This window comes from Bacillus cereus group sp. MYBK15-3, from assembly GCF_051916765.1.
Classification (GTDB): Bacteria; Bacillota; Bacilli; order Bacillales; family Bacillaceae_G; genus Bacillus_A; species Bacillus_A cereus.
The window spans coordinates 1-113,648 of sequence record NZ_JBQAHG010000006.1; the positions used below are offsets into that span (position 1 = coordinate 1).

Consider the following 113,648-nt stretch of genomic DNA (forward strand, 5'->3'; position numbering starts at 1 on the left):
TAACGGCAACAACGGTGGTAATGAAGGCAACAACGGTGGTAACGAAGGCAACAACGGTGGTAACGAAGGCAACAACGGTGGTAACGAAGGCAACAACGGTGGTAACGAAGGCAACAACGGTGGTAACGAAGGTAATAACGGTGGTAACGAAGGCAACAACGGTGGTAACGAAGGCAACAACGGTGGTAACGAAGGCAACAACGGTGGTAACGAAGGTAATAACGGTGGTAAAGAGGACAACGGTGGTAAAGAGGATAACGGCTCTAAAGAGGATAACGGCTCTAAAGAGGACAACGGCTCTAAAGAGGACAACGGCTCTAAAGAGGACAACGGCTCTAAAGAGGATAACGGCTCTAAAGAGGACAACGGTTCTAAAGAGGATAACGGCTCTAAAGAGGATAACGGCTCTAAAGAGGACAATGGTTCTAAAGACACTGGAAGCAAGGTAACAGAAGGCACAGACAACGGTGCTAAAGGTGGAACAACAGGAACTACGTTGGAAGATAAACAACCGTCTAAAGTAGTAGAAACAAAAGTAGTAGAAACAAAAGTAGATGATAAAAAAGAAGTTAAAAATGTAGCTTCTGGAAATAAAGAAACTTACAAAGAATTACCAAAAACAGGCGAAGCAGAAAATAACAGCGCATTACTTGGCGGGTTAATGGCTATCGCAGGTGCAGCTCTTGCATTCGGACGTAAGTTTAAGAAAACAACAAAATAATAAGTTATCAAACTAATGAAGGTACTCCATTCTCAGGAGTACCTTTTTTATTTGTCTGTAATAACGGAAAGGCGGGCGGAGGGGATAATAAGAAATACAACTAGGTTCAAAGTGTTACTGTTCTTTAAAAACTGAATAAGGAGGGAAAATATATGGCGTTTAAAGATAAGCTACGACCTAACATAGCAGCGTTGTCAGTTGGTTTGATTTTGGGGTCTAGCTTTCTACAACCGCTCGCTTCTGCTGAAACCATCAAGGAACAAAATGTACCTAGGGTTAATGAGGTGAGTGAGTCTCCTGCATCTTCTGGATTAAATGAGCAGGAAGTTGCCGATAAAGCTAAACAAGAGGCGGAAGCTAAGGCAAAAGCTGAAGAGAAGGCTAAACAAGAGGCGGATGTTAAGGCAAAAGCTGAAGAGAAGGCTAAACAAGAAGCAGATGCTAAAGCTAAACAAGAAGCGGATGCTAAGGCGAAAGAAGCTGCCGAAAATAAAGCAAAAGCTGAAAAAGAAGCTCAGGATAAGGCTGAAAAGGAAGCAGTAGAAAAAGCTAAAAAAGAAGCTGAGGAAAAAGCGGAGAAAGATAAAGTTGCAAAGGTTGAAGAAGATAAAAAAGCTAAAGAGGAGTTAGATATTCCCGGTGCGCTTAGGTCTTCTTTTTTAATTAGTCCTAGATTCTTAGCTCCTGCGCCGGTTATGAGAAGTGCGGGAATGCCGGGATTCTCACCATATGATGTCCCTAATCAATGGAATTTAATTAAAGGGGACGCTAGCCAGTTTAACCCTGAGGGCGGACACAACATTTCTTATAACATTTATGCTGAGAAGAAAAACAACCGTCCGGGGATAAACATCGAGCATAACCAATTTGATTATGAGCCGACTCAAAGGTATTTAACATTTGAAGGGTTCGCTGTTCAAAAAGGTTACAATAACGAATATCCAGATAATAACAGAACGTATATTATTATGGAAAATACTAAAACTGGTGAAAGTAAAACCTACGCAACGGATGTAATGGCTGATTCGGACGCTACACGTGATTTTACTTGGGCGTTTGGTACACCAAAACAACCTCGACAATGCTATGACAATGAGTTCGATAAATGGTCTGATGATGATTGTACGATGACATATAAAGGTGTCGGATTTAAAGCGTATATTCCTTTGGATGATTTATTCGGAAACGCAAAAATGGGTGACGATGCTAGTTCTTGGAACATGAAAATTGTTCATGGTGTTAACGGGAATCATGGAAGAAGTGGTTACCAGTACGTTTGGACTTGGATAACTACACCTATAAACATTCTCGATTTAGGTAAGTATACAAGCAGAGAGGGCGCTACTGGGATGCTCGATTTCGCTAGTGGTCGTGGTACAAATACTGCAACCCCTAACACAGCCGACCATATCAGACGTGATTCCCCTGCAGGTAATGGGTTATGTAGTCTAGGGAGTAATTGTCGTTACTTTAAAATGGGAGTAGATTACCCTATTTTGGACTCTGACCAATCCCGTACAGTTATTTGGTACAAATACGGTGCAAGAGCGGGTGAGACCCAAGATGCTTGGGGTCAAAGTCAGTATTTCCATGTTAACGGGAAAACAGCCATGTTAACGTTCAAGCCAGATAAAAACGTAGTTCCGGATAAAGATGTTCAGCTTAAAACGGTCTATGTTAATGATGGTAATCGACAAGTACTTGATAGTTTCACAGAGAAATTCTCTCGTGGGGAGCAAGTTACACGTTCAGTACCATTTAATAAGCAAGGTGGTAAGACGGAGTCTGAGTTCTACGCAGATACGTACAGATTATTTAACAAGAAGATATACACTAAGAACGTAAATGGTGAGGATTTTGTATTTAGAAGTCAGGAGCAGAACCCTTCTCAAAAAGCCGATGACGATATGGTTAGAGAATTGAAATTTAACATGCACAATGATGTGAATGCTAGAGCTAAAGGGCAACCTACTGATGTAGATAAAAACGATAAAACCATCATTAAATCCGGTGGAGATAGTACGGGAGATTCCACAAAGGTTCGATACTATGACCTATTAGTTAACATTGAGTATATCGATAAAACGACTGGGAAAATTCTCGAAAAGAGACGTTCGAAAGTAATCCCTCATGGTCGAGTGGTCTATGTTCCTAAACCTACTGGGGCATTTAAAGATGAGAATGGTAATCCATATATCAGTGTAAATCCTTATGCTGAGGAGCCGGTTAAGAGTTGGTACACACATCCGGGGCAACATGCGGATGATGAGACAACAATCAAGTTTTACTACAAACCTTCTAAACCAGACCCTTCAACAAATGGGCATGTAGATGGGGAGTTAATGACAGATAACGCTGACTTCACTTGGAACTTATATAAAGATGACGATAAATCGAAGAGTAAATTAGCGTTGCATAATAAGTTAGACCCTAAACTTTCAACAAAAGCATTTGCGGTACGTAACGTTAAAAAGGTTATCGAAACAGCAAATACAAAAAATAATGATAAGAATAAGGATTATATACCTGATTTCGATTACGTGGCTAAGGTAAATGAAGTAGCCGATGACGGTATGAAATACCATTTAATTGGTGAAGAAAAGACACCTAAAAACAAAGTGTTTATGTCTACACTAAATGAAAACAGCCTTAAAAATGGGGGAGCTGCGTATGCCGATTTCCCGAACATAAGCGGAATTAGTAAAGATATGCAGGTACTTAAAAATGACCCTGATGCGTTTAAAGATGCATCTAATAAAGATTACACAGGACGTAATCTTTACTATGGTTATCAGTTTGAGGCGACAAATTCTTATTACGACCATTATGTATGTAGCGGTTGGGATGAGATGAAGGATGAAAAAGGTAACCCATTATCTCCAAGACAGTGGGCTTGCGAAGGTTGGAATTTCTCGGAACGTATCCCATTATGGGGTGACGGTACGGATAAGTATACGCCACCTGCAGGAACATGGATTGATACACATAAAGTAGCATATCAGGCTGAGATTGAATTAGACCATGTTTATGGGACTGAACACGTATTCCGTAAAGGAGACCAAAAATTAGAGTACCCAGTAGGTAGACAGTCTAAAGTGTATCGTACAAGTCCAAACGATTACAAAACGGATAAGGAAGATAAAACACTTGCAACGGAGAAATTCATTGCAGATAAGACGTTATACGATGCAGCTAACCCTGCTAAAGAGTTACAAACACAAGAGGCAATTAACGTGGGAGGAACTCTTAAGTATGAGAACTCTATCAACACTATGGGTATTGCTAATAATGGCGGTTTAGGAAGTCAAATCAGCTATGACAGAGATTTAAAATATATGAGCGAAGATGGTAAACGTTCAGCTGTTGCTTGGTCTGATAGTGATGGACGACCTAATAACGGATACTCTGGTTATTATGTGCAGGATGTAGATAAAAACCTAAAAGAGTCTTTAGTGGTAAACAAGGACAAGGACGATGTTGAGTTTGATAAACATCATGCCTTAGGGTTTTACAAACTTCCGGTTGTTATTGAAGGTAAAGGTGGAGGTCAGTTTGATATTAAGACTATGGACGATTACAGGGTTATGAAAAACTCTGGATTCCAAGTTGCTTCACCGAAAGGTGCTTCTATCGATGCTGTCAATAAACAGGCTAGAGAAGAGTACCGAAAGTTCAATAAAGTAGAGGCTACTACTTCAGATTTAGTCTTAGAATCGGATAAACGTAGTTCAAAATACTATTTACCTCTTGATGTTGATACTTCTGTAAAAGGTAAAGATGATTTACCGTCAATGAATATGAAAGTTAAGAGTAAATGGCAAAATGAATTACTAATCGGTTCTGTTGGTTTAAATGATGTAATTATACAGGTAACATACCCATTCACGTTCAAGCAGTACTTAGTAGGTTCTGGCTTAGATAAAGCGAAGGATGGACAAGATGCTGTTTACGTTAATGAACAAACTGAGGCAATCAGTAAGGGAGTTAAATACGACCACACGGTTAGAATTGAAGATGATGAACTTAAAGGGGCTATTGGTAGAATTAAAAATAGCGACACAGTAAAAGTAAATACTTTCCGTGAGGCAAATAGTAAAGGGTTATGGGAATCTGTAAAAGAATATCTAAAATAGGATGAGGGGGTTATAATACCCCCTCTTTTTATTTTGAATAATTGAGGTAAAGATAGATAAATACTATATGGAAATAAAAAAGATAAGATATGCCAGTGTTTTGATAAGGATACTGCAGTAACAGATGAAAATGTCTAGTATTATATAGGTAAGGTTATTATACCTATGGATATTGATGCAAAGGTCGGTTGTGAGGGCTTCCTATTTTTGCATACACTTTGCCTGTTTTCTGGGGGCAGTATAGCAGGTGAGTGGCAATAGTCGTGGTGTAGTAACAGAGGAATAAGGAGGCGATGTAGACCTACTCAATCTACATTGTTTCATAAAATCGATTAAAGTGTTCATGACAAAAGCGTTATGTAGTCAGGTTTGCGATAGACCTAGACTGCTAGCGCTTTTTTGTCGTATAGAAAGGTGTGTTGCATCTGATACGAGGTAAAAGAACATAAAGAGTCCAGAAAGGATTGGTAAAATATGAAACCTTATATGAAGAAGCTGACAATATTGGGTGTCTTGGGTGCAGTGTCGTTAAGCTTAGTTGCTTGTGATTCTGACGAGGAAAAGGCAGTAAAGGCACAAAAGAAGGATTTTAAAGTTGTCTATGACTATGATTATGATTCGACCCGTGTTGTCGTAGAGAAGGAAAAAACGGTAGAAGAGTTAGCAAAAGATATGATGTTGCAAAATGTAGGTCTAGATACAAAAGAAAAGCGGTTCGCTGCGGTCGGTGTGGAGAAGGAGCAGGGGATTTTTATAGAGTCTGCAGTACGTGACGGGGATGCCATTCCTAAGGTTAGTGCTATGACAAAAGAACAAATTGCAGAGTTAAATCAGCAAGATGATGGCTTTGCTGAGAAGAAAAAACAGACATTTGAGAAGCTAAAGGAACAGAGACAAGCAGTTTTATCTAAGCAATATGAAGATGATAAGGTAGAGACAAAGAAATTAGAGGATGATTTGAAGAAGAAAGTGGCGGAGCAAACGAAGAAGATTGAAAAGCAAAAAGTAGATAAAGAAAAGCAGGACGCAAAAGAAGAAGTAGAGAAGAGTAAAAGAGCAGCACAGGAAGAGGAAAAACCTTCTGGGGCTAAGTAAAGAGGTGAGGATATGGTAACAAACACGAAAGAAAAAGCAGGGATAGCCGAGGTTTATTATGGGTTCGAAAGGTTACTTGTAGATGCGTTTCCGAAATGGCTTTTAAAAAGCGGTGGAGGGGCTATATTCCAAAACAAAGGTATTTATATGGTTGGGGTTAAAACGCCTAAATTAAGGGTATCTGGGCGTGTTTACGGTACATGTATATGTGAGGTTCGTAAAGTCGACGGAGAGGGTAAAGAAAGCGAGAAGTTGGGGGATATTCCTTTCGGGTTAGTGGTCGATGCCGGGGATACCCTTCATGGTCATATAAACGAGATATTAGCGAAGTCTGCGAGTTCTGAAATTATGGGACAGGAGCTGCAGGGACTTTGGTATAAGGTGCTGCAGGATAGGATTAAGGTGTTGGAAAAGAATGAGGGAGATTTTCGGATTGTAAGTGTAGATTATCAACCGCCTAAGAGCGAAGACGAGGTTCTGGCAGAGTTTAAGAAGCAATCATATTTGGCACTTAGTAGGTTCTATATGGGATTGATAATGAAGTTGGATGGGGCTAAGGGTAAGTTTCTTGTGCAGGTGCAGGATGTGACGCTATCACATAGCGGTAAATACCTTATGAATATAGTTACGTCTGTAAAAGCAGCGGATAAAGATAAGGTGGTAACGGTGAAGTTTGCTCTCCCTATTGATTATGACTATTACAATAAGAACTTAATGAAGAAGCTTGATAGGTCTGTAAAGGATAGGGTCATGCAGTTCACGGAATCGCAGAAAAAACCGTTTGAGTTTGATGGGGTCTGGATTTCAATGCTGCGCTACAACGGTATACACTCAGGGTTACGTTGGTTACTGTCTGATAACTCAAAAGAGACCGCTAAAATGATGGAGCGTATTAAGACGGTTATTCATTCTGATGAGGTAAAAGATGTAATTGGGGCGGTTAGGGGATACCATAAAGAGTTGGTGCAAATACAGGTCAAACCGTTAAAGGGTGCAAAGACGAATCTACCTTTATACTTAGGGACTAATGGTATTAGTTCTGGCGAGGTAGGTGCAAAAATCTATAACCGCAGGGACGGAGAAACAAACCTTATGAGCGCTTTGAAGATGCTTATATCGTTGTACGGAGAGTCTGATGCTTGGTTTAAGATTTTGAATTGCTTTGACTTAAGGAAGAGGGTGGACTAAATGCTTAGAGGACTTGTAGGTCTTTGTGCAAGAGGTGTAAGAGCAGGTTTTGATGCAGGGGTTCGCCTTGGTGAAAAGAAGATAGAGACAAAATACAGGTTGTTAAACTTGGGGATTGTAGCAGGTATAGCTGCTGTTAAGCTAACAACTAAGGTGGCTGCGGTTGGGGTACGTGCAGTGTCTGGAGGGGTTAGGTTAGTTGGTTCTGGTGTACGTGGGGCAAATAACCTACGTAAAGAGCGGAACCGTAGAAAGATGATGGAGAGAAGACAGGGAGGTGGCTACGACTCTGGAACTCCTTACGAAGATGAAAGAAAAAGAGAGGCTGCTCCCGAACAAGTAAAAAAGAAACTAAAGAGAAACGAGTACCAAGAGGATATAGACCCGTATGCTGCATATGACTACCATGTGGCTGACCCAAAGGCTGACCAGTACAGCCAACAAGAGAACAAAAAGCCTGTAAATGAAGTAGATAAACTAGCAGAAGTAGACCCGGAAAAACTAGCGGTTATTGAGCAGTTAAAACAGGAGGGTATATTGAAAGATAGCGGTAAGGATAGCTTCCTAGATGGGGTATACACCGGGGATAAGCAGTTTAAGGAGTATTTCTCTGCGTATACATTTCCAGATGGTGTACGTACACATTGGGACGAGATGAGTTATACGTTAAAGGTAGCATTCCCAACAACTAACGGGGTTACGTTAGTGGCTAAAGAGGATGGTTTACATAGCCCAGAAGGTAAAGTGTATTATGTGCATGGCGGTACAGGGGATACGGGAGATAAAAGCTACGCACTTACAAGTATGCTGCAGGATTACCCTATGGAGTACACAGATGTGCTAGTCAATCTAATGTTTGGGTACAATGATATGTATAAGAAAGAGATGGAGACTGTGCAGTAATGCAGTCTCTTTTTTACGTCTATTGTTTAAATTTAGGGGTTGGTGTATACTGTAAGTACGTACTTACGTAAGTACACTAATTAAGTAAATAATTATATAGTCTAAAATTTTAAATACAAGGAGTCTATAACTATGCCTGAAAAAGTAAATGATTTAGTGATGCTAAAAGAGGATAGGGTGGTTACAAAGCAAGGGAATAGCTTGGGGGTCACTATTCCTACTGATATGCTTAAAGCACTAAACCTAACTAAAGGAGATGAGGTGACGCTTGAGGTCGATGGGGATGTCCTAAAGGTTAAGAAAAAAGTAACAAAGGCTTTACCTGATGGGATAAGCGATGACTTTTTAGATACAGTTGAAGCTTGCTTTAATGAATACGATGAGGTTATGAAAGAGTTAGTTGATAAATAAAAAGAAACTAAACTATAGCATATAGGGGGAAGAGAAATGAAAACGTTATGCAAAAAACATGGGAAAGAGTATATGGACGAGCAAGCACCAAAGGCAGTAGTCATCAAAAGAGATGAAGATAATTGCGAGCGCTGTGAGGAAATTAAGAATGGGGTCAATTTAAAGTTATTCCATGTAACACTATCAACTGGTCAGTGGTATGAGGAAAATGTGTGTGATGAGAAAGTCATTGTTGCTGCGGACTTAGAGGATGCTCGAATTGAGGCAGTGAAGTTAATGATGGGATGGTACTTCTATAAGGGAGGATTTATCCTTGAAGATTGTGGTTCGGCTCAAGAGGTAAAATACCGTTCATATTGGTCAAAATGGGAGAATGGTGAAAGGGTAAAGGATTACGTGTTCGATTCTGAAGAGGACTGTGATGCGTTTAACGCTAAACGGGAGGGTATAGTGAACTTCTCGGTTAAGGAGCTAGAGATAGAAAACGGGTACAAGGTTACTTCTGTAAATGCGGAGAAACTACAAGACTGTAAGGTTGGGGCTGAGTAAAGATGAGGTATTTAACAGATAAAGAAGTTATTGCAATTAACGTAGCAGCAATTAAAAAATACTCTCCGGGTGAACTCTTAGGGGTGAAAGACCCGGGGCTGTTAGATTCTGCAGTAAACAGACCGAAGCAGTCAGCGTTTGGTGAGGATGCGTATCCGGGCGTATATGAAAAGGCTGCGGCGTTGTTTGAGTCTATTGCGCAGAACCATGTATTTTACAATGCGAACAAAAGGACAGCGTTTATGTGTTTAGCTGTATTCCTACGGTACAACGGGTACAAATTAGTAATTTCTACCGAGGAAGCAATTGCGTTTACATTAGGGGTTGTAAACCATGAGTATAGTGAGTTAGACGTCCTAAATACTATCGCTACACACTCCGTTCGTTTAAATATGTATGACATTTAAGTAAGGCTGCTACTAGCGGTCTTTTTATTTTGCCATTTAACTGAAAAGTAAAAAGAAGAGATACAAAGAAACGATAGGGATAGGTAGGTGGAATTGTATGAAAAAATCAAAGGAGCTAGTAGGGGAACTCTTGTTACGTTTAGGGTTTTCTGTACTTGTTTGTATTGTGGTTGGGGTGGCTGCTAGTGGGATAGCGGGGGCAGTCACAGGTATTTGTTGGGTTGTCAGTTCTGTAATCCATATAGGGCTTCCATACAGTACGATATTTAAAGCAACCGTTAGTATACTGCTACTCGTACTGGTGCTAGGTTATAAGTTGTTGCTTGATAGGGACATCCTCTAGGGGTTGAGGGTGTGAGAGGATGGTGAAGGACAAAATGAGGTTAAAAGAAGTGGATAATATTAAATCAAAGGGGGCTTCCTGCGGACTGTATGCAGTAGCTATGACAATACAGGCGTTAACAGACGATAGGTATGATGAGGAAAAACTGGGGAATTTCTTAATCGATTTAGCACATGCTAGAGAGCTTACACATGTAGGAGAGTTATTTGATATCGGTAAAGCGGAAGAATTTCTCCTGTGGGTTAATGACTACCTGATGTCGTTAGATTACAAGGTAAGGACATTTAATTCAGCGGATGAGCTAGAGACAGTAATTGAAGATGGGTTACAGAATGGGTATTACGCAATGATTCCGTATTATGCAAAGACGGCGTACCCATATGTACCGAATAAAAAAGCCGATATGAAAAATGTACACTGGGGTATTATATGGGGGCTTGAAGACGGAATCTTGCAAGGCTCACAAAGTAATGTGTACAAGAAAAAGGCACTAAGAGACCAAAAGGTCGTTGATGTGTATAATGCCAATGCTGTGCTAGATGGAAAGGTGTTTGAGTGGTACAAATACTTGAAATGCAAGTGTATGGAGGTTACTAAAGTACCTAAACGGTTAGCGGAGTATGAAAATCAGGTTAAGAAAACATGTACACAAGATTCATGTGTGAAATTAGAGAGGTTAAGACCTCAGGACTGCTTACATAATGTTAATTTAAAAGGAAAGTTAATCTTAATTGGGTTACATACAAATAATTGTAGGTAAGGGACAGCGTAGGCTGTCCTTTTATTTGTATAGCGGGGTTTGATATGTGGATGGGAGTTACGGATAGATAAATACGGTAAAGTGGCTATATAAACAAAACGAGGTTAATAAGGGGGAATAGGTATGGGTAAATATAATAAAATTTGGATAGAGGATAATAAATTGGTCAGGGGTTTAGATGAGAGTGCGGATTCCTTACTTACATTAGTGATGCTAGATGAATTGCAAAAACACCACAAAACATTGGATACATGTGACATGGTGAGAAAAATAACAGTGGATGGTGTGTCTACGTACCAGTTTAGGTTATATGAGTTTAAAAAGACATTTGTAATTACAGTGGAGTTAGGTAAGAAAGGTTGGTCGGTATTTGCGGGAATTGAAAATGAAAAGGATTTCTGGAGTGTACCATGTCCTTATCCTGCTTTTGGGGTGGTTCGTGTAGGTTTAACACTTATGTTTATCGGGCTATCTGGCGGGGATAAACATAAAAAAGAGGTAAATAAGGGAGTACGTAAAGAGATGGGGAAAACAAAGGATAAGAAAGCTAAACTACATTAAGAAATAGGGTGCGAAAGAGGGGAACGTATATATTTCCCTCTCTTTTTTGTGGCGATATAGAAGATAAAACAAAAAAGAATAATGTCTGTTAAAATATGAGTAACAAAGGTGATATTAAGGAAGGTAGGTTACGTATATGGGGTTAGATGCGGCAGTAGCGTTAGCAAACGCTCAAATAGCTGAAAGTGATTTATATCCAATTACAAAAGAGAATGTAGATTATTTTATAAATGAATTAGGGTACAAAGGTCTTGGGACTTATGAGGAAATGGAGAGTAAGATAGCTGCTACAGGTTTACCGATTCGTAATTTCTATATTACGAATAAGGTGATGTCGGTATTCGTATATTACGACTATCCTGTCTGTGTGGAGTTGTTTTACATGTTAGAGGATTATTCATTCCCGGGGATGGATATGAGTTTAGGAGAATACATTCGGGATGTTGAGAAAAGAATCCGTAAAAAGTATGACGCTAAGGATTTCTTTGGGGTTCTGCATTATGCACATAAGAACGCAATATTTATGTTAATGAATAAGTTGTATTGGGAAGTAGAAGAAAAGGATAGATTCGAATTCTTCATATCAAACTACACGCATTACGACTACGGGCATACGGTGTTATCGGTGGATATGGTGTTAGATGTATTCCGTTGTCAGACGAGTGAGAAGAGGAAGGAACTCCTTGATTCGTTGGAAAAAATAGCGAGTGGTGTGAATTATGTAACAGTGTACCGTGGGCAGAGTGATAAATCTACAAACCATGAGGATGCAATTAGTTGGACGGTAAGTAAAGAGGTTGCTGAATTTTTTGCTAAACGTCATGGATTTGATGGGGAAGTCTACGTAGGTACGGTACATAAGAATGATATTTTAGCGTACTATACAGGTCGCGGGGAAGAGGAAGTGCTAATACGACCTAAATCAATCAGACAGGCACAAAGTTTAAATCCAATAACAATTACAAAAGACATAGAAGGCATGGAAAAGGAAGGGTATATGACGGAGTACGGTCTATACCGTGGGACGTTTATCCAAGAAAAGTACTTTGATAACTTTGACGGTATTCATGGGAATAAGCATTGTAGCCGTGTTCTGCTTCATTGTTTGTCTATGTCTAGGGAGCTAGGATTAAGCGATGAGGATAGGGCTATCCTGAGTCTATCTGCATGTCTCCATGACATTGGTCGTGTAAATGATTATGAAGATAAAACACATGGAATAAGAAGTGTGGATTGTATTGGCGAATATGAAATTATGGTTTTCGGAATCAATGCGGTCAATACCAAAAGAGAATACGATATCTTAGATTTGGATGAGGACGCTGATGATATCCTGTACTTCATTATAGAGAATCATTGTATTTCGGATACTGAGGCAAAAGAAAACCTAAATAAAACGGGTTGGGGCGATGACAAACTGGCTCGAGCGTGGAGATTATTCGAGATTTTCAAAGATGCCGATGGGTTAGATAGAGTTCGTCTGGGTGATTTAGATAGTGATTACTTACGTACAGCGGCAGGTAGAAACCGAGTACTTATTGCGTACAATTACTTAAAAGCGTTAGTGAAGTAGGAGAGAAGTATTTCTCTCCTTTTTCTTTATCTTGATAAGGAAGGGGCAGACGGACGGTCGGGGTTGTGATAGTATAAGGGTATGCTAACAAGCCGGGTAAGAAACAAACAAAACAAGTTAAAAAATAATTTCTTGTTTTGATAATGGTTAGGCGGTTTTGTACAAGCAAACATGTTAAATTGAAAGAGTGTTAAAAAACACATTTTGAAATGTCCAGATTTCAAAAAACAAAGGTGTCCGTAAGGCGGGCATGTATGCTCGTCTAGGTAAAACCGAAAACAAAAGAGGAGGAAATCAAAATGGGCAGATTATCATTTAGTGGGGCAAGAACAGGAAGACGTGCGGGAGGTAACGGGTTAGGTAATATGGTGCAGCGCCTTTCATTCGAAATTGGTGAAACAAAACGTATTATTTTCCCAGTATTGCCGGATTCAGAAGGAAATATGGGGTTAGTGGTACTAGCTGAGCCGTTCCATCCAATTAAACAAAGCTTTTTAAACTTTGTTAATAGTCGTGGGGGAACATACCAATCGTACCAAGTACGTTGTATGCATCCTTACAGCCAAACAGACCGTAACGAGGCAGTAAAATCAGCGGAACGTAAGGAAATGTGTCCATTCTGTGAGTTATCACAATATGAGGTACGTCGTACATATGCTGAAATGGAAGAGCGTTATGGGGAAGATGGCTTCAAAGAGCTTTCTAAAGATGAACAAAAGAAATTCTACGAAGAAATGGATAAACAACGTAAAGTTGAGAATTCATACTACAAAAAATCTGATGAAGACGGTAACGAGTATAACGTAACTCGCTTAGATATTACACTTCTAGCGTTAGAGCTTGAGTTAGAAGACGCAGTTGGTAAAAACAACAAGCCAGTAAAACGAGTAGTTCGTGATGAAAACGGTATGCCGAAATACAAGAAAATCTTAATGACTATGTCTCAAAACCGTCTAGATAAGTTCAAAACGGCAGCAGATAATGCGTTTGAACAAGGTATTTTAGACGAAGACGTAAATGCATATGGTTACATCGAAAACGAAGGTACAGAGCATGAAGAGGAAGTATTAATCGGGTTTGTTGACTTTGCGGTTAAATTCCCTAACAAACCTACTAAAATGGAGTCAGCTAAAGATATGTCTCCAGTAGCAGTACCTGCGAAAAACTCAGTTGTAACAAAAGAATTTGTGGATGCAATTACTGAAATTGGGGTTAAATTAGTTGCTGAGGCTGAGAAGTCTTATAAAGCAATTAACCCAACACTACGCCCACATACACCACAGGAGGCTATTGCACTTATGGCTGATGGTGGAGAGTACTTCTACTCTATGCGTGAGCAGTTCGGTCGTGAGGAAGAGGATACTGAATTTAACGAAAAAGTATTCGCTACAGTCTTATCTGGTGCAGGCGCAGGAACGGATGAGGACGCAGAAGCAGAAGCAAATGCGTTACGTGAAGAAGATGAAGCACAAGAGGCAGCTGCAGCTAAAGCAAAAACTGTTAAAACGGAGAAGAAGGCTGAAGCGAAAAAAGTAGAAACGAAAAAGGAAGAGCCTGAAGATAACGGCGAGGTCGAAGACGATGATAACTTCGATGAGTTCATGGGCGATGACGAATAAGGATTACCACTAAAGAGAGGGCTTATATACCCTCTCTTTTTTATTGTCCAAAATAAGGTAGATACTACATAGAAAAGGGAAAGTAGATGGTAAGTGAGATTGGAGTAAACAAATAACGCCATGTATAGGCGGTCAGATAAGAACAGTAGAGGAGTGGGTTGATTTGTTAAAAAGATGTACTGCAGGGGGCGTAGCGGTCGATATAGTGGATGACGTAACGATTCGGACGTTTGTTTCCCGTGAGGATTTAGTAAGTATCAAAAATAAAGAAGACGTGTTCGAGGGGTTAGCGCACTTCACAACGATTTTCGAGCGTAACAACGAGACAAACCTAAACGAAAGAGAGTTGTACAGTAAGTGCAGTGTAAACGAGAGACCACTTGAGGCGTATCGTATAGAGGATAGAACACCGGATGAAGATGCGAAGGCGAAAGAAACGTTAATCAAAGGGTTAATTTCTACACTGTTTCTTGTCTCTGACGGTAAGGTGTACGATGTGTTGTTGAACCCTTTAAACTTTGTATACGATAAGAAGAAAAAGAAGGTAAAAGCTTTTCTGCGTAAAGATACATCGCTTGCAGAAATTACAGATGATTGGTTATATAACGTGAAAAAACTAATTGCGTACTTCTTAGTGAACGATAGCGGGTTAATGCCTGAGCAGTTTGATGAGTTAACGCTTGATGATATTGAAAATAAAATGATGGGCAATGTGTTAGTGGGGTTTAAGAAGCTACGTGAGGCTCGTTCTGTTGGCGAAATGGCTGAACTTATGCTTGACGATAGCGAGTTAAAGCCTTTAATCAACTACCCACCAATTATTAAACCTTATGTTGTTCCGAAAGATATTACAACAGAGGATGGAGCTGTTGAGAAGCCAGTTGATGATAGCGAAGAACTAGGGTTGGATGATACAAAAGAAGAAGGAAAAGGTCAGAAAAAGAAAAAGCCAGTTAAAGAGAAAGGAGAAAAAGGCAACGGAGGTGTTGCAAAAATTGTACTTGCTTTCGTAATTGGGACGGTTGCCGGATTACTTGTAAATAAATTCATATTACCTGGACTCTTTGGGGTCGTTGATTTACAAACAGTGACTACAGGGTGGTGGTCATAATGTGTAAAGCAGAGGGAACAGCGTTAACAAAACTAGTGGATGTACTTGCGCTTGTTGATTTGGATAAGAAGAGTGTTCCGAAAGATGAGATGTTTTATGTGTATGCTGAAATGGCACGAATGGCATTTGCGGGGATGAATCATATCCTCGCAAATAATCAACAGAGGTTGAATGAGGCTAACAAGGAGCTTATCGATATTGACCATATTATGGAGATACGTAAGTTGGATACGGATGAGAAGTTACGGTCTGCAGATGAACGAATTACGATTAGACAGAAAAGACGAGTTGCCCGTGCCATTCACAATATGGATAAGATGCTGAAAGATAAAGGTGTCGATTGCAATGAGCTGCTGCAAAAAATGGATTTGGTTAAGGGTTTATTATATCGTGAGGTTACGCCTAGTGAAAAAGTGTACACGTTTCGAAGCGATAGAGGTGGAGATATTTTTGAGAGAATTACAGGTAAGAGGTTAAAGGGTGACGTACTTACAGGCGACTCATTGCTTGACGAAGATGATAGCGAAAAGGATGATTTGAGTGTACCGCCTAAACTGGACGGGGTGCGTACCCTTGCTGATTTAGATGCAGGGGAAAGTTCGTCTAAGCCACTTCGTGATATTGATGATTTATCGGGGTATTTAAAAGCCCAGAAAGGAAGATGGTAACATGAGTTTCGATTTTAATAACTCGGGAAGTTCTGGGGGTTATAACAACGACAGGGTGTCAGAGCGGGACAGGTTAGAGATTGACTCAAATGGACGTACGAGAAGTGAAAATGCAAGCGAGCAAAATAATGGTACAAACGGTGGAGGTTCTGGTAGACGTTTTGGCGGATTTGGTGGAGGCTCTAGGGGTTCTGGCGGCTCAGGGAGACCGGGTAAATGGAAGTGGATACTTGGGATAGGTGCGTTAGGCGGTCTTATTTTCCTTGGGAGCTTAGGAAACGGTGGGTTTTCGAACATCTGGAGAACGTTTAATAGTACGCCAGAGGAAAATCTGGGGTCGATGCTTACGTCTGTAAAGCAGGTAGAACATGAAAATAAAATGGTAGGTAAAGAAAAGAACCAAGTTTATGATGTAAACAATATCTTCTCTGACGAATATATCGATAAGCAAGTAGATAAAGAGTATGCGGTGTATGTGTATACAGGTAATGAAAAGTACGATAAACCTTTTGATGATTGGGTACGTAAAAATGAGAAAGAAATACCAATTTACAGGGTTAATGCCGAGGGAATGAAGACAAACGTAGTTGCGCTTGATTACGTAGAGGCAGATAAACCGATGGTTATGGTTTATAATGAGGCGAATAAAGGGAAGAAAGAACTTGATGCAGTCATTAAGGATAAAGACTTACTTAAGAACATCGTTCCGCATATACAGAAACTGCAAGAAGCAAAAGGAGTAAAGATAGAAAAAAGAGAAAAAAAGTGATAAAAATGTGATACATTTGATACACAAACGCTAGATAATAGAGAAGATGTATGGTATTATGTATATACAAGTCACCGGACGTGACTTAGAAGACTTACATTTTGTTTGGTGTAAAGCCTTCTACGATATTTGTTTAATTGTTTGTTAAATTTAGAAATAAACCACTTGTTGGGAGCAGTCGATATGACTGCTCCTTTTTTATGTTTTAAATCCAAGCCTTGATAAGAATCGGGGCTTTTTTCTATTGGAAGTTTGATATGATAGGGGTAAGAAAAAATAAGGGGCGTGAGGAAGTGAAGTGTGAGTTTAGAATTAGAAGCCTACGTGTTCGAAACCTACAGTCTATCAAGGATATGACAATAAACATCGATAAAAACGGGGTATTTAAGTTAGATGGGAAGAACAATATCGGTAAGAGTGCGTTAACAATGGCGATTTATGCCCTTACGAAAAACTTACCTAACAATAGCTATAAATTTTATTTGCGTGATGGAAGCGAGTTTTTTGTTATCGACTATACAGGTTGGGATGGCTCAACGGTTACGTTATCTCGTGGGGCAGTCGATTATTATGAGTGGGATTTAACTAACGGAGAGTCTGGTAGAGCAGATAAGACAGGCGGTAAAGTACCACCGGAGTTGGAAAACTACTTCAATTTATATCACGAGAAAGAAAAAACGGACGAGATACTAAACCTACGTATGAAGAATAGTGTAATTCCTTTTGTTGAGACAACACCGGGGGATAATAACTTCATTCTGCAAAAGGCATTAGGGACGGAAGACTTCCTATTAGGGTTAAAGCATGTCGAGAAGGTAAAGAGTGCGGAGTCTAAGGATATCAAGTTACTTACAACACAGGTTGAGCAAGAAGAAGAGAGATTGGCGGATATTACAAGTGAGGTAGCCCATAAATCTCAGGTGTTAAAAGAGGTAAGTAGATATGAAAACGTACTAAAGGCGGAGTATGGAATCCTTGAGGCGTTAGAGGACGTTGCTGAGGATATGGCGGAGCTTGCTGAGAAAGAGCAAGAACTGTTAGAACTTCAAAAACGGTTAGCACAGCTTAATATGGAAGAGGCAGAAGAGGGCATCTATACCATTAAAGAGCTTACGAGTGCGCGAGATAGTATGGTAGAGGTCGCAGAATTAGAGGGTACGCTTAAGGTACTACAAACGAAGCTGCAGGCAAACAATACAGAAGAAGCAGATGAGTGTCTGGCGGTCATTCAAGAAGTGACGGAGCTGTTAGAGGCGATTCTTGAAATGGAGCAGATGGAAGAAGAGTTATCTGAACTGCAGGTGCGTATGAACAAAGTGAAAGACTTTGGAGATATCCGTGATGATTTACTACTCATTGAGGAATTAAAAGAACTTCGTGGGTTGTATGAAGAAGTAGAAGAACTTACGGCAGAAAAAGAAAAGAGCGATAGACAATTAGAGTTAAGCGCTAAGGAGCTTAAGGACTTTGAGAAAGAAATTGGAGTATGTCCGTTGTGTGGTGGCGATGTCAGTGCTACGCATGTACATAGTTAAGGAGGGTTAGCAGTGAAGGTATTAAATGTAGGAGATTTACATCTAAACGCTACAGAGATGCGTAACACGGTAAGAATGAAAGATAATAACAAGCTGATGCTAAAAAACCTTATCAAGTTTATCTTAGAGGATGAAGAAATAGGGTTGGTCATCTTTGAGGGCGACTTACAACATAAGACACCTCAGGATATGCAGGAGGTAGCAGAATGGCGTAAGCTGTTTAGGTTACTGGGTATAATTATGCAGAAGCGTATGAAAGGTAAAAAGTTTAATTTTATCGGGTTGGATGATAAAACAAAGAAAAAACTAGAGAGTGGGAAAATATATCCGGTTGTCGCTTGTCGTGGGAATCACGATAATGAAATTACGTTAAAAAATGACGAGAAACAATATACGTTCTTTGATGAGCTGCTATCAGAGGGGTTAATTATCAATCCTAAAGGTATAGCGTTTAAAGAGAACGGTCAAAAATTCTACATTGATATCCGTAACTATGGGCATGCTGACCGTGAATTACCTAAGAAAATCCGTGAGGATAAATCTTGGTTTGTTATGGCGGTACTGCATGATAACGTATTAATGCCTGAGTCACCTTTATGGATGTTAAAATCAAAAGGCAAAGAAGGGGTTTACGATGCGACAAAGGTGTTAAAAGGTGTCAATATCGGTATCCTTGGTCATATTCATGAAAATGTAGACCCTATCTATATCGAGATGGAAGATGGCTCAGTTAGTGTCTTGTGGCAGACAGGGGCTATGGGTCGTACGTCATTCAAAGAGGAAAACTTGCGTGATTACGGTTACTGCGGTCTTATCGATACAAATAACCTTGAGGAGTTCGGTTTAGTAGAAATCGATGTAATTCCTGCTGAGGAGTATTTCTCATTCGAAAAGGCGTTGGCAGCTAAGAAAAGTGCAAGTGATTATAAAGATTTCAGTTTACGTATGGAGACAGTGGAACGTAAACATGAAGACCCGAGGGATGTTATTCGTGCATTAGAAGATGTGGACGATGATGTGAAAGAGTTCGGGGTAGAAGTACTAAATCTAATACATGATAAAGCAGTGTAGTAAGGGGTGTAGTTGCTGTGGGATATAAAAAACTATGGGATTGTAAACATACAGGTAGGAAGCAAAAACAGATAGCTATGCTAGAAGAATGGTACGTATGAGCAAGGAAGTAAGATACCTCGTCACGTTTGAAAACAAGCGTGACGCATTGGCTCGTATAGAATACTTAATGGATGAGCATGAGAACGAGGATAATGTTTCTTATGTGGAGTGTGAGGGTTGTGATAAGTGTACGGAGATAGAACACATTCGGAAGTCGTATCTTGGGGACATTTTTGGTAAACAAGAGCGAAAGAAGAAAGGGGAAAACGAACGTACACTTACAAAAGAAAAAATCCAAGAGATAAAAGCACTAATTGCAGCCGGGGATAGAGATTATATAATTTCGAGAGAGCTGAATATATCGCTAAACACGGTGGAGTTTTACCGTAGGTTAATGGTTAGAGATAAAAACAACAAGGAGAGAAGGTAGGAGGAGCTTATGGGAGAGAAGCAAAAAATCGAAGTAGAAACAGCGGACTTGGTTATCGTAGACACATGGAGGGCGCTAAGTAGAGGTAAGCGAATTGCAGGGCTACCTAAAGATAAGCGTGACAAGTATATTAAAAAAGTACAAAAGGATATTAAAGCAGCGCTTGAGTGTGCTAAAAAGAAACCAAAGTGTGGGAATCTACTTATTGGGGTTGATGTATTCTCTATGTCTAGTCTAGGTGAGGATGCGTTAGATAAAAAGAACACAAAAAGAGCGTTGGTTTGGTTAAAAGAACAAGATGAGACAACTAAGCCAATTATGAATAAATACCGTGAAATGAAGGAATGGTTTATCTGGGGAGTACGTGACCGTGGTTGGGCGTTTAATCTACTAGGAAATGAAAAATATTTCGATGGGGAGTTTCGCACAGCGGAGTCAGATACAGAGGATGCATTAAAGGTAGCAAAAGAGATGGTGCTGCGCTTTACGGACGAGGGCGGTACGGTTCTAGTGGTTAACGACTTTGAAGGTAGCGTTATGAAAGAAGCAATCGAGAGTACAGGTCGTGTATACGTATCTGGCGTTCGTGATAAGGAGACAGGGGGTTTAATTCATGCTTGAGGTAAATAAAATCCATAAAGGTGATACGTTTAAATTATTAGATGAAATTGACGATGGTTCTATCGATTTATTGTTCACTGACCCGCCTTACAACGTTTCGGTTAAAGGAACGAAAATGGCATATGGTCATGGAAGAACGGGCATGGATTTTGGTGATTGGGATTATGGCTTTGATACAGAGGCTTGGATGAGAAAGGTACTTCCTAAAATCAACCCAGAGACAGGACAGGCACTTATTTTCAATTCTTATTTAAATATGGAGCTTATGGCAAGAATAGCCGAGGAAATGGGCTATATCGTACGTGGCTTGCAGTATTGGTATAAAACTAACCCTGTACCGCAGATGCCGAATAGGTTGCCGTTAAACGCCTTAGAAGAGGCGATGTGGATTACAGCAACAGATACGTTTACGTTTAATGTACGTGATGGGCGTAAGGCTGAGGATGGGCGTTACGAGGCTTCTCCGCATGAAGACCAAGGGCGACGATTCCATACAACGCAGAAACCGTTCAGTATTTGGTTAGAGATAATGCGTGTACATAGTAATAAAGGGGAATTAATCCTAGATACGTTCTCAGGGTCTGGGGTAACGGCAGTATCTGCTGATGAACTAAGACGTAATTTCATTGGTTTTGAGATGGATAATACGTATCATGAAAAAAGTACAAAAAGGCATCAAAAGCATCGAAGAAAAGCAAGAAGTTTATGGGTATAGTTCGTTTAGGTTGGTTGATAAGAACCAACCTTTTTTATTTGGGAAAGGGTGGTAAACTAACGGTAGATAACAAGTTAAGGGGGAGTTTGTGTTATGTCACAAAGTTTAATCGCTCGCTACGAGACGGCGAAAAAGAAATTTTCAAATACGGAGAAACAGGCAAATAAAGTGGAAGCCCGTTTAGGGGTAAAGAAGGAAGAAGTTAAGACAAAGATAGAAGCTTTGTCAAAACGTGGAATTACGTTTGAAACCAAAGAGGAACTGGATTTAATCATTGAGGAAAAGAACGAGCGTGTGCTTGAGATTGTAGAGCATATGGAAACGGCGCTTGATATGGAAGTACCTGTTGAGGATGTTGCTGCTGAGGAATCCTCTCATGTAGGCGATGACGATGATGTAATGGACTTCGGGGATATGGTAGGCAATGATGGTAAGGTCGTTAATAACGTTGATGAAGATGACGATGAATTTCCAGACTTTGAATAATATAACGGTAAATACAGAAAGGTAGTGCATGTATGGTTCAACTATTAAAAGAAAGTTTAGCGAACGGGTTAAAAACAGCGGGTAAAATTATCACAAATAAACGTATTGAGTTGTTGGATGACAATTACTTACGTGTAGTAAATAAAGACGGTGGTTTATACTTCGCTTCTGTAGGAGAAAACCACACGTTAGTACAAAAGCTAGCCGATGGGTTAGAGGATGCGGAGCAGGAGCTATGCCTTGAGTATAGCAAACTGCTTGCACCATTGTCAGAGCTAGGAGATGAGCTTGATTTCCAAATGCTTGAGGACAAGGCACAAGTAACAAGTGGACGCATTGTGCTTAACTTCAAGGGTTACGAGGGCGATTCGGTATTGGATAAAGTAAACGAAGCAAAAGAAACAATCGACCGTGTTAAAGAAGATGGGGAGCAGGTTGTACGTGCGGAGTTCTTAGATGTCCTTTCATATCTGCATAGTTTGCGTGATAAAAACGCTTCTGATGATTTACAGGATATTTACTTTACGGACAACAAGTCGTTTGTAAGAGGTACACGCTTTGCAGTACGTATGGATTATTCTATTCCAGTCAATTACGGAATCAGCAGCGATGCTTCTGATACATTGATTTCAATGTTAGATAGTTCGGATGAGGAATACTTCTACATGCTGCTAGAGGACAATACGGTGTACTTTGTAGTAGGTGAGGACTTCTACCAAGTAGATGATGTAAATAGAGTCATTCGCAGGGTAAACGATAGCTTCAATGAATTTAGCGAAGATGTAAAGTTACCATTAAGTAAAACGGAGTTAGTTAGTTATGTAAAACTAGCAATTATCTTTACTGAGGATGATGAAGATATCCTGATTACGGTAGATAACGGTGTCGGAAAAATTAAATCTGATAGCGAGAGTAATGAAAATGGGGATAACGCATCCGACGGGGAGTTTTCTGTTCCAGAAGATGTAGCTGATTTTGAAATAGCGGTTAACGGTGATGATATCCTTACAGTGTTTGGTGGTCTTAGTGGAACGGTAGCAGATGAAGTAGAGCTGCAATTGTCGTTAGATAGCGAGTTAGCGTATTTCCGTCACAGTAAAGGCGACTGCTTACTATCTATCCGTAACTTAGAAGAGTAAGGGGGTAGACAAGGTGAAAACGAGGGACAGGGTCGGTCGAATCTTTAAGAAATTGGAGACTATGCGTGAGGATTTACGTATGTCTGAGCATGAGCAACGTACCGTTGGTGGTTACGTTGCTCGATTTAAAAACAACATAAAAGAGAAGCAGGATAAAGTAGACTTATGCAATAAGACGTCGTTAATGTTCAAAAATATAGCGGATGAGCGTAACGAAGGTGCAAAACAGGCGCTTACAGATGTATTAAACTATGCGTTAGCGAATGTACCTTTAGAGCAAAGATATGAAGCACGTATTGAAGAAACAATCAGTAAGCGTTCGGGTAAGGAAATGGTGGTTATTCTGCGGGATATCGATTCCGGGCAGGAGCGCTCACTTAAACATCAAACAGGTACGGCACTTTCACAGATTGTAGGATTCCTGATGACGGTTATCGTAATCAAGTTTTCGGGCGCTAGTCGGGTTATTGTACTTGATGAGAAGTTGTCTGGGTTGCAGGACGAGGAAACAATTCGAATGTTCGGCGACGTAATCGTGGCGCTAGCTAAGAATGAGGACTTCCAAATCATTATGGTTGAGCATAAGAGTGAGCTAAAAACAGTTGAAGGGGTTACAGTTATTCCTCTTGTACTTCGAGATTACGAAAGAGGCTTAGAAGTCGCTTCGTAGGATGAAATTACCATTAAAAATTAATTGTAAAATATAGTAAAGTATCATAGGGAGTATCTGGTAAAAAAGGTATATTGCCCTATGATATTCTAATATTAGCGTATACGAAAGTACGGGATTGTAAAATTCTGCATGAATTTGTCAGATACGATTGTATTTCCTGCATGGGGATGTGTATAATCATATAGACATGGATGACAGGTGTGATTATATGATTGAGATAATTTTCGAGAGTTTGAGCATGGGAGGTAGCATTCTTGGATAAGACATCCATCCGAGTACGAACCGGACAAAGTATTAAGGATTTTATTCAGTTAGGAAGTCGGATGCGAAATATTGGGGTACTTAACGTAAAAATACGAAAAATTACTGACAGTGAAGTACATAGAGAAGTGTTAAATAAGTACTACCAATTATTAGTGGATACCAATTATTTAGGTAACGAAGCATATGAGGTTATGGTTTTAAGAAAGTCGTATAAGGAAATTCTTGAGTCATACCCAAACATAGCTGAAAGCTATTTACGAAATATCATATACAAAGAAGCAAAGCGTGTATTCAGTGAGTTAGGGTGCGACCCTTATCAAGCCATTCTGGACGGGGAACTTACAGATGAGGATGGTAAGGGACTAATTAACGTATTACACAAGAAGATATTAGAAAATGGTAAACGTGGCGATGTAGCCTATGTTTCGACAGCAAATAATGTGCGGTATACATCTGCAGGGTTACTGACTGACCAGATGAATTTAGATTTTAAAAAGTATGCAACATTAGATGGTGATTATATACAGTCATTCAATGACGAGGAAATGTTCGCTGTGATTGCGAAGAAATTCCAGATACTATCAAAATCTTACTTTGATAATCTTATGAAAGATATCGATGAAAGGCTAATCGGGTACTATATGTACCTACTAAATACAGATGAAAAATTACTGACAGAAAAACAGAGGGGACAAAGGCAACAACTCAGAGAGGTATGGTGGTTGAGCGATGTTGATTAATGTGTTGGAAGAAAAGAAGGACAAAGCCGGTGCAAAAACAATAGCTTGGATTGAAGATAAGATAAAAATGGCAATTGCAAACGGAGATACAGATATTCGGGTAGATTTTTCCGGGGTATCGGTAAACGAGAATTTCGTCGAAGACTTAGCAAAACTTGCAGCAGTACACCACGTAAAACTCGAAGGGTTGGGTACAAAAGAGGGAGAAGTTGAAGCGTATGTAGCAACTGCGTTCTTCTTAAAAGCTACGCTTGGGGTTGAGGCGTTTGTCGAGTGGTTTGAGGAACGAGTAGCAGATGCGGACTATCCGTTAATGATTCTAGATTCACGAATTAAGGACGGCTCAGATGGTACGCTTAGTGTAGTAAAGCCGCTATACTTCCAAGATAACAAACTCGTATATCAGCGCTTGCAGACAAGGTTCTTAGAGCCTATCGAGTTAGAAAAAGCGGTGTTATCTGGGGAAGATATTTGGTTAACGGAATCTATGAATAAAATAGATATTGCGGATGATGAAACAGGCTTACGGTTTGCTTGTAACTCTAAAGAACGTACGATGCTTGATATCTTCTCTGGAATCCTTTGTAAGAAGGTAAAGGGATTCGTTCAGTAATGGGAAAGTGAATAAAAAACGGAAACCCTCCAATTTGGTAGAGAACAGATTGGAGGGTTTTTTATGTTAAAAGAGAATTACGTATTATCATTCATACAAGACGAATTAGATAAAGGTACAGATGTTAAGTTAATTGAAAGTTGGTTGGCTATTGGTAAAGAGGCAATGGAGGCAATACAGCTTGTAAGAGAGACTGGGGAAACGTTAGGCTCAATTCTATCGGGGAACGAGTTAATTAAGGTGTATCGTGCAGGGCTTACATACCCAGAGATTGCAGAACTAAAGGGAGTAACACGAGTTGCTGTAAGGTTAATGGTACATTCTGTGACAAAAGGAAACCTACCTAAAGTTAAAGAAGAAAACAGACTAAACAGACAAAGAATGCGTGATGCTATTCTACATCGAAAAGTTTGGATTGCTGTGCAGCTGCTAGGGTTTGATGAAGCGAAGGAACAAAGCGGTTATTCTGAGTCATTTTTCCGTCAGCGTTACAGAGAAATGGAGCGTAATATGCGTAACCAGTTAAACCAAACGGTTTAGGGGGTGTTTGGGTTGCGTGATAAAATAGAAGATATTAAATGGTATATTCAAGACCATGTGAAGGAAATCGGAGGCATAACGGTTATTGTATTTGCTGTTGTGGTCGCTGGGTTTATGCTATTTGGAGGTAAGTCAGATAAGGATAGTAAAACAGCACTTGCTAAAGAGAATACAAGGGCTGAAATGAAGCAACTAGAGGAGCGTTCGAATAGTTTACGTGAAGTATTTAGCGAGATAAAAACTGTGAACCAAGGACTTACGCCTGATAACCTTGTATTTAAAACGTCATTATATCTTAAACAGCCGTTTCTAGGTGAAGATGAGTTGCAGAATTACATTAACGACTACATCATTTCACTAAAGCAAAAACACAATGTAGACGGCAAATACCTTACAGGGTTAGAGCTAGATATTTACGATAGAAAAATCCTTTCAGATAAAGAGTTAGCGCCTAGAGCAAAGGTGTACTATATGCTCAAGGATAAGGAAGAAAAAGAGAAAGAAGAAAAGGACGAGAAGCCTAAAAAGGATGCATTGGGTAACGAGATAAAGTCCGGTAAGATACAGGTGGAGCGTCAAGTAGATAAGTTAAACAGTGTATGGGAAGAGACGGTTGCTCAAAAAGATGAACCGGATTACAAAGATTATGAGTTAATTATTACTGGGTTTGAGCCTTTAAATAGGGATGCAAGCGTAAAGCCTTTGTCGGATGAAGAGTTTGCGTTCTATTTAAAATTAAACCAGTACAGTGCAATTACAGGCAGCTTAACGGGTGGAGCGCAGCTTTACTTACAGTGGGACTTAGGGCAAAACGTATTTAAGGACGGTGTTGGTGCTATCCTTAAAGAGTTTAAAGCGTTCAGTGAGAGACAAACAAAGCTAGGCGGGTTAGCGGACTACTACGACAGTGTGGATGTATTGAAGAAGTCCTTAGCAATTGAGAGACCGCAGTTTCTTCTCTTTGCGGAGACAAAAGAGGTTGTAGATGGTAAGGAAGAAGCACAAGCAAAGCTTATCAAGTTCAATCCAAATCTGTATACAGATGCGATTAAGGAAAACATCAATAAAGTATCTGAAGATATGCAGGATGGGAAAATAGAAAGTAAGGATGCTGCTAAAGACGGAAAAGGTAAGAAAAGCCCCGGGAAACAAGGAACAGAATTAGAAGTTAACTATGATAAAAAAGAATAAGATTACTTATTGTTAATATAAGGAAAATACGATATAATAGGACACTGTAGGTCTGAATGTTGACCTGCATCGTTGTATATGTTCCTACCTATACGTTGGGGAGTTATACAAAGATTCAATTACCGTATATCTGCTGTGACTCTCATAAACTCTAAAGCAGCAGATTGTAGTTCGAGTACTGTACTGGAGCTGCAGATGCAATAAGGGGGCATAACTCCCTTATTGCCCCCTTCCGTATGTAATATGTTGCTAGGACAGTAGACATAGATTATAATAAGTTGGTCTATCATATGAGATGGACATCTGTCATGTGTTGTGTTTTATAACTATATAGTATCGTGTTGGGAAGTCGTCCTTTGGGCGGCTTTTCTTATTAGAACAGGTTAATGAACATGTATATAGACCCTTGATAAGAAGGCTGCTTTTTTAGGCAGTCTTTTTTGGTACACTAAGGTAAGATAAACAGGAAAAAGGAAGGGATTATATATGGCAAACGAAGTGGTGACAAGGATAGGTGATGCACTCGGTATTCCTTTTAGTGAAGAACAGGAAGCGGTTATTATGCACGAAGGTTCTCCCTTGAATGTTTTAAGTTGTGCGGGTTCGGGTAAGACAACGATACTTGTGGCGAGAATGTTGAAGCGTGAAATAGCGGATAAGGTAGCGCCTACAAATATGTTAGCAATTACATTTAGTAGAAAAGCAAAAGACGAAATGGAAATGAGATATAAACGCTCTAGACGTAAAATGGGTATGAAAGGTAGAGGAGCCCCTACGTTTAAAACGTTCCATGCGTTCTTTTTAATGTTACTGGCATCTGTGCCGGGTTATAAAAATATAAGTGTAGCTTCCGAAGGGAAGTTTAAATATGGGTTAATGAAGTTGATTCGTTCCGATGGTACGCGAGAGAAGGACGATATTTACGATGAAATGATGAGCTACCGCTCTCAAATTATCAATAAAGGTATTAGTCCTGATGGAGTTACGAATCTACCAATGAGCGATAAAATCTCTTTCAGTATAGATAACTACATTGAGGTTATGGAAAAGTATAAAGAAATGAAGAAAGCAGAAGGAGTCATTGATTTTGATGACATGCAGGTAGTGCTTAGAGAGGCATTAGTTGAGCGTAAGGCTGATACAACGGTTCGAAACTTTAGAACGATTTTCAAGGATATTTATGTGGATGAGTATCAAGATATCTCACCAATCCAAACGGAGATTATGGAGCTGCTGATGGGTGAAAATACGTCAGGGTTTGTGGCGATTGGGGACGATGACCAGTCCATTTATTCATTCCGTGGAGCAGACCCTAAATACATTATGGACTTCCTGTACCGTTATGTAGGGGCGAAGCGCTTGTTCCTGTCGGTTAATTACCGTTGTAGTCAAAATATCTTACATCCGGTTATTCCATCTATCTCGAGGAATATGAGTAGGGTTAGAAAGAGTATGGAGGCTTTCAACGAAGGCGGAGAAGTGTTAGGTATTCCGATGGGTAATAACTACGCAAAAATTGTAGATATTTTACGTGAAGATTTAGGAGAAGATGTATATCAGGGTGATGGGGCTGATGTTGCTATTCTGGTACGTCAGAACAGTCAACGTGTAATTATAGCGGATGCGTTAGCTGAGGCAAAGATACCTGTTGATATTATTTCAACAAAATGGTCGTTGCGGAACAATAAAATCTACAAGGTGTTAACTGGGATTGTAGATATGATTAAGAAGGATGATGGGGAGTTGTTTGCAGAGCATTGTAATAAAGTGTTCCCGCATATTCATAAGCGACTATATGATGAGTACAAAAACGATATTAGACAAAGTTGGTATGAAAATGTTGTGGTATATGACTTCTATCATACACCTGCAAATTCTATCGAGTTAGCTAAGAAGATTAAGGGTAGCAACAATATGGGTAACTGTATCGGGTATGCTTGGAAGCTCCTAACACCTTACTACACAAGATTATCGGATAAAGGGTTCTACTCGATGGATAAGGTGAAAGGTGTTGTATCGTATGTATACCGGATTGCTAAAGGGGTATCTGTATTAGAGTTTAAGCAAAACGAAAAGAGAAAAGAAACGCTGTTAGCAGCAAATATCGGTTCGGGTAGCTTACAAATAAGTACATTACATAGCGTAAAAGGGTTAGAGTACGATATTGTGTATATGGTAGGTCTGGATAACGATTTATTCCCTTGCTTGGGGGATGAAGAGAATAATGAAGAGTTGGAAGAGGAAAGACGTTTATTCTATGTAGGGAGTACACGAGCTAAGAAAAAGTTGGTGTATGCTTACAACGAGAAAAATCCAACCATGTTCTTACAAGAGGTAGATGTAGATTTGCCGAAGATAGTAAAGAAAGCAAACAGAGGGTAGAAAGGGCGACAGTAGTTGTCCTTTCTTTTTTTGTCGAAAGATGAGGGTTATGGATATGTTCAGTCATCTGATAACTGAAGGTAGTCAGTAAGAGCAGTAGCAGTCGATAAGTTTACTTGCTTGATAATAAGTAACGAGTACGAGGGTAAATAATATGGTACAGTCGAATTAGCAGGTAAATTTACTGAAAGTGAAAAGTAACTGAAAGTGAATATAAACTGAAAGTGAATATTTCAAAATGTAAAAGAATAATGTTGACTTTTCATATTTTGATGAGTAGGCTAAAAGTAGTCAGGTGAAAGAGCCTTACAGACTCTAGGGCTTATGAAAAAAGTAAATATCCTATACAAAAAGAAAAAGGATAATACCTGTTGACTAAAATATAAAAAAGTGGTATATTTTAGTCACAAACAAAAAACAAACAAACAAAACAAACAAATCGTAGAGAATACCAAAACAAAATGGAGGGTTATTAAGATGGCAAAAGAATTAAAAGTTGGAACAGAGACAGAAATGCGTAAGTATCGTTTAGCAAACGGGGTTAGTGTGGCTGAGGTATGTAAAGAACTATTAATGCCTACTGGTTTATACTCCGCTCATGAATGTGGAAACCGTGAATATAAAGGGGAACGCTTAGCAGAATTTAAGCAAGACACATTTGATGCAATCAATAAGATTGTAAAAAAACGTAAAGAAGCAATGTACGATATCGAGCAAAACATGTGTGAAGACGATGATGATTCTGGCTTAATTTGGCAATGCCTTACAGATGAAATGTACAAGCAGGCAGTAAAATTACTGGCGGAAGGTAAAAACCTAATCCAAGTGTGTGTACAGTTAGAAATTGACAGTTTAGAACTAGCACCTCGTTTAAAAGAGGACAACATTGACTATAAAAATGTGGATGCAGACCTGTATGAAACAATGTTTCCGGGCGATATCGACGTATTAGCTGCAGAAGCGTTATAAAAATAAAAGAAAAGTTACATAGTGATAAAGGGAAGGGAGAACCTTCCCTTTTTTTGATATACAATAAAATGAGATAGGACAGGAGGTAATAAGATGAAAAGAGAAGAGTTAGAATCACTACCCATTTTATATGCGAGGCAGTCGTATCATGGTGACGACATTCATATACGTGCCATACTAGGTAAGGAGCGGGCGGTGCTTGTGTACTACAAAAAGGAGTTCCGTAAAATTGCCATGTTAACGGAGAGAGTTCCAGAGGGGACATATAATCAAAAGGTAGATAAAGTACCTTACATTGTTATTGAGGAAGATGTGTATCCGTTAGACACATTTAATATAGTGAACCATGAGTAGTTTGTTTAGCGATAGGGAGCCGATTCGAAATAAAAGAGTAGTTGGGTTTCCTGCAGTTAACAAGGTGCTTGTGTGTATGGTTGCGGTTGTAGGGATTTACATGCTTGCAGTTGGAAGCAGAATCTTAACTTTCACAGTTGTAACCAGTGCGGCTGTCATTATGATGCCTATTTTGTTTACGGTTAGGGTTAGTAAACGAAAAGAAATAAATGCTATAAGATTGGGAATCATGCATAAAGTCCTATCGGTTGCGGTATTTATCGGACTGTGTGTTGTACTCTATGATTTTGTGCTATATGCAAACTTACTTACACAAATTCAGTTTAGGTATAACGGGTACACAGCCATACATGACAGTGCAATTAATAGTGATATGTCGGGGTTAAAGCTTATCAGTAAGCCAGTCGGCGAGAAGGTTATTGAGTTCCAATGTGAGGGTTGGAAACTTGTGAAATAAGTAAGAATTGAGGGATGAGGAGTGAAGGCACTAGATGTCGTACTAAAAAAGCGGGGGATGACGAAGGAAGATTTAAGGGAGCATAAAGAGGAAACGTTAAATTGGAAAGAGATGAGGAATGTTGTAACCAAGGTAGCCTTTGGGGTTATTCTGAACGATAGCGTTGAACGGATTGGTATCCTTTACGACTGTGACGTAGATGGGTTGTTCAGTGGGCATATACTTGAGGACTTCTTGATTCGATTCGGTAAGAAGCCTGTAAGGTTTATGAACAGTGAGAAAAAGCATGGATTACAGAAGGAAGCATTACGTTGGGTTAAAGAGCAGAAACTCGAGTGGTTGTTTGTAGTGGATGCAGGTTCTGGGGACACACGTGAGATTAACTTCTTGGTTAAGAAGTTAGGTGTGAAAGTAGTTGTGCTTGACCACCACCCATACGATAGAAAAACACCTCTGGTTACAGATGGTGCATGGGTAGTGAATCCTATTGACCATGAGCATTTACCTCATTTATCTGGGTGCGGTGTTGTGTATCGATTCATCGAGCAGCTAGGTAAGAAATTTAAGGTCATGACTGAGATGTATGAAAAGTATGTAGGGATTACAGTTCTTTCAGATATATGTGATATGAGGGATGCTGAGAACCGCTATTATGTGCGAAGAGCTTATGCGGAATACAGAGCAAACTATATGTTCAACCAGTTCCGTTTTTACGGGTCGTTCCGTTCGTTCTACGGCTATGGGTTAATTCCGTACCTAAATGCTTTAATCCGTATTGGAGAGGGCAGCAGGGCGATGAAAATGGTCAATAGTATGAATGTAAGGGCTAAGATGAACACGGTCGAACGCGATAGACAGAGAGTGAGAACAAGGCAGCAGGCTATGATATCTGAGTTGCTTTCTTCCGGTAAGTTGTTTGTGGAAGATGATTTTGTCTTACATCTTAGAAAGAAGAAACCTGAGCTGAGACCAATCGGAGGGTTAATGGCAAACGGATTTTTAAGTCAGTACGATAAGTCGGCGATGGTGTTGTACGAGGAGCCAGAAACAGGGCTGTGGGTTGGTTCTTTCCGAGGAATCAATTTTGATTATACAACTCTTCGGGAGTGGGGCTTTACAGCTGAGGGACATCCTCATGCATGCGGAGTCAAGGTTGATACAAATACGCTCAAAAAATTTAAGAAGCAGTTTAAACTAGAGGTAAGAAAAAAGAAAAAAGCAGATTTCCGTGCTGCTATTAGTGGATTAAAGAGACAAACGTGGTTAACGCTTGCTGACTTTAACGAAATGAGCGGGGCAGGAGTGCCTGAGGTTGTTATTGAACTAAAAGAGACGGTTAGAGATGCGCTACGTGTTGAAATCGTAAGTGATAAACGTAAAGATATTTTATTCCCAGATGGGACAGTGGTAGTAGACTTTACGGGTAAAGAAGAAGATACAATTTTAGTTACACCTGCATTGGCGAAAGACGGGTATCAGCTAATTCGGGCGTAGGTAAAAAGCTAGGAGGTTTTAAGGATGCAGATGGTGGAATTTGCTACCTGCAGGCGTTGTGGGAAAGCATACAAGGGTGTATTTATCGTAGAAGTCGATGGTACAGTGCATTGCACGGACTGTAAGAATCCTGAAAAGGTAGCTGAGGATATTATGTGGGAGGATTCAAGTCCTGACGATGCACAAAGATTGTATAGAAGGGTTAGCGACATGCTGATTCGAGATATTCAAATACTGTATCCGCAGTATGAGATAGGGAATGAGTCTTACATTCTCCGATTCTATAAAGAGGGGGAGTTTGACCCGGAAAAGCTATACTTTATGGGGAACTCAATTGATTTAGCCGAAATCGGGCATCGTGCAGTGTATGCATGTTTAGCGTATTTAGATACAGGGGCAACAGAGTATAGCAAAATAGCAGAACGAGTTGTGTACTTGTACATGGACTTACGCGAGAGGTTGCTAGATGAGGAAGAAACGGCTGAGTTTTGGAGAATTCTAGAGAGCGAAGATATGGATAAACTTTATCGTGAGTTTGGATAAGGGGGGTCTAGTATGAGATTAGACGATACGTGTTACCTTGTGGGGCTTGGAATCCTTGCTTGCTTTGAGTTCTTTTTCGCTATACCACTTATGCTTGATTCGTTGATTAACGCCCAAGCAACGTGGGCTGTAATGTCTGTAGGTGTTGCACATGTCTTTATGTTAATGTATGCGAAATCGGGCGTTGTAGAGGTCGAGAAAGGTTCTATACATGTGTTAGGGATAGCAGCTGCTGCAGTGTCGTTTATCCCAGTATTGGGGTTTATACTGCATGTGCCTGTTACATACCAAAGCATCAAACACGTACTTAAGGTAATAAAGCCGAAGCAAGAGGTCGAGGGGTTAGAGGTAAAGGACTCAGTAACGCTACGAGAACGGCTTGGAAACTGGTTAATTAGTAAAGGAAATAAGTGATGGGGGCGTTCCGAAAGGGCGCTTCTTTTTATAGGAGGGGTAAGGAAGATGATTGAATTGGTGGTTAAGAAATGTGAGGTAAAGGAAGCTGCAATACGTGAAGTAAAAAGACTTATTGAGGATGAATATAAGTTTACGGATTCAGAGATAGTTGTTGTGGTAAATAAGAAGTGGATGGGTGCGCACGGGTTAGGTGAAGTATTTCGCTCCAAGTGGTTAGATAGTGTACCTATGATGTTTGAAGATTTATATCCGAATCGTTTTAAACCTTGGGAGTTTAAAAGTTTACCTAGTAGATTTTGGACAAAAGAATTAGGATTAGCTGCACTAAAATGGGTAATTGAAGATAAACTTGAATTATCAGATAAGGCTTTACTGGAGTTTTACAGTAGAAAATTTATAACAGATAATCGGTTAACAACGCCTTGTTTAAATTTTTGGGGAGGGGATATATTTGGTATGTTGCGTGACTTATATCCGAATCGTTTTAATGACTCTGATTTTCTGTGCATGTCTTGTGGATACTGGACAAAATCTGCAAGTATACGATTCTTCCGTTGGTTGGTGTTAGATGATAAGGGGTACACAAAGGACGAGATTTTAAATACATATAATTGGGATTGGGTAAAGGAGGTAAGACTGGACACTGCAGCTATAGAGATTTGGGATAGGAATTTAGAAAAGATGTTTTCTGATGCATTTCCTGAGTGGGTAACGGGTTCTGAGCCGTTACGTAGACCGCAGTGGTTAGTGAGGCTTCCAGAGGGTTACTGGACAAAAGAGAGAGTATTTAAAATGCTTGGTGAAATTGTACAAGCTGAGGGGTTAAGTCGTGAGGATATTGTAAAGGTATGGAGCGTTTCGTGGTTGGTGTCTAAGGGGCTTAAAAGTCCTTTATCAAATATCTGGGGAGGGAGTCCTGCACGGCTGTTAGAAGATTGGAAGCCGGGCGAGTATAGGGTCTGGGAATTGTCGCACGTACCTATAAGATTCTGGAAAAAAGAAACGGCTATTGTTGCGGTAAAGTGGGCGATTGAAGAAAAACATAAGTTGACTGGTTCTCAGATACTAGGGCTACGGGAAGACTGGATGGCAAGTAACGGGTTGGCTGCGCCCTTTAATCGTATATGGAAAGGTAGTTTCCAAAATATGATTCACGAAATATATCCGGGTCGATTCAAGCCTTGGGAGTTTCGAAGAGTACCTGTGGGCTATTGGACGGAGGAAACGTCCTTGGAGGCGTTGAGATGGGTAATTGAAGAGAAGCATAGTTTAACAAGAGAAGAGTTGATGAAGGTTTATGGAATGGGCTTCCTGAGAGATAATAAACTGATAGTCGCATGTAGGCAGGTTTGGGGTGGAAATTCGTTTAAAATGGTTGAGGCGCTATACCCCCACCAGTTCTTTGAGTGGGAATTTAAAAAGACTTCTGTGGGGTTTTGGACAAAAGAGAACATTATAAAATACCTACGTTGGTTGGTGCTAGATAAAAACAAATATACTAAAGAGCAGTTTATGGATGTATGTGGTTGGAAATGGTTACAGAGTACAAAGGTAAATGCTAAAATTGCAGGTGTTTGGGAAAACGGTATAGGTGAGATGGTGAGGGAGGTATTCCCTGAGTGGGTAGATAGTTAACAGATATGTATAGTTAAACGTAAAGAGCGCTCTGATTGAGTGTTCTTTTTCTTATATATTTGTTTTTAATGTCACCAGATATATAGACGATAAGAATCGGACTAAAAAGAAGTCGGGAATTGTCTATAATTATGCTAGTTAAATCGGAGAGATTGAGGAGGTAAATCGATGCCTACATTAGATAAAATAGGAAGTTGGACAAGACAAGGGGCTATAGATAGGCTTAGGTGGGCTATTGAAGAAAAGCATAAACTGACAGAGGAAGAGTTTTTACTTAATGTAGATAGGTATTGGTTGTACGTAAATGGGTTTGAAACGCCGCTACATTACCTGTGGGAAGATGACGTTTACGGTATGCTTAACGATGTATACCCGAATAGGTTTATGCCTTGGGAGTATAGGATGGCACCTATTGGGATTTGGACAAAGGAGATGTCTATTCTTGCTGTGCAGTGGACAGTAAGAGAAAAACGTAAAATGACAAGGGAACAAGTACTTAAGATAGATGATGATTGGGTAAAGGATAATAAGCTAAGCACACCGTTCGGGAAGATATGGAATCGCAGTGTTCGTTCTATGCTTAACGATGTATATCCGGGAGAGTTTAAGCCTTGGGAGTTTGGTAAAGTACCTGCAGGATATTGGACTGAAGATACAGCAATTGAGGCAGTAAAGTGGACTCTGGAGAGGTGTGAGCTGCAGGATTCGGATATACCAGAGCTGGATATTGACTGGGTAAGGGATAACAAGTTAGGTACACCATTCGACCGAATATGGAAGAGGAGTTTCCACGCAATGATTAATGATGTATATCCGGGCAGGTTTAATCCTTGGGAGTTCAGACGAGTACCTACTGGTTATTGGACAGAAGAAAACGCTGTAAAGTACCTACGTTGGCTAGTGTTAGACGAAAATAAGTATACAAAAGAGCAATTTCTGGAGGTTTGTAGTTTGAAATGGTTACGAGATACGAAGTTAGGGAGAAAGTCTGAAATGCTATATACAGACGGTGTTGATGACGTGGTGAAGTTAGTGTTTCCTGAGTGGGCAAACAACTGATTAGGTCGTATCGAAAGAGTAGGAAGTTAGAAAGGGAGGTATGTATGTATGCCTTCCTTTTTTGTTGTGAAGATTTTTTGATAACAATCTTGGGAAGTTGATTTAAAAACTAATGTATACTTTCGTATAGAGGGGTGTTTGAATGGTTAAGGAATTAATGAGCAGGATTGGGAAGACTCTGATTGTGGGGGTACTTCTATCCCTTCTGATAAGTTGTGGACTTACATACCAGACAACAAAAGAGGTTCATAAACAACTCGATAAGGTAGGTGCAGCTACATGGGCTGATAAGCAGTACAGGACATATAGTGATGCTTTGCATGAGGGTAAGTCAGATGTTTTGATGGCTACGGATAACGGACTGGCGTACAAAACCAAGATGTTAGGGTCTAATCGGTATTGGGCGTTTGATTCCAAGTGGCTTGACGGAAAAGATATGAAGATAGAAGAGGTAAAAGAGTATATAGAATCACATAAAGGTATGATGTTTGCAAGGACTTTCGTTATTTCCGATAAGACGATAGCAGGAGCTTTTCTGTTTATTTTCTTAGGGTTCTGCGGGATATATTTATTGCGGATGGTCGGTAACGCATCTATAACGTTTTATGTGAATGATAACATGAAACGGTCGAATCCGGTGCAGACGATGTCATCGGAGGAAATCAGAGAGAAAAAGAATACAGCCTTAATCGGGATTAACAACCTGCTCTATATACGACTTAAAACAGGGTTGGAGTTTCCAATAGTTACAGGGATGTACGCATTTATTATTGGGTACACAGGATTAATACATAAGTTAGATATGAACATGTTTATGGTACTGGCGGGAATTTATCTAATACTTGTAACAGTCGTAGTCATTCTAGGGTTAAGGGACGTTGTGAGAGATATAAAGATAGAATATATAAAGGATAAAAATAAATAAGGGGGAGTTAGATGTTAACAACAAAGGAGAAGAAAAAAGCGGTTCATATGTACCGAATAGGTATGAAGAAGCAGGAGGCTATTGCAAGAGAGCTTAAGGTGCAGCTATATGAAGTTTCTCGTGGAATTGAGGAGTATGAGGAAGAGAATAATCTTCGCGAGAATAAGCAGGCAACTACGGGCGACGTTATCGAGTTTAGCTATAACGATGGTTACGCCAGTGGGGTTGTTGTGAAAGAGTATGTAAATTCAGTCTTAGTTCAGTTTATCGATATAGAAATTGAGCCAGACAATCGAGTTGAAATGACGGTAGTAAATCATAAAAACTACCGTGTGGTTAACGTAAATAAGATTAAATAGGTCGGGGGTTTCATTTGTGTTAAGTACAGAAAAATTACGATTGAATGCATTACATAGATTTGGAAAGGTGTATGTGGGTAAAATAAACCCTACTGGGCAGTTCATTGGTGAGGAAGATGTGACGGAAGAGTTTAAGCGTTGCGTAGTTCTTAACTGTCAGGGGACAGTAGAGTTTGTAGTGGACGGGGTTAAATATCAAGTATCATGTAAACGAGTGGATGATAAGAAGTAAAGGTAACAGGCAGTAAAGACAAAGAGAGGCAGAGTCCTCTCTTTTTTATTTGATTAAATAAGGGAAAGACAACGAACTCGGATTGTAGCTATATAAGGTAGATAATTACAACAAGTGAGGGATAGACATGGTAACAAAACGGGAACGTGTAGAAAAGAATATTACATATTGCCGAGTACAAATTGAGAGGTTTTTAGAGAAACATTACAGACTTACATTTCGGGGAGAGGTGTTTGCGAACAAGAAATTATATAGGGAGAAACGGTATGCAAAGACTTCATTTTTAGGGCAAGGGAAAATCGAGGTTGATTTAGATTATCGCATGTTAATGGAAGGTAAGAAAGAAGATATGTTATATGCAGCTCTGCGAGAGGCAGTTCGGATTGCACTGTGGTATCAAGGACGGGATGGTCGAGAGGAGTCTGTGGAGTTCAGTGAAGAGCTTAAGAAACATGGGTTGCCTGTGTATGGGGGCTTATCTGAGTCTGGGTTGGAGCTACATACGTATGTTTGTATCGAGTGTGAAAAGATTTGGGCGTTAAAGGAGAAGAAACTCCCACCTACAAAAGACCCTTCGCAAATACCGAGGATGGTTACAGGTTGTTGTAAAGCGCCGTTCGAGTATAAGGGTAAAGTGTTGTACAGCAACGAGCAGCTGCAGAAAATACGAGAACATGCAAAAAAGTAGGAGGAATGCTAAATGAAACTGAGTCGTGAGATGACAGGACAGAGGGGGTTTACGTTTGCGGATAAATTACATTTAAAAGCAAGGTTAGCAATCTTAAAGTCTGGGTTAATGAGTGGAGTTAAGAGTAAAACACATGTGGATGTAGTCTACAGAATCAAGTTAGTTAGGGTACTAGAGGGAAGTTATAACTCTATTATTTTAGAATTCCTATTTCAGAGTGGAAGTAGGGTTCGTGTGTTGCTGTGTAATGGCTGCAGCGATAACGATAAGAGGTTATTTTCTATGAACTACGGTGTGAGACCGGATAGGATACTGGATTTATCTACGTATAAAACGTGGAAAGATGTGAAGATGGTTATTCAAGCAAGACTTATAGAGTCAGAGGATGCACGTGGGAATGTGAACTTTTACCGGACAATGGTAGAAAGATAGGTGGTATTGTGGCAAATGCAAGGAGCCAAATGTCGGCTAGAGAGAAGAAATTAGAGGATGATAGACAACAGGAAAGGGTTCTGAGAAAGGTCGAGGAGCGTCAAAAAGAGGTACAGGACGGAATTACCAAAAGACGGGGTAAGCGTAGACCAATAGCGGATATTAACCAGAGAGATAAGGCTGAGAAGTATGGAAAACAAGTACCGGGATATGGGGTTAGTGATAAAGGTAGCAGTACCTCACGTTTTCGAAGCGACTTGGATGTTCATAAAGGAAACCCGCTAGATAGACTTAATAACGGGACGAATCCAGATAATGAAGATGTAGCGGATTCCAATGATGGTTTGGGAGCGAAGGAGCGGGCTAGCGGCGACATAGGTACAGGTTATGGGAATGGTGAAACCCGTGAAGTGGGTGATGCCGGGTTTTATGCCGAGGGAAGTGACCAAGAGGAAATCGAAGAGTTGGCTCGAGAGGAAGAAAAGAAGAAACGTAAACTTCAAATAAAGAAAAAGAAGAGTCAGAAAAGAAAATTTTGGTTTTTTGTAGCAGGTAATTTAGGTTTAGGTGGGTTTATTCTGGCGATGCTCCTTACATTAGGGATTGCAATTATTGTATTAGGTGGGGTCGTAGCCATTATTGCTTCTGAGGAAGGTGGAGCAAAGACAGGGCAGGTTGCCGATGGGGGTGGCGAGTCAACGGGCGGTGGTTCTGGTGAACAACCAAAGGTAGAAAATCCGGGTTCTGCAAGCTCTGAGGGGTTCTCTAACCCACTTTCGGGTACGCCGAAGGTTACAAGTCCATACGGACCCCGTAACTTGATGGGGGCAAGCTTCCATAAGGGTACAGACTTTGCATGTAAAAAAGGGGAAACACCAATCCTAGCAGCTAAAAAAGGTAAAATTGGTTGGGCTAAATTTGGCGCACCGGGTTCTGGATTTGGGGGTTACGGTAACGTGGTAGTTATTGAACATGAGGGCGGGTTATGGACGCTCTATGGGCATATGACATCGTTAAATGTGCAAGAGGGGCAACAAGTCGAAGCAGGTACACAACTTGGTATTTGCGGGGCTACTGGGCAGGTGACGGGACCCCATTTACATTTTGAAGTAAAGACAGCATTTAAGTTCGGACAAGTTGACCCAACTAAATATTTACCGAAGTAAGGAGATGGTTTTGTGACAAAGAAAGATATGATACTAATCGGGCTTATTGCAGGGTTAGTGCTAACCAATATCGGGACGTTTGTAAGTAAACATAGCGATGCAACCTATGCGGATAGAGAAAAAACAGAGTTAACAAAGAAGATAGATTCATTAACCAAAAACAATGCCGAGCTAGAGCGTAAAGTAAGTGCGTTAAAAGAGAATACAAAAGACAAGGGGCAGGATGCTGCTAAGTTGTTTGTGAGCTTACTCGCACAAAGCGACAGTAAGGGTGATAGCAAGGATAAGGTAAACAAACTACGTGGGATGGTTACAGGAGCTGCTGAGCAAAAGCTTACGGGGTCTGGTGAGGATACACATGGTCACGACGAGGAAGGAAAGCATAGAAAAACAAGTGCTGAGATTCAAGATGTATATTACACAAAGACGGCTGATGATAAAGCGGATGTAATTATCAAGTATACGTTTGTTATTGATATAGATGGGACAATACAAAAAGAATCACATGTAATGAAGATGAATATGGTAGTCAAGGATGCCAAGTGGTTAGTGGATAACTTTGACTTTAGGGTGTCGGAAGGAATCGAGGGGTTTTAACTCTCGGTTCTTTTTTGCGTGATAAGGATGGGGCAAAGTAAATGAGGATGTTTCGGTATACTTAAGGTAATAAAAATAACTGAGGGGTGACGAGAGGTCATGTGTCATGAAGGAGTAAAATTGGAGAGAAAACTGTTTGCAGAGATGCTGCTGCAACCTTTACATAAACTAGATTCATATACGTACGGGGAGATTGAATTTTTTGATGCAAATTTAGATGAGTTTGGGTCTTCTTGTTATGCTGAGGGTATTCCTTGGACGGTGTTTAAGAAAAGATATGGTATCGGTATGGCGGATGTAGAGAAGATTCGTAAGGATAAGAACTATATAGCGGCTAGAATGGAGTATGCGGCAAACCGATTAATGAATTACTCAAAAGCAAAGTTAAAAGTGGAAACAAGTTTAGCGACGGACGTGATTGGGGTAAATTTAGATATAGCGGATAGACTTTTAAAGAAGGGTTACACATGCCGACAGGTTTGTATTGCACTAGGTGTTATGTATCCAAATCGTCATGTAAACCGCATTCGTGGAATGGTAAAACGTTTATATAAAAATGGGGAAGATGTGGCAAGTAAAGCTACGTGGATTATGTACTTACTTCGCAGGGGTGTACAGCTAAGTGATATTGTAAGAGAGAATGAGGATGTATTCCCTGATGTAATGGAGTGTAGAAGGGTTTTATCTAAGGCGGGATTCACAAAAGCTAGAGTCAATTGGCTGTTAAGTGGGACTGATGGGTGGTCTAACGGTAGGATTGCAGTGTAACGGCTTGAATTGTAGCTACAATAAGAGTAGTATAAAGGTATCCATTAAGTTCACCTTCTTTCCTTAAGGGAAGGATAGTTATTTTCTATGAACCATCTTAAGCTTGCCGGCAGATGGGGCAGTAAAAGACTCTCAGTACATTCGTATTGGGGGTCTTTTTTCTATGGGTTGATAACAATCTGCCATTTTTTATGTGAAAAGTAAGGTAAACTCTGAAATAGATAAAACAAGAAATCGATAAAAGAAACGGCAGTAAGTCGGGTTAATGGGGGAATAAATCATGGAGAATGTAAAATATGTAAATCAATTATCAATGGGGGTTATTTTGAGAGACTGTTTAACACCAAACTGGGAGCCAATGCGTGGGGAATTTAGAACAGTAGAGGGTATTGAAGTGTCGTCTACTAAGGATGGCGTAGTGGCTGTGTTTAACACGAAGGATTGGGGTACAGCTGACAGAGTAACAAACTATATCGAAACTGGGGAGCAGGACAAGGCGCTACTGTTCCGAATTACAAAGGTTAATGGTAAGAAGGAGCTTACGGTAGGGTCTACGGTTAGAAAGGCTGAGAATTTGTATAATGGGCTTCTAAAACAAGTACATGAGCGTTTAACGTTGGAACTTATTGAAGAAATGGATAGTGTACAGGTGACAGGCGAAAGCATACTGGTAGGGTTGTTATTAATCTCTAGACAAGTCCGAGCATGTTAGGTAATAATCTGTATAGATGTATGTAATGATATTTGAATGAGGTGTGTCTATTGGATTTTAACAACATGATGATTTGCCTGTTTGTAGGGGCAATTATTGTATGCGTAATTAATGTAATGGCTAGAGATAAGGCAATTGCAAGGAGTGTATTTATCACATTATTGTTTGCGGGAGTGTTTTGGTTTACCAAAAAGCACTTGCTCGTTCTGTTTCCTGTCTGGGTGCAAACACTTAGAGGTTGGTTGAGTTAGGGGGTTTTATATTTGAATAATAGAGGTAGAAGTGAAAAGGCTCTTGTAGTCGTAACTTGCGGTGTACTGTTTCTGACATGTTGGCTTATGGTGGGATATCTATTAGAGACATTTGGTGTAAATATCATAGCTCCTAAATATGTCTTAGTATTCATTCTGGTGCTAACAGGGGTTGCTACTGTCATTTCGATTGTAGATACGGTAGCGAAGCCTTTGCGAAACAAAAAGAAGGAAAATCACTACAAGAATATTCGAAATGACTTAAGGTTGTATGTAAACGATTTTGAGACCGTTCAGTATGATGTAGTGAACTACGAAAAACTAAAAGAGGTTACTGACTTGAGTAAGTCAATAGGTACGAGAAATTTCGAATTCATACCAGATGAAGATGACAACGGTAGTCTAAAAGGTGTGTATAACTGCCAATTGGATTATGCGGGTGATGATGGTCTTATTTTGACTACGAAAGAGCCAGTCATTATGAAGTATGTAAAAGGTATAGAAAAGCCTGTACTTAAAGTAAAACTGGTTAGTGAAGATAAACAGGTCGAGGGATTCAGTAAATTCATTAATCCTACGTTATGTATCCCAAACAAGTAAGGTAGGGGGAATCCCCTACCTTTTTAATCTATAAGGAGGTTGAGCGTTATGAGTAAAGATACAGTTGAGGAAGAATGGGATGCAGGTATACCTATAGTTATAATCATTACCTTATTGGCGTTATTGGGTGGTGGTTACGCATTCTATGACAGTAGAGTCCAACTAAAAGAAAAGGAAGCTGCAGTGGAGTTGGCTTTGGAAGAGGTACGAGCGGCAAACAACTGGGCAGCGTCTAAAACAGATAAAGCAGAAACAAAAGTGTATGAGGTAAAGGAATATTCTAAGTTAGAGCCGAGTGTGTTAGGGAGAAATGATGAGAATATCAATGCAAGTACGCCACAGTTTAAGTTTGTAGGGGTAAATAAGGATGGTGAAGTTCCTACGGTGTATGAGTCTACGATTTCGTATACAAACCATAAAGGTGAGTTAAACTCTGTAACGCAAAACGTGTATGTGGTGTACACGGACGAAATCAATAAACCAGAACTAAGGGTTAAAGAGGTAAAGAAAGACGGAAGTAAGTACGCCAAAGATGTAGCTGTAAATCCAACTTTATACTTACCGAATAACAAATAAGGACAGGGTTCGTTTCCTGTCCTTTATAACTAGAATATATTGACCAAAATATAATAAAGTGGTATAGTTTAGATAGAAAATAAAAGGAGTTGGTCTATGTGACTGAACGAATAAAAGAAAACTGGAAAGGTTATGTAGAGTGTTTGGTAGTTAGTGCTATCATATGTGCGGTTTTTGGGGGTATTATATATGTTTGTGTATTAGTGGGTAAAGAGGTAAACGAAAGTATGGAGAGGAAAGAGGCTACAAGTAGATGGGCAGCTTCTGAGGTACGTAAAGCAGTTACTAAATCCTACGGGGTTAAGAAGTATAGTGATTTGGAGCATGTTGGAATGTCCCTAGTAGATACGAATCTGGATGGGTCAGTTAGATTCCCCTTTGTAGGGTCTTGGGGTACGTTGGAAGAGGTAGGTAATGAAGATGTGTATGAGACGAACGTACAATATGTTGATGCGGGTGGGCAGTTACATACAGCAGACCAAAAGGTGTATGTCGTGTACTCAGATGAGGTAACCAAACCAGAATTAAGGGTTAAAGTATTGGGAAAAGATACACAGTCGGAGTCGTTAGATTTAGAAGTAAACCCAACATTGTACATACCGAATAAACAGTAAGGTAGGCGATAACCGTCTACCTTTTTTGTGCGTATGTAAGTGTATAATAAAGGTACGATATAAAGGAAAGGGGGTTTACTTATGTTAGATTCAACTAAATACAATATAACCACTTGGTTTGGAGCAGTGGTTATATTTAGTATAGCTGCGCTCGGCTGGTTTAATCTTTTAGGGAATAGTGGAGGTAGCGGGTATAGGTTGCTATTACTGGTCGTTTGTTTGGTCGCTGTAGTCTTTCTATTCTGGATGGATACCAAAAGTACAGGGTACACAACAAGAGCGCTTATACGTAAAGATAAAAGGATTAGACGTAAATTACTTCCCTATGTTTCGGACTTTGAGACAAAAAGGTATAACGTTTGGGCATACAGGTATTTAAGTTATCGTGCATCGTTTAGAGATACATTAGATGAGCGTGAGTTCGATTATGCGTATGAAGATGCTGATTTACAAGGAAGAACGGAATTGGTTGGGTATCTCGTGGGATATGTAGACGATTTTGGAGACGAAAGAACTACCGTGCAGCCGGTAATTGTAAAGTACTGCGAAGATTTAAATGAGCCGATGCTAGAGGTTAAGGTAGTAAGTGAGGAATTAAAAAGCCCTGAGGTACGTGCGGAAGTAAACCCAGTGCTGATTTTACCAGAAGACTATCGTGGGGTTACAAAATTCTATCCAACGGTTGTTGTTGGGGAATAAAGAAATAGGTGTGAAATGAGGTGGACGATTAGATTCGTCCACCTTTTCTGTTATAGGGTATGTACCGAAACTGGGTAGAGAGGGTATAGGTTAGATGACAGCGAGAGGATGGAAGGTATGAGTTACGATAGAAAAATGAATATATGGTTCGGACTTGGACTAATTGCTGCTATTTTGAGTATTACCGCATTCGGTTATTGGTTATATGAAGATAGGGTTAAGATGGACGAGGACAAGAAATGGATAACTGAGCGGATGGGTACATATCCAACAATGACTTACAGCGTAAAGAGTTACGATGAGTTTAAGAAGTCTGGATACCCTATGTTTTTTAACGAAGATGGCGAGGGAGGGGTTAAATTCCTGTTTGTTGTCCCTAAAGACGATAAGGGGAACGGTAGCCCGCCGAGTGTATATAAAGTAAAGGTGCAGTATACGGATGGGCAGGGAAATCTACATGAGATTAATCAGCCAGTTACAGTGAGGTTTACGGGGGATGTAAATAAGCCTGTATTAAAAACTACTAAACTAGTAGATGCGAGAGAGTTTTGGAGAATGAGTCGTGAGATTAATCCGGTCTTATACTTACCGAATACGTAAGGTAGATGATAATTATCTACCTTTTTTGGTATGTAAAAGAGTTTAAAATAAGGGAAGGATAATAAAGGTAAGGGGTGAGGTGTGTGAAGCTAAAAAAGGCTGAGGGTATGACTAAGAGGGAATGGGTCAGTCTTATTTGTGCCATTGGTATAGCGGTTTTAGTTACCCTTTGTATTATATCTGGGGTGAGATGGTGGTGGAATGTATCGAATTCAATAGATGAGGGTTCGAGACAAAGGGAGACTATAAAGAAGAATGCAGATACGTATCCAGAGTATGTGTATGAGGTAAAGGATTATAAAGTAACGAAGATGACGACAGATAGCAGTAAGTCTAAGGTAGGAAAGGGCTTTGATATATTTACAAACGATACACAGGGGTTGCATGCTGCTGAGGTTAGTTATATCGGTGAAAACGGTCGTTTATATGGAATGGAGCAGGCGGTGTTCGTGAAGTACTCTGTAGGTATTAAAAGCCCAGAACTGCATGTAAAGCGGGTTAACGTTAAAGGACGATATAAAGGGGTAGAGATAAACCCTACGTTGTATTTACCAAACAAAACACAGAGAACACAAGGTAGGTGATATGAGTCTACCTTTTTTATTTGGTTAGAAACGGTAAACTAGTAAATAAGTAAGGAGGGTGTATATGGAAGATGAGGTAAAGAAAAGTAAGTCGAAATACAAGAAATATCTAATATTCTGGGGTAGTTTTATCGGTATGATTCTTTTGTTTTCTTTTGGAGTTTATACATTAGTAGAGGAAAGTAAAGAAATCAGGTTGGTAGAAAAGAAGTTAAACCTGTACCCGAAGGTGTCGTTTGAAGTTGAGGATTATAAACTAATAAAAAGTACGACAATCATTCGTGATAATATGTACAAAGGGTATGATAATGTTAAGTTTGTTACAGGTAACTATGATAATCTAACAGACGTATACATCGCTAAGGTTACATATGTAGATGAGGAGAATTTAAGGTATACAATTGAGCAGCCTGTAAAAGTAGAGTATGTAGAGGACGGAAGAAGACCCAAGTTACAAGCGGTTAAAGTTACGGATAAGCTAGATAGTATAGGGAACTATGTAAATCCAGTTTTATACGTAGAAAAGAGTTAGGAGTGGTCTTTGATGGAAGGTAATAAACGGACAGTTATGGATAAGATACAGATTGTAACTATGCTAGTCGGTGTTACGGCAATGTTGGCGTTAGCATTTTCCGTATATACGGACAGTAGGAGAGTAGATTGGGTAAGGAACAATGTGAAGATGAAAGCATTTCCAGTAGATACCTATGAGGTAGTTTCGTATGAGCCTATAACACGTAAAGAGGCTATTTCGATGTCCTCAGTTAAGGGTATAGATACGTATAAAGTAATAGTAGAGGACAATACGCTCGTACAGTACTATAAAGTTACGTATCGAGGGGAAGACGGCAAGGAAAAGGAGCTTGCGCAGGAAATGGCGGTTGTGTTCACAAATAAAAACGCGAATAGGTTAGAGATATCAAAGGTTAGCGGTGGGGAGTCTGTTGGGGTAGAGGATATGCAGATAAACCCTACTTTGTATATAAGTCCAAGAGGTAAGTAGGTTGATAGAGTAGAAATAAAAGAATAGAAATTGGTTTATTTCAGAAGAGCAGGGGTTAGATATCTGCTCTTTTTCGATATACTGAAAGGTAAGTAGTATAAATACAAAAAGAAGGGATGATGGAGATGGGTTTCTTAGGTAACCATAAGGTGACAATGATTTCTGAAGCGGGTTTCACACAGCTTATTCAGCGCTGCTTAGCAAATAAAGGGGTTGTAGAACACGAGGGGACGTTTACGTGGAGGGATATGTTTATCACGATTCCTGATGTACCAGATGCGGATATCGTGGCAGTTTACAAGGATTACGATTGGGAAGGTGATGATTGGTTACTGAACCAAAACGAAACAAGTAATACGGATAGTGCGTTATTGTTCCGAATTACGAGGTTTCAAGATAAGTCCGAGTTACTGCTAGGAACAACGAAGAGAGTAACGGATAACCTGTACGAAGAGGCAAAAGGTTGGTTACGTGAGCAACTTACGTTAAATATGCTAGAAGGGTACACAAAGGTTACGGTTACAAAAGACCCGGTAGATGTGGGCGGATTAATTGTTCGTAAAAACTGAGGGATATAGACAGTTCTGTATATCGACATATTCAATATAGTATAGGGAATATTGTGGTAATCTTGTTGACTTTTGGAGGGGTTAGATGTATTATAGTTGTAGGGTACATATGTTCGTATCCCTCACAATCTAGACCCTAACAAACCCCGTTATATTGGGACTATTCTTTATCTCACAATTACCTTTTATCTAGGCGTGTATGCCAAAGGACTCATGTTTATGAGTCCTTTTTTTCTTGTTGTGATATAGGTGAGGTGAGGGGTGAAACAAGGGTTTCCTCCGATATGTTGTAGTCTTTGTGAAGACAGTAGAGATACGAATAGACAACCATGACTAATGCGAGGAGGGTTTTAGGTGAGTGTAGAGATAGAAAGATTACATAACTTACATAAGCTAGCAATTAAAGAGGAAAGACGTTTGCTGAAGCTCGGTGTTGTATTCCGAATGGTTAGGGATAAGGGGTACTTTGAGTTGCGAACGAACGACTATGTGTACTTTGTACATCCAAATCAAATTGATATCGGTAGTATTAAAGGTGGTACTGTCGAGACAATATATAAAAAGAAGTTCTTTGGTAGCATACTTACGGGAATTGAGAAGGGGTTTGCTTCTTATACATTCCGTGGGAGTGCCGAGGGTAAAAGGATTCATGATGAACTTAGGAAGCTAGTGGTGCTTGGGTTTGATTTAAGGAAAATCCATTAATCTGTTGATAACAAACGCAGAGTAAAGAGATAGATAAGTAGGTAAGATAGGGGAGTAAACAAAGTCCGTGATAGGTTGGGCAGAGAAAGGTGGTTTTTATGACTACAATGGCAGAGCAAACAAACGAACAAAACCAAGTAACAAATACATATGACGATGATTCCATTTCGGTACTGGAAGGGTTAGATGCGGTACGGAAACGACCGGGGATGTATATTGGTAATACGTCTAGTGCAGGGTTACATCATTGTACATATGAGATTTTTGATAATTCAATAGATGAAGCGTTAGCAGGGTTCGGTAACAAAATTATCGTATCTATTTTACAGGGAAATGCGATTCGAGTACGTGATTACGGTCGAGGAGTGCCTGTAGGTTGGAACAAAGCGATGAATAAGTCAACGCCTGAGGTTATCTTTACAGTGCTGCATGCCGGAGGTAAATTCGGACAGGGTGGTTATAAATCTTCTGGGGGTCTACATGGTGTAGGTTCTTCGGTAGTAAATGCATTATCTACCTACATGACCGTGCGTATTTTCCGTGACGGTAAAGAACATCTTATTGAGTTTGAAGATGGTGGAAAAGTAAAAACACCGCTTACGGTTGTAGGAGATACCAACGACCAAGGAACAGAAGTAACGTTCTTACCAAATAAGGATATCTTCTCAACAACAAAATATAAATTCGATGTCCTTGCTGAGCGATTACGTGAGACGGCATTCCTTATGAAAGGGATGGAGATTGTTTTACGTGATGAACGTGGTGAGGAAGTAAAAGAAGAGGTCTTTAAGTACGATGGAGGGTTAGGGGACTTCGTAAACTACCTTAACCAAGGAAAAGAGGCAATGAGTCCTGTACAGTTCTACACAGGAGAAAAAGGCGGAGTTGAAATGGACATTGCCTTGCAGTGGAACGATGGGTACTCTGAGAACATCCTATCTTTCGTAAACAACGTGCGTACAAAAGATGGGGGTACACATGAAACGGGGTTCAAGACGGCGTTAACAAGAGCGGTTAATGACTACGCAAAAGCAAACAACTATCTTAAGGCTAAAGATAAAAACCTTGAGGGTGGAGATATTCGTGAGGGTGTCGTAGGTATCGTAAGTGTGCGTGTACCTGAGGATATTCTGCAGTTCGAGGGACAAACAAAAGGTAAGTTAGGTACGTCAGAGGTACGTGGATATGTAGACGGTTATTTCTATGAGCGAGTAACGCAGTATTTACATGAAAACCCGCAGGTAGCGGAGTACTTAATTACAAAGGCTATCAGAGCGCAGAAGGTGCGTGAGGATGCAAAGAAAGCTAGGGATAAGGCTCGTAACGGGGATAAAAACGGAAGTAAGGGTGTTAAGTCTGATAAGTTAACACTACCTTCTGGGCGTAATCCGCTACTAAATGAGCTGTATTTGGTAGAGGGTGACTCAGCGGGTGGTTCTGCAAAGCAGGGACGTGACCGTAAAACACAGGGGATTCTGTCCTTACGTGGTAAGTCACTTAACGTTGAAACGGCTTCTATGAGCAAAATTATGAGTAACAACGAAATCCAGTCTATTGTGTATGCAATTGGTGGGGGTATTGGTCAAGAGTTTGCAATTGAAGATATCAACTATGATAAAGTAATTATCATGACCGATGCGGATACGGACGGAGCGCATATCCAAGTGCTGCTATTAACGTTCTTCCACCGCTACATGCCGAAGTTGATAAGTGAAGGTAAAGTATACATTGCTATGCCGCCGCTTTACAAAGTATCAGATAAAAAAGGTAAAAACATTGAGTATTGTTGGGATGATGTGCAGCTGAAACGTATTGTGAAAAAGTACAAAAAAGGGTACGAAATTCAGCGTTATAAAGGGTTAGGTGAAATGAATGCGTCGCAACTATGGGAAACTACAATGAACCCTGAGAACAGAACTTTATTACAGGTTAAAGTTAAAGACGCAGTGAGAGCGGACAAAACAATCAACACATTAATGGGCAGTAATGTTGGGATTCGACGTGACTGGATTGAAGAAAACGTTGATTTTAATGTCGTTGATTAATAGCGGACAGATGAAAAGACGGGTGTATACTCGTCTTTTTTTGACATACATTTGGGAAACAACGGAATAAGTAATGATTCGGTAACCTATAACGAAGATATATGTGGTATAGTACATATTTGAGGGGTTTTTTATAGTCGGTAATATTAGGATTTTTGTATAGCTATGAAACGTATAAATAGATGGTAAGAGGATTGTGGTGATAGATTGGTCTATAAAATAGAGGATAACTAGGGGGATTTCTTATGGATGTTATAGAAAGAGATGAGTTGAAGAGGCTAAAGGAAAAGTTTATAGAAGGTATAAGGGTAGCGCTTACTAAAATGGAGGGCGAGACTATACCGATTGGGACTAAAGGTACAGTAAGGTATGTAGACGATATAGGGACGATACATGTAAATTGGGATAACGGCAGTACGCTTGGGGTTGCGTACGGAGTAGATAAGGTAATCGTTATAGAGAATTAGGGTAAGTGTGAGGGAGACATATTACTGAAAAAGGTGGATTGTGCGATGGATATATTGGGATTTAGTGAAGGGTTTCGAAAACTTACAGAACCTGTTGGCGATAAGGGATTCCGCACTGCTTTTTTACAGAATGTAAAGATGGTTATGGCAGAAGACGTGAATTACAAGCAGCAGACAACTAAAGGGAACGGAATTATACCTACATATACAGATAGAGAAGCAGTCGAATACGTAATAGATAATGTACATGATATTAGGATACGAGATGCGTTTTGCGAATCTGATAGAGAAGAAAAATTCGATAATATACAGGGCATGGTAGATACAATCAGCCAAAAAGAATATGGAATTGTAATAGGAACATTATTATATGGGTTAATACAAGTAAATAAAATAGACATAGAAGATAAAAGAAAAGAAATTGTGAGAGCAATCTTTAGGTTACAAGGATTACGGGATTAGTTTAGAAATAAATATAGAGTGAAAGCACACGTGGGTGGTTTGTATAGTCATCTGAAAGTGTGCTTTTTCTTGTATATCCAAACTGTTAGATATACATATTACAGCAGGTAGAAATAGACAGTCAACCGATAGTGTAAATAGACAACAGGAAGAGAATACAGTATAGGCAGGTTATTCTAACAAGACACTATTTGGGGGGATTTACATGGCAAAGGTAGCTGCAATACGTGAAACAGCGACAGAGACGGCTAAAAAAATAAGAAAAGCGTTGAAAAAAGAGTTTCCGGGATTTCCGGCGCGACACTTTTCAGTACGTAAGAGACAAGGAACAGACCATTTAACAATTAAATGGTCGGGTAAACCAGATAGAAAAGCAGTGGAACTACTGGCGGATAAATTTAAGAGTGCATCGTTCTACAGTGTGGATGATTCTACACACTATCATGGGTATACGTATGAAGAAGACGGTCTTTTATATGTAGGAGCAGGGTTTATCTCTATAAGTCACGTAGAGGTGGATGATGAGCCTGGAGTTACGCAAGAGGATTTAAATGCTGAGTTAGCAAAAGCACCAGAACCAGAAAAAGTAACGGTTTCAAATCTAGACGGTGACTTAATCGGAGATATGACACTGGATGAACTTACAGTTTACGCAAGTAAAGCTTGGAGAACAAAGTTCAATGAGGAGGTAGAGATTCGTGCTTCCCTTAACGGTGATGACTTCATGCTTGTGGCAGGGTTTGGAACATCTAAAAAAGCAGTAGTTAACCGTTTAGGCATCGGATTAAAGCCAATGGATATTTTACGTGCGCTTGGGCTTAGCGTAGAGTATGGGGATAAAACTGATGTACCTCGAATTGGTGGGTTTAAAGGTAAGTGGAGTGGTGTAGACTTCACACCTAATGGACTCCATTACTTACCTGATGCAATTATAGTGAAGAAGGATGGAAAGGTGGTACACAACTTCTTCGATGTGAACGCATTCAGTTCTTGGTTAGGTGAAGAAGCGGATAAAGGATTCAAAACAACGGGAATTAAAGTAGAAACCTCTGTTATTAAAGGTAAGATGGTAATGCGTTCTGCGGGCGGAAGCGAAGAAATTCGAACGAAACTGGCGGAGCAAGGAATTATCGACGATAACGGCGTTAAAATGGTTAATGGTATGCTACACGAACTTGGGTACAGAGCGCAGTTAGCGGGAGCGTTATACGGTGTTCGTGGCTCTGGTGGTAAAAAGGTTAAAGTAAAAGATTATAAAAACGAATATGAAGATGCAGTAAGAGCAGCTTACGGCTTAGCAGTACCAAATCCTACAACATTACCGGGTCTTATCCGATATCCATTTGTAGATAGTGTAATTAAGAACGCTGCATTCGAAAATAAAAAGTATAAAGAAGAGTTTTCTAAGGAATATCAAAAGACGGGCGAGGCGAATATGACGACTGCAAGAAACGCAGTAGTTACAGCAATCGCAATGTTGGATGAAGAAGCTAAGAAAACAGTAAAAGAAGTTGTTAAACGTGAAGTACTTAAGCTACAGAAAGCACATGAGAAAAAAGGAATTGATGTAAAAGCGTTCTATAGCAGTCTTGGTACGTCTGAGCAAACACTACGTGGCGTGTTAGAGGTACAGAAATCAAATCACGCTAAGTTGCAAAAGACGGTAGAGGAGTTTGTAAAAACTAAGTTCAGCGAATACCTTAAAGAGTTAGAAACGAAAAAAGAAGACCCTAACCAAGTATTTACGGATAAAGAAATTGCTGAGGCTGATGTAGTTAAGGTAACTCGTGCGGATATCAATATGATTCGTACAAATATCGACCATGTAGTAAATCAAAAAACGTTTGAAGGTTACGTTGTAAGCCGTGGAGAGCTTATGAAGTTAATTCAAATGCCTGTTGTAGAAGGACTTAAGGAAGTAAACGTTGATGATTACAGAGAGTTTGAAAAGGCTATCATTGATTTGTTAAACCTTCTGGTTAAGGACAACTTTGAGAAGTTTGATGAAATGCTGAATCACCCAGACCCTCGTGATATCAAGTCTCGAGACATGATTCGAGTGTTACGTGAGAAAGTTGTACGTGTCGTGTTCCGTAAGCGTGACGGTTCGATTCGTATCATGCATACAACACGAAATAAGGAATTAATTGAGAAGTTACTGGCGGTTAAGAATCCGAAAAGCTATAAGCCAACTCCTGAGGTAGATGCTTGGGAAGAAAAAGATAAAATCGAGGCACAAATTGCCGGGGATTATATTAAAGTAATGGATATTGCTAAAGGTGAGTTCCGTACGTTCAAACCTTCTAGTATCCAACGTTTTGACTCTGAGGTAAACGTAAGCGCTTGGCTAGAGTTTGATATTTCGGACGATGCTTGGTTCGATATGATATTTAACGGTCGAAGTGCGCATCAGTTCTATGCAAATCACCGTAATGCAAAGAATATGGGCGGTAAGTTGAAAGAACGTCAAGAGTTCGAGAAAAAAGCGTATATGATTATTAACGGAATTACAGAGGGTGAAGCAGAGGCAGCTGCTACAGCAGTTAAGGAAGATAAGAGTAAGTTAGCGGCTAAATTTGCACTTGAGTACTTAAAATCCATTAAAGGTAAGGACTACGGTGATGGGTTCGAAAAAGTCCGTACGGCACTGCGTACATTGCCAAGCGGTATTAATAAATTAGGTAAGATTCAAGAAAAAGGGTATGTAGCTAAAATTGAGCAAGAAGATAAAGAGAGCGGATTTATGATGATGTCTGTCGGTAAAGAGAAGCTGTTTGTACATCCTCACTTCTTGGTTAATGCTACATCTGGTAAAGTTTACGCTGATAAGTCGGATACGTTCCGTTTAGGGCATGCAAACCCTTCTGAAATCGATTTAAGAGCAGGAGCAATGCTTGAAAGAGCCGGGGAATTAATTCAAGGAGAACGACGTCAGTTGCGACGTAACGCTTCTGCTACAGATGCGGACGTAAAACGTATGAATCGTTTAAAACAATTCATTGAGTTACATCCTGATATGTTCAGAGAGGCGGGAGTACAGGCTAGAGTGGCTGAGAAAGATGGGGCGGCTATTGCAGAATTTGCATTCAGTGGTGCTAAAATCTTCGCTAACCCTGCTCAGCTAGTAATGCTTGCGGGTAAAGAACAAAAAACGTTATACAAACGTGTAAGACATACGTCAACGTCTTCTGAGATGTCTGCAGCATTGGGTCCAATTAACTACAATAGTAATCCGGCATTGCAAAAACGTTTCGCATTTGTTCGTGACGTGCTATTTACTACCTTTGACCTACGTAAACAAATTAACTAGTGTCTGAGAGCAGGAGGAAATTTCCTCCTGCTTTTTATTTTTGATAACAGTGTGCGAGTCAAAGATTAGGGATTGTGTTAAATTAAACGTAGCCAAGGAAACACCGGCAAAATAAAAGTCAGTATGTTATACCTGCTCTAGAGGGTACATTTATCATCACAACTTCCCTCGTTGAATGAATATATTGGTATCGGTAGACTTAAGTAGAAACAACAGGCTTAAGCATCCTTAAATTTGAATGAAATACCTCTAGGGCAGATATAACCTACTGAATGGTAGGGAACATTATATAAGATGTAAGGTGTGTAACGCTAAAAATACAAAACACTAAAACTAGAGCCACGGCATAGGCACTTGATACTGGCATACCTTACATACTATATAATGGTTACATAATACATGAGGTGATAGTGGTATGAACGAGCCTGTAAAAAAGGTAACCATACATTACTTTAAATCGACAGGTGAGTTTTACGATACAGATGAGAGGTTATTGCCTTCTGAGTGGTCGTACGATTACATGTTGAGTGTGTTATTGGAGCGGCGTAAATACGCAACAATGGATATGGTGGTATTAGATGGTGGGGATGGTAAACATCCTTATATCAAGCCATATATGAGTAAAGCGCAGCAGAATACAGGTAAAAAAGGGTTCTTCGGTTGAGGAGCCTGTTTTAAAATATTCACATTGACTGTAATATAATTTCTTGGTATTGATAATAACAAATAAAAGGGTAAGGGAGAGATTGGATGTCTTGGACTGATGCATTTATTAAAAGACAGGTAGGTAAGGCTGCGGATTACAAACGAAGCAGAACAGAAATAGAGGTAATGGATGATGGGGTGTACCGTTCATACAGTAACGGGGTTACAGTCCTTACACAAAAGGAAATGAGCTTCCCAGCAACTGCTAAACTGAATGCAGGTAAAGGTAAAGAAGGTGTTCAGATGTTAGTACCTAAAATACCTGCAAAATATTGGTTAATGACATTGGACTTTTACAAGGATATCTTTACGAAATTCCGAACAGAGGCTTCAGTACTGTTCTACTGGAATTTATATGATAAAGAGATTCCGGAAGATTTATATAACGAACATAAAGATGGGTTAATTGTTGATGGGAAATTAGTTGTATATTGTCCGAAGCAGTACAACACAGGGATTAGAAGTACGTTTAAAGAGGATAAGTTAATGAATTGGTTCGAAAAGAACTATCAATGTATTGTGGAGACGCATAGCCATCACCGTATGGAGGCGTTCTTTAGTGGGGTTGATAATGCGAATGAGATGCAACCACGTTGTTATGGTGTGTTTGGACGAATTATTACGCAGGACGATTTCTTACTACGCTTCTGTTTAAATGGGGTACACGCTCTAATCGAGCCTACAGATGTGTTTGAAATTCCAAAGCGTGTAAAACGATTTAAGCGTACGGTAGTGGAGAGCCGAGTTGACACTGTATATGTAGATGAAGATGGTAACGAAGTTGTACATGGTGGGGAGTCTACAACGAATAAAAGCGATGATATTGCTGAGTGGGTATATATAAACAACCATACGTACCCAGAGAGTTGGTTAAATATGAATTTATCTGGTAGAGACGATTCACCTATCTACGATAGTGAAGATGAGGCTCACAGCTTCCATGAGGGTGCAGTAACTCTATTTGAAGAGGAAGATTGTATGCCTGACGACGAGGAAGAAGTTGAGGGTTCTGATGAATTCTTAGATTCTCTTACTTTAGAAGAGCGACAGGAGCGTTCGAATTATCGTAAAGAGATATCGGATAAGTTAATCAATATGGGATTAACGGGTTCTGAGTTACTTGATGAAGTCCGTAAGGCTATGGATGAATATGATTCTGATTTAATGTTTAAAAAAGGAAGAGAACTAGGTGAGGATACTACCCTTGCTGTTTGTCCTGCAAAAGAGGAAGATGAAGAAAAATCTGGCGGGTATACTTGCCATGATGATGTAAAACTGCGTTAGTGGTCGATAGTAACTATGTGGACTTAGTGTAGACTTTAAGTAGACTAAAGTCACGCATTATATAGAGTATAGGGGTTATTTCTTAAAAATAAGAAGCCATGTGGACTTAAAGTTGACTTGATTTTAAAATCCGATTCTATTTACGTGACTTTGTGTTGACTTAATGTAGATTTAATGTTTACTAGAAAACGAAGGTTTGTTATAAAGTAGGTACGTTATTTTTATAGAAAAGTAGAGATACGGGATTGTGAGTCTGATAACAACCTGCATGTTGAAACAGATAAAAGGTGTTAGTATAAAGGTATCGCTAAGGCGCAAAGGCTTTTGAAATATAAATAGATGGAGGTAATGGGTATGGCTAGTCTTGATAAAACTATGGTAACTATGGTAAACCTAAATGGTGAGCCTGTGGACTTAGGTAGAGAGATGACGGCTTCGGAAGCAATTAATGAATTACGAGCAGCTGATTGCATGGGTTCTGTAGAAGGAGCTACACCTACAGTTGTAGATGGGATTTTAAGCTTTGAGTTTAATAATGGAGATAAAGGGAATCTATAATCCCTTTATCTCTATGAAACAACCAGAGTTTACATAAAATAAACAAGCTAGATATAGCTACAGGAGGAACTAAAATGAATAAAACAGAATTAGTGAAAAAAGTAATGGAAGATGCAGAATTAACGAAAGCGCAAGCTGAAAAGGCGGTTGCTTCAGTCCTAACAGGGGTTAAAGATACATTAGTTGCAGGTGAAAAAGTACAGTTATTAGGTTTCGGTACGTTTGAAGTACGTGAACGTGCTGCACGTAAGGGTCGTAACCCACAAACGGGTGAAGAAATGGATATTGCTGCTTCAAAAGTACCTGCGTTCAAACCGGGTAAAGAATTAAAAGAAGCTGTTAAGTAAGAAATTAAAAGCTGCAATTAGATAGATGAGTAAAAGGTAGTGGATATTGTGTCCACTACCTTTTTTGTGTTTCGGGATAAGGGAAAGTGGAGAATGGGGTGACATTAATCTATTACTGTATCTCGTAACAGGAAGGGGATTAAAATCTCATGGAAAGTAAGGAAACCAAAAAAGAAGAAAAAACAAAGAATCAACCGCATAGTAAATCCGGAAAGCCTATGAAGGCAAAGGGAAAGGTAAAACAGAAGAGAAAGGGTACGGTTGCAACATTGGCGGCTGTTTTACTTATTACGGGTGTAGGCAGTGGGTGGTTAATGTATAAAGGGTCTGTACAAGCAAAAGAGGTGTCTAACTTTGCACATGAAAGTAAGTATAAGTCGGGGTTAGATAACGCTTCTGAGTATAAGGAAGATAACTCTCATTTAAATAAATTAACTACAGTTGATTTTAAAAGTGTACTAAGTAGTGGAGAGTCTAAAATTATATATTTAGGGCGACCAACATGTCCAAACTGTCGTGACTACCGTCCAATACAGGATAAAGTTCTTAAGGATATGGATATGAAGATAGAGTACTACAACACGGACGATGCGAAGAAAGAAGATATGGATAGCTTCAAGCAAATCCTTGAAACCTTAAAGGTAGAAGGTGTACCAACACTTCTAAAGGTTCGTGATGGAAAAGTAGAAGAGCTTGCTCCGGGTGATGCGTATATGGATAAAACAGGGGCTGCGCTAAAAGGATGGTTAGAGAAAGTAAGATAAAAGAGAAGGTGTGAAACAAACTAAGTAGATAGAGATTGTAAATTCATAAAGAGGTGATGGTAGTGGGCAAGTATATAATTGCCGGGGTTTCCTTGATATTACTACTTATCTGTATGACGCCATTAATGGTTAACCATACCAACAATACGATGTCAGCGGAAAGGGTAACAGGTGCGTTAGAAACTGCTACTTTAGGAGCAATGAGGAACGACCCAGAACATTACCGATTGGATATGGAAGATACGATTGCTACTGTTACAGCGAATGTTTTAAAATCACAGACTAACACAGACCGTGATATTGAGATTTCGTATGTGTTCTTTGACAAAAACAATAACGTTACGAACAACAAAGATGCTATGACAGGTGTGCAGTATCGTGTCAAACTCCTTGATAAAAAAGGAAAAGTCCAATCGGAAACAGAGAAGAAGCTGATTCTGAAGGAGGTTAAGGCATGAGTCGTTTTGTTGAAACGATGTTCGGTATGCTGATATTCGCTGCGTTCATTGTAGTGTTTTGTATCCAAGCTTGGATAGGGGTTATGGGTAGTCAACAATTCACGCAACGAACAACGGAGATGACGAATATTGTTCGTGAAAATGGTGGTCTTGGTGCTGAGGCAAAAGCCTATGGAAATCAGCTGAAACAGTCTGGGATATCTTACTCAATTAGTGGAGATACAGGACAAAACACTGGTAAAACTTTAACGATTAACTATACAGGGAAGTTAAAGTTCCAGTCAGGATTTAAAAGCACCATGAAATTAGAAAGACAAGACCAAGTATTTATCACGAAAAGAAAGTAGGAGGATAACACATGTTACGTGAGTTATTACTGGAGGAAAACCGGGAGAAATATTATGAAATGCTCGGTATTAATATAGGTTTATTTCGTCGTCAGCGAATACAGCATGTAATTGCAATGATACTTCTGTGGTTAGCCGGAGTCGTTGGGCTATTTTGGTTTAAAGGTATGGCAGCCGAAACAGTACTACTTACTTTAGCAGCACCTGCGTTTGGATACATGGGTTGGAAAATTCCGTATTGGAACATGATGAAGCTACATAATCAGCGTAAAGACAAACTAGCGTTTATGTTCCCAGAGTTCCTTACAACGTTTATTAGTTTGCTAGGGTCACAATCTGGGGGTAACGTAATTCAAACGTTACGTTTAACTAGCGATTATGTAAAAGAGCCGTTAAAGACGCAGCTTGTTAAGTTAGTAGATACGGTAACTGTAAATTCAGACCCTGAGTCAGCGTATATGGCGTTCCGTGGGTTTGCAGATTTCATCGGTACACGAGAAGCAAGTCAGGTTATGATGCTTGTTTATGAAATGTATGTACATGGTACAGATGAAGGAGCGCTTTCAGAATTAGAAGATAAGATTGATAGATTGAACGATAACAAACTAGATGAGTTGGTTATTCGTAAGTCTACTAAACTTCGAGGTATGGCAATACCTTCACTTGTATTAACAACGGCATTTATCTTTATCTGGGTAGGTGTGGTTATCGTACAGGTAATGTCCAAAGCTATGGATGGTTTAAATTTCTAAAAAGAGAGGTCGTAATAGAATGGCATTAGGTAGTCTATTTGGTAAAAAGAAAAGCCCGGACTCTCAAATCACCCCTTTGTATGGTACAGAGGGGCAAGCTTTTGAGGATGTGGGTGCAGGAGATATCGAGCTAGAGGGGCAAGATAGTGGCATCGATAAAAAGGTAACAAACAACGTTGATTCAAAAAATGAAGTAGACGCTACAGTTATGGATGAGGTTGTAAAGACTTCATTTCTGCGGGATATTTTATTTGAATCGGATGGAAAAGGTGGGTTACAGCTTAAAAAGACCGTAACCGATGTATCATTTAATGGTACGGATTTACGTATACAAGATAACGTAAAAGGTCGGTATGTATATAAAAACGCAAAGGTAACGGCTGAGGATGTAAAAGAGCTTGGGTTACGTATAGCAGTAAGGAAGAATAAAGAGTGGAACGGATTAGACCCTATTTTCGATTCCGAGGTAGGTACAATTCGTGTTAACTTTATGGAGCATGATGTATCTCCTTATGGGGAAACAATGGCACTTCGTATTTCCCACCCAAGGTTGGCTACGTCATCGTTAGACTCTGTGTGTGATGACAAGGTTGCAAAACTACTTGACCTGCTAATGAAGATGGGAATTAACGTTATGATTAGTGGTCAAACGGGTTCTGGTAAAACAGAGCTACAAAAGACAATTGTAGGCTCTATACCTGACCATATGAAGATAACGCTTGCTGAGGATACAATGGATAGTCATTTAAAGGTTATTTATCCTCAAAAGGATATTAACTCTTGGCAAATTAAGCTTAAAGATGTAGGTAAATCTATTGATTTCTCTAAGTTAATCAAGTCTGGTTTACGTAACAACCCGGATTGGTTCTTAATCTCTGAGATTCGTGGCGATGAGGCGTTTGACTTACTTGATGCAGGGTTAACAGGTCATTACTTCTGTTCTACAGTCCATGCGATTGGGGCTGCTCAAATCCCTTCACGTATGATTCAGATGATTGCACGAAGATATCCAAACTTAAACCAAGAGGTGTTAATGCAGGATATCGCATCTACATTAGGTCTTGGTATTCATATGGAGGCAGTGTATTTACCTGATGGAAGTATTGAGCGTCGTATTCGTGAGGTTGTGGAATATACAGGGTATGAGCCGGGTAGAGGTGTTGTATCTGAGCCGTTATTTGCAAGGGTTACGGATTATGATGAAGCAACTGGCGACTATATCGATAGAGTGGTACACGGGAAATTGAGCGAAGAGTTAAAAGGGAGATTGCGTAAAGCACGTATGTACCACGAAATACCTGATGTATTTATCGCAAGCTAGGAGGAGTTAATGTGGGTATCCGCAAAGTAAAACAAAGTCCTATCAATAAAGTAGGCGTAAACAAGGTGAAAACCTTAGAAGAAATTCAAAAGCTTGAGGCTGAAAAAGGTAAACAGAGGGTTGAGTTAAGTAAGAAAGAGCTAGATAAAGCAAATCGTAAAGAGTTCATTCGGTCGTTTACAAAGCCCCAACATTTCTTTACAGCCGTTGTGTGTATGGTGTTAGGTGCAGGTTATCTGTATCTAACAACTGATACAATTATCCCTGCTATTATAATGGGGGTTATTGCGGGTGTTATGTCTGCGTACTACTATTCATTCCTTCCGGGAAAACTAAATGTAGTACAGAGAGACTTGGCACAATTAGAAAGTTACTGTTTAGATATTTCATTCCATATGCAGACGGGTAAAACAGTAGCACAAACGCTTAAAAAAGTATCTGAAAGCTATAACGGTCGTGTAGGTGTGGATATTAAACATACGTATGAGGTACTGAGAAATACAGGTAAATTAGACTTCTCACACTTCGATAAGTACGAGTTTACGGCTTTAGATATCTTCCATCGTAATATGTTAATCGCATATCAAGATGGTGGGGATGCGAAGCGCCTATTCAAACGTCCGTTAAAGAACATGTCAACGGAGCTAGTAAAGCGTGATGAGTTGTACCGTAAAAACAAGTTCCAACGTTTACAAGAGTATGTGGCGTTAATTATCGCTGCACTTATCCCGTTAACAATGAAGGTTACGGCAGGAGATTTATATGCTGCGTTTACCGAGGTAACACCTGCAGCGTTAGGGATTATGGGCATTTGCTACGGTGGTTTCTTATTACTTTCCTTCAAAATTCAGAAGCGTACGTTAGATATTTCTGTACGAGCATAGGGGGAGTAAGGTATGCAAGAAGGTTCAGCATTTATGTTAGTGGCGATTATCGGGGTAATTGCACTCGTTATTTACTTAGCAGCTTTTGGACCCGGTATTACGGTTGCCTTAGATGGCTTTATGGGAACATTGCATAGATAATGAGGGTGCGTAACAGCACTCTTTTTATTTCTTAAATTATTGACTAAAATATAATAAAATGGTATAGTGTAACCAAGGAAGCAAACAAGCAAAATAAATCAAGAAAACAAAGGAGCTGTTTTTATATGTTAGGTACAGAAAAGGTAGTTATTGCGGGTCGTGAAGTAGAAAGAAAAGATAATGCGGTTGTAGGGTTATTTATAGAAGAGCTACCAACTACGTATATAAAAGATTGTTATACTGGGTTTATTGAGCTTGATGCCGAAGTGGTAAGTGCAAAAGGTCGAGGAAAACAGGTTGCTGTAACGTACAAATTCACTGAAAACGGTAATGATTTTGAACACACAATCAAAGGGTATACATCCGAAATCGGTAATTATAAAGATAAAGTAGGTACAAAAGAAAAGGTTATGGATAGGGTTCGAATTCTTGATATCGATGTGTCTGATGAAGATGAACATAAAGTATTAGTTGAGATGTACCTTGGTGGGGAAGGTAATGCCTTTTGGGTGAATCGTGACCGTTTAGTTATTTTAGGGGCTGATGGGTTCGTGTACAGTCGTGCGTTTGTAGAAACAGAGAAAGGCGCTGAAAACTTTAATGTAATCAGCACACAAACGGAGCGAAGGGTAGGTATTGAATATCCAAAGTCTAAATGGGATTGGAACGGAAGAGAATTTATAAACTAAAGGTGAGGGTGCGTAACAGTACCCTTTTTATTTTTGATAAGCAGTTTAGTACGCAGTTTTATATTCTTAGGTATACTGGGGTTTAGAAGGAAGGGGTTGTGGTGTGATTGGGTAAGGCAACGGTTCTTGGGAATAAGATAACGAGGAAGAAGGGTCAAGTAGTTATGAATCTTTATATAGATAATATCCCGTCACATGATTTGGTAGGAAGTAAGGTATATATTCTTGTTGAGTTAACTCCTGTGTCGTTCAGACGAGCGGGTTCTGGTTATATGGAACTTTCATGTGAGTTCAGCGAAGATGGTGCGGTGTATAAGAGAAGTGTGTACCTAGATATGATGGCAGGGGATGTGGCGCAGGAATACATGGGTAAGACGCTGTCACATATGATGAAAGTGGATTTGGTTGAGTGTAATGAAGATGGAAGTAAGTTTCTTGTAGATATGGACAGTCAAAGGTTTTGGGTACATAGAGACAGGATGTTAAAGATGGAGGTAAGTAACCATACAGGTACGTGTGTGATATACCAAAGAGATTATTTAACAACGGATAGAGGTCGTTGGGACTTCGATAGATGTAGCAAAAAATAAGGAAGATGATGGGGAGGATGGTAGTATGCAGAGAGGGGTTCAGATTTTAGGTGGAATGTATCCAGTCGTAGGTAGCGTGGTAGAGGGTATTTACGTTGAAAACATTCCTCTAGATGCGATGGTAGGTCTAAAAGGTGGAATTAAACTACTTCTACATGTGAATCAGGTAGGGGATTTGCCGGATGGTAGGGTCAATGTATATTGTAAGTTCTGTGAAAACGAGCAGTGGTATGGTTTCTCTCTGGTATTAGGTGAAGAGCAAGCAGAGAAAGCACAAGATAAGATAGGAGATGTGTGGGAGCTTGTATTTCCTTTTGAGATAGTAGACCAGTATGAGGAGTATAAAGAGTCTGGATTAGTTGTTAGAAGTTGGTACGGGCATGAGTTCCGTGTAAGTCGTGATAGGTTGCTACGATTAGAAATAGGGGCGACAGTGTTTCAAAAGGCGTATCTAGATACAGAAGAGGGTTATGGAGCTTATCAAAATCTACGTAAAAATGAATTGGTACATGCAGAGTAAACAGGGACCACATAAACAGTGGTCTTTTTTAGTTCCCGTACTTCTCGTTCCATTCCTTGTTGGTTTCGTCTATAGCTTCGTTGAGCCTACGTATAAATATGCCCATCTCAATTCCTTCTTTTTCGGCTGCTATGAGCTTTTTACGGTGCTTGAGTCCTTCTTTATCATCTGGATTGGCTTTCATCCACGCCTTGTGTTGCTCTATAGCGGTTAAACGGTCTTTAATATGAGGTAAGAAAGGTATCCATTCTTTATCAATCTTCATGTGTTCCACGCCCTTGCATCGTTTTCCTTATTATGGTTGAAAAGTAAGGGAGTTATACTTTGTTATAGGTGTGAAATGCACCTAAACAATCGGTTAAAGAGTATGCAGGGCGCGGATAATTAGGCAATAAAGGGTGCTGTGGCGCTCTTTTCTTTACCTATAAAAGATAATATAGCAGTTCATGGTATATCTTTCTGACCCACGTGCATACTATGTTTAGACAATGTTTAATTTATGTTTAAACAATGTATAGACATTGAGGGAGGAAGATGGTAAAATGAACTCAAATGGTAACGACAACACTAGGCAAAGTGATTGGATGAAAGAAACTGGTTCTATGGAGAAGGCAAAGGAAAAGGAAGAGGTGGGTGTAATGTCTGCACCAACAACAATGAGAAAATGGGGCAATAGCTTGGGAGTTATTATTTCTAAAGATATTGCTTCCAGTGTGGGAGCTGATGTCGGTTCTGAATTTGAATTAAAAGTTATAAAGGGGACGGAGGGAAAGGAAATCCGCTTAGTCCCTAAAAAGCAACAAAAGGAATATTCGTTGCAAGATTTATTATCAAAATGTAAGCCTGAGAATCGACATAACGAGATTGATTGGGGCATAGAGGGGAATGAACTTATCTGATGATGGAAGCACCTGAAAGAGGAGACCTTGTGTATTTGAATTTCAATCCACAAGCTGGACATGAACAGGCAGGTCATAGACCGGCAATTGTAATATCGCCAAAAGAGTTTAACGAGGCGACTGGGTTTGCGACATTCTGTCCAATAACGTCAACGGTACGTGGTTGGGGCTACGAGGTGTTGCTTCCTGCGGGGTTAAATATCAGTGGGGTTATCCTAACTGACCAACAAAAGAACCTTGACTGGAAAGCAAGAGGCGTAGTTAAGAAAGATAACGCTCCCGAAGAAGTGGTTGAGGATTGTAGAGCAAAAATTAGAACGTTTATATAAGATAGGCAAGTAGAAAGCCTTCCATGTTATGTGGAGGGCTTTTTTGTGTGTAGAAACGGGGTAATTATGTCCCGATAGGTAAAGGAACATGTGATACCTAAATATAGTGATGATACATGGGAAGATACGTGATAACTAAATATACAGAGGATACATGGGAAGATGCAGGATACGTACCCGTATCGGATAATAGCCTATATATAACGTAAAGTTGATAAACATGTTGGTAATTCAACATAAAATAAATCTAATAACAGAAAGAGGTATCTCGATATGCAGGAAGGTTCAAGTAATTTATTAATGGTAGTTCTAGGGGTAATTGTATTCGCGATTATTTCTGCAGTATTATACGCAACATTCCAACCAATGGTTGATGGTTTCTTCGCACAAATGGCATCTAAGATGACATCTGCTTGGTCAACATCGAAGTAACAATATAGTTAAGTAACGAACCCTTATGGTGAATCCATAAGGGTTTTTTATTTGTCTTGATAAGCAAGTACATTAGTAAAATATAAGATTGTGGTATACTGAGGTCAGAATAAAACGTATGGGGCGGTGTTAAAGGTATGGCAAGTCAGGATGTTGAGACACAACTGCGAGAACATATGTTAGAAAAGGCAAGGTTTATTAAAAAAGTACCAAATAGTAACCTAACGGAAAGCGAGGTTATGAAGTTAAAGGATAAAGCAACAGATGGGATTCATTTTCTAGAAGAGAAAGTAAAGAGTTTACGTGGGGGTACAAATCGGGATTTATTTTAAGGGGGGTGTAATGATGGATTCGTTTCAATCGGATGTTACCTATTATGAGTTAAAAGAAGATGGAGTATACGTACATACAAAAAAGACGGTAAGTGGTATAAGTCTTGGTGATTTAGTATACAAAATTACGTATCGTCAGTTCAATACGTTACTGCAGCAAGAAGCGGGTGAGATTGAACAGGCAGGTAGTTGGAGCGTTATGGATACGTTTATGAAGAAGCGAGGGGATTCCGTTCACTATATCCTACCTGCAGGTACGTTTGAGGTTTTGGTATCTAGAGGGAAATTGCGTGTAAAACAAAAGATTGGGAATAAAAATTTCCCGTTCTTTCAAAGCGGGATGTCATCTAGTAGGCATTACCGAGCGGATTATGGTTCGGAGTATGTTGTGGATTGGTTAGTTACGGGCAGTTTACATGGAACATACAAAAACGAACTTATACAAGTGGTTAATGTGCAAAAGCTGCTAAGTGGTAATGTATTAAACGGTTCTGCGCAGTTTCAAGATGTACCATATTTAAAAGAAAAGTTATCTCGTGATTTTAAAAAACGTATGATACAAGGAAACACAATTGATAGGCGTAGAGAGTGTTGGATGGCGGGAGCTGAGCCGATTTTACGTTACGTACAAGCAGAAGATTTACAAAACGAAAGATTCATTACAGAGTTTGAGCGTTCATCCCGAGATAGGAACGCAATAAACTGGACGGGGGTGTAGAGACATGGTTACTATGCAAGAATTACGAGCAAGACAAATAAAGTCTTCTGATGAGGGTATAACTGGGCATCATATAGTGGTTATACAGGGCTTAGGAGGTCTTACAAGCCATTTCCTTTACAACCTTATGTTCCGTTTAGAAAACGCTTCTGGAGGGGCTACGGTCGTTCTGGTTGATGGTGAGGGGATTGGGGTTACAGTCCGTGATGAAGATATCCAAACAGGGTTATACATCCCTTCTGATAGAGGAAAACGGTACATCGATGTACTACAAAGTAGGTATAATGGAGTATTTTCGGTGGATATGTTAGAAGGTAGCAGTGGGCTGCTTCAAGAAATGAGTCGTGGGAATGATTTAGGTACAAATCTATTCCTAATTGATTTTACGAAGCGTGGAAGTGCGGATATGTTGCAGGTGTTTGATGCGCTATCCCATGTAAGGCGTGTAAGTAAAAATGTACATACGTTATGCAATATCCGTGCGTACACAAACGGAGACATAAGTCACATGCATGCAAGGTTATTGAGTGGCGAAGGAAAAGTACGTGGGGAGAGATATCCGGTAAACCAAGATTGTGAGGTAGGTTCAGGCTCTGATACGTTTGTAAGAAACCAAATGCTTTCTATCTATGTATTCAACTACATAAACGCATTAGTAAGTGAAGGGATGACGGTAGATTATCATGCGTTACATGGGGATATGTTGCAGGGGGAGCAAGGTCTTACAAGGGAGTTCTTTGAGATACCAGTACTTACAGTATTTGATGATTACGAGGTAAGTGTGGATGCAATTCCTAAAGATGTGTTGATAGCTTTCCGAGAGAAGTGGGAGCGTTGCGTAGGTGTGGTACATGAAACGGTGTTTCCAGACTTTATGCGTGACCATAGCAATATGACGGGGAAACGAAAACGTATAGATGCGCTTCGTTATATGGCGAAAGTGATTCCAATTTTAGAAGACCCAGTTATGTCGTTAGAGACGAGAAAAGATGAGAACGCTGCGTTAGTTATTGCGTTAAAACAGTTATGTGTAAACGCAACAAAAGCCAATCAGGAGTTAGGTAAAAATAAGGCGGCAGTTATGGTTAAAATGGAGGATGAGATTAAAGTCGGGTTAACGTTGCTACAGTATGTGAAAGAAGAGGGGGTCTGGTTGTTCTAGACCTCTTTCATTTTGATACGACAACTATTGACTAAATTATATAAATGTGGTATGATAAAGACAGTTAAGGAGGGGAAACAAGTGAATCGAGTAACGGTAGTCGTTGGAGCGGGCGGAACAGGGAGTTATGTGATGCCTAACCTGACAAATTTATACCATACGGATACAAACGATAACTGCATCGTGCTTATAGATGGGGATGTGGTTGAGGAGAAGAATCTTCTTAGACAGGGATTTTTACGAAAAGATTTGAATGGCAATAAGGCGGAGGTTCTGGCGAAGCGTTACGGAGTAGCTTATCCCGACTTAGGAATTTACTACAGTACCGGATTTGTAAATGATGTGAGTGCGGTTTTAGGTGTAGTAGATACATTCTCGGAGGTAGATGAGGTCGTCCTTGTCAGTTGTGTAGATAATAACTATGCGAGATTGAGGTTACTGCTAGCTCAATTTCAGATATTCGATAAATACGGTTGTGACGTTCATTTTATCGATGCAGGTAATGAAGAGTGGCATGGTCAGGTAATTCCTTGTTCGTTGTATAGCGGGAACGAAAACCCGTTAAAGTTGCAGGGGAATAGGGTTACGTTTCATGCAGGTGCTTGCGGAGGTCATGTGTTAGATAGCATATTCGTAGGGATAGAAAATTGGAGAACAAAATTAACCCGTGGCGACCATGAATTAAGTTGCGACGAGGTTACAGTGAGTCATCCTCAAAATATCGGAACAAATATGATGTCGGCAGCAACGGTAGTAAAAGCAGTGCAGCAGGTTACGCAGAAGGTTAAAGTTACTGAGATTCGTTTTAATAGCCGAAGTAATAAGTTTTCAGTAGGTACAGGGAGTACATCGGAGCAACTTGCAGAGAGGTTAGAAGATATATGCAGGTTCGTTAACGAGGAAGATACAAACATATTTGGAGATTCTCGTATTCCTGTTATCCCGGCAAACCGGAGTATGGCTGATAAATTTAAGAAAGCAACGAAAGCGAAAAGAGTGGCAGTGCCTAAGAAGAAAGAAAGCAAAGACCTGGTCGATATTCTAAGTATTTTTGATGACGATGATTTCGGAATCGATATAGACGATGTAGCTGAGACTGAAGTGGCAAGTGTGAAAAAAGAAGATGGTTACGAGTCTTGGTTAAGTGAGTTCTTAGATGATTGAGTAGAGAGGAGGAGCTAGGGTGAAGAAAAAAGTAGTAATCAAGGTGGACGATTCGCTGTTGAAAGTTCCAATGGATTACCTTACATTAGATGTTCCGAGTGAGGATATGGAAGAGGATGATGGCGGGGAGTCGCTTAAAATTAAGGGAAATATTTCTTCCCTTAGTTTCGCCGATGGTAACGGTTTTGTTATCGCAAATGTTCCAAATATCCACTCTGAAATAAATGTAAGTATAGCAATTACAGAGATTGATGCAGAATATAGTGCAAGTGTAAGACAGGCTTACAGGAATGTGTACCAAGCGTATATAAAGCGACATAAGAAATTAAAAATCATTAGTCGTGTTGGTGTTCAGATGTGGTTCAAATACGATACATCGACGTTAAAGGTACATGGGGCTTCGGTAAAATTACGCTCAGCATTAAATGATAAAGAGCTGCTGATTCCTAACGTGTATTCTGGGGATGGTAAGATATGTTGGGGTAGAGGTAACAGTTTACCTGACTATGAAAAACCAGAATACATGGCGAGCGGGTTAATGGCTGTATTTCTAAACGCACCGTTCAATTTAGACTTAAGTAACAAAGAGTTACGGGCGCGGGATTATGTGAAATACATTCGAAGTTGTCAGAGCAGGGTAGCTACATTGGATTGGACAGCAGCCGAAAAAAGACATTTAGCTACTTGGTTAGATGGTGAATTGGCTAAGGTACACAGCGCAGTAGGTGAGCTTACACCTTACTCAGTTTTAAAGAGAAGCTCGTATTTGATTATACTTATGACAAGCATATTTGAAGATGATATTTGTGAACTTGCAGGATTTATTCATACTAAACAGATTAAATTTTAAATAAAATTATAATAAAACTAACAAAGAGAAAGAGGGGAACGTACAGTGAGTACAGTAACAAAGAATTTAGTGAAGTTTTTAAAAGAGGGATACAATATCCCAGAGGTAAATAAGGAGTTTAAGAAACGACTATCGTTAGAGGACTATCATATGTTAGAAAAAGTGATTGATGGGGACGTTTTACGTGATGAGTACCTACGTTATTACTTAAATGGTTATGGACAGTTTGAACTTGCAGAGGTAGCAGGTCTATCAAAGCAACGAATTGCAGTTATTTTAGGCGGGGAGTACGCTAAAAACGGCTTGACACGTGAAGAGGCACTTGCACAGCATAAAGAGAGTCGTGAGCGCTTAGCTGCTGTTGCTCACTGGTATGCAGGGGTGTATAGAAGTGATAAACTAGGGGATTTAAGCCCGGCACTAGATTGTACGCATACTCCGGCACGAATGAATACATTACCAGTGCTATATGAGACATACAGAAGCTTAGGTGGTACAAAGTTTGAGTATGCATTCGATGAGGTTGATACTCGTTACTGGAATCCAGACCGTGAAGAAAATGAAAAAGAGGTAAAAGCAGTAGAGATGTACATGGAAGGAATCGAAGGTCATGTTATCCGAGAAGAATTAGGGTTAACGGCTGAGGAATTATTCCGTTGCTACAAACGTGCTAACCGTAGAAAGACATACAAAAAGAAAAAAGGTCTTCTGAAAGAAGATGCATAAGATTGATTTTAGGTATATTGGATGATAGTATTGTGAGGTAACCATAACCTACACCTAGCTAGAAGATAGCCAATAACCTAGCTTTTTGTTAAATACGCAAGGAAAACGGAGGGTGTATACCTCTGCTTTTAGCGTTCCAGAAGAGAGACGGATACCCACCGTCTTTTTTCTTTACGTAATATTGACTAAAATATAATAAATTGGTATAGTTATAGCAGTTGAAGTAAGCAATAGAGAGGTGGATGTTCTAATTATGAAGGACTTAAACTACTATAAAGAGGAATTTAAGAAGCTAGGGTATAGATTAGAAAGACAAAAGAGGTTCTACGGTAATGGGTACTATTATATTAAAGAGTCTGATTTCCAGTCAGGGTTTACAGACTGGAAATGGAGTTCAAAGAGTGTAGCAGGCATTGAAATAACACTTGAGTTGTTAAAAGTGTCGGAGGTTTCATAAACCTTTACAGGTAGAGCAGTGGGGTTAGGGACTACCTAATCCTTACTAAAACTAGGAGGGGTTATTGTGGAAAAAGCTATGTATAGAGGGTTTTCTGTAGGAGATAAGGTTTGGGACGTGGAGTTCGGCGATTCCGTTATAGTAGCTATTAATTTTAAAGAGAAACTAATCGTTACAGATAAAGACATGATTGCTTTCGCTGTAGTAGATGAGTACTTAAGTAAAGAAAAGAAGTAAGGTCTATTTTTAACTCAAGCTATTGACTAAAATATAATAAACTGGTATAGTTTAGATAGATGAAAGGTTACCAGATGTTAGTTGTGGTGGTTACCTAAGTAAAGGGGAGATTCGTATGTTAAGTATTAAATTACAGGGAATCGGAGAAACACCTGCGGTTAAAGCAAAAGATTTAGTGGTGGGTTCTGTGACGGTCTGGAATTTTGGGTTTCATGAAACGGTTACTTCTATTACACCTAGCAAAACAGGAAAGACGATTAAAGTGGGAATTGAATATAAAAACAGGGAAGGTCAGACTACTACCTCAGAGCGAAAGTTACGTGCCGACAGGTTGGTAGGTATTGTTAAATAACTAGGAGGGTTTCTTATGAAAAAAGTAACAAAAAAGCAGATGGCTGAGTTTGTAAAACAAGCAAAGAGAATTTTAAATAGATACGGTTGGACAGCTTTAGAGAATAGTAGCTTTACGCATAAGGTAGCTACAGATTTAGGTGATGTACGTATACGCATAGATGAGGAAGCAAGCTATTGTTATAGTATCTATATGTGTTTCGAAAATGTAGAAGAGGCAAAGAAGGAACTGGATTGTAATCGGTACACAGGGAAATACAACATACATAAGTACGATATGTTAGAAGCATTAGAGATGTTTGAGGAAACATTAGAGTTTTGCGGAGCAGTGGAAGCAGCGTAAATTGGGAGGATATAAAATGAACTACAGTAAAGGTTTAATTCTTGAATTGACTGCAGGGTATTCATACAAATGGTTAGTAGATATTGATGGTATTTCGAGGGGTCTTGTGGAATACCTATTTAGAAAAGAACATGGAAAAGATGTCGAAAAGGCTAATGTTATTGACCCAGAAGGGGTTCGCAAACACTCACATGTTGTACAGCTTGCACATACGGTAGCAAAAGGAAATAAGTTATCGGATTTGTGTAAAAAGCATAGCGCAATAACAAGGCTCGATGGATTCGGTAAACCATTTGAGCAGTGGACAATAACGGTTATTACGGGTGAGGGTTCTATGTATCATATTGAATGTGATAACAAATTAGATGTGGTTGATGAGTTAATTGATTTGCAAAATACAGGTCAGGATATGACTTATGTAAATGTATTTAAACCTAAAAGCAATATGTCGGTAGCGGATATTTTGGATTGCAAGGCGTAGAGAAATCTACTCCTTTTTGTTTATCTGAAACTATTGACTAAAATATAATAAACTGGTATATTATAAGTACAGAAACAAACAACAAATAAAACCAAAGCAGGGGGAACTAAAAATGATTCATTTTGTAAATAGAGAAACAACATTAGCAAACAAAAGGTACGAGGATACAATTCAAGCGGTTGTGGAAGAAAATCAAGGTATGTCATTTGAAGAACTTCATTGTTTGGTTAGTGAAACGATTGAAGATAAAATTAAAGAGGAGTTAGCTCCTATCACAGAGGGTTTTGTAGCTGAGTATGTCTGGGGTGGTTTTGAAGAAATCGATTACCGTGAATTAACACTTCGTTTCTTTGCAAAAGAGTGGGGTAAAATTCAATTACGTTGTATATACGATGGTGGAGAGGTAATTACAACAACGTTTAAAGGTACGTATAATGATGCAGTTGACTATTATATAGGTAATGTATTTAACGTCGGTACGGTTACAGATGACATGCAGACCTGTACGAAAATAGAGGTGTTAGGTTAAAGGTGCTGTACTTCGGATTTTAGCGGCTAACTATTGACTAAAATATAATAACGTGGTATATTAATAACAGATAAGAAACCGTTGGAGGGATAAAGATGGCAACTAGATTAGAATTAGCAAAACAAAAACTTGAAAGATTAAGAAATGAACTTAATTCAGCAATCGAAAGCGACCGCACCCATTATGCTCAAACAAATGGGCAGCCAATGAACGACAAGCGTAATGCAGGTAGTTTCTTCAAAAGGGCGAAACAAATAGAAAATAAGATTTTTAGGTTATTAGGTGAAGTCAAAGCACAAGAAGAACGTGTTGAAGCCTTGGAATGGAAAGAAGAAAATAGATTGTCAAATGCAAGCAAAGGATTAAACAAGTACGGCGGTCTTGATATGAGTGTTGAAAATATACCACTAATAAAAGAAATGATTAGAAAATCCGACAACGGTGAGAAAGTACCAGTGACAAGGGCGACAATCCTAAAGTATAAAAAACAGCTTGTGGTATTGGAGAAGATGGCAGAGAAATCGGAAGAAAACACAAGTAAAATGGATAGCCGTACAGAGGAACTTATAGAAAGCGGTAAAGTTATACAGTGGAAGAAAAAGCCGATTTACTATTTTGTAAAGGGGTTGAGAAAAGTAGCATTAGTGATTGATGAAAATGGACTTTTCAAGGTATCTGCAAAGTATCCAGTTAAAACTGAAGAAGAACAACAAATTATAGATGGGCTTTTAGCATAAGACATGGGGATATCAAGCCCCTTTAAAAACGGAGGTAATGAGGATGAATGTGTATAAATTAGATTCTGAATATATTAAAACAACTGCTGATGCAGGAGAGGTGGCAAACGCAATTATTCGTGTGAGAGAAACGGTAGAAGATTACGAGGTATCTGATGTAGTTGCGGAGTTACATAAGGAGGGGTATGCGGCTAGCAAGGTTACAGTCATTGAGATGGATTACTAGGTTTTATTAAAAATAAAGGGGTTGTTTGTATATGAGTTCTCGAGGGTTAAAACATGTGCATATATTGGTTATCGTCGTAAGTGCAGCGTTAGTGGTTACTAACATGCTGCAGGGTGATTGGTGGAGCGCTTTTGTATATGCAGGGATAGTGGTCAGCGGTGCAGGTTTCGTGGTCGTACGTAGCAAACAGGCGGTTACAAAGGTAGCGATAGGCTTATTTCTATTAGGGGTCGGTATCAGCTGTATAGCGGTAGTTATCTGCTATTTAAACGAAGAGTATATTAGACTGTTTATCTCGGTTGCAATGGTGATAATTTGTGCTGTAGGTGTCGGAAATACAAAAAAGGAGGGGTTAAAATGGGAGTAGGTTTGGGAATTGTAAAACATGCAGTAGCGGGGTTGTTAATAGTTGGGGGTGTAGGTTACGCATCTAAGGATTATGTAAAAGATTACTTGGTGGAATCGAACACAAAAGAGTTAGTGCAGGAAACATCGGTTGCAGATATAAAGAAAAACAAAGAAAAAGAAGCCGAATATAATTTTGAAGATGTAAAGCCAGTAAGTGTGACAAACATTGTGAAGGCTGAGTCTTCAGACAATGCAGTTGTGGGGCGCATTCAAATTAAAAGTGTAAACTTGGACTTACCAATCATCAAAGGGGTTAGTGATGAGGGGATGTATAAGGGAGCAGGAACGATGAAGGCAGGGCAAGAGTTGGGGAAAGGTAATTATGCGTTAGCGAGCCATCACATGAAAGACCCGAATCTGCTTTTTAGTCCGTTAGATAGAGTAAATAAAGGGGATGAGATTGTAGTCAGCGATGATACGGGAACGTATATGTATAAAATCGTAGAAAAGCGTGAAATATCTGCTAAGGATGTGTATGTAATTGATGATGTAGAGGGTCATGCGCTTATTACAATGATTACATGCCGTTCAGAGGGTGATGGTAGGTTGCTAGTGCAAGGGGAGTTAGTTAAATAGGGTTTGGTAAAAGAGCGTATATTTGCGCTCTTTTTTATTGACTAAAATATAAAAAACTGGTATATTTAATATAGGAAAATAAAACAGAAGGCGGGTTGGTTATATGGTTGAAGTGAATAAGTATGTTGTAGAAGGAAACCGTGAACTGGTAAAAATGATTATGCGTGACGATATTTACATTACGCGCAGATTGGCGAAACTGGAAAATGTTGAAACTGCGGTAATAAATAACTATTACGGACAAAAAGTTAAAGATATTATAGAGAACAAGGTAAGAAAAAACGGTAAGGGTCTATATAAAACAATACAAGATTGCATTGAAGAAGGTATTAAAGAGGATTTCAGCAGTGTACAGTCGAAATGTCTGCATGACCTACTGGAAAACAGTCTAGGTAAAGTAGATTACGCTGCGTTGGTACGAACGGTTAAGAAAGAGAACGAGCCATTACTGGTTTATGTTGAGATGGAAGATGGCGATGTTACTTCTGTTAGTTATTCAGATGATGTCATGCATGGTTGGGATAACAATTACGGATTTCAATATATGCTAACGAAAGAGAATGTTGAAGATTCTAATTACAAATTAGCATCGAAAGAGCAAATGAGGAAAGCAGTAGAGTTACTACAGAGATATAAAGTAAATAAGTTTCCACAAGAAAGCTAAGGAGGTAAAAGTACTGGGGAGCCAGTGCTTTTTTATTTTCAACTGTTGACCAAAATATAATAAAATGGTATAGTATAAGTAACAAATATTTACTAAGGAAGCGGGAGATAGTATGGCTGCTCAAATTACATTAGACGCAAAAGAGTTTAAACATACAGGTGTTTACAATGGTAACAAGTACGATACGTTACGGTTTAAAAGTGCGAGTAACGGGAGAATTTACTTTTTTACAGTTCAAAATGGTATGAGAATGAGTACGATGGCTAAACAGATGCAGCTTGAGGATGGGAAGGTCTTTGTATCGTTTGGGAAAGCAGGAAAAGCATATATCGGAACATATACTGAGGTTAATGATAAATAAGGAGGATGGCTACAGTGAATGAATTAACAACGGAAAAGAGATTTACTATATGTAAAGGGTTGGATTGTCTTATTGAAGCTAAAGAGTTTAAGATACTGCAGATTAAAGAGCGTACTGAAGAGGATTATGCTAACCGAAAGGATATTATAGCGATAACAAGTGGTCATTTTTCACTAGAGGAAGCCATATTGGATGATGTGTACAAAGTGAAGAAAGAGATTGATGAGCTAAAAGAGTTACGGAGAGAGATAGATAACGGAAGAAATCGGATATTGTTTGTACCTACTTACATTCAGTTACATCTAACAGGGACAGATAGATAGAGAGGGGAACTAATCGTGGCAAGAGTGACAAAGAAAACAATCGGAGAAAGTGTAATAGATATGTATCACAACTTAAAATTTATGGAGTATGTGTACAGGGAGGTGACTCATTCTCGGTTATTCTTCCATGAATATGAGGCAAGTAAAGGGTTTAAGTTCAGTTACTGGGGTCAAAAATTCTTAGGTAGTTTTGAGCATCCAAGCTCAGGTTATATTGCCGGGGATTTCGATAACAGTCATAAGCTTGCAGACTTAAAAGAGCGGTATGAAGTGGTGTGTAAGCTATATGAAGGCATGAAGTCTTTCTTTAAAGGGGCTGTAGAGGGAATTAATATAGATTGGGAAATGGCAAAAGAACGATATGAGTATCGAACAGGGCGTAAAGTTGAGGTATCGACACTAAAATAAGGGGGTTTGGTTATGATTATCTTTAATTATGGGAATAAGGTGGAGATTGATATCCTGCAGGATGGGGTGGTGCAGGTCAAGTCAGATGGGAGGGTGTTGAATGTATACTGCTCCAAGGTTAGCGGTGTGGCAGTAAAATCTGAGGATGTGTGGAAAATTGTAGGTCTTTGTGAGGAGCTTATTAATAGCAAGAAAGTGAAAGTTAGTTTCGGGCAGGTAAAAGATTATATTGTTGAAAATATAGCGTATAGGGTGGTTGAAATAAAGTAATTAGGAGGGGTCATATGGTTACGTGTAACGGGAATGCGGTTAAAGAGTTTAAACATACATCGCAGGTGCTTACAACAGGCGGAGAACTAACAGTACGTGCATTCTTAGCTGATTCAGATGGGGATACGGAATTGCAAGTAATGGCGTATGATGATTATGCTGAGGCGGATTTCTCGTTTAAAAAGACATTCTTTACGGTGGACGATTTTAGAGAGTGGTATCGTACGCTACATATTACGGATACGGTTCGTGTACAAGAGGTTATTTATTAAATAAACATTGGGGGAGATTATAGTGAATCCAGATATACATATTACAAAGAAAAAAGAAGATGGCACAACATTAGATATTCGTGTGACGATTAGAGATAATAAACTTTACATTTCTGATGTAGGTGTGAAGGCGAAAAGAAAACGAAATTTTACGTATATTGGTAACGGTAGATTATTTGATAACTATACATATCGCTCGTTAGATAAAGAAGGAAAACAGAGTATGAAGATGCGTATGCTTATTGAAGAATGTGGGGAGGATTTACTTCGAGAGGCGTTAAATGAGGCGTGGGAGAGTTTAAAACCTTCCGAGGTTAGTGTATGGTAGATAGTGTAGGCAGTCAAAGCATCGGGTTTCCGGTGCTTTTTCTTTTTAGCAACAAATTATTGACCAAAATATAATATTCTGGTATATTATAGACAAGGAAATAAAACAAAAGGAAATCAAAAACGAAATGAGAAAGAGGGAATCGGTTATGTTTACAGTTATCAATTTAAGTACACCAGTAAGTGAGTTACCAAATATGTTAGGAAATTGGGGCGAGATGCCGGAGGAAATTACGGAGCAGTTACTTGCTTGCGAGTATTTCATGTTTAGCGGGACTCAAGTAATAAATGTGTATAAAGATGATAAAATGGAATTTAGCTGCATGTATACGGAATTGCATGGTATTAAATTTCTTGAGAACGCATATAACCGTCAAAAGGTTGATATCTTCAGTGGAAGCTATGAATTTGACTTCTTTGGTTGGGCAGATAAATTAGATAAAGAAAGGTTTGTATATAAAGTAATCGGTGATAAAATCGAGACCTTTGATTCTGTTGATGACTTATTGCTTAAGTATAAAAAGATTGGGGTTATTACTTCTAAAAGCGTGAGACAGGAGTTACAGGGTCAACCTAGACTGGAGGGTCTTTTAGGGGCTATGCATGGCGGTATGTGCGATGGAAAGGTCGTTATTCGTTATGAAGTACCAAACGCAAAAAATATGTTTCCTGTTGAAGAGAAATAAAGGGAGGGTTTACTGTGGTTATTGTTGCTAAGGATGTTCCTGTAAATATTAGCGGTAAAGAGGTTAGAATTACTATTTATCGAAATAAGGAAGGAAATCTTGTTTTAGATGGTGTAGGTAGTGTGACACATGAAATGATAAACGATGAATTAATTTTAATGAGGTATGAAGACTAGGGCTGAAGGTTCAGCCCTCTATAAACATAATATATATATTGACTAAAATATAATAAACTGGTATATTGTAGGTACGGAAGTAAGACATTCGTTTATTGGAGGAATTACAATGAAGATTGAAAAGTGCAACAAGGATATAGATTGTACCTATATGAAAATGGTAAATGAGTCAACAACTCGGAAAGTAGTCAAAGAGTTCTACGAGGTAGTAAGGGATTAGTATAAGGTACTTGAAATCTAAAAGAAGATACAAAACCAAACGAAGAGGAGAATGAAACATGTTTAAAAAGAAATTAGTAGCAGGTATGGCGTTAGCATTATTGGTATCACCGTTTGGAGGTAGTTTTGCAAAGGCAGAAACGGGAGATAGTAAAAACGATGCAATTAAAAAGGATAATGTCGTACATGAGACTTGGTCTGAACCGGTATTTGTTAAAGGAAAGTCTTTAGATGATGCAAAATTATCACAGGTGAAGAAGGATTTAGAGGTTAAAGATAATTTCAAAACGTTAACAATGGACGGAAAGAAAATGATTGAGCTGCTTGGGGAGGGCGACCCTTCGTCAAATATTTATTCTAGTGTAGTTGTTCAAAAGACAGATAAGGGTGACGGGGTTAAAGTTGATATCAAAACACCTAAAAACATTACACGCATTACACAAGACCAGTACCGAAATGCGGCGCTTACAGCGGGTTTAACGGATGTAAATATTGAGGTGGCTTCTTCTGTCACAGCAACGGGTGAGGGCGCTCTAGCGGGCGTATACTATGCCTTTAAAGAAGAAGGTGTGGAACTTAACCAGAAAGATATGAAACTTGCACAAGATGAAGTGAAAATGCTAGGACAAATCAACGAGCAAAATAAAGAGAAAAAAGGTTTTACAGATGAGCAGTTAAACGTTGCAGTAGCTGATATGAAACAACAGATTGCTAAGTTGGATGAGAAGCAGAAAGAGCAGTTAACAAAAGAGCAGGTTGAAAAAATTGTAGATGAAAAAATCAAAGAACTAAAACTAGAGGATACAATTACAGGTACGCAAAAAGATACGATTGTTAATTTCATGTTTAACTTTAAAGATAGTAATATCGCAAATAGTGAAGAGTTTGTAAATCAGTTAGGTCAGTATAAGGATAGTGTGGTTAAGGGTGCGAAAGAGACATTCGGTAAAATTAAAGGATATATGGAGAGCGAAGAGGGTCAAGGCGTGTTAGAGGCTATTAAAACGTTCTTTGTGGATGTAGCACATGCTATTGGTAATTTCTTTTCAAACTTAACTAAGTAAGCAAATAAGGGTGTAAAAAGGCATTGGAGATTTCCAGTGTCTTCTTTTTATTAAAATATTGACTAAAATATAATAAACTGGTATACTTTATGTAATGAAACATATAAATTCTATCAATGGGGGATAAATTTATGAACATTGAAATGGTATATGATGGCGGTAGAGTAGTTGCTAGAGACGGAGAAGGAAATGAAGTTTACTATAGTAAGAAACGCAATGAGTTAGTGGTGTTGTTCGCTACGTTCAATGGTGTTATTTACGATAAAATACCTTTAGGGTGGAAACGTACAAAAAGAGGAGCGGTAAGTAAGGCGTTCTATAGTTGGTATGAACAGATGGACAAAGCGGTATATGTTAAGCATTATAAACAGGTGCAGGAATAAGAGGAGGGGTTATAATGGGTTACAGAATGTCGGTAGGTGGGGTTTATACGGTATTTAAGACAATTTGGGACTGGTTTCCGGTGTATTGTGCAAACGAGTTAAATTTGGATATAGATAGCTATCATGTGTCAGTTAAGTGGTCTGAGAAGAAATTAGCGGTAGGTATCTATGAGAACGGTACGAATAATTTACTTAAAGAAATTTATACAAATGAAGATATAACAAAGAATTTTGTAAAAGGTTCAGATGGTTTATATTACAATGCTGCTTGGAGTGGAAATGGTTCTGTTATCGTCGAGGACGGGCTAGGTTGGACAATTGAAAACGTTAGGGATTTTGTACTAGAGTTTTTAGTTATGGGTGAAGTAACTGAACATAACGAATATGAAAAGGTGTTTGATGATATCCGTTATTGTGTAAATTAAGTCTTCTATCAAAATAAGAATGGGGTGTGTAAGGGTGGAAACGAAGATGTATGTGGTAGGTAACGAGGTTGATGTAATTCGTGGGACGTTCCAAGGGGTGAAAGGGACGTTAGAGGGTGTAGATGATACACATATAAAGTTCCGGTGTTACGATGAAATCTTAGGGAAAGAGCTGGTTTTAAGGGAACGAAAAGAGTATTGCAGGGTTAAATAATAAAGGATAAAGTACTGATATTTTCAGTACTTTTTTATTTTAAATAACTATTGACTAAAATATAATAAACTGGTATATTAGCAGTAAGAAAAGAGTTAACAAATAACTTAAATGAGGGAGCGGACGAGATGACAAAAATGAGATATACACAAGCAGTAGTGAGGGCGGCGGACTTTTATAAAAAGGCAGGTTTAACAGAGGAGCAAATCGCCAATAGTCAAGCGGTTAAGGATATGGCTAAAAGGTGGAAACGAAAAGCTACTAAAATAGCGGCAGATATTATGTTTGTAAACACACCGAGGAAGAAATAAGGGTTAAATATATAAAACAAGTCATTAAATGGAGGAGACAAAATGAGTTATACATGGGAAAAAGAAAGTTTGGAAAAGTACGGTGAGGAAGCTACTGCGGGGTTAATTAAACAGCAACAAACATACGAAGAAAAGAAAAAGGATAACGACTGTGAGCATTGCGGGAAAGGAAATGAAGGTTCAATTATTGAGAGAAAGGATGGTACCCCGTTTATTATGCATTTCGGGTTATGGACGAGAGACCGATGTGGTTACTGTGGTAAAGCAGAAAAATAAAACATACAGGTAACGGGGGTTCTGAAGATGAAAAAGAAAAAATATCTAATGTTGGCGAGAAGAACGGACGGTTTATACACGCATATTGGTGAAAAAGTAGTTACTATTATTGGTTGCTTTGGTTTACGTGCAGAAATAAAAAAGACGTTCATTCAAAATGGTTGTAAGTGGTTTTTAGTTTTAAACCCCAAAGGGTCGGGGAAATATCTAGTATGTCATGAAAATGGGTTTTCGTTAGTGTTTGGGAATACGCAAAAGGAGGCGATTGCAAAGGCAAAAGATGTATTGGAGCAAAAAGGAGATAGGTTAGTTGATGGTGTAAAAGCTGCACAGAAGTATACAGAGCAAATAAAAATCTCAGTATTAAGTATGTAATGTACCGAGATGACCAGTACCTGGAGGGATTAAAATGAATATGACACGTGAAGAGGCTGAAATACGTAAGAAAGAATTAAACGATGAGTGTGATGAAGCTTCAAAAGCCTTGCAGATGTTTGAAAGGAATACTATGGGATTGGTTCCCGACCATGTGAGGGAGACACAGGATTATCAGGATGCCGATAAACGGTTTAAAGTGGCGTTTGCGAGGTTACGGGAGTTTAATGGTTGGTACGTTAAAGAGTTTAGGAAGAAACGTACTGGTGGTAAGCGCAAAAGCCGTGGGGGTACGATTGAGTAATAGGGAATAAGTAGAGACACCAGTCGTTTGGTGTCTTTTCGTTTATAACATTTTAATATTGACTAAAATATAAACAACTGGTATATTATAGGTAAGAAGTAAGGAAGAACAAAAATACACTGAGATGGGTGAGGGGACGTAATGAATACAGAGTGGTTAAAGCAGGCAACTATAAATTTATTCAGACTAAGTAAAGAGCAAGAGGACTTCAACAAAGCCCGTCTGGAGTGGGTGTATCGGGGTTTAGAGGATAACGAGTATTGTGATGCATCATGTGAGTTGTGTGGTCATGAGGAAATTAGGTACGAATATACGATTGTAAACAAGCTAAATAGCAATGTAATGGTTGTTGGTTCGGAATGTATTAAGAAATTTACGGATGATTTCAAAGATGATTTCTATGATACAGAAGGAAATCTTGTTACGGCAGCGAGGTTAACAAAAGATAAAACGGAGTATTTCAAGAGAATTTTGGCAGATGCGTTAGATGAAAGATTGCAAAGTTCAAATAATACATTTTATAAAAGTGTAGCAGATAAAATTAAAAAGGATGGGAAGCTTTCACCTAACCAGTTAAAGCACCTTCGGAATTTTTATCCTACACTTAGTGATATGGGGAAACGAGCGTTTAAGAGTGTGGTTAAGGTGAGCTTACGTAAAGAAAAAGACCAAGAGCAGATGGCTGCTTTACGTTGGTATGATTTACAGTTTGTTGCCCAGTTTATGTCGTCTGAACAACGCAAAAGATACAATGTAAAAGTTAAATAGAGTATAAAAGCGCCTTGTAATGGGGCGCTTTTTTGTTTGATAACACCTTCGACTTAGATATGCAGTAATGTTGGTATAATTCAGATAGATTGATGTAGAAGGGAATTGAGTAGTATGGCTGAAACAATTGAGAGCGTAGAAATAAGCGATGTAGCGGAGGAAAGGTTTAGTACGTACGCTAAGTATGCAATAACGAGTAGAGCGCTTCCTGATGTCCGGGATGGTTTGAAACCTGTACAGAGACGTATCCTGTACGCTATGAGTGTAAGTAAGAATACATATGATAGTAAATATAGAAAGTCTGCAAAGACGGTAGGAGAGGTAATCGGAAATTATCATCCACATGGAGATAGTTCGGTGTATGAGGCAATGGTACGTATGTCACAGCATTGGTCATTACGTATGCCCCTTATAGATATGCATGGTAATAATGGTTCGCTTGATGGAGATAGTCCCGCAGCAATGCGTTATACGGAGGCACGATTGAGTCAAATCGTAACGGATGGAATGACAAAGGGGCTTGAGAAGAACGGGTTAGTTGAGTTTGTCGATAACTTTGACGATACGGATAAAGAGCCTGTCGTATTCCCTGTGCATTTCCCTAACCTACTAGTGAACGGTTCTACTGGGATTAGTACAGCGTATGCGACAAACATCGCACCTCATAACTTGGGAGAGTTGATGGACGCTTGTATTCATTTAAGAAGAAACCCAAGTGCAACGGTTGAAGATTTAATGGAGTTTGTACCTGCTCCAGACTTCCCTACAGGTGGGGTTATTGTGGGAGCTTCTGGGCTAAAGAAGATGTATGAGACAGGTAAAGGAGACGTTAAATTCCGTGCAAAGTATCATATAGAGTCGGATAAGAAACGTCAATACATCGTGTTTGATGATATCCCTTATGAGATGAAAAAGGGAGCTATGGTTGATAAGTTAAAAGATATTGCGCAAGGTAAAGAAGTGGTAGGCATGCTTGATGCTCGCGATGAGTCCGGTCTTGAAAATGGTGAGCCTGTTAATCGGGTAGTTGTAGAATGCAGTAAGGATGCGGATTTGCAGGTTATTCTGGGTTATATTTTCTCTAAGACACCCATGCAAAAGAACTACAGCATGAATATGGTAGCGATTCGAGACGGGAAGCCAGTTCAATTAGGGTTAAAGGAGATACTTGTTGTATTTAACGATTTCCGTACCGAAACAAGACGTAAGGAACTTGCGCATGATAAAGATAAATGTGATAAACGTCTTCATATTGTAGAAGGGTTCTTAAAGTTAGCGGATATACTAGACGAGGTTATTCCGGTTATTCGAGAGTCTGATGGAAAAGCAGGTGCAAAGGCTGCAATTATCGAGAAATTCGGGTTCTCTTCTGAACAAGCAGAGGAAATTGTAATTATGCAGTTACACAGGTTATCACGTACAGATAAAGCTAAGTACGAAAAAGAAGAAGCAGACTTGTTAAAAAAACTTAAAGCATTAAATATTCTGCTTACAAACGATAAGAAGCTGAATGAACATATCATTAGACTTTATGAAAAGGTGAAGAATGAATTTGCTACGGAACGTCGCTCAGAGGTGATTATGGGTGAAGAGAGTTGGGATGTAGCAAAAACGGATATCATCAAAGAGGAAGATGTAGTGGTTAGCATTTCTAAAGGTGGTTATATCAAACGTTCTTCTCTACGAAGCTTCAACTCAACAGAGGTTAGTGGAATTGTAGAGGGCGATGAGGAAGTCTTTAGTGGTCAGGGAACAACAAAAGGTGTGTTCATGGTCTTTACGAATAAAGGTAATTATATGTATGTACCTATCCATGAAATTGAGGAATGTAAGTGGAAAGAGACAGGTAAGCATCTTGCAAACTATGGGGTAGATTTAGCCGATGGGGAGTATATGATAGGTGCGCTCATCGTAGATGTCGATGATATGGAAAAATACGTAGTAACAGCCAAAACAAATGGGTTAGTGAAACGTACAAAGGTAGTAGAGCATGAGGTGGCAAAGCGCTACTTTAGCTTATATACAGCGGTTAAAATTAAAGAAGATGAAGAAGTAACAAACGTGTGGTTGTTAGAAGATGATGGATTTATTGGATTCAAAGATAAGAAAGGTAAGTCTATGTATTTTGCAGTAGATGAAATTCCGGTGCATGGTATTAAAACAGGTGGTGTACGAGGTATTCATTTAGATGCAGGGGATACAGAAGTAGATGAGATTGTATGTACTATGACTGAGGAAGAAATGCCGGAGGGTTATCGACGCCGTGAACGTGGTAAAAAAGGGTACGCAGTACCTAAAGATAAATAGAGGTGAGTTGTAATGCGAGTAGATAAATTTATGGTAGGGGCGCAGCTGCAGCGAGGTAAAACAGGGCTAAACTGTTTAATCGACGTAATGGTGTACCGTAGGGGAGAGGGTTTTTTCCTCCGACCTACGGAGGAGTTGCCAGAGGATTACAGTTTCCATGATATTTCAAGAATGAATATCGATACGTTTTTCGATGAGACTAAAAAAGATAAGGATAACGGAGCGAGTTTAGGGTATCAAATCAACCGTGGGTTTGACGAGATACCTGTTACGATGCTTGGCTCGGATGCGTTACAGGACGGTTGTTTGCTTCGAATAAACGAGGTCGAGGATGAACTGTTCTTAGACGGAGAAACGTATGAGGATAATATTTACTACGCACGTATTGCTACGAAATTAGTAAAACGTGATAAGAAAGATGAGTTTCGTAGACCTACGGAAGATGATAAAGAAGACTACTGGGACTTGCATGAAGATGGTGCGTATATAGAGGCGGATGTTATCTATTTCCGCTCTTTACGTGAGTTACAGGAGAAGGAAACAGGCTTCAATGATAAACAAAGAGAAGTGTTCTCTGCTTTTGCAAGCAAGTTAAAGGAAAGTGAAGTAATTCAGAACGAGCTAAAGGGGTTAGTATCCGAGTTACTTACAGGGCTTACAGCAGAACTAGAGGTAGCACACGGATAAGAAAGGGTGGCTAGGTATGGCTAAACAGACGTATGGCGTAGGTTATGGGTTAAATGGTTCGGTAGAGCAAGGGTTTACAATGGATGCGGTAGCGGTTAAGGTGGGTGATACGTTTCAAGTAATGCCTACTATAGTAGTAGATAATAATCGAGCAAATGAAGATACGGTATTCTTAGAGCCTAATTTTTATTTCACAAAGAAAGGGTTAAAAAATAAGAATACAACATTTGCTTCTCATACGGTTAAACGTATTATTGATGACCGTGAGGTGTCTGTACTGGCTTGTGACGGTCTAAAGGATGGTAACTTTATTCACGTTGTAGAGGTAGATACAGATGATTTCCATAAAGGAGATGTTGAAAATAACCTCTACTTGGTTAGGGTGACTGCAAAACCGAAAAACCCTAACGAGGAGTGGTTAGAAAAAGGGGGATTCCGTTTAGTAGAGGAAGACTTCCAATTAGGATTCGGGGCGTTAAAAACACTTAAAGAGTTAAAGCCAAGTAAAGCGAAAAAGAACATGAAATCGCTAATGGTTACCCCTAAGTTTAAAAAAGCACTACGTGAGGATAAACAACTCCGACAATCGTTAGTGGAGTTAGTAGATGAGATTTTAGCGGGGGCTAGATTCGAGTTAAATAGTAAGGTAGAAACAACAGATTCTTTAGACGAATCTACTGAAAATAAAGTAACTGCTTGATAAGGAGGAGCCATTTTGTATGGCTCTTTTTTGTTAAGCTATAAGTAGTTAAAGGAAAGCACAAAACAAATTAAATCAATCGATGGGGGTTACATAATGGCGAAAGAAAAGTATTTTAGTATTTTAGGTTTACGTAAAGGAAAGCGTATTGAAACGATTGCAACGTTATCGAATAAGGCGTTAGCAAACTGGCATACGAATCACACGTTTGGAAACTTAGGGTATGACCGTTTAATTACAAAGCAGGTTGAAAATAAAGGGGACAAATTCATTCCGGACGCAGTGGCAAGCGATAAAAATAAATATCTACTTGTTGAGTTCTTAATGAGCGCATTCAACTGGGATGAAGTGAAAGCGGTTATGAGCGAAGGGACGTTACTGCAGTTCCATGAAAACGTGCTAGAGGGCGGAATTAAAAACGAAAAAGCGGTAGGTAAGCTTGGTGAGGTTGAGCTTGTATTTAGTGGCAGCGAAGATGACCTAACGGATGGTGAGGCTGAAACTACACTTGAGTTCGCTAAGTTAACTGCTGTACTTTCTGCGGATGAGGCAGTTCCTTACAGTAAAGTACAGGATGCGCTACAAAAAGCGATTCTTGAGCATGTACTGGGTGATGAGTCTGATGATTCAGACTCTCAGGATGACTTAGATGATGGGTCAGAAGAGGTAGAGCAAACAGAACAAGGGGAATCAGAGGATGATTTCTCTGACCTAGAGGATGCTGTTGAAGAGCCTGAGGTAAAAGAAGAGCCTAAAGCTAAAGAAACACCAAAGGCAGATAAGAAAAAAGAAGAGTCAAAGGTAAAAGCTGAGCCAAAGGCTAAAGAAGAGCCAGAAGTTAAAGAAGAGCCTGAGGTAAAAGAAGAACCAAAAGCGAAGGAAGAGCCAAAAGCGAAGGAAGAGCCAAAGGCTAAAGAAGAGCCAAAAGAGAAGGAAGCACCTAAAGCTGAGCCTAAAGCTAAAGAAGAGCCTAAAGAAGAGGATAACGCAGAAGACGGGGATGATTTTGCAGAGTTCGATGAGAACGATGATGAGTCTGCAGAAGAGTCTTCTAACGAGGAGGCTGCTGAAGAGAAAAAAGAAGCTGATGAGATTGACGACGATGCCTTCGATGTAGAGGATTTTGCTGAGGAAAACGAAGCAGAGCAGGAAGTGGCAGCATCTACAGAGGATGACGATGCATTATCTGAGTTTGATGACGAAGATGGTGATGATGGCGCTGAGGAAAACAAAGAAAACGATGATGACGATATCGATGACTTTGATGTGGATGATGCAATCGCAAACCTGTAAAGGTTAAGGGAAAGTAACGAAAAAGGGAAAAGGTGAAAAGCAGACATAAAGAAAGTGTCTGCTTTTCATTTTGATTTTTGGAGGTTACATGATGTTAGAAACACAAAATAATTTAGCGTTCGATGAGAAGGGCGATATGGACGTAGGGTTTGGTGAGGAGTATCGAAAGAGACAAAACACGGATACGTATTTCACGCCTACGACAATTCGGTCAGATGAGCGATTAAATAAGCTTGCTGATGTAATTTTAAACGATGCAATTGAGAATAGGGCGAAGGACGTTCATATCAATCAGTGGTCTGGTTACGGTGTGGTGGAGTTTCGTGTAGGTAGGGAGATAATTCCGGTACGTAAGATACATAAATACGCAGTAGATGGGTTAATTACAGTCTTACGTAACCGTGCTGAGGTATCACTTGAAAATATACATGAATTAGAAATAAGCGGTAGGATGACGCATAGATTTGGACCAAATGATTACGATATTCGTGCGTCGTTTGTACCTGCAATAAACGGACAATCGGCTGTGTTGCGTATTTTGTATGCTAACACACTAACTGGAAGCTTAGATAAGTTAGGGCTTCCAGATGACGTAGCACTGGAGATGAAGCGTGTCCTTAACTTAAAAGAGGGGATGATTATCCTTTCTGGGGGTACGGGTTCGGGTAAAACAACTACCTTGTACACGGCAATCCATACCATTATGGAGTTGTATAGAAGAACGAAGAAGGTATTCGCAATTGAAAATCCTGTAGAGTACCGGGTAGATGGTGTAACGCAGATAAGTACAGACGATTTGCGTGGGGTTACGTTTGGGAGTGCCTTAAAATCTGTTTTACGTTCCGACCCCGATGTTATCCTGCTTGGAGAGGTTAATGATGAGGGGACAGCGGCAGCAGCGGTACGTGCAGCAACTACCGGGCATTTAATGTTAACGACGTTACATGCCAACAATACGCTTGAGGTACGAAATGCGTTAAAGCAACTTGGGGCAAGTCCATTAGATTTAGGTACAGCGCTAAAGTTGGTCTTATATCAAACGCTACAAGACAAGCTATGTGAACATTGTAGAGAAGAATATGTACTTACGGCTAAAGATAAAGGTTGGATAGATTCTAAACTTCGAACAACGAAACAACTTGTTGTGGTGTATAAAAAGAATCCAGACGGATGTAAGTATTGTAATCACCAAGGAACAGATGGTCAGGTTTTGCTTGTTGAGATGCTTGGAGCAAATAGAACCTATAACAGAGGTGTCGATGAAGCTCAGGGGGACATTTATAAACTGCAAGACTATCTATTGGAGACGGAAGGGTCTAAGTATTACCCGCTCGAGTGGGATGTGTTTCAGCATTTAGAGAAAGGGAATATCGATATGGACACGGCGTATCACTTAATTGATTAGGAGGAAAACGGATGCTATCAGAATTTTTTGTGTGGCATGGGTACTTCGGAGCATGGTTTCTTATGTATCTGGTGTATGCGATGTACATGTCCGGGTTAATGAATGATACATGGTTAAGGAGAGGTAAGAAGATACAGGGACATATGCAGAGGTTATATGGGGCTGCTACGGTCAATACGCTACTAGCAATTGTGTTGGTTATGTATACAACGCTTCAGTTCTTTTTGGAGGCTTCTATGTTCCTTGTGGCAATCGGAGCGTTCATTACCGTGTTTATCGCTTTCAGTACGTTAATCGTTATGAGGGATGCTGAGGTAGAAGTAAGGAAGTTGGATGATTTTGTACCTGTGCAGGTGCATGCGGAGAAAGATGTGCGTGTAGATAAGCAGAAACGGCTCTCTGTGCTATTTAAAGTTTCTATATGGGTAATTGCAGGTATTTACTTCTATATGGCGTTAGACGGCGTAGGAGCGGTTCGTTTCACTGAAAATGTCTTGCCGAGACGAGCGCCAATTTACTTGTTCCTTTGTTGGGAATGGTTAAAAGTAGTATTTATGGTGGCATTGAACTTTATCCCGTACTTCATTGTACGTAAACACACTAATATTTATAAAAGTTATGTAGAGGAGATAGGTAAAAATGGGAATCAACTTAGAGGGGCTTAAGGCATTAGATGTAGGTGTAGTAGAAAAGGTCTTAGAGGCTGCGGAATTATTGAAGATGTTAGAGGTTCCGAATGGAAAGGTTCGAGGGTTTGAGGTTGTAGACGATGGCTATATGCAACATAAAGAGGTGCATACAAAGTTACCGTATAAAGGTTCTGAGAAAGCGGCTGCTTTTGATTTCTTCTCAAAGGAAGATGTAGAGCTTAAGGTTGGGGAGCAGTACACGTTTGTTACGGATATTAAAGCGTACATGTTAGAGGATGAGGTACTTTCGATATATCCTCGTAGCGGTCATGGTACAAAGCATAGGTTAATGCTTGCAAATACTACGGGTATTATCGATATGGATTATTATTATAACGAAAAAACAGGCGGTAACATTGCAATCACACTATACAACAACGGTAAGGAAGATTACTTTATCCAACAGGGTGAACGTATTGCGCAGGCTATCTTCTCTAAGAAATTAGATGCGGACGAGAATACATATACTGGTGGAGATAAGAAACGTGTTGGCGGACATGGGTCGAGTGGAAAGTTCTAAAGAGGGGGATAACCCCTCTTTTTTGATGTCAGTAAAGAGAGATAGGAGTGATAGGAGGTTTTTACATGTCTAGGAGATTTAATTACAACGCAGTGGTGGAGTTATACAAATTAGGGTATACAGTAAAAGATGTGGCTACGGTTTTTGATTCTACTGCGAGTTATGTTACGAGAATCCTTAAAAAAGAGGAGATAGAGTTACGCCCTGTAAATATGGTTAAAGTACCAGTTTCGTACGAGAGGTTTAGTTTGGAGCTTCAAACTGCAATCGATGAGGTAGGTGGCGGGGCAAGTCTTAGAATGGCTAAAATATCAGGTATTTATAAAAATCTATATCTTGGATTTCAAGAGGGAAACGTGATTGAGAATAAAAGCAGGGATACAAAGATAGGAAAACGTAAAAAGGCACAATAGGATATTCGGGTATATTTAGCGTAAGAAGAGTATAGGATTTCCTATACTTCTTTTTTGTGTATAGAGAGACAGGTTTCTGGGATAGTGGGTATACGATAAGGTAATGAAGATAGGAGGATGTTACATGGCACGTAAATTAAACTATAAACTCATAGCAGGTCTATATAATGCCGGATATTCACAGGGGGATATTGCATACATATTTCAGTCGGTATCTGGACATATCTCAAAGGTGTTAAAGGCAGAAGGGGTGCAAATACGTCCTAGAGGGGTTAAGGTAAAACCACCTACGTATGCAAAGTTCCCGGCATCTTGGAAAACAGCGTTAGGGGACGATGAGACACGTAAACGAGCGCATGAAGTATCTGAGGCGCATAAGCAAAAGGAAAAAGGTAAACAAAAACAAGCTGCTACTAAGAAAGTAGAGACGGTAAAAGCTGCAGCGAAGGTTGCTGAGCCTAAAAAAGAGGATACAAAAACTAAAGTCGTGTCAGAAAAGAAAACAGCGCCTAAAAAGAAAGTTGCGGATTTAACAAATGAAGATGTGAAAAGCATGTCAATACAGTTATTAGAGGATTGGGTTAAAAATACACCGCTTAAAGGGGTTCAGTTTACACAAAAAAGTAGCTTATCTGGAGAGTATGGTGCAGTATCTAGTTCGGTAACAGTTGAAGCGGGATATCGTGAGACTAAGGACGTGTTCTTGTGGATTACAGAAAGGAATGTAGGGGATTATCACGATATTAGTTGTATCGATAGAGATAACGATGAGTTCCCGATGGAAGTACAGGCGATGGATGCTATCTATGATGCGTACTCGGTTATTGATTCTACGTACTGCAAAAACTTGGATAAGGTGGAGAAGTACGGTGAGAAACGTGCAAAGGACTTAATGAAGAAGTACCCAAAACTTGATGTAAGATATAGCGTAGATGGTACAAAAGACCGTTTATATGCAAGTGTGAGCGTAAGCGTTAAGAAATAAATAGTAGGAAATTGGGTGTGGGGTAACTCACACCTTTTTCTTATGGAGAATACAAGAAGTTAGATAGTCAGTATATGAGGTATTAAGAAAATATAGAGGTGATGGGTTTGACACGTAAGCATGATTACAAGTTGATAGGGTTTTTATATAAAGCAGGGTACTCGCAGGGAGCTATTGCTGACGTATTCGGTTCGGTATCTGGGCATATTTCAAAAGTACTTAAGAAAGAGGGAGTACCAAGCCGACCAAGGGGTCAGAAAGTTGTCCCTGTGCCTTGCGAGAAGTTCCCTGCTCCGGTTAGAAAAGCAATTGAGGAGGCAGGGCTAGCAACAAGAGTTAAAAAGGTATCTGATGCATGTAAACAACCGGGTAAGAAACCGACGGTGGGTGTACCTAAGCAACAACCAAAAGTAAGTCCTAAAGATGTAACGAAGGGTAAAGAGACTGAAAAGAAAAAGGAAGATAAAAAACAAAAAGATGTAAATAAAGAGGGTAAAGGAGTTAAAAAAGGTAAAGCGGATGTAAGTGAAATCGCTAAAAAGTTATTAGATAACTGGATTGAAAACACTGATTTGAAATATATCAAGTTAAACCCGATACAGGTAGGAGCTGCAGGAACAGGGGGAGTAAAGGTTTCTACAGGTGCGGGTTGGGATGAAACAAGAAAAAGATTCTTGTGGATTGATGAACGAAATATCTTCAATTACCATAACTACGATGAGTTATACAGACAGGCAGATGTGGGTGCGGAGTTCGATGCAGAAACTGCAATGCTAACGCTATATGATGGGGATGAGGCGGTAGACCCTAAGTTTTGTAAGACAATGCGAGGGATTTTGAACTATGGTAAGAAGTTAAACGATGCGGTCAGTAAGAAAAACCCTACATACTCGTTTGATTTCATAGCTGAGGGCGTGGATGGGAACTTGTACGTCGATGTAATCGTTAATGAAAAAGCTAAATAGATTCTAGATAAGGTACGGGTAGACTGTACCTTTTTCTTATGGAGAACAGAGACAGTTAGATAGTTGGTATAGGTAGTAAAGATAAAATTTAGAGGTGAGTATTTTGACACGAAAACATGACTACAAACTAATAGCGTATTTATATAAAGCAGGGTATTCGCAAGGGGATATTGCGGCTGTATTCGGTTCAGTATCTGGACATATTTCAAAAGTTCTTAAGAAAGAGGGAGTGGCTGCGAGACCTCGAGGTCAAAAGGTTGTCCCTGTTCCTTATGAAAAGTTCCCAGATGCGGTTCAGAAAGCTGTACTGGAGGCAGGAATTGCTGCGAGAGTGCAGAAGGTTTCCGAGGTGCGTAAAGGTACGGGAGCTGCAGTAAAAGGAGGTAGTAACAAAGAGGTTAAAGGAAATACAGGGTGGTCTGAATCGAAGAAGAAAGAAGCTCGGGAGTATCTGATGGTGTATCTATATAAGGCAGGGTACTCGGTAAGGGCTGTGGAGATTTTAACAGAGACCAAAAATGGTGAAAAAGTACTAGATAAATACCAAGTATCCCGACGCAAGGAAGATGTAGAGGATTCAAAACTGACACCGTATACTGATTTTCCGGATAAGGTTAAGAAAATTATCGATGTGTTGGGTCTTACGGATTGGATAAAAAAGAGTACACAATTAAGAATCACTGGGAAATTACCTGAGAAGAAAGGTAAGGATGAAGAAAAGAAAATGATAAGGTACAACCCGGATGGGTTAGAGCAAAGGCGTATGGAGCGGTACGAAGAGGAAAGAAAACAGCGTGAGGCGGAACGAAAACTAGAATCCGAAAAAGAAAGAATGCGCCGTGGAACATTGAGTAAGGAAGATGAGGAAAAGATAGTAAAGCAACTGTTAGAGGGTTGGATAGACTATACGAGGTTGTCCAAAATAGATTTGAGTGAGGTTAAAACAGAGGTTACAGGTACTGGAGTTAGGGTAAGTAGACAAAGTAAAGCATCTAAAGATAATCAGTTTAGATGGATAAACGGTGATAACATTCATGAGTATTATGATGCGAAGAATTTAGGCGGGAAAACGGGTAAGGATGCAGTAAGTTATGTGTATGGTAAGGACGTAGAGTCAATTATTGACCCGAAAATTTCTCAGGAGTTTCATAGTGCTGTTGGTCTTGGTGAAAGTATTAAAAAGGATATGGTGAAACGCTATGGGGTTTATAACTGGGATTTAGAACTGAGTGGTGTAAATGGAGTACTTGAGGTTTCAGTAGCTGTATCTAAGTAATTAAATTTGATAAGAAGTGTGAACAAAAGACAGTATCTTTTCAGTATACTGACGATATAACAATAAAGAAATGAACCCGTGTAGGTTAATGTAACGCCTATATGGGTTTTATTTATGTACATCTAAGGAGGATACATACAGATGGGTAACATTCCAGAGTATACTTCGTATGCCATTGTGATTTTGGTTGCTCTTTTCGGACTTCGAACACTTTTACAGAGATTCGGTAGAGGTTTGATTGTGAAGAACGTAGGGAAAGACGGGATTCATGCGGTAGATAAGCTCAGCGGGTATGAGTTTGAGGAGTATCTAAAATTGTTGTTTAGGAAGATGAAATACGAGTCCATTTCTACCCAGAAAAAAGGGGATTTCGGAGTCGATATTATCATAAAAGGTAAAAAGAAGAAGGTAGCAGTCCAAGCGAAACGACACGGCGATGGACATAAAGTAGGAATTAACGCTGTGCAAGAGGTCTACGCAGGTATGGTCTATTACGATGCGGACGAGGCGTGGGTTGTTACGAACCGTACGTATACATGGCAAGCAAAGGAGTTAGCAAAAGCTTGCGGTGTAAGGCTTGTAGACCGTACCGAACTGCTTCGTTGGGTTAAAGGTACTGGGGAGTTAGATAGAGGCGACATTGATATTACGTACAATGTGGTGGAGCATGACTGTCCTGTATGTAAGACTGGGAAGATGGTTGTAAGAAATGGGTATCATGGTCGTAAATTTTATGGCTGCAGTAACTATCCGAAATGTAAGAACACCGAAGAGGTAGAAGTACGTTGGGAAGATTAGGTATAGTGGTTGTAGGGAGGGGATTGTGTGATAGGAGCGTTGTACAGTTTAATGTCGTCGAACTTTTTCTGGGGCTATATTGTACCTGCGTATGTTGTGTATCTAGGGGTAAACAACAAAGATGAGTTACTAGGTAAAGAGGGTTATGATAAGGGTATGAAGAGACGCGAGTGGATATTTGTGTTGATGCCGTATGTAAACTTCTTTGGGGCTATACTGATTGTTGGTATGTTCATAATAAAAGGTGTGTTCTGGTTATTCGGAGGGTTTATGGACGATAAACGGAATCATTAAGTAGGTAAGGCATCCTTGTGGTGTCTTTTACTTCACAATAGTATTGACTATAATATAAAATAATGGTATAGTTGAATCAATAAAGCAAAGGTTAGGTGGTTGTTATCTTGGGTAATGCACATAAACTAAGTGTTAGGGTTAATATCTACCCTATGGTAAGCGGTAAAACGTTATACGTGGCGAACGGGGAAGATGTTACCGGAACAACACATGATATTGAAGCGGAAAGCATGCGTGAACTTATGATAGAGTTAAGAAATACTGCTGTACAGTTAGGGCTTACGAGAGCTGATATTGAAATTTTGGGTGAGTTTTATGAGGATGAATTAAAAGAAGATGATAAATTAGTTTGGGCGACAAACATTTTTGAAATATAGGAGATGATTGAATGTATAAGTATAGGCGAGGTAGGTGACCGCATAATCTGCGGTTAACTTTATCTTGGGAGGAATCCTTATGTTAGGAAAAAAGAAGACAGATAAGTTAATCCAAAAGTTGATGGAAGACACGAAGAAGATGTTCTATACCGTGGATATGACCGACAAATGCACGGTTAAAGATGCGGAGTTTAAACTGTATCAGAAGTACGTAGTTGCAAAAGGGTTAGATGAGGATTTATTTGAGACTTCGTTTACAGGTGTACTTGCAGTCTTGACTGAAGGTCTTACGTTAGAGGATATTGAAAAGATGTAAAGGATGCGAAACGCATCCTTTTTCTATAGGAGGTGTTTGTGGTGTTAGGAATTAAATATGTGAAGTGGGGTTCTGGGTACAAGGTATTGCAGTATGGGGAACCTATTGCAGAAGTTGTAAGGGTGACAGGTGGTTGGTGTTGTTATAGAAACGAGGAAGAATATGAGAGTGGCGAAGGTTGCTATGCAACATTACGAAAAGAAGCCGTTAAGGAGTTCTTACGAGTAAAGAAATAATAAAGATATAAGGCATCCATAAGGGTGTCTTTTTAACAAGGAAATATTGACTAAAATATAATAAAATGGTATATTTTAAGAAGTAAAAGAAACGAAATATAGGGGGAATTAAAATGACACAGGTAATCGATACATTGGAAGTACTAGCTGAAAATAAAATTTTGGATTGGGTACAGAATACGCCGTTAAGAAAAGCAGAAGGTGTAGTTTCACCTAAAACAATTGAAAAACTAGATACACATGTAGCGGTTAGGGTTGTAATTCCTAGAGAAGAAGTAGAGGGAGTATTTACGTGGTTAACGGTAGAAAACGTTGTAGAGTATGTAGATGGGAAGTTTGCTGCGCTGACGTTAGGTAAACAGGAGTGTAGCAATGAAGAGGTTATGAAATTTTATTATGGTAGTGCGGTAAAATCAATTGTAGATGTTAGGTATTGTGATGCGTTTCGTGAGGTGTCAGAATATCCTACGGATTGGGGCAGTTTTGAGTTACCTAGTGGAGAAAAGTATTATTTCGAGTTCGCGGTACATGCAATACATAATGAAATTGAAATGACGGTAGCCGCTGCACTTCGTTAGAGGTGTTAGTTGCACCTATTTATTGACTAAAATATAAAAAAGTGGTATACTTTAAATATCAAATAGACGGGGGAGATTCCAGATGGCAAACAAAGTAGATATGCTTACACAAGCAGCGGAGGAAAAACTACATGAGTGGGTGCAAGGGACAGTTTTAAAAGAAGCAAAAAACTTGAGTGAAGTAGATGTGTCAGTTGCTCCTGGGAATGCTGTGACGGCAGTTATCAAAACAACACGTAACGATACAAAGAACCTTTTTGTCTGGTTAGATAAAAATAATGTAAAAGATTACGTGGATGTAGAAGAAGCGAAGGAACTACTAAACAAACAAGAGGTTAGTGGTGCGGAACTAATGGAAATCAATTTTGGTGTATGTTCTACTGCTTCCTATAGTTACTGTAAAAAGGTTGCTGATGTCGTGGATTTCGGGGACAAGTACTGGGGTGCTGAACTTACTTTACCTGACGGAACTCTCTATGACGTGATGTATGTGTTGAGTGCTAAAAACGATGAGGTAGATATTATTGTTCGGGTGTTTGAACGGGATGGAATGATAAATATAAGTAGTTTTCTGGGAGGTGAGTAAAGTGAAACATTTAGGTAAATTAGGTACTGCTGAAGATGTTAAAGCGTGGGAGAAGCAGATTGAGCAAATTATGGCTATAGGTGTGTGTATAGATGATGAGGTTGAGGAAGATATCGATGTGGAACTACCTCCTATGCCATTAGATGTAAATAAAGTATCATTAATCGATAGATGGGTACGAGGGTTTCATTGTTACGACACAGGTTGGATAGGAGATAGTGATTACAAGCTGTACGTACATAAGTACCTGTCAAAACTCCGTAACGTGGATTCTCTGCAGGACAGTAGATTATCAGGGTTAAATGGTTTAGGTAAATCACTAAGCATGTATGGGGCGCTTGTGACGGCTAAAACGTACAAACATGAAAAGAAAGGGTATGTAGTGGAGGTGCTTATTGAAGAGAGCTGCGGGAACGAGACACATTTGAAGCTAATTGAGAAATTCCGTGAGTACTTAAAAGAAAATAATATGTAGTTACTAGTGAGGGGGAGTTGGTTTGAAAGGAGTTATTGGGGGACTTTCCGACCCTATGCTTTATATGGAGTTCAGAGGGGTCGATTCTAGACTGGCTGTTAGTAAGCTCAGAGGGTTTTTAATGACTTACGGCTACGCACAATACTCGAAAAACAAATTCAAGGAAGAAATGAAAGGGGGTAAAGGAACTCGACCTCGAATGCATATGAGGTATGCGGTTTTAGATTTTAACAACTGTTTTGACCTACTCTTACAGATACCTTGGGTGTACTATCGGATGTGGGAGAATTTTAACCCTAAAGGGGATATTCAGAGAGGTGAGGATGGATGGTTAGATAAAGTGGAGGGTAGGTGTTCTTGGAAGCGGTTAAGTGCCGGAATTAAAAAATTAGAAGATGCTGATATGCTTAGGTTTTTAGAGAATCTAGAGAATTTCAGTAATACTTATTTAGAGAATGCTGATAAACCGTTCACTATAAGACAGTTAGCGAATGCTATGAAACATAGGGGATTTATAGATTTATCGGAGTATCAAGTAGGCTATGGTGCGAAAGTTGCAACTGATAAAGCTACGATTCCTAATTATGATAAGAATGGTGGACATCTTAGGTTAGATATAGATTTACATGAAAACGGGGATATGTCTACGCCTACAGGAAAGTGTACAGTTTGGAACATGGATAACGTAAGAGTGGAGTATGAATACGAGGGCGATTGTGTATTCCCTTCCAGTGATTTAGTGGGGAATAAAGTCTATAACTCAGAAAATATTTACATTGAATTATGCAGGTTCGATAAAGAAATTATAAAACTGTTTAATGAGATACGTGGAATAATAGAGCCTAAATTAGAGCTTTTAAATCTAGGTTAGTTATAATTGGAGGATGATGGTTTATGAGATTCAGTACATATGTAAGTAAAAACGAGCAAGATGTTAAAAAGATTGTAGATTTAACATCGTTTCTGATAGATAAAATGAATAATTGGATTGACGGGAGAAAAGGGCTACGAAAAAGAGTGGACGATGAGGTTAGGGTGGATGCATTTGATAAAGAAAACCCGAATAAACAGACGGTTTCAGTGTCGTATCTGGATGGAAACCCTACAAATCTAGAGTTGGCGTACGGTCAGCTTACTATTATAAATATGGTTAGATTACATTATCCGGATTATGTGTTTGATTGTGGTGCGAGAAAAGGGGTAGATGGTTGCGAGCTTTGGTTCTCTGGCGAGAAACGAGAGTATACAGGGTATAAGGGTATGCCAGTGTTGGAACGTATGGCGCTTGAGGAGTTGGCGTTACATGAGTTTCGTAAATTAATAGCATGTACACCGCTAGCAAACATAGAGTTTTCTATGATGCCTAGACGGTTAGTGGATGAAATGAGTTTAATAGATGAAGTTGTATTTGAAATTGAGGCGACAAAGGAAGAGACAAAAGGTCTATTTGACTGGACTCCTGTGAAATCTACAGATGAGTTAATGAGGAATAATGGGTTTTTACTGTTTAATCCGTTTGGGGATATTGATTTGGGTAGTCATGGGGACTCTGACAGACTAGACTTTGATAAAATCACAGAGCAGGTTGATTTCAGATGCCCGCCAACAAGAGAAATTTTTAGATACGCAGAGATGGCTTCTCGAAACTTCTTCGCAGTACATCAAAAACATTTGTGGGTACAGTTTGGGGGCTATGACGGGGTAATCAAGGTACGTGTGACGGTTAAAGATACGGATAGATAAGGGAGTGAAGATGTGTGAAAAAGGGTTGGGTAGTCTTTGATGAAGATGGTGTGTTCGTTCTAACCGATGTAGTCATACATCCTACAAAGAGGGACGCCATTAATGAGGTTTCAGTTGCTCGTTTAGATTCGAATGACAAACCTAAGGTTAAGCGGGTACGTGAGGGAGTGTACTGGTACTATCCACGGGATTGTGATAGCGGGGAGTATGGAGACACTTATATGATACAAAGGTTAGATACGTGCAGTGAAGAGCAGTTGAGAGATGTTGAGGCGACAATTAAAGAGCTTGAGGAATAAGGAGAGGTTATTAATGGCTAAGTATGAAGAATTAAAAGGGAAAATTGTTGAGCATTACTCTGAGGAGTTTCGTCAGAGTAATGATTTAGGGCAAATTATAGAAAACGACGGAGTTATCCATGATGGGATAATCGACTCGTATAACAACGGGGATATTACGGGAAAAGAGTATTATGAATTGCTAGAAATGGGTAATTTCGAATAAGTAAAGAAGTAAAAGACCTTCTCAAACGGGAGGGTCTTTTTGTTTTGATAAATATGTTTGATTAAATTTATAGGTTCGAATATAAAATAAAAAGTAGGTTAACGTATAAAATGAAGATGGGCGGGTTTAATTTGGATAAAAGACTAGATGCAAATGTATTTGCAGTAATATTTGTAGGTTTGCTCTTTGTGGCGGCTGTGTGGTCTGCGTGGGCTGCGGTGGCATCTGTTATGCAGGAAAACGAAGACCAGAGAGTGGCTTTTAGTGAAGGTAAAAAAGTAGAGGCATCTGTAGAAGATAAAGAAATTGTAAAGGGTGGCGGGACTTCTTTTCTTAGTTTTGAGGACGATAAATTTTTCTTATTGGTTCAAAAAGATGGATTAAAGAAGAAGGTTTTGGTGGATAAAGAGCGCTACGATAAGTTGCAGGTTGCCGACTCAGTTAAGGCTGCTGTATATAAAAATAAGTTGTACGTAGAGGGAGATAAGGCAGCGCTCGATGATTGAGTGGCTGCTTTTTTGTTTTGATAAGTAACTAGCAAAAAAGAAAAAGAAGACAAGGTATAGTGAGGGTAACAATAAAAATAAAGGACGTGATGGGTGTGGGAGATAGAGATAGTTTACAGTGGGTAGTACATGAGGTTATGAGACATTGGGTGTTATCTAGCCCGGTTGAAAAGGTATTTGAAGTTGATGCAGAAGGTCGTTTTGTAAAACCTATGGAGTTTCATATGGATGACGATGGGTATGTAGTGGGGATTTTGAGAGCAACAAAAGACCAGACCGAGGGTGTATTCCAGTGGGTTGAAAAAGAGAATGGGATATTTGTGTTAGATGATGAGATTTGCGAGCAGTTCGATTTGATGCTCCGTTTAGGTGAATCGGTGGAGGAGCGTTTGAAGGAGAAGGTTGGTTATGAAGATGTGAAGCTGACGGCATATAGTAGTGAAAACAGTTTAGTGATTGCTGTGAAAGCTAAGAGAGTGCTTGTCGGGCATACAGTGGCGCAGCTTCTTACAGTATGCGAGGTCGCATTGGAGCAAATGAGGGATTGGATTGAGGTAACACCACTTAAGGAAGTAGCGTTCCTTGGGGTAACTTCTAAAATAGCGGAGAGCGATGAATATGATGTATTGTGTGAGCTAACGGCGGAACGAAAACATACGGAGGATGTCTTCCAGTGGGAAATGAAAGACTTTGAGTACCATGTTTCGGATACGTGTCCAAACATGATGAAGATACTGGAATATAGGGGTAGTGTTGCAAACCCTGAGGTATTTAAAGGGATTACAACTAAGCCACACATTGCATTTGATGTAAAATACGACGATGAACTCGTATATTTCGTGGTAGGGGTTAATTTATAAAGCGGGGGCGACCTCGCTTTTTTCTATGGGTTAGATAGGGGAAATAAGTCTTATGAGTTTAGGTAAGTGAAAGTGTATAAGAACGATAGAAAGAAAGTCTAAATAGATAGGATGTGTATAGCTTGTTTAGTTACATTACGTGGGGGTTAGTGATTATTATTCTCCTGCTACTAGCCAAGAGGATAGGACGTGGAGTATTTGGTGTCATGGTCTTTGTGGGGGCGTTATTCTTCTCCATATTCATGCTCGATACGTTCACTACGGTTAACGTGCGAAATTACCTCCCAATCGGCTTTTACGATAAGACGATAGAAGACCCTAAGGGTACGGCTGAGAAGGTCGGAAATAGCCTAAAAGGGGCAGGAGAGAAAGCGGTAGATAAAGTAAACGACGTAGGTGATAATGCGGATAAATATTTTGCCGTGGAAAAGTCAAAAGAGACAGGAGATAAAACGTGGGTAAAGGGCGATGAGTTAGTTGAAAAAGACGGGATGTCGGTAGACAAACAGGATATTGAAGAGGATAAAAAGGGCGGTAAGAAAGACAAGAAGCAGAATAAAACAGCCTTGGTTAGTGGACATAAGGATTTTGTAAAGTATACGGACGTAAAGTCGCTACTACAGACCAAATATAGTAAATTACCTCATGGCGATATCGAGATTATTAAGTCGTTCTCACCGATTTTACAGACAAAAATAGAAGGTGAGAAGGTTGTGGTGTATAACAACACGGATAAATACGAAGATGGATTGTATATCGTAATTAAATAGGAGTAAGTAGGTGGCAAGATGGGAATTAGTTTGTTTGGGTTATTTGGTGTTGTTCTGTTTATTATTTTAGTCGGTGGGGTTTTATATCATATCTATTACTTAGATGGGGTAAAGGATTGGAAAAAACTCACCATTAGCTTTTTCCTTATCTTTGGGGTTGCATCGGTATATATTAGTGGTTTAGGTATGAAGATGCAGACAGAGTTGGTTTGTTTAATGCTCGTTATTATCTTTATTATGCGTTGGGGGAACTTAGGTAAGAAAGTAGAGTATCGACCGTACTTAGATGAGGATGGGGTTAGTGAGTTGGTTGCAGCTGTTGCGCAGTTATCACGTAAAAAGTGCGGGGCAACTATCGTTATTGAAAGAGATTATGATTTAGAAGAAGTGATTGAGACAGGTAAGAGTTTAGATAGTATTCATGTTGATAAAGACGTGATTGAAATGATATGGAAAAACGATGAGACGAACCTTGGGGCTATGGTTATTCGAAATAGCCGAATTATTAGTGTAAACGGTAGGCTGCCGCTCGTTACAAGTAGCCAGTTAAGTAGAGCAGGGGCAGGTATTCGGGAGTATGCTTGCTTAGGTGCTGTGGAAACATTCGAGGCTGCTGCTATTTGTGTAAATGGTTCTACGGGTAAAATCAGTTTGATGGGTCATATTGATAAGGACGTAAACATTGATTTAGGGTTCGAATTAAAGGATATGAATATAGAATCCGGTGTAAGTGAAGAAGCGATTCGGGAGAGGTTAACGATGTTCCTTATAGGTAAAAAGGATGCGCGAACCTTAGATGAGCTAAACAATCCGAAGCCAAAAGAGAGTAAGAAAAAGAAATTAACCAAAGAGGAACGGTTAGAACTTCGGGAGCAAAAGAAACGGGAGCGACTTGAGAAAAAAGAAAAAGGTAAGAAAAAAGAGGAGCCAGAACAGGTGAAAGAACCAGAACCTAAAGGGTTTTTCGGATAGAGACGATACGTGGGTATCGTCTTTTTTCTTAGATTTACATAGACTGAAACAATTCATTTGTTGGATAACGGTAAAGATGAGTAGCAGGGTAGTCATATATAGAAAGAGGGATAAGGCACATGAGCCTAGAGAACAAAACAATACAGGAAATGATTCAGTTACTGGTGGGAGATATTTCACGAATTATTACGGGAGTTCAAATAGATGCAATTCTAAACGAAGGAATCCGGCATGGGTTTCGTGATTTTGTAGGAGACAACGAAGAGAATTGTGAGGTTGTAAGGGATACGTTTATCGGGTTGCGTGAGGCGTTAGCTAAGCGAATTCCAGAGGTTCGAGACGTGTTCATGATTTGGGATGGGTATTTAGTCCCATTGCCGTGTAAAGAAAAAGCAGTGAAGTTGATATGTAGTCAGGATAGAGTAAGCGGGCTAGTCGTGTACGGAGGAGGACAAGCATACCGATTGTTTATGCATGAGGGTAAGGATTGGTATACGGTGTCTCTTGTAAATGCAAACAGAGTACATGGGTTAGCAGATGTAAAAGAACGAATGCATGAATATAGGGTATAAGTAAGAGGGGGATATAGATGAGCTTACCTTCATTTAACGATGAAAAAGGTATTTTGGATAAGGTAGCGTTAAACGATTCTACCTTGCAGGTACGTGAGTTTGACAGTAGTTACATTGGAGATATTCAGTATGCTACAGGGATTTATCATGCACAAAAATTAGGAATGAAGCTAAGACGGTTAGAGGTTGAGTTAAGAGGTGGAGAGTTAGTATTTGACGGCGGGATGTTTCAATCATCTACTGGGAACATTCGGTTCAATCGAGTAAAAGTAAATCCAATGGAGATATTCCGTGGGGTTGTACGTAGAGCAAACGATGAGTCGTTCTTCCGTCCTTCGGTCGAGGGTCACGGTCGGGTGACGTTAGAGAGTAGTTTCCGTTTTATTAAGCTGCTTCGGGTAGCCACGGAGAGTAAGGTTGTATTAGAAAAAGGGCTGTATCTAGCAAGTGCAGGGCAGTTCCAGTTTAAAACAACAAAAAACTTAAACTTAAGCTATATGATGTTTGCAAATAAATCTATGTTTCAAACAGACGTAAGGGGCAAGGGAATTATAGCGTTAGAGCTTCCAGTACATCCTAATGAGTTAGAAAAACATGAGGTACATCCAAACAGACCATTTCGGGTTGATGGGGATTATGTTTTGTATTGGGTAGGAGACTTAAAAAGGACAGTTCGAACATCTAGTACGTTATTCGGGAGTATGGTGAACGGAGAGGGGTTAGTCGAGGAGTACTCGGGTAGTGGGTATGTAGTAACAGCGCCGACCATCGGGTATTACAAAACATTGTCTCTTGGGAAAGATGAGGGGCTGCAGGATACGCCAAACAGTGGTAAGCATCAAAGGGGAGGATTTCTATCCCGGTTATTGGGTAACAGATAAAGAGTTGAGCCTTGCGGTTCGGCTCTTTTTCTATGTAAGGGAAAGCGTATTATTTCTGAAAGTTAACTATACGATAGTAAAATTTATGTGATAGCCAACCGACTATTTGATAAGGCAACCCGAAATAACCGAGATTACTTCGTGTATGATAAAGGAAACGTTACAGGAAGGGCGGTGTGCGATGGATTACGCAGACGTTCATGAAAGCTTGGACGTAAGCCAACTAACAGACACAGAGTTAGATGGGTTTGGTCGTAAACTAAGCAGACAGGTGCTGCTGCATATTGGAATGATTCGGTATGCAGGTTCTGTAAGTATTAAAACATTCGACTTATCTAGACGGGATGTTGGGACGCTCACAGACATAGCAGCTAAGCTAGTGTTAGGTGTGGATAGGTTAGGGATTGATACATATCGTCTGGAGGTAATGAACTTGCTGACATATGTTGGTGATATGGTAGTTAAGCCAGTTGATGGGGTTATATGTAGCAATTCAGTCGTAAAAGACCTACAGAACAACATGATACGCGAGATGAAAGAAGCACGTAACGCTGCACGAAATCGCTCTGGATACTGGAAAATTTATTAACGTACGGAGGGATTTTCAGTGGGAGTGTTAGGTGAGATAATAGAGGTCTTAAAGACGGATACGTTATTGTATTTGGAAATAACAGAAGGTAAAGATGTTGTGAGATATGAGGAAGAAAATACGGATGTAGTGGGGCGCAGAAAGTGCAGTGAGCCTGTTACAAGAGCCGAACTGGGTGAAGTATTTGAGCTACTAACGGATGGAATGAGTAAAGAAGACTCAGGAATATTCGGAGTAGATTTTCAACGCATTTATACAATTTTTAACAATAAAAAGATTTATATTGTAACAACAGTCCTTGCTGACAATCAGATAGCGTTATTCGTTCGGTTTATATAAAAATCATACACAGGGTTAAAGTAGGAGGAGTATATCAAATGGTGGTTAAAGTATCGGATGTAACAAAGAAAGCAGTAGTAAAGAAGAAAGCTAAGAAGGAAGTATTTAAAGTAGATATAGCGAAGTGGCAGGGTCAAGAGAACTTAATTGTAGTTGATGTATCTGCGGTGATGCGTTCTAACTTCATTTCTATGGAGCAACCGTTTGACGGAAGTTATGGGAAATTTAGACGTGAACCAATGAGTTACGAGGTAAATGGAGTTGAGATGAATACATCATCTTTATACGGATTACTACGTTTGTTTAGCAAGTACAAAAAGATTGAGGCGGATTACATTTTCTGTTTTGATACACCTAATAACTTGTTAAAGAAAATCGATGCAAACTATAAAGCGAATCGTGTTCAAATGGGCGATGAGTATTTTGACCAAGTAAACACAGCTTATAAACTACTAAAAGAAGCAGGGTATAAAGTCTTAGCAGCTGACGGGTTAGAGGCTGACCATATGGTGCATGCGGCTGTTGAGCAAAACGCAAGTTTATATGATAATGTTGCAGTTGTTACAAACGATAAGGATTTATCTTGTCTCGTGCAGGATAATGTTGTTTGGTTAAACGTATTAAACAAAAGTGGCGATATTACACTAGAAAATTATGAAAAAGAATTAGGGTGTCCATACAATAGTATTCTATTAAAGAAATGTATGGTGGGAGATAAATCAGATAATATCATCGGTATTTTCAGATTTGGGCAAGCAGCATTTGATAAATTCTTTAGAGAAGAGGGATTGGTTGCCGGAGAGGTTCGAGGTAACGAAAAAGAAATTATTGCAAACGCTGAGACGTTGTCAGATGATAAAAAAGGTCAGGCACTGCATGCGTTAGAGCTGATTTTACCGCTTGAGGTAACGGCAGATGCAAGAGCGAACGATGAAATCAATCGCCAGTTGATGGTGGCATTCATGGATAAGTACGGCATGAAGAGCTTACGGAAAATTTTTGAATAAAGAGGTGCGTTAGCGTGGAGGAAAACAAGGCAGTAGTCCTAAATAAAGAGGACGATTTAGGATTTGAGATTGTAGAGAAGGTCGATAAGAAACCGGGGCTAGACTCTGTTGACGGTATGTATTACGTCGAAGGTACGGTCACGTTAAGTCAGATTTTTATACGTAAAAATGCGGGTACAAATATCGCACCTTCTTGTGGGTATAAGATTGCTGAGATAGCAAGGGACGATGACGGGAACTTCATGTATGACGAGAAGGAAGTAATGGGTGAAGATGATGATGGAAACCCAGTACCTAAGATTGAGAAAATCCCTATCTTGGGGCGCAGATTCCTTATGACAAAAGAAGAAGCAGTAAACTTAGTTGCTCGATACGGGGTACGTAACGCCTATATCGTAACAAGAAGTCGTGAGAAGAAGGATAAGGAGACAGGAGAGGTGTTAGTTGAGGATACTATCACTTACTTGATGCCGTTTCCGGCTCGACTAGAGGCGTTTACGCAAGACGATAGACTGGTTAATGTGTATAAATACGACGAGAACGGGCGCTATGCAAAACCTCTTGAGCTAGCGGTTACAAAAGATGAGTGTACACATCCATTATGGCGCTTAATTGAAGATGACTATCAAAAACGATTAAAGAACAACAACCGTAAAAAAGGCGGTAAGAGTAGACAACAAGACCATTCACGAAGCGTAAGTATGTTAAAACAAACGTTGCAGAAGAGTGCGTTCATATCGAACCCATTTGCAAAATAATAAAAGGAGGATAAGAGTATGAATGACTTTTGGAAGGTAGATAGGATTGTAAAAGTAATAAATCAGTTAGCCGAACGAGGACATTCGGGTATTCCAAATTTAATGACGTACGTAGTAGTTCCTTATACAGCATCTGCAGGGCATAACCCTTACGACTTCGAGAGTGCGGATATTCAGTTAAGTGAGGGGTATGTGGTTGTAAAAGTAGCGAATGACTTATCATTAGTCATTTCGTTAACGGATGATTTCCCTGTTGAGCCTGACCGCAGGATGTTTTTACATCTTGATGAGGTTTCAAAAACAATGACGTTATACTTCAAGGTGTTAAATGACTGGGAACGAGTTTCTCAGCTTGATATGACATCGCCAAATGCAGCTACGGAGTACAAGCAAATTGCGAAGTATGTGGTGCGTGACCGATTGATGTCGGAGTACCAGAAAAAAGGAAACCGTATGCTTACAGAGAATGTAGTAAATCGACAGCTTGACGACGGGGATTGGGAAAATGCATTCGTACGTAATGCGGTTATCGAGGAGATTAAAAACCCATCTCCAGAGTTTATCGCTGCAATTGTAAACCGATTATCAGATACGTATACAACACAGGAAAAACCGTGGATTACAGAGCGTCTAAACCCTATCCATAATGCCGGGTTGGAGGGCATGGTAACGAAGATTGTAAACGAGGGTTTAATCGATGAGCGTAGTAAGTATACGTATATACCAAAACCAAAGGATGAGCCGAAGCAAGAGGTAGAAAAACCTAAAGTCGAGGAAAAGCCGAAGGAAAAAGAAGTTGAAGAGGTAAAAGAGGTAGTAGAAGAGGTTGTTGATAACAAACCTGCCCCAGAAAAGGAGCCAAGTTACTATAATAGTACCAAAGGCACTGAAACGGGCGGGACGGTTAATTTGTCAGATGTAATTGGGGCAAAGTAATAGTCGTAACGGGAAGGGGTGCATAGCATCCCTTTTTTCTGTGAAGGCTTGATATAAGGAGGTTTTTTAGAATGTCAGAACTGTCGTGGACACGTAAATTTAGACCGAAATTAATGGAAGAATATATAGGTAACAGTACAATGAAGGGGAAAATAGCAAGGCTGCTTGAGGTAGGTAAGTTACCGCAGATGATGCTCTTTAAAGGTGACCCGGGTACTGGTAAAACAACAATGGCTAGGTTATTGGCTAAAGCGTTAATGTGCGAGAGACCTGTAAACGGTAAGGCATGTGGCGGTTGTGATACGTGTACGAGAATGGACGAGGATTATATCCAGACGGGTAAATCACCTCGTGGAATCTCAGTATATGAATACGATATAACGAAGATGAATAAACGTGAAGATGCAACGAACATTGTAAGTCGTATGCAAAAGCGTACGTTAGGTGATACAAAGCGTGTGTTTATTCTGGATGAGGTGCAAAGGGCAACGAAAGAGGCGCAAAGTAGCTTCCTTAAGATTACGGAGGAGCCGATTGAGGGTTTATATGTAATTTTATGTACAACTGACCCACAAGACCTGTTAGACGCCTTCAGAAGCCGTTTAATTAGCTTTAACGTACAAAAACCTACTGCTTCTGAAATAGCGCAGAGGTTGGTTACAATCTGTCAATTAGAGGGCGTAGATTACACGATGGAAGGGTTAAAGTTACTGGCTGATAAGTCTGGCAGAACGCCACGTGATACGCTAAACCGTGCTGAGGTTATTGCAGCGAGTACGGGGAACTTAAAACGAAATACAGTACAAGCAGAACTTGAGTTAATCTCTGAGAAAGTATTTGAAGACTTCATTCGTATATGCAAAACAGGAAAACTGCATGAGGTCACAACGCTTACAGCGACAATGGAAGAGAAGAATATAGGGGTTGTCGCATTTGTAGATGGGCTAGGAGATTATGTTGTACAGCTGATGAATATAAGAGCAAGTATCCGTTTAGATAGATATGATGAAATGCAAGTGAAAAAGATGCGTGACTTGATTAAGGGGTTAACGGATAGTGATATTATAAAACTATTGAAAGTATTGAAAGAGTACAGTGGAATTAAACGAAGTGCAGGATTCCTGTTGTACTCCTTGGCTGTAGAGGTAATGACGGCGTTAAAGGTAGAGGAACGAGCGGTTAATGTCACACCAGAAAAGGCAAGCAGCCGATATAAAGAAGTAACAAAGCAGGTAAAGGCAGGCAATACCAACCGAAAACCTGCTGAGGCTACAGATGCGGATATTGAAAGTGCATTCCAAGGAGCAAAACAGGTAAGACGCTAGGAGGTGTATGTGGGTTTGGCAAAACGGGTGAAGTACACGGACTTAATTCAGTATGTGGCAGATAGATGTGGGGTTAGTTACCATAAATCCCACAGAATCATCAAGGAATTAAGTAAGGTACTGAAAGAGAGTATATCTCGAGGGGATACAATCCATTGTGAGGGTTTGTTTACTATCTCGTTTACGTATAAACGAGGCTCTATCTATAAAAATAGGGTATTTGGAATACAGGAGCAGGTAAATGAAGTAATGCATCAATTAGGCGGATTACAAGAGGCGGAAGTAATCGAAGTCGTAAAAGTGTACTACAGACGTATGCATGATTTAGTCGGTCAGGGATATCAAGTGAATGTAAAAGGTATCGGGTATGTGATTCCACGAGAGGGAGAAAACAAAGTGTACTGTGATACACGAGTATCTCCTGTATTGGATAAACCAGATATGGCTGATTTTCTCGTATTAAAGGACTCTGGTGAATTGATACTGGAGCAGGTAGAGAAAAAGGACTTACGTTTTGATATTCAACTAGATGAAAAAGCAAACGTGCCGTACATGGTTATGAAAGAAAGAGAGTTCCGATTTGAGACTGTCGAGATATAGAAGGGAGTGTATTGTGTGAGTGGGTTAAATAAGTTTTGGTTAATTGGCTTTATCGTATTTGTTGTAGTAGTGGGGATTGGACTTATAGCTAACTTGGTGTATAGCTAAGTTGCGGTGTAGGTAATTGGTATAAGGGGATGCGGGTGCATCCCTTTTTATTATCAACAAAGGAGGGTTATTCGTGGCAAAAGATAAGAAAAAGAAACAAGAAGATGGAAAAAAGCCTAGATTTGCAACGGGCAGACGGGCTTGGGATAAAGTAAGTAAAGCTATCAAGTACGATGAGTACCGCAGCGTGTGGAATAAGGTCGGAATCGCTTCCGGCTTAATGATTATATTGGTTGGTGGTACGGTAGGGTACTACACATGGAATACGCCGTTAGATAGAGCCGAGGATACGGCAACTACGGAGTATGAAGATGTAACAAAAGAGCTGCGTAACGAGGTGTCAAAAGAGGTAGGGTTTGAACTACCTACAAAAGAAGAAGTGCAGTCTTTTGTGAGTAAATTAGAGAAACGTAATGGGGATTTACTCCCTATGGGTCGTTACAATGCAATTAAAGAGGAATACGGTGAGAAGGTTGCGGACTGTTATGTTGGGGGATTCCTGGTGAGTACAGGGATGTCAGAGGATGATAAAGAGCAGGTAACTCGAAATATCCGTGCTATGTACGATAAAAACGGTCTTGTAGGTATGCCTAAGCGTGTTGTATTTAATGAGCCGTTCGGAAAGCTAGAGAGTAAGGGTACACAAATGGGGGTAACAGCAACGGATTATTTTGTAGATACAAAAGGGTACGATAAGGTAAAAGGATGGAGTATTGGGTATCCTGCAGTACAACCTTCTGGGTTTAGCGGTATGGACGGGGATAAAAACAATGAAGATATACGTGAGAAGTACAAAGGTAAATCTCTTGTAAGTTTCTTTGCATTTGCTGATGAGGATAAAGATACCGAAGAGGTTATCAACGAGTTAAGTGGGCTTTCTGTCACAATTAATGGGAAGCAAGCAAAACCTGCAGGTACGTTAGTAAAAAATATGGGTCGTGAGGTAGATATGGATTTGAAGGCGGTACCGTTTCTATTAGACTCTGATTCTAAAACAGAAGCAAAAGGGAAAAAGCTGCTTAAGGGTGGCTTAGTGACTGTCGTTTACGAGATTGATAATGAAGCGGTATATAAAGATGAAGCTGCTTTGCAAGACAATGAGGTAGATAAAGCAAAAATGAAGATTGAAGATAAAGAATACGATTTAGTTAGAAATGTAGCGGACTTTAAGGATGACCCTTACATGAACTACTCGGTTAGGGGTTGATAGTATGTTATACCCAACGCACAAGAGGTACGGCATCTTTTTCGGGTTGATGACATTTCCCATTGGTGTCGGTTTAGGGGTCGTTCCTGTCCTCACAGGGGCTATGAGAGCAAGTGATGTAGCGATGGTACTTATTTGTAGCTATATGGCTATGAGAGGGGCAATATTCGGCGCAGAATTCCCTGATATTGATTCACCGGGTTCTATTCCTGCACAGAAGCATCCAATTATAAAGAAGATATTTAGATTTTTCGGGGTAAAACATAGGGGGAAATTTAGTCATGACGTATTTTCCCAGACAATGCTGTTTGGTAGTGTGTACTTTCTATTAACAACGGCAAGTAATCGATGGCTAAACAACCTTGTGACGGCTTCAAATTTCTGGTTAGCGGTTACGGTGTTAGCTACACTATGTTTCGTGTGGTTTGTAAGTTTAGATTTAGTAGATTTATTTAAGTGGGTAGCAAATCTGGGACATAACCAGAGATGGTGGACAATTTTAGATAAAAATCGGTTTAAAATCGGGGCAGGGATTGGCTCAGTGCTAACGGTATTAATGATGATGAGTGGAGTTATTGACGTCTTGGATGCGGTATTTATGCAAGTATCGGTATCGAGTGCGCTTAAAAGTGCAATGATGTTGATTTCAGCGTTTAAGGTGTATACAGTCTTTGCGTTGGCGGGAGTTTACAGTCATTTGTTCGCGGATATGACGACAAAGGCAGGTATTAGTATATTCTTTATTCCGCTTGCTCCGGCTAAGGTTATTTTAAAATTAAAGAAGATACCAATTATCGGGAAGTTGCTAATTCCTACTGAGTTTCGAACAGGTAGTAAGTGGGAAGATTTTAATCGACTTGTAATTACGTGTCTGTGTTTACCTGCTTTCATCATTGCATTATATGCAGTTACAGGGTTTCAAATATTTGATGTGGTAGATACGTCAAATGTAGCAAATAAATAGCAAGGAGGGTAAAGAATGGGTGTTATTGCTGACTTTAAAAGGTTAATGGATTTCCAACGTAAGAAAAATAAAGAGGCAAGCGTAGAGAGAAGCGTTGCAAAGAATAGTGTAGTAGAGAATGAGTTTTACTCAGAGTACAGTTCGTTTACAGCGGGTTTGCAGGAGATGTTAGATAAACATTTAGGTGAAGGTAAATGTAAAGAGGTAACGTATGAACCTCTAAAACCTGAGCATGCAAAATACTTTATTGCGGTTATGGATGACCAACAATTTAAACCTTACTACCATATGGAGAAAACGGTGGGTGGAGAGTTTTCGTTTAAACTTATAGATTTTGAGGATTCTGTAAAAGAGTTTAGCGATGAGGAAGATGAGATATACGGTTTGTAGGGGTAGAAAGTGGGTAGGGTTAGATAGTGCTTACATAGAGTAAACCCCTATCGGTAAGTACCGATAACTTAATTATAACAAGCACAAGAATACCTCGAATGGCTGTGGAGTCCCCCACAGTCATTTCCTATGTTTTGAGACTTAGTGTTGACTTAATGTAGACCTAAGGTTGACTAGGTAGAATACAGGAAGAAAAGAGAATAGGAAGTATAAGAGCGATAAAAATTCGTGTGACTTTGAGTAGACTTAACGTAGACTTAAAGTTGACTTATACATAGATAGCAGTAAGGGTAAAGAGCCAGATGTTGATAACATTTTGGCTCTTTTTTCTTTGAAAGTAGATAGACTTGGGAATTGAGATAGGTATAGGAGTGCGATAGAGGAGGATGATATTTTTGTGGTTTCGAGAGTTGAGTTTATTTTGGAAGATTGTCTTGGGTTCACTTGGTGCGATACTTATTGGTTTTGTTTCAATAGCAGTAATGGCAGGAGTGAACGGAGCAAAAGCGGGCGAAAGTTCTGGCGGAAGGGAGTCCACAACGACGGCTGACTTATCTGCGGTTAAAGAAGCAATGAGTAGCAATAACGAGCAGGATAGGGTAGATGCTGAATTAGAGGCGGAAAACTACGAGAGTAAGAGTCCAGATAAAGAAGATATGTCTACGTTTCTAAAAGATTATGAAACAAAAATACCTGCTGATGATGAGTCGTTAGAGGATGGTATTTATGTATTCTACGATAAGACGAAGAAGAGTGCGGATATCATTAAGGATAAAGTCGGGGAATACATCAAAGCAGATAAAGGGTACAAGGTTATTCCGTACTACATGAATGATGAAAGCTCAGGAATTGCAGGGTTAACAGTTCTTGCTAGGTTGCTAGAAGATAAATCGGTTTGGACAACGCATGATTTTCCTGAGGCGATATTTGTACGAAATAACTCAGTAGTTACAGTGTATAAACAAGGAAATCCGTTAGAAGAGTTGCCGAGAAATTACGTTAAATAAGAGGGGAGGGTTTAGTGATGAA

153 protein-coding genes (1 of these 153 running past the window's edge) are annotated in these 113,648 nt (G+C 39.6%); 152 read left to right on the forward strand and 1 reads right to left on the reverse strand.

Annotation, left to right across the window (positions count from 1 at the left end):
- From ACTFR8_RS21940 to ACTFR8_RS22305, 74 genes are all read left to right on the forward strand, one after another.
- A partial coding sequence (locus ACTFR8_RS21940) for an LPXTG cell wall anchor domain-containing protein (RefSeq protein WP_440027823.1) occupies positions 1–721 on the forward strand: 721 nt, incomplete at its 5' end.
- Between the two features lie 152 nt (positions 722–873).
- Positions 874–4,854: a hypothetical protein gene (locus tag ACTFR8_RS21945; RefSeq protein WP_440027826.1), complete on the forward strand. Its 3,981-nt coding sequence runs from the start codon at positions 874–876 to the stop codon at positions 4,852–4,854.
- 474 nt (positions 4,855–5,328) lie between these two features.
- Positions 5,329–5,949 (forward strand): hypothetical protein, encoded by a 621-nt coding sequence (locus ACTFR8_RS21950; protein WP_440027829.1) that lies wholly within the window; start codon positions 5,329–5,331, stop codon positions 5,947–5,949.
- Between the two features lie 12 nt (positions 5,950–5,961).
- Positions 5,962–7,137: a hypothetical protein gene (locus tag ACTFR8_RS21955; protein WP_440027831.1), complete on the forward strand. Its 1,176-nt coding sequence runs from the start codon at positions 5,962–5,964 to the stop codon at positions 7,135–7,137.
- On the forward strand, positions 7,138–8,040 hold the full coding sequence (locus ACTFR8_RS21960) for a hypothetical protein (RefSeq protein ID WP_440027834.1): 903 nt from the start codon (positions 7,138–7,140) through the stop codon (positions 8,038–8,040). It begins immediately after the preceding gene.
- A 132-nt stretch (positions 8,041–8,172) separates the two neighbouring features.
- The gene (locus ACTFR8_RS21965; protein WP_221660031.1) at positions 8,173–8,451 is read left to right on the forward strand and encodes an AbrB/MazE/SpoVT family DNA-binding domain-containing protein; all 279 of its coding nucleotides are present in this window, start codon (positions 8,173–8,175) and stop codon (positions 8,449–8,451) included.
- Between the two features lie 36 nt (positions 8,452–8,487).
- On the forward strand, positions 8,488–9,000 hold the full coding sequence (locus ACTFR8_RS21970; protein WP_440027836.1) for a hypothetical protein: 513 nt from the start codon (positions 8,488–8,490) through the stop codon (positions 8,998–9,000).
- A gap of 2 nt (positions 9,001–9,002) precedes the next feature.
- Complete coding sequence (locus ACTFR8_RS21975) at positions 9,003–9,407, forward strand: type II toxin-antitoxin system death-on-curing family toxin (protein ID WP_221660048.1); 405 nt, start codon at positions 9,003–9,005, stop codon at positions 9,405–9,407.
- A gap of 130 nt (positions 9,408–9,537) precedes the next feature.
- The gene (locus tag ACTFR8_RS21980; RefSeq protein WP_440027838.1) at positions 9,538–9,750 is read left to right on the forward strand and encodes a hypothetical protein; all 213 of its coding nucleotides are present in this window, start codon (positions 9,538–9,540) and stop codon (positions 9,748–9,750) included.
- Between the two features lie 19 nt (positions 9,751–9,769).
- A complete protein-coding gene (locus ACTFR8_RS21985) occupies positions 9,770–10,510 on the forward strand; it encodes a hypothetical protein (protein ID WP_440027841.1) in 741 nt (246 codons plus the stop codon).
- Between the two features lie 123 nt (positions 10,511–10,633).
- Positions 10,634–11,071, forward strand: a complete 438-nt coding sequence (locus ACTFR8_RS21990) for a hypothetical protein (protein ID WP_440027843.1) — start codon at positions 10,634–10,636, stop codon at positions 11,069–11,071.
- 136 nt (positions 11,072–11,207) lie between these two features.
- Positions 11,208–12,644: an HD domain-containing protein gene (locus ACTFR8_RS21995; protein WP_440027845.1), complete on the forward strand. Its 1,437-nt coding sequence runs from the start codon at positions 11,208–11,210 to the stop codon at positions 12,642–12,644.
- A gap of 299 nt (positions 12,645–12,943) precedes the next feature.
- The gene (locus tag ACTFR8_RS22000; RefSeq protein WP_440027848.1) at positions 12,944–14,263 is read left to right on the forward strand and encodes a hypothetical protein; all 1,320 of its coding nucleotides are present in this window, start codon (positions 12,944–12,946) and stop codon (positions 14,261–14,263) included.
- A gap of 163 nt (positions 14,264–14,426) precedes the next feature.
- Positions 14,427–15,374: a hypothetical protein gene (locus tag ACTFR8_RS22005; protein WP_221660077.1), complete on the forward strand. Its 948-nt coding sequence runs from the start codon at positions 14,427–14,429 to the stop codon at positions 15,372–15,374.
- Complete coding sequence (locus tag ACTFR8_RS22010) at positions 15,374–16,042, forward strand: hypothetical protein (RefSeq protein WP_221660079.1); 669 nt, start codon at positions 15,374–15,376, stop codon at positions 16,040–16,042. The genes ACTFR8_RS22005 and ACTFR8_RS22010 overlap by 1 nt, the downstream gene beginning before the upstream one ends.
- Position 16,043: 1 nt before the next feature.
- Positions 16,044–16,811 (forward strand): hypothetical protein, encoded by a 768-nt coding sequence (locus ACTFR8_RS22015; protein WP_221660084.1) that lies wholly within the window; start codon positions 16,044–16,046, stop codon positions 16,809–16,811.
- A gap of 293 nt (positions 16,812–17,104) precedes the next feature.
- Complete coding sequence (locus ACTFR8_RS22020) at positions 17,105–18,346, forward strand: AAA family ATPase (RefSeq protein ID WP_440027851.1); 1,242 nt, start codon at positions 17,105–17,107, stop codon at positions 18,344–18,346.
- A 12-nt stretch (positions 18,347–18,358) separates the two neighbouring features.
- On the forward strand, positions 18,359–19,417 hold the full coding sequence (locus ACTFR8_RS22025; protein WP_221660095.1) for a metallophosphoesterase: 1,059 nt from the start codon (positions 18,359–18,361) through the stop codon (positions 19,415–19,417).
- Positions 19,418–19,514: 97 nt separating this feature from the next.
- Entirely contained in the window at positions 19,515–19,889 is a 375-nt protein-coding gene (locus ACTFR8_RS22030) for a hypothetical protein (RefSeq protein ID WP_221660099.1), read from the forward strand.
- A gap of 9 nt (positions 19,890–19,898) precedes the next feature.
- Positions 19,899–20,510, forward strand: coding sequence for a hypothetical protein (locus ACTFR8_RS22035; protein WP_440027854.1), 612 nt, complete (start codon positions 19,899–19,901; stop codon positions 20,508–20,510).
- Positions 20,503–21,225 (forward strand): DNA-methyltransferase, encoded by a 723-nt coding sequence (locus ACTFR8_RS22040; RefSeq protein ID WP_440027857.1) that lies wholly within the window; start codon positions 20,503–20,505, stop codon positions 21,223–21,225. The genes ACTFR8_RS22035 and ACTFR8_RS22040 overlap by 8 nt, the downstream gene beginning before the upstream one ends.
- A gap of 93 nt (positions 21,226–21,318) precedes the next feature.
- Complete coding sequence (locus ACTFR8_RS22045; RefSeq protein ID WP_440027860.1) at positions 21,319–21,711, forward strand: hypothetical protein; 393 nt, start codon at positions 21,319–21,321, stop codon at positions 21,709–21,711.
- Between the two features lie 32 nt (positions 21,712–21,743).
- Complete coding sequence (locus tag ACTFR8_RS22050) at positions 21,744–22,850, forward strand: hypothetical protein (protein WP_440027863.1); 1,107 nt, start codon at positions 21,744–21,746, stop codon at positions 22,848–22,850.
- A gap of 13 nt (positions 22,851–22,863) precedes the next feature.
- Positions 22,864–23,520: a hypothetical protein gene (locus ACTFR8_RS22055; RefSeq protein WP_221660117.1), complete on the forward strand. Its 657-nt coding sequence runs from the start codon at positions 22,864–22,866 to the stop codon at positions 23,518–23,520.
- A gap of 257 nt (positions 23,521–23,777) precedes the next feature.
- Positions 23,778–24,527 (forward strand): hypothetical protein, encoded by a 750-nt coding sequence (locus ACTFR8_RS22060; RefSeq protein ID WP_440027866.1) that lies wholly within the window; start codon positions 23,778–23,780, stop codon positions 24,525–24,527.
- A complete protein-coding gene (locus ACTFR8_RS22065) occupies positions 24,517–25,140 on the forward strand; it encodes a hypothetical protein (protein WP_221660128.1) in 624 nt (207 codons plus the stop codon). The genes ACTFR8_RS22060 and ACTFR8_RS22065 overlap by 11 nt, the downstream gene beginning before the upstream one ends.
- A gap of 63 nt (positions 25,141–25,203) precedes the next feature.
- Positions 25,204–25,680 (forward strand): hypothetical protein, encoded by a 477-nt coding sequence (locus tag ACTFR8_RS22070; RefSeq protein WP_221660134.1) that lies wholly within the window; start codon positions 25,204–25,206, stop codon positions 25,678–25,680.
- 12 nt (positions 25,681–25,692) lie between these two features.
- The gene (locus ACTFR8_RS22075) at positions 25,693–26,871 is read left to right on the forward strand and encodes a hypothetical protein (RefSeq protein ID WP_440027869.1); all 1,179 of its coding nucleotides are present in this window, start codon (positions 25,693–25,695) and stop codon (positions 26,869–26,871) included.
- 486 nt (positions 26,872–27,357) lie between these two features.
- Entirely contained in the window at positions 27,358–29,253 is a 1,896-nt protein-coding gene (locus ACTFR8_RS22080; RefSeq protein ID WP_221660140.1) for an ATP-dependent helicase, read from the forward strand.
- A 477-nt stretch (positions 29,254–29,730) separates the two neighbouring features.
- Entirely contained in the window at positions 29,731–30,222 is a 492-nt protein-coding gene (locus ACTFR8_RS22085) for a hypothetical protein (protein WP_221660144.1), read from the forward strand.
- 93 nt (positions 30,223–30,315) lie between these two features.
- Positions 30,316–30,576 (forward strand): hypothetical protein, encoded by a 261-nt coding sequence (locus tag ACTFR8_RS22090; protein ID WP_440027873.1) that lies wholly within the window; start codon positions 30,316–30,318, stop codon positions 30,574–30,576.
- On the forward strand, positions 30,569–31,033 hold the full coding sequence (locus tag ACTFR8_RS22095; protein ID WP_440027876.1) for a hypothetical protein: 465 nt from the start codon (positions 30,569–30,571) through the stop codon (positions 31,031–31,033). Before ACTFR8_RS22090 ends, ACTFR8_RS22095 begins: the two co-directional genes overlap by 8 nt.
- 21 nt (positions 31,034–31,054) lie before the next feature.
- Positions 31,055–32,527, forward strand: coding sequence for a DHH family phosphoesterase (locus ACTFR8_RS22100; protein ID WP_440027879.1), 1,473 nt, complete (start codon positions 31,055–31,057; stop codon positions 32,525–32,527).
- 24 nt (positions 32,528–32,551) lie between these two features.
- On the forward strand, positions 32,552–33,070 hold the full coding sequence (locus ACTFR8_RS22105) for a hypothetical protein (protein WP_221660164.1): 519 nt from the start codon (positions 32,552–32,554) through the stop codon (positions 33,068–33,070).
- Positions 33,071–33,082: 12 nt separating this feature from the next.
- Entirely contained in the window at positions 33,083–33,484 is a 402-nt protein-coding gene (locus ACTFR8_RS22110; RefSeq protein ID WP_440027883.1) for a hypothetical protein, read from the forward strand.
- Between the two features lie 48 nt (positions 33,485–33,532).
- The gene (locus ACTFR8_RS22115; protein WP_440027886.1) at positions 33,533–35,122 is read left to right on the forward strand and encodes a hypothetical protein; all 1,590 of its coding nucleotides are present in this window, start codon (positions 33,533–33,535) and stop codon (positions 35,120–35,122) included.
- A gap of 168 nt (positions 35,123–35,290) precedes the next feature.
- The gene (locus ACTFR8_RS22120) at positions 35,291–36,181 is read left to right on the forward strand and encodes a hypothetical protein (RefSeq protein ID WP_221660177.1); all 891 of its coding nucleotides are present in this window, start codon (positions 35,291–35,293) and stop codon (positions 36,179–36,181) included.
- Between the two features lie 142 nt (positions 36,182–36,323).
- Entirely contained in the window at positions 36,324–37,106 is a 783-nt protein-coding gene (locus tag ACTFR8_RS22125) for a hypothetical protein (protein WP_221660179.1), read from the forward strand.
- A gap of 11 nt (positions 37,107–37,117) precedes the next feature.
- A complete protein-coding gene (locus ACTFR8_RS22130; protein WP_221660183.1) occupies positions 37,118–37,465 on the forward strand; it encodes a DUF2187 family protein in 348 nt (115 codons plus the stop codon).
- A 16-nt stretch (positions 37,466–37,481) separates the two neighbouring features.
- Positions 37,482–37,697 (forward strand): hypothetical protein, encoded by a 216-nt coding sequence (locus ACTFR8_RS22135; RefSeq protein WP_221660185.1) that lies wholly within the window; start codon positions 37,482–37,484, stop codon positions 37,695–37,697.
- 127 nt (positions 37,698–37,824) lie between these two features.
- Positions 37,825–38,385 carry a hypothetical protein gene (locus tag ACTFR8_RS22140; RefSeq protein ID WP_221660190.1) on the forward strand — a complete coding sequence of 187 codons (561 nt, stop codon included), beginning with the start codon at positions 37,825–37,827 and terminating at the stop codon, positions 38,383–38,385.
- Between the two features lie 12 nt (positions 38,386–38,397).
- Entirely contained in the window at positions 38,398–38,817 is a 420-nt protein-coding gene (locus ACTFR8_RS22145) for a hypothetical protein (RefSeq protein WP_221660195.1), read from the forward strand.
- Between the two features lie 8 nt (positions 38,818–38,825).
- On the forward strand, positions 38,826–39,983 hold the full coding sequence (locus ACTFR8_RS22150; protein WP_308125252.1) for a M23 family metallopeptidase: 1,158 nt from the start codon (positions 38,826–38,828) through the stop codon (positions 39,981–39,983).
- A gap of 12 nt (positions 39,984–39,995) precedes the next feature.
- Positions 39,996–40,580, forward strand: coding sequence for a hypothetical protein (locus ACTFR8_RS22155; protein WP_221660198.1), 585 nt, complete (start codon positions 39,996–39,998; stop codon positions 40,578–40,580).
- 120 nt (positions 40,581–40,700) lie between these two features.
- Positions 40,701–41,348 carry a hypothetical protein gene (locus ACTFR8_RS22160; RefSeq protein ID WP_440027891.1) on the forward strand — a complete coding sequence of 216 codons (648 nt, stop codon included), beginning with the start codon at positions 40,701–40,703 and terminating at the stop codon, positions 41,346–41,348.
- Between the two features lie 280 nt (positions 41,349–41,628).
- The gene (locus ACTFR8_RS22165) at positions 41,629–42,060 is read left to right on the forward strand and encodes a hypothetical protein (protein WP_221660204.1); all 432 of its coding nucleotides are present in this window, start codon (positions 41,629–41,631) and stop codon (positions 42,058–42,060) included.
- 263 nt (positions 42,061–42,323) lie between these two features.
- Positions 42,324–42,911 carry a hypothetical protein gene (locus ACTFR8_RS22170; RefSeq protein ID WP_221660209.1) on the forward strand — a complete coding sequence of 196 codons (588 nt, stop codon included), beginning with the start codon at positions 42,324–42,326 and terminating at the stop codon, positions 42,909–42,911.
- A 48-nt stretch (positions 42,912–42,959) separates the two neighbouring features.
- Positions 42,960–43,487, forward strand: coding sequence for a hypothetical protein (locus tag ACTFR8_RS22175; protein WP_221660213.1), 528 nt, complete (start codon positions 42,960–42,962; stop codon positions 43,485–43,487).
- A 98-nt stretch (positions 43,488–43,585) separates the two neighbouring features.
- A complete protein-coding gene (locus ACTFR8_RS22180; protein ID WP_221660218.1) occupies positions 43,586–44,101 on the forward strand; it encodes a hypothetical protein in 516 nt (171 codons plus the stop codon).
- An 81-nt stretch (positions 44,102–44,182) separates the two neighbouring features.
- Entirely contained in the window at positions 44,183–44,800 is a 618-nt protein-coding gene (locus ACTFR8_RS22185) for a hypothetical protein (protein WP_221660223.1), read from the forward strand.
- Positions 44,801–44,917: 117 nt separating this feature from the next.
- Positions 44,918–45,400, forward strand: coding sequence for a hypothetical protein (locus tag ACTFR8_RS22190; RefSeq protein ID WP_221660226.1), 483 nt, complete (start codon positions 44,918–44,920; stop codon positions 45,398–45,400).
- An 83-nt stretch (positions 45,401–45,483) separates the two neighbouring features.
- Positions 45,484–45,984, forward strand: coding sequence for a hypothetical protein (locus ACTFR8_RS22195; protein WP_221660227.1), 501 nt, complete (start codon positions 45,484–45,486; stop codon positions 45,982–45,984).
- A gap of 64 nt (positions 45,985–46,048) precedes the next feature.
- The gene (locus ACTFR8_RS22200; RefSeq protein WP_221660228.1) at positions 46,049–46,516 is read left to right on the forward strand and encodes a hypothetical protein; all 468 of its coding nucleotides are present in this window, start codon (positions 46,049–46,051) and stop codon (positions 46,514–46,516) included.
- A gap of 9 nt (positions 46,517–46,525) precedes the next feature.
- Positions 46,526–46,987 (forward strand): hypothetical protein, encoded by a 462-nt coding sequence (locus ACTFR8_RS22205; protein ID WP_221660229.1) that lies wholly within the window; start codon positions 46,526–46,528, stop codon positions 46,985–46,987.
- A 125-nt stretch (positions 46,988–47,112) separates the two neighbouring features.
- On the forward strand, positions 47,113–47,556 hold the full coding sequence (locus ACTFR8_RS22210) for a hypothetical protein (RefSeq protein WP_221660230.1): 444 nt from the start codon (positions 47,113–47,115) through the stop codon (positions 47,554–47,556).
- Positions 47,557–47,910: 354 nt separating this feature from the next.
- Positions 47,911–48,261, forward strand: a complete 351-nt coding sequence (locus ACTFR8_RS22215) for a hypothetical protein (protein ID WP_221660231.1) — start codon at positions 47,911–47,913, stop codon at positions 48,259–48,261.
- Positions 48,262–48,368: 107 nt separating this feature from the next.
- Complete coding sequence (parE, locus tag ACTFR8_RS22220; RefSeq protein WP_221660681.1) at positions 48,369–50,306, forward strand: DNA topoisomerase IV subunit B; 1,938 nt, start codon at positions 48,369–48,371, stop codon at positions 50,304–50,306.
- Between the two features lie 245 nt (positions 50,307–50,551).
- Positions 50,552–50,773 (forward strand): DUF4314 domain-containing protein, encoded by a 222-nt coding sequence (locus ACTFR8_RS22225; protein ID WP_221660232.1) that lies wholly within the window; start codon positions 50,552–50,554, stop codon positions 50,771–50,773.
- A 45-nt stretch (positions 50,774–50,818) separates the two neighbouring features.
- Entirely contained in the window at positions 50,819–51,235 is a 417-nt protein-coding gene (locus ACTFR8_RS22230; protein WP_193635720.1) for a hypothetical protein, read from the forward strand.
- Positions 51,236–51,440: 205 nt separating this feature from the next.
- Positions 51,441–54,545, forward strand: a complete 3,105-nt coding sequence (locus ACTFR8_RS22235) for an LPD29 domain-containing protein (protein WP_440027899.1) — start codon at positions 51,441–51,443, stop codon at positions 54,543–54,545.
- Positions 54,546–54,960: 415 nt separating this feature from the next.
- Complete coding sequence (locus tag ACTFR8_RS22240; protein WP_221660234.1) at positions 54,961–55,209, forward strand: hypothetical protein; 249 nt, start codon at positions 54,961–54,963, stop codon at positions 55,207–55,209.
- 86 nt (positions 55,210–55,295) lie between these two features.
- The gene (locus ACTFR8_RS22245; protein WP_440027901.1) at positions 55,296–56,534 is read left to right on the forward strand and encodes a hypothetical protein; all 1,239 of its coding nucleotides are present in this window, start codon (positions 55,296–55,298) and stop codon (positions 56,532–56,534) included.
- A gap of 354 nt (positions 56,535–56,888) precedes the next feature.
- On the forward strand, positions 56,889–57,092 hold the full coding sequence (locus ACTFR8_RS22250) for a hypothetical protein (protein WP_221660236.1): 204 nt from the start codon (positions 56,889–56,891) through the stop codon (positions 57,090–57,092).
- A gap of 74 nt (positions 57,093–57,166) precedes the next feature.
- The gene (locus tag ACTFR8_RS22255) at positions 57,167–57,439 is read left to right on the forward strand and encodes an HU family DNA-binding protein (RefSeq protein ID WP_221660237.1); all 273 of its coding nucleotides are present in this window, start codon (positions 57,167–57,169) and stop codon (positions 57,437–57,439) included.
- 149 nt (positions 57,440–57,588) lie between these two features.
- Complete coding sequence (locus ACTFR8_RS22260) at positions 57,589–58,203, forward strand: thioredoxin family protein (protein WP_440027905.1); 615 nt, start codon at positions 57,589–57,591, stop codon at positions 58,201–58,203.
- Positions 58,204–58,316: 113 nt separating this feature from the next.
- Positions 58,317–58,661: a hypothetical protein gene (locus ACTFR8_RS22265; RefSeq protein WP_440027907.1), complete on the forward strand. Its 345-nt coding sequence runs from the start codon at positions 58,317–58,319 to the stop codon at positions 58,659–58,661.
- Positions 58,658–59,008: a hypothetical protein gene (locus ACTFR8_RS22270; RefSeq protein WP_221660240.1), complete on the forward strand. Its 351-nt coding sequence runs from the start codon at positions 58,658–58,660 to the stop codon at positions 59,006–59,008. The genes ACTFR8_RS22265 and ACTFR8_RS22270 overlap by 4 nt, the downstream gene beginning before the upstream one ends.
- An 11-nt stretch (positions 59,009–59,019) precedes the next feature.
- On the forward strand, positions 59,020–59,760 hold the full coding sequence (locus tag ACTFR8_RS22275) for a type II secretion system F family protein (RefSeq protein ID WP_440027910.1): 741 nt from the start codon (positions 59,020–59,022) through the stop codon (positions 59,758–59,760).
- 19 nt (positions 59,761–59,779) lie between these two features.
- Positions 59,780–61,081, forward strand: coding sequence for a CpaF/VirB11 family protein (locus ACTFR8_RS22280; protein ID WP_440027913.1), 1,302 nt, complete (start codon positions 59,780–59,782; stop codon positions 61,079–61,081).
- 11 nt (positions 61,082–61,092) lie between these two features.
- Complete coding sequence (locus ACTFR8_RS22285) at positions 61,093–61,965, forward strand: type II secretion system F family protein (protein WP_221660243.1); 873 nt, start codon at positions 61,093–61,095, stop codon at positions 61,963–61,965.
- A 12-nt stretch (positions 61,966–61,977) separates the two neighbouring features.
- Complete coding sequence (locus ACTFR8_RS22290; RefSeq protein WP_260459660.1) at positions 61,978–62,106, forward strand: hypothetical protein; 129 nt, start codon at positions 61,978–61,980, stop codon at positions 62,104–62,106.
- Between the two features lie 125 nt (positions 62,107–62,231).
- On the forward strand, positions 62,232–62,795 hold the full coding sequence (locus ACTFR8_RS22295; protein WP_440027916.1) for a hypothetical protein: 564 nt from the start codon (positions 62,232–62,234) through the stop codon (positions 62,793–62,795).
- 107 nt (positions 62,796–62,902) lie between these two features.
- Entirely contained in the window at positions 62,903–63,385 is a 483-nt protein-coding gene (locus tag ACTFR8_RS22300; protein WP_440027919.1) for a hypothetical protein, read from the forward strand.
- A gap of 25 nt (positions 63,386–63,410) precedes the next feature.
- Entirely contained in the window at positions 63,411–63,905 is a 495-nt protein-coding gene (locus tag ACTFR8_RS22305) for a hypothetical protein (RefSeq protein WP_440027921.1), read from the forward strand.
- 28 nt (positions 63,906–63,933) lie between these two features.
- Here ACTFR8_RS22305 and ACTFR8_RS22310 read toward each other — a convergent pair whose 3' ends face one another.
- Positions 63,934–64,170: a hypothetical protein gene (locus ACTFR8_RS22310; protein ID WP_440027924.1), complete on the reverse strand. Its 237-nt coding sequence runs from the start codon at positions 64,168–64,170 to the stop codon at positions 63,934–63,936.
- Positions 64,171–64,447: 277 nt separating this feature from the next.
- Between ACTFR8_RS22310 and ACTFR8_RS22315 the strand changes: the two genes are divergently transcribed.
- The 78 genes from ACTFR8_RS22315 to ACTFR8_RS22700 form a co-directional block, all read left to right on the forward strand.
- Complete coding sequence (locus ACTFR8_RS22315; protein ID WP_260459661.1) at positions 64,448–64,804, forward strand: AbrB/MazE/SpoVT family DNA-binding domain-containing protein; 357 nt, start codon at positions 64,448–64,450, stop codon at positions 64,802–64,804.
- Between the two features lie 2 nt (positions 64,805–64,806).
- Complete coding sequence (locus ACTFR8_RS22320; RefSeq protein ID WP_193635776.1) at positions 64,807–65,133, forward strand: type II toxin-antitoxin system PemK/MazF family toxin; 327 nt, start codon at positions 64,807–64,809, stop codon at positions 65,131–65,133.
- Positions 65,134–65,406: 273 nt separating this feature from the next.
- A complete protein-coding gene (locus tag ACTFR8_RS22325; protein WP_193635737.1) occupies positions 65,407–65,565 on the forward strand; it encodes a hypothetical protein in 159 nt (52 codons plus the stop codon).
- A 137-nt stretch (positions 65,566–65,702) separates the two neighbouring features.
- Positions 65,703–65,897, forward strand: coding sequence for a hypothetical protein (locus ACTFR8_RS22330; RefSeq protein WP_221660249.1), 195 nt, complete (start codon positions 65,703–65,705; stop codon positions 65,895–65,897).
- A gap of 13 nt (positions 65,898–65,910) precedes the next feature.
- The gene (locus ACTFR8_RS22335) at positions 65,911–66,615 is read left to right on the forward strand and encodes a hypothetical protein (RefSeq protein ID WP_440027927.1); all 705 of its coding nucleotides are present in this window, start codon (positions 65,911–65,913) and stop codon (positions 66,613–66,615) included.
- Between the two features lie 4 nt (positions 66,616–66,619).
- Positions 66,620–67,777, forward strand: coding sequence for a hypothetical protein (locus ACTFR8_RS22340; RefSeq protein ID WP_440027929.1), 1,158 nt, complete (start codon positions 66,620–66,622; stop codon positions 67,775–67,777).
- An 81-nt stretch (positions 67,778–67,858) separates the two neighbouring features.
- Positions 67,859–68,941, forward strand: coding sequence for a ThiF family adenylyltransferase (locus ACTFR8_RS22345; protein ID WP_221660252.1), 1,083 nt, complete (start codon positions 67,859–67,861; stop codon positions 68,939–68,941).
- Positions 68,942–68,999: 58 nt separating this feature from the next.
- Positions 69,000–69,791: a hypothetical protein gene (locus ACTFR8_RS22350; RefSeq protein ID WP_221660253.1), complete on the forward strand. Its 792-nt coding sequence runs from the start codon at positions 69,000–69,002 to the stop codon at positions 69,789–69,791.
- 45 nt (positions 69,792–69,836) lie between these two features.
- Positions 69,837–70,517, forward strand: a complete 681-nt coding sequence (locus ACTFR8_RS22355; RefSeq protein WP_221660254.1) for a hypothetical protein — start codon at positions 69,837–69,839, stop codon at positions 70,515–70,517.
- A 253-nt stretch (positions 70,518–70,770) separates the two neighbouring features.
- The gene (locus tag ACTFR8_RS22360; protein WP_440027934.1) at positions 70,771–70,974 is read left to right on the forward strand and encodes a hypothetical protein; all 204 of its coding nucleotides are present in this window, start codon (positions 70,771–70,773) and stop codon (positions 70,972–70,974) included.
- 66 nt (positions 70,975–71,040) lie between these two features.
- Complete coding sequence (locus tag ACTFR8_RS22365) at positions 71,041–71,211, forward strand: hypothetical protein (RefSeq protein ID WP_440027935.1); 171 nt, start codon at positions 71,041–71,043, stop codon at positions 71,209–71,211.
- Positions 71,212–71,326: 115 nt separating this feature from the next.
- Positions 71,327–71,563, forward strand: a complete 237-nt coding sequence (locus tag ACTFR8_RS22370; RefSeq protein WP_221660257.1) for a hypothetical protein — start codon at positions 71,327–71,329, stop codon at positions 71,561–71,563.
- Positions 71,564–71,578: 15 nt separating this feature from the next.
- On the forward strand, positions 71,579–71,905 hold the full coding sequence (locus tag ACTFR8_RS22375) for a hypothetical protein (protein ID WP_440027937.1): 327 nt from the start codon (positions 71,579–71,581) through the stop codon (positions 71,903–71,905).
- 16 nt (positions 71,906–71,921) lie between these two features.
- On the forward strand, positions 71,922–72,386 hold the full coding sequence (locus tag ACTFR8_RS22380; protein WP_221660259.1) for a hypothetical protein: 465 nt from the start codon (positions 71,922–71,924) through the stop codon (positions 72,384–72,386).
- Between the two features lie 112 nt (positions 72,387–72,498).
- Positions 72,499–72,915: a hypothetical protein gene (locus ACTFR8_RS22385; protein ID WP_221660260.1), complete on the forward strand. Its 417-nt coding sequence runs from the start codon at positions 72,499–72,501 to the stop codon at positions 72,913–72,915.
- A 95-nt stretch (positions 72,916–73,010) separates the two neighbouring features.
- A complete protein-coding gene (locus tag ACTFR8_RS22390; protein WP_221660261.1) occupies positions 73,011–73,652 on the forward strand; it encodes a hypothetical protein in 642 nt (213 codons plus the stop codon).
- Between the two features lie 43 nt (positions 73,653–73,695).
- The gene (locus ACTFR8_RS22395; protein WP_221660262.1) at positions 73,696–73,878 is read left to right on the forward strand and encodes a hypothetical protein; all 183 of its coding nucleotides are present in this window, start codon (positions 73,696–73,698) and stop codon (positions 73,876–73,878) included.
- A gap of 31 nt (positions 73,879–73,909) precedes the next feature.
- Positions 73,910–74,245 carry a hypothetical protein gene (locus ACTFR8_RS22400; RefSeq protein ID WP_440027940.1) on the forward strand — a complete coding sequence of 112 codons (336 nt, stop codon included), beginning with the start codon at positions 73,910–73,912 and terminating at the stop codon, positions 74,243–74,245.
- Entirely contained in the window at positions 74,236–74,862 is a 627-nt protein-coding gene (locus tag ACTFR8_RS22405; RefSeq protein ID WP_440027943.1) for a class A sortase, read from the forward strand. Before ACTFR8_RS22400 ends, ACTFR8_RS22405 begins: the two co-directional genes overlap by 10 nt.
- Positions 74,863–74,965: 103 nt before the next feature.
- Entirely contained in the window at positions 74,966–75,526 is a 561-nt protein-coding gene (locus ACTFR8_RS22410) for a hypothetical protein (protein ID WP_440027945.1), read from the forward strand.
- A 112-nt stretch (positions 75,527–75,638) separates the two neighbouring features.
- Positions 75,639–75,887: a hypothetical protein gene (locus ACTFR8_RS22415; protein WP_440027948.1), complete on the forward strand. Its 249-nt coding sequence runs from the start codon at positions 75,639–75,641 to the stop codon at positions 75,885–75,887.
- Positions 75,888–75,901: 14 nt separating this feature from the next.
- Complete coding sequence (locus tag ACTFR8_RS22420) at positions 75,902–76,210, forward strand: hypothetical protein (protein ID WP_440027950.1); 309 nt, start codon at positions 75,902–75,904, stop codon at positions 76,208–76,210.
- 15 nt (positions 76,211–76,225) lie between these two features.
- Positions 76,226–76,618 carry a hypothetical protein gene (locus ACTFR8_RS22425; protein ID WP_440027952.1) on the forward strand — a complete coding sequence of 131 codons (393 nt, stop codon included), beginning with the start codon at positions 76,226–76,228 and terminating at the stop codon, positions 76,616–76,618.
- Between the two features lie 12 nt (positions 76,619–76,630).
- Positions 76,631–76,888: a hypothetical protein gene (locus ACTFR8_RS22430; RefSeq protein WP_221660268.1), complete on the forward strand. Its 258-nt coding sequence runs from the start codon at positions 76,631–76,633 to the stop codon at positions 76,886–76,888.
- A 14-nt stretch (positions 76,889–76,902) separates the two neighbouring features.
- Entirely contained in the window at positions 76,903–77,160 is a 258-nt protein-coding gene (locus tag ACTFR8_RS22435) for a hypothetical protein (protein ID WP_221660269.1), read from the forward strand.
- A 22-nt stretch (positions 77,161–77,182) separates the two neighbouring features.
- Entirely contained in the window at positions 77,183–77,488 is a 306-nt protein-coding gene (locus ACTFR8_RS22440; protein ID WP_221660270.1) for a hypothetical protein, read from the forward strand.
- A gap of 148 nt (positions 77,489–77,636) precedes the next feature.
- The gene (locus ACTFR8_RS22445) at positions 77,637–78,173 is read left to right on the forward strand and encodes a hypothetical protein (RefSeq protein ID WP_440027955.1); all 537 of its coding nucleotides are present in this window, start codon (positions 77,637–77,639) and stop codon (positions 78,171–78,173) included.
- Positions 78,174–78,187: 14 nt separating this feature from the next.
- The gene (locus ACTFR8_RS22450; protein ID WP_221660272.1) at positions 78,188–78,349 is read left to right on the forward strand and encodes a hypothetical protein; all 162 of its coding nucleotides are present in this window, start codon (positions 78,188–78,190) and stop codon (positions 78,347–78,349) included.
- Positions 78,350–78,627: 278 nt separating this feature from the next.
- Complete coding sequence (locus ACTFR8_RS22455; RefSeq protein WP_440027958.1) at positions 78,628–79,632, forward strand: DUF1002 domain-containing protein; 1,005 nt, start codon at positions 78,628–78,630, stop codon at positions 79,630–79,632.
- A 131-nt stretch (positions 79,633–79,763) separates the two neighbouring features.
- Positions 79,764–80,015 (forward strand): hypothetical protein, encoded by a 252-nt coding sequence (locus ACTFR8_RS22460; protein WP_221660273.1) that lies wholly within the window; start codon positions 79,764–79,766, stop codon positions 80,013–80,015.
- Positions 80,016–80,029: 14 nt separating this feature from the next.
- Positions 80,030–80,440: a hypothetical protein gene (locus ACTFR8_RS22465; protein ID WP_221660274.1), complete on the forward strand. Its 411-nt coding sequence runs from the start codon at positions 80,030–80,032 to the stop codon at positions 80,438–80,440.
- A 34-nt stretch (positions 80,441–80,474) separates the two neighbouring features.
- A complete protein-coding gene (locus tag ACTFR8_RS22470) occupies positions 80,475–80,654 on the forward strand; it encodes a hypothetical protein (RefSeq protein WP_221660275.1) in 180 nt (59 codons plus the stop codon).
- A 128-nt stretch (positions 80,655–80,782) separates the two neighbouring features.
- Positions 80,783–80,965 carry a hypothetical protein gene (locus ACTFR8_RS22475; RefSeq protein WP_221660276.1) on the forward strand — a complete coding sequence of 61 codons (183 nt, stop codon included), beginning with the start codon at positions 80,783–80,785 and terminating at the stop codon, positions 80,963–80,965.
- A 42-nt stretch (positions 80,966–81,007) separates the two neighbouring features.
- Positions 81,008–81,241, forward strand: a complete 234-nt coding sequence (locus ACTFR8_RS22480) for a hypothetical protein (RefSeq protein ID WP_221660277.1) — start codon at positions 81,008–81,010, stop codon at positions 81,239–81,241.
- A 27-nt stretch (positions 81,242–81,268) separates the two neighbouring features.
- Positions 81,269–81,616, forward strand: coding sequence for a hypothetical protein (locus ACTFR8_RS22485; protein WP_221660278.1), 348 nt, complete (start codon positions 81,269–81,271; stop codon positions 81,614–81,616).
- 34 nt (positions 81,617–81,650) lie between these two features.
- Positions 81,651–81,920: a hypothetical protein gene (locus ACTFR8_RS22490; protein WP_221660279.1), complete on the forward strand. Its 270-nt coding sequence runs from the start codon at positions 81,651–81,653 to the stop codon at positions 81,918–81,920.
- A 141-nt stretch (positions 81,921–82,061) separates the two neighbouring features.
- A complete protein-coding gene (locus ACTFR8_RS22495) occupies positions 82,062–82,688 on the forward strand; it encodes a hypothetical protein (RefSeq protein WP_260459664.1) in 627 nt (208 codons plus the stop codon).
- A 114-nt stretch (positions 82,689–82,802) separates the two neighbouring features.
- On the forward strand, positions 82,803–84,995 hold the full coding sequence (locus tag ACTFR8_RS22500; protein WP_440027964.1) for a DNA gyrase/topoisomerase IV subunit A: 2,193 nt from the start codon (positions 82,803–82,805) through the stop codon (positions 84,993–84,995).
- 12 nt (positions 84,996–85,007) lie between these two features.
- On the forward strand, positions 85,008–85,682 hold the full coding sequence (locus ACTFR8_RS22505) for a hypothetical protein (RefSeq protein WP_440027967.1): 675 nt from the start codon (positions 85,008–85,010) through the stop codon (positions 85,680–85,682).
- A gap of 16 nt (positions 85,683–85,698) precedes the next feature.
- The gene (locus tag ACTFR8_RS22510) at positions 85,699–86,382 is read left to right on the forward strand and encodes a hypothetical protein (protein WP_440027970.1); all 684 of its coding nucleotides are present in this window, start codon (positions 85,699–85,701) and stop codon (positions 86,380–86,382) included.
- A gap of 96 nt (positions 86,383–86,478) precedes the next feature.
- Positions 86,479–87,675: a hypothetical protein gene (locus ACTFR8_RS22515; RefSeq protein WP_440027973.1), complete on the forward strand. Its 1,197-nt coding sequence runs from the start codon at positions 86,479–86,481 to the stop codon at positions 87,673–87,675.
- A gap of 91 nt (positions 87,676–87,766) precedes the next feature.
- Positions 87,767–89,080 (forward strand): GspE/PulE family protein, encoded by a 1,314-nt coding sequence (locus ACTFR8_RS22520; RefSeq protein WP_440027976.1) that lies wholly within the window; start codon positions 87,767–87,769, stop codon positions 89,078–89,080.
- 11 nt (positions 89,081–89,091) lie between these two features.
- Entirely contained in the window at positions 89,092–89,745 is a 654-nt protein-coding gene (locus ACTFR8_RS22525) for a hypothetical protein (protein WP_221660285.1), read from the forward strand.
- Positions 89,720–90,289 (forward strand): dUTPase, encoded by a 570-nt coding sequence (locus tag ACTFR8_RS22530; RefSeq protein WP_440027978.1) that lies wholly within the window; start codon positions 89,720–89,722, stop codon positions 90,287–90,289. The genes ACTFR8_RS22525 and ACTFR8_RS22530 overlap by 26 nt, the downstream gene beginning before the upstream one ends.
- A 65-nt stretch (positions 90,290–90,354) precedes the next feature.
- Positions 90,355–90,702 carry a hypothetical protein gene (locus ACTFR8_RS22535; protein WP_440027980.1) on the forward strand — a complete coding sequence of 116 codons (348 nt, stop codon included), beginning with the start codon at positions 90,355–90,357 and terminating at the stop codon, positions 90,700–90,702.
- Positions 90,703–90,826: 124 nt separating this feature from the next.
- Positions 90,827–91,687 (forward strand): hypothetical protein, encoded by an 861-nt coding sequence (locus tag ACTFR8_RS22540; protein WP_440027982.1) that lies wholly within the window; start codon positions 90,827–90,829, stop codon positions 91,685–91,687.
- 107 nt (positions 91,688–91,794) lie between these two features.
- A complete protein-coding gene (locus tag ACTFR8_RS22545; protein ID WP_440027984.1) occupies positions 91,795–92,652 on the forward strand; it encodes a hypothetical protein in 858 nt (285 codons plus the stop codon).
- 103 nt (positions 92,653–92,755) lie between these two features.
- Positions 92,756–93,928, forward strand: coding sequence for a hypothetical protein (locus tag ACTFR8_RS22550; protein WP_440027986.1), 1,173 nt, complete (start codon positions 92,756–92,758; stop codon positions 93,926–93,928).
- A gap of 141 nt (positions 93,929–94,069) precedes the next feature.
- Positions 94,070–94,726, forward strand: coding sequence for a restriction endonuclease (locus tag ACTFR8_RS22555; protein ID WP_221660291.1), 657 nt, complete (start codon positions 94,070–94,072; stop codon positions 94,724–94,726).
- 27 nt (positions 94,727–94,753) lie between these two features.
- Positions 94,754–95,020: a hypothetical protein gene (locus ACTFR8_RS22560; protein WP_193635261.1), complete on the forward strand. Its 267-nt coding sequence runs from the start codon at positions 94,754–94,756 to the stop codon at positions 95,018–95,020.
- Positions 95,021–95,127: 107 nt separating this feature from the next.
- Entirely contained in the window at positions 95,128–95,397 is a 270-nt protein-coding gene (locus ACTFR8_RS22565; protein ID WP_440027989.1) for a hypothetical protein, read from the forward strand.
- A gap of 79 nt (positions 95,398–95,476) precedes the next feature.
- Positions 95,477–95,713, forward strand: coding sequence for a hypothetical protein (locus ACTFR8_RS22570; protein ID WP_440027991.1), 237 nt, complete (start codon positions 95,477–95,479; stop codon positions 95,711–95,713).
- A 41-nt stretch (positions 95,714–95,754) separates the two neighbouring features.
- A complete protein-coding gene (locus tag ACTFR8_RS22575) occupies positions 95,755–95,949 on the forward strand; it encodes a hypothetical protein (protein ID WP_440027994.1) in 195 nt (64 codons plus the stop codon).
- A gap of 113 nt (positions 95,950–96,062) precedes the next feature.
- The gene (locus tag ACTFR8_RS22580; RefSeq protein WP_440027996.1) at positions 96,063–96,527 is read left to right on the forward strand and encodes a hypothetical protein; all 465 of its coding nucleotides are present in this window, start codon (positions 96,063–96,065) and stop codon (positions 96,525–96,527) included.
- An 82-nt stretch (positions 96,528–96,609) separates the two neighbouring features.
- The gene (locus ACTFR8_RS22585; protein ID WP_440027999.1) at positions 96,610–97,113 is read left to right on the forward strand and encodes a hypothetical protein; all 504 of its coding nucleotides are present in this window, start codon (positions 96,610–96,612) and stop codon (positions 97,111–97,113) included.
- A 1-nt stretch (position 97,114) separates the two neighbouring features.
- The gene (locus ACTFR8_RS22590) at positions 97,115–97,588 is read left to right on the forward strand and encodes a hypothetical protein (RefSeq protein WP_440028002.1); all 474 of its coding nucleotides are present in this window, start codon (positions 97,115–97,117) and stop codon (positions 97,586–97,588) included.
- A gap of 22 nt (positions 97,589–97,610) precedes the next feature.
- Positions 97,611–98,459: a hypothetical protein gene (locus ACTFR8_RS22595; RefSeq protein WP_440028005.1), complete on the forward strand. Its 849-nt coding sequence runs from the start codon at positions 97,611–97,613 to the stop codon at positions 98,457–98,459.
- A gap of 23 nt (positions 98,460–98,482) precedes the next feature.
- Positions 98,483–99,331: a hypothetical protein gene (locus ACTFR8_RS22600; RefSeq protein ID WP_440028007.1), complete on the forward strand. Its 849-nt coding sequence runs from the start codon at positions 98,483–98,485 to the stop codon at positions 99,329–99,331.
- A gap of 14 nt (positions 99,332–99,345) precedes the next feature.
- A complete protein-coding gene (locus ACTFR8_RS22605) occupies positions 99,346–99,630 on the forward strand; it encodes a hypothetical protein (protein ID WP_440028009.1) in 285 nt (94 codons plus the stop codon).
- Positions 99,631–99,643: 13 nt separating this feature from the next.
- Positions 99,644–99,835: a hypothetical protein gene (locus ACTFR8_RS22610; RefSeq protein WP_440028011.1), complete on the forward strand. Its 192-nt coding sequence runs from the start codon at positions 99,644–99,646 to the stop codon at positions 99,833–99,835.
- Positions 99,836–99,966: 131 nt separating this feature from the next.
- A complete protein-coding gene (locus tag ACTFR8_RS22615) occupies positions 99,967–100,341 on the forward strand; it encodes a hypothetical protein (protein WP_440028014.1) in 375 nt (124 codons plus the stop codon).
- A gap of 95 nt (positions 100,342–100,436) precedes the next feature.
- Positions 100,437–101,201, forward strand: coding sequence for a hypothetical protein (locus tag ACTFR8_RS22620; RefSeq protein WP_440028016.1), 765 nt, complete (start codon positions 100,437–100,439; stop codon positions 101,199–101,201).
- Between the two features lie 206 nt (positions 101,202–101,407).
- Positions 101,408–101,971 carry a hypothetical protein gene (locus ACTFR8_RS22625; protein WP_221660301.1) on the forward strand — a complete coding sequence of 188 codons (564 nt, stop codon included), beginning with the start codon at positions 101,408–101,410 and terminating at the stop codon, positions 101,969–101,971.
- 18 nt (positions 101,972–101,989) lie between these two features.
- Positions 101,990–102,943 (forward strand): diadenylate cyclase, encoded by a 954-nt coding sequence (locus tag ACTFR8_RS22630; protein ID WP_440028019.1) that lies wholly within the window; start codon positions 101,990–101,992, stop codon positions 102,941–102,943.
- A 119-nt stretch (positions 102,944–103,062) separates the two neighbouring features.
- Entirely contained in the window at positions 103,063–103,515 is a 453-nt protein-coding gene (locus ACTFR8_RS22635) for a hypothetical protein (RefSeq protein ID WP_221660303.1), read from the forward strand.
- A 17-nt stretch (positions 103,516–103,532) separates the two neighbouring features.
- Positions 103,533–104,396 (forward strand): AIM24 family protein, encoded by an 864-nt coding sequence (locus ACTFR8_RS22640; protein WP_440028021.1) that lies wholly within the window; start codon positions 103,533–103,535, stop codon positions 104,394–104,396.
- A 181-nt stretch (positions 104,397–104,577) separates the two neighbouring features.
- Positions 104,578–104,985: a hypothetical protein gene (locus ACTFR8_RS22645; protein WP_221660305.1), complete on the forward strand. Its 408-nt coding sequence runs from the start codon at positions 104,578–104,580 to the stop codon at positions 104,983–104,985.
- 18 nt (positions 104,986–105,003) lie between these two features.
- Entirely contained in the window at positions 105,004–105,324 is a 321-nt protein-coding gene (locus ACTFR8_RS22650) for a hypothetical protein (RefSeq protein ID WP_221660306.1), read from the forward strand.
- Between the two features lie 38 nt (positions 105,325–105,362).
- On the forward strand, positions 105,363–106,331 hold the full coding sequence (locus ACTFR8_RS22655) for a hypothetical protein (RefSeq protein ID WP_221660307.1): 969 nt from the start codon (positions 105,363–105,365) through the stop codon (positions 106,329–106,331).
- Positions 106,332–106,345: 14 nt separating this feature from the next.
- A complete protein-coding gene (locus tag ACTFR8_RS22660; protein WP_221660308.1) occupies positions 106,346–107,089 on the forward strand; it encodes a hypothetical protein in 744 nt (247 codons plus the stop codon).
- A gap of 18 nt (positions 107,090–107,107) precedes the next feature.
- Positions 107,108–108,025: a hypothetical protein gene (locus tag ACTFR8_RS22665; RefSeq protein ID WP_440028025.1), complete on the forward strand. Its 918-nt coding sequence runs from the start codon at positions 107,108–107,110 to the stop codon at positions 108,023–108,025.
- Between the two features lie 71 nt (positions 108,026–108,096).
- Positions 108,097–109,350 carry a DNA polymerase III subunit gene (locus ACTFR8_RS22670; RefSeq protein WP_440028027.1) on the forward strand — a complete coding sequence of 418 codons (1,254 nt, stop codon included), beginning with the start codon at positions 108,097–108,099 and terminating at the stop codon, positions 109,348–109,350.
- A gap of 15 nt (positions 109,351–109,365) precedes the next feature.
- Positions 109,366–109,950, forward strand: coding sequence for an HU family DNA-binding protein (locus ACTFR8_RS22675; RefSeq protein ID WP_221660311.1), 585 nt, complete (start codon positions 109,366–109,368; stop codon positions 109,948–109,950).
- A 181-nt stretch (positions 109,951–110,131) separates the two neighbouring features.
- Positions 110,132–111,265 (forward strand): hypothetical protein, encoded by a 1,134-nt coding sequence (locus tag ACTFR8_RS22680; RefSeq protein ID WP_440028030.1) that lies wholly within the window; start codon positions 110,132–110,134, stop codon positions 111,263–111,265.
- A 4-nt stretch (positions 111,266–111,269) separates the two neighbouring features.
- Positions 111,270–112,229, forward strand: coding sequence for a hypothetical protein (locus ACTFR8_RS22685; RefSeq protein ID WP_440028033.1), 960 nt, complete (start codon positions 111,270–111,272; stop codon positions 112,227–112,229).
- 15 nt (positions 112,230–112,244) lie between these two features.
- Positions 112,245–112,619: a hypothetical protein gene (locus ACTFR8_RS22690; RefSeq protein WP_221660314.1), complete on the forward strand. Its 375-nt coding sequence runs from the start codon at positions 112,245–112,247 to the stop codon at positions 112,617–112,619.
- Positions 112,620–113,014: 395 nt separating this feature from the next.
- Positions 113,015–113,626 carry a hypothetical protein gene (locus ACTFR8_RS22695; protein WP_221660315.1) on the forward strand — a complete coding sequence of 204 codons (612 nt, stop codon included), beginning with the start codon at positions 113,015–113,017 and terminating at the stop codon, positions 113,624–113,626.
- A 17-nt stretch (positions 113,627–113,643) separates the two neighbouring features.
- Positions 113,644–113,648 carry the beginning of an NlpC/P60 family protein gene (locus ACTFR8_RS22700; protein ID WP_440028037.1) on the forward strand. It continues 1,090 nt past the right edge of the window, so only the first 5 of its 1,095 coding nucleotides appear in the window; it begins with the start codon at positions 113,644–113,646; the stop codon falls past the right edge of the window.

Bases quoted from the DNA above. Each gene is read 5' to 3' on its own strand.
- ACTFR8_RS21945 (WP_440027826.1), top strand. From the start codon at position 874: ATGGCGTTTAAAGATAAGCTACGACCTAACATAGCAGCGTTGTCAGTT.
- ACTFR8_RS21950 (WP_440027829.1), top strand. From the start codon at position 5,329: ATGAAACCTTATATGAAGAAGCTGACAATATTGGGTGTCTTGGGTGCA.
- ACTFR8_RS21955 (WP_440027831.1), top strand. From the start codon at position 5,962: ATGGTAACAAACACGAAAGAAAAAGCAGGGATAGCCGAGGTTTATTAT.
- ACTFR8_RS21960 (WP_440027834.1), top strand. From the start codon at position 7,138: ATGCTTAGAGGACTTGTAGGTCTTTGTGCAAGAGGTGTAAGAGCAGGT.
- ACTFR8_RS21965 (WP_221660031.1), top strand. From the start codon at position 8,173: ATGCCTGAAAAAGTAAATGATTTAGTGATGCTAAAAGAGGATAGGGTG.
- ACTFR8_RS21970 (WP_440027836.1), top strand. From the start codon at position 8,488: ATGAAAACGTTATGCAAAAAACATGGGAAAGAGTATATGGACGAGCAA.
- ACTFR8_RS21975 (WP_221660048.1), top strand. From the start codon at position 9,003: ATGAGGTATTTAACAGATAAAGAAGTTATTGCAATTAACGTAGCAGCA.
- ACTFR8_RS21985 (WP_440027841.1), top strand. From the start codon at position 9,770: ATGGTGAAGGACAAAATGAGGTTAAAAGAAGTGGATAATATTAAATCA.
- ACTFR8_RS21990 (WP_440027843.1), top strand. From the start codon at position 10,634: ATGGGTAAATATAATAAAATTTGGATAGAGGATAATAAATTGGTCAGG.
- ACTFR8_RS21995 (WP_440027845.1), top strand. From the start codon at position 11,208: ATGGGGTTAGATGCGGCAGTAGCGTTAGCAAACGCTCAAATAGCTGAA.
- ACTFR8_RS22000 (WP_440027848.1), top strand. From the start codon at position 12,944: ATGGGCAGATTATCATTTAGTGGGGCAAGAACAGGAAGACGTGCGGGA.
- ACTFR8_RS22010 (WP_221660079.1), top strand. From the start codon at position 15,374: ATGTGTAAAGCAGAGGGAACAGCGTTAACAAAACTAGTGGATGTACTT.
- ACTFR8_RS22015 (WP_221660084.1), top strand. From the start codon at position 16,044: ATGAGTTTCGATTTTAATAACTCGGGAAGTTCTGGGGGTTATAACAAC.
- ACTFR8_RS22030 (WP_221660099.1), top strand. From the start codon at position 19,515: ATGAGCAAGGAAGTAAGATACCTCGTCACGTTTGAAAACAAGCGTGAC.
- ACTFR8_RS22035 (WP_440027854.1), top strand. From the start codon at position 19,899: ATGGGAGAGAAGCAAAAAATCGAAGTAGAAACAGCGGACTTGGTTATC.
- ACTFR8_RS22040 (WP_440027857.1), top strand. From the start codon at position 20,503: ATGCTTGAGGTAAATAAAATCCATAAAGGTGATACGTTTAAATTATTA.
- ACTFR8_RS22045 (WP_440027860.1), top strand. From the start codon at position 21,319: ATGTCACAAAGTTTAATCGCTCGCTACGAGACGGCGAAAAAGAAATTT.
- ACTFR8_RS22050 (WP_440027863.1), top strand. From the start codon at position 21,744: ATGGTTCAACTATTAAAAGAAAGTTTAGCGAACGGGTTAAAAACAGCG.
- ACTFR8_RS22065 (WP_221660128.1), top strand. From the start codon at position 24,517: ATGTTGATTAATGTGTTGGAAGAAAAGAAGGACAAAGCCGGTGCAAAA.
- ACTFR8_RS22070 (WP_221660134.1), top strand. From the start codon at position 25,204: ATGTTAAAAGAGAATTACGTATTATCATTCATACAAGACGAATTAGAT.
- ACTFR8_RS22080 (WP_221660140.1), top strand. From the start codon at position 27,358: ATGGCAAACGAAGTGGTGACAAGGATAGGTGATGCACTCGGTATTCCT.
- ACTFR8_RS22085 (WP_221660144.1), top strand. From the start codon at position 29,731: ATGGCAAAAGAATTAAAAGTTGGAACAGAGACAGAAATGCGTAAGTAT.
- ACTFR8_RS22090 (WP_440027873.1), top strand. From the start codon at position 30,316: ATGAAAAGAGAAGAGTTAGAATCACTACCCATTTTATATGCGAGGCAG.
- ACTFR8_RS22095 (WP_440027876.1), top strand. From the start codon at position 30,569: ATGAGTAGTTTGTTTAGCGATAGGGAGCCGATTCGAAATAAAAGAGTA.
- ACTFR8_RS22105 (WP_221660164.1), top strand. From the start codon at position 32,552: ATGCAGATGGTGGAATTTGCTACCTGCAGGCGTTGTGGGAAAGCATAC.
- ACTFR8_RS22110 (WP_440027883.1), top strand. From the start codon at position 33,083: ATGAGATTAGACGATACGTGTTACCTTGTGGGGCTTGGAATCCTTGCT.
- ACTFR8_RS22115 (WP_440027886.1), top strand. From the start codon at position 33,533: ATGATTGAATTGGTGGTTAAGAAATGTGAGGTAAAGGAAGCTGCAATA.
- ACTFR8_RS22120 (WP_221660177.1), top strand. From the start codon at position 35,291: ATGCCTACATTAGATAAAATAGGAAGTTGGACAAGACAAGGGGCTATA.
- ACTFR8_RS22125 (WP_221660179.1), top strand. From the start codon at position 36,324: ATGGTTAAGGAATTAATGAGCAGGATTGGGAAGACTCTGATTGTGGGG.
- ACTFR8_RS22130 (WP_221660183.1), top strand. From the start codon at position 37,118: ATGTTAACAACAAAGGAGAAGAAAAAAGCGGTTCATATGTACCGAATA.
- ACTFR8_RS22140 (WP_221660190.1), top strand. From the start codon at position 37,825: ATGGTAACAAAACGGGAACGTGTAGAAAAGAATATTACATATTGCCGA.
- ACTFR8_RS22145 (WP_221660195.1), top strand. From the start codon at position 38,398: ATGAAACTGAGTCGTGAGATGACAGGACAGAGGGGGTTTACGTTTGCG.
- ACTFR8_RS22165 (WP_221660204.1), top strand. From the start codon at position 41,629: ATGGAGAATGTAAAATATGTAAATCAATTATCAATGGGGGTTATTTTG.
- ACTFR8_RS22175 (WP_221660213.1), top strand. From the start codon at position 42,960: ATGAGTAAAGATACAGTTGAGGAAGAATGGGATGCAGGTATACCTATA.
- ACTFR8_RS22185 (WP_221660223.1), top strand. From the start codon at position 44,183: ATGTTAGATTCAACTAAATACAATATAACCACTTGGTTTGGAGCAGTG.
- ACTFR8_RS22190 (WP_221660226.1), top strand. From the start codon at position 44,918: ATGAGTTACGATAGAAAAATGAATATATGGTTCGGACTTGGACTAATT.
- ACTFR8_RS22200 (WP_221660228.1), top strand. From the start codon at position 46,049: ATGGAAGATGAGGTAAAGAAAAGTAAGTCGAAATACAAGAAATATCTA.
- ACTFR8_RS22210 (WP_221660230.1), top strand. From the start codon at position 47,113: ATGGGTTTCTTAGGTAACCATAAGGTGACAATGATTTCTGAAGCGGGT.
- parE (WP_221660681.1), top strand. From the start codon at position 48,369: ATGGCAGAGCAAACAAACGAACAAAACCAAGTAACAAATACATATGAC.
- ACTFR8_RS22225 (WP_221660232.1), top strand. From the start codon at position 50,552: ATGGATGTTATAGAAAGAGATGAGTTGAAGAGGCTAAAGGAAAAGTTT.
- ACTFR8_RS22230 (WP_193635720.1), top strand. From the start codon at position 50,819: ATGGATATATTGGGATTTAGTGAAGGGTTTCGAAAACTTACAGAACCT.
- ACTFR8_RS22235 (WP_440027899.1), top strand. From the start codon at position 51,441: ATGGCAAAGGTAGCTGCAATACGTGAAACAGCGACAGAGACGGCTAAA.
- ACTFR8_RS22240 (WP_221660234.1), top strand. From the start codon at position 54,961: ATGAACGAGCCTGTAAAAAAGGTAACCATACATTACTTTAAATCGACA.
- ACTFR8_RS22245 (WP_440027901.1), top strand. From the start codon at position 55,296: ATGTCTTGGACTGATGCATTTATTAAAAGACAGGTAGGTAAGGCTGCG.
- ACTFR8_RS22250 (WP_221660236.1), top strand. From the start codon at position 56,889: ATGGCTAGTCTTGATAAAACTATGGTAACTATGGTAAACCTAAATGGT.
- ACTFR8_RS22255 (WP_221660237.1), top strand. From the start codon at position 57,167: ATGAATAAAACAGAATTAGTGAAAAAAGTAATGGAAGATGCAGAATTA.
- ACTFR8_RS22260 (WP_440027905.1), top strand. From the start codon at position 57,589: ATGGAAAGTAAGGAAACCAAAAAAGAAGAAAAAACAAAGAATCAACCG.
- ACTFR8_RS22265 (WP_440027907.1), top strand. From the start codon at position 58,317: ATGACGCCATTAATGGTTAACCATACCAACAATACGATGTCAGCGGAA.
- ACTFR8_RS22270 (WP_221660240.1), top strand. From the start codon at position 58,658: ATGAGTCGTTTTGTTGAAACGATGTTCGGTATGCTGATATTCGCTGCG.
- ACTFR8_RS22275 (WP_440027910.1), top strand. From the start codon at position 59,020: ATGTTACGTGAGTTATTACTGGAGGAAAACCGGGAGAAATATTATGAA.
- ACTFR8_RS22280 (WP_440027913.1), top strand. From the start codon at position 59,780: ATGGCATTAGGTAGTCTATTTGGTAAAAAGAAAAGCCCGGACTCTCAA.
- ACTFR8_RS22290 (WP_260459660.1), top strand. From the start codon at position 61,978: ATGCAAGAAGGTTCAGCATTTATGTTAGTGGCGATTATCGGGGTAATT.
- ACTFR8_RS22295 (WP_440027916.1), top strand. From the start codon at position 62,232: ATGTTAGGTACAGAAAAGGTAGTTATTGCGGGTCGTGAAGTAGAAAGA.
- ACTFR8_RS22305 (WP_440027921.1), top strand. From the start codon at position 63,411: ATGCAGAGAGGGGTTCAGATTTTAGGTGGAATGTATCCAGTCGTAGGT.
- ACTFR8_RS22310 (WP_440027924.1), bottom strand. From the start codon at position 64,170: ATGAAGATTGATAAAGAATGGATACCTTTCTTACCTCATATTAAAGAC.
- ACTFR8_RS22315 (WP_260459661.1), top strand. From the start codon at position 64,448: ATGAACTCAAATGGTAACGACAACACTAGGCAAAGTGATTGGATGAAA.
- ACTFR8_RS22320 (WP_193635776.1), top strand. From the start codon at position 64,807: ATGGAAGCACCTGAAAGAGGAGACCTTGTGTATTTGAATTTCAATCCA.
- ACTFR8_RS22325 (WP_193635737.1), top strand. From the start codon at position 65,407: ATGCAGGAAGGTTCAAGTAATTTATTAATGGTAGTTCTAGGGGTAATT.
- ACTFR8_RS22330 (WP_221660249.1), top strand. From the start codon at position 65,703: ATGGCAAGTCAGGATGTTGAGACACAACTGCGAGAACATATGTTAGAA.
- ACTFR8_RS22335 (WP_440027927.1), top strand. From the start codon at position 65,911: ATGGATTCGTTTCAATCGGATGTTACCTATTATGAGTTAAAAGAAGAT.
- ACTFR8_RS22340 (WP_440027929.1), top strand. From the start codon at position 66,620: ATGGTTACTATGCAAGAATTACGAGCAAGACAAATAAAGTCTTCTGAT.
- ACTFR8_RS22360 (WP_440027934.1), top strand. From the start codon at position 70,771: ATGAAGGACTTAAACTACTATAAAGAGGAATTTAAGAAGCTAGGGTAT.
- ACTFR8_RS22370 (WP_221660257.1), top strand. From the start codon at position 71,327: ATGTTAAGTATTAAATTACAGGGAATCGGAGAAACACCTGCGGTTAAA.
- ACTFR8_RS22375 (WP_440027937.1), top strand. From the start codon at position 71,579: ATGAAAAAAGTAACAAAAAAGCAGATGGCTGAGTTTGTAAAACAAGCA.
- ACTFR8_RS22380 (WP_221660259.1), top strand. From the start codon at position 71,922: ATGAACTACAGTAAAGGTTTAATTCTTGAATTGACTGCAGGGTATTCA.
- ACTFR8_RS22385 (WP_221660260.1), top strand. From the start codon at position 72,499: ATGATTCATTTTGTAAATAGAGAAACAACATTAGCAAACAAAAGGTAC.
- ACTFR8_RS22390 (WP_221660261.1), top strand. From the start codon at position 73,011: ATGGCAACTAGATTAGAATTAGCAAAACAAAAACTTGAAAGATTAAGA.
- ACTFR8_RS22395 (WP_221660262.1), top strand. From the start codon at position 73,696: ATGAATGTGTATAAATTAGATTCTGAATATATTAAAACAACTGCTGAT.
- ACTFR8_RS22400 (WP_440027940.1), top strand. From the start codon at position 73,910: ATGAGTTCTCGAGGGTTAAAACATGTGCATATATTGGTTATCGTCGTA.
- ACTFR8_RS22405 (WP_440027943.1), top strand. From the start codon at position 74,236: ATGGGAGTAGGTTTGGGAATTGTAAAACATGCAGTAGCGGGGTTGTTA.
- ACTFR8_RS22410 (WP_440027945.1), top strand. From the start codon at position 74,966: ATGGTTGAAGTGAATAAGTATGTTGTAGAAGGAAACCGTGAACTGGTA.
- ACTFR8_RS22415 (WP_440027948.1), top strand. From the start codon at position 75,639: ATGGCTGCTCAAATTACATTAGACGCAAAAGAGTTTAAACATACAGGT.
- ACTFR8_RS22430 (WP_221660268.1), top strand. From the start codon at position 76,631: ATGATTATCTTTAATTATGGGAATAAGGTGGAGATTGATATCCTGCAG.
- ACTFR8_RS22435 (WP_221660269.1), top strand. From the start codon at position 76,903: ATGGTTACGTGTAACGGGAATGCGGTTAAAGAGTTTAAACATACATCG.
- ACTFR8_RS22445 (WP_440027955.1), top strand. From the start codon at position 77,637: ATGTTTACAGTTATCAATTTAAGTACACCAGTAAGTGAGTTACCAAAT.
- ACTFR8_RS22455 (WP_440027958.1), top strand. From the start codon at position 78,628: ATGTTTAAAAAGAAATTAGTAGCAGGTATGGCGTTAGCATTATTGGTA.
- ACTFR8_RS22460 (WP_221660273.1), top strand. From the start codon at position 79,764: ATGAACATTGAAATGGTATATGATGGCGGTAGAGTAGTTGCTAGAGAC.
- ACTFR8_RS22465 (WP_221660274.1), top strand. From the start codon at position 80,030: ATGGGTTACAGAATGTCGGTAGGTGGGGTTTATACGGTATTTAAGACA.
- ACTFR8_RS22475 (WP_221660276.1), top strand. From the start codon at position 80,783: ATGACAAAAATGAGATATACACAAGCAGTAGTGAGGGCGGCGGACTTT.
- ACTFR8_RS22480 (WP_221660277.1), top strand. From the start codon at position 81,008: ATGAGTTATACATGGGAAAAAGAAAGTTTGGAAAAGTACGGTGAGGAA.
- ACTFR8_RS22485 (WP_221660278.1), top strand. From the start codon at position 81,269: ATGAAAAAGAAAAAATATCTAATGTTGGCGAGAAGAACGGACGGTTTA.
- ACTFR8_RS22490 (WP_221660279.1), top strand. From the start codon at position 81,651: ATGAATATGACACGTGAAGAGGCTGAAATACGTAAGAAAGAATTAAAC.
- ACTFR8_RS22495 (WP_260459664.1), top strand. From the start codon at position 82,062: ATGAATACAGAGTGGTTAAAGCAGGCAACTATAAATTTATTCAGACTA.
- ACTFR8_RS22500 (WP_440027964.1), top strand. From the start codon at position 82,803: ATGGCTGAAACAATTGAGAGCGTAGAAATAAGCGATGTAGCGGAGGAA.
- ACTFR8_RS22505 (WP_440027967.1), top strand. From the start codon at position 85,008: ATGCGAGTAGATAAATTTATGGTAGGGGCGCAGCTGCAGCGAGGTAAA.
- ACTFR8_RS22510 (WP_440027970.1), top strand. From the start codon at position 85,699: ATGGCTAAACAGACGTATGGCGTAGGTTATGGGTTAAATGGTTCGGTA.
- ACTFR8_RS22515 (WP_440027973.1), top strand. From the start codon at position 86,479: ATGGCGAAAGAAAAGTATTTTAGTATTTTAGGTTTACGTAAAGGAAAG.
- ACTFR8_RS22520 (WP_440027976.1), top strand. From the start codon at position 87,767: ATGTTAGAAACACAAAATAATTTAGCGTTCGATGAGAAGGGCGATATG.
- ACTFR8_RS22525 (WP_221660285.1), top strand. From the start codon at position 89,092: ATGCTATCAGAATTTTTTGTGTGGCATGGGTACTTCGGAGCATGGTTT.
- ACTFR8_RS22530 (WP_440027978.1), top strand. From the start codon at position 89,720: ATGGGAATCAACTTAGAGGGGCTTAAGGCATTAGATGTAGGTGTAGTA.
- ACTFR8_RS22535 (WP_440027980.1), top strand. From the start codon at position 90,355: ATGTCTAGGAGATTTAATTACAACGCAGTGGTGGAGTTATACAAATTA.
- ACTFR8_RS22540 (WP_440027982.1), top strand. From the start codon at position 90,827: ATGGCACGTAAATTAAACTATAAACTCATAGCAGGTCTATATAATGCC.
- ACTFR8_RS22555 (WP_221660291.1), top strand. From the start codon at position 94,070: ATGGGTAACATTCCAGAGTATACTTCGTATGCCATTGTGATTTTGGTT.
- ACTFR8_RS22570 (WP_440027991.1), top strand. From the start codon at position 95,477: ATGTTAGGAAAAAAGAAGACAGATAAGTTAATCCAAAAGTTGATGGAA.
- ACTFR8_RS22580 (WP_440027996.1), top strand. From the start codon at position 96,063: ATGACACAGGTAATCGATACATTGGAAGTACTAGCTGAAAATAAAATT.
- ACTFR8_RS22585 (WP_440027999.1), top strand. From the start codon at position 96,610: ATGGCAAACAAAGTAGATATGCTTACACAAGCAGCGGAGGAAAAACTA.
- ACTFR8_RS22600 (WP_440028007.1), top strand. From the start codon at position 98,483: ATGAGATTCAGTACATATGTAAGTAAAAACGAGCAAGATGTTAAAAAG.
- ACTFR8_RS22610 (WP_440028011.1), top strand. From the start codon at position 99,644: ATGGCTAAGTATGAAGAATTAAAAGGGAAAATTGTTGAGCATTACTCT.
- ACTFR8_RS22625 (WP_221660301.1), top strand. From the start codon at position 101,408: ATGGTCTTTGTGGGGGCGTTATTCTTCTCCATATTCATGCTCGATACG.
- ACTFR8_RS22630 (WP_440028019.1), top strand. From the start codon at position 101,990: ATGGGAATTAGTTTGTTTGGGTTATTTGGTGTTGTTCTGTTTATTATT.
- ACTFR8_RS22635 (WP_221660303.1), top strand. From the start codon at position 103,063: ATGAGCCTAGAGAACAAAACAATACAGGAAATGATTCAGTTACTGGTG.
- ACTFR8_RS22640 (WP_440028021.1), top strand. From the start codon at position 103,533: ATGAGCTTACCTTCATTTAACGATGAAAAAGGTATTTTGGATAAGGTA.
- ACTFR8_RS22645 (WP_221660305.1), top strand. From the start codon at position 104,578: ATGGATTACGCAGACGTTCATGAAAGCTTGGACGTAAGCCAACTAACA.
- ACTFR8_RS22655 (WP_221660307.1), top strand. From the start codon at position 105,363: ATGGTGGTTAAAGTATCGGATGTAACAAAGAAAGCAGTAGTAAAGAAG.
- ACTFR8_RS22665 (WP_440028025.1), top strand. From the start codon at position 107,108: ATGAATGACTTTTGGAAGGTAGATAGGATTGTAAAAGTAATAAATCAG.
- ACTFR8_RS22670 (WP_440028027.1), top strand. From the start codon at position 108,097: ATGTCAGAACTGTCGTGGACACGTAAATTTAGACCGAAATTAATGGAA.
- ACTFR8_RS22685 (WP_440028033.1), top strand. From the start codon at position 111,270: ATGTTATACCCAACGCACAAGAGGTACGGCATCTTTTTCGGGTTGATG.
- ACTFR8_RS22690 (WP_221660314.1), top strand. From the start codon at position 112,245: ATGGGTGTTATTGCTGACTTTAAAAGGTTAATGGATTTCCAACGTAAG.